The organism is Pseudomonas sp. SORT22, assembly GCF_018417635.1.
Lineage (GTDB): Bacteria > Pseudomonadota > Gammaproteobacteria > Pseudomonadales > Pseudomonadaceae > Aquipseudomonas.
Genome location: NZ_CP071007.1, coordinates 4,348,875 through 4,461,941, shown reverse-complemented (window position 1 = coordinate 4,461,941; position 113,067 = coordinate 4,348,875). Strand labels below are relative to the sequence as shown.

General features: G+C 62.8%; 99 protein-coding genes, 3 pseudogenes and 1 riboswitch (2 of these 103 running past the window's edge). Of the genes and pseudogenes, 57 read left to right on the top strand and 45 right to left on the bottom strand.

The window, feature by feature from the left end:
* From JYG36_RS20360 to JYG36_RS20330, 7 genes are all read left to right on the top strand, one after another.
* Positions 1–144: the 3' portion of a type II toxin-antitoxin system HicA family toxin gene (locus JYG36_RS20360; RefSeq protein ID WP_213602109.1), read on the top strand. Its footprint begins 111 nt before the window's first position; 144 of the gene's 255 nt are visible here — the last part of the coding sequence; its start codon lies beyond the left edge, outside the window; it ends in the stop codon at positions 142–144.
* Positions 141–473: a type II toxin-antitoxin system HicB family antitoxin gene (locus JYG36_RS20355; protein ID WP_195885914.1), complete on the top strand. Its 333-nt coding sequence runs from the start codon at positions 141–143 to the stop codon at positions 471–473. The genes JYG36_RS20360 and JYG36_RS20355 overlap by 4 nt, the downstream gene beginning before the upstream one ends.
* A gap of 81 nt (positions 474–554) precedes the next feature.
* Positions 555–1,214, top strand: a complete 660-nt coding sequence (locus tag JYG36_RS20350; protein ID WP_195885915.1) for a LysE family translocator — start codon at positions 555–557, stop codon at positions 1,212–1,214.
* A gap of 314 nt (positions 1,215–1,528) precedes the next feature.
* Positions 1,529–1,963, top strand: a complete 435-nt coding sequence (locus JYG36_RS20345) for a YybH family protein (RefSeq protein ID WP_045193423.1) — start codon at positions 1,529–1,531, stop codon at positions 1,961–1,963.
* A gap of 86 nt (positions 1,964–2,049) precedes the next feature.
* Positions 2,050–2,394: a YciI family protein gene (locus tag JYG36_RS20340; RefSeq protein ID WP_045193422.1), complete on the top strand. Its 345-nt coding sequence runs from the start codon at positions 2,050–2,052 to the stop codon at positions 2,392–2,394.
* Positions 2,395–2,413: 19 nt separating this feature from the next.
* Positions 2,414–2,905: an SRPBCC family protein gene (locus JYG36_RS20335; protein WP_045193421.1), complete on the top strand. Its 492-nt coding sequence runs from the start codon at positions 2,414–2,416 to the stop codon at positions 2,903–2,905.
* Positions 2,905–4,140 (top strand): RNA polymerase sigma factor, encoded by a 1,236-nt coding sequence (locus JYG36_RS20330; protein WP_093386051.1) that lies wholly within the window; start codon positions 2,905–2,907, stop codon positions 4,138–4,140. The genes JYG36_RS20335 and JYG36_RS20330 overlap by 1 nt, the downstream gene beginning before the upstream one ends.
* A 3-nt stretch (positions 4,141–4,143) precedes the next feature.
* Here JYG36_RS20330 and JYG36_RS20325 read toward each other — a convergent pair whose 3' ends face one another.
* Both JYG36_RS20325 and JYG36_RS20320 read right to left on the bottom strand, forming a co-directional pair.
* Entirely contained in the window at positions 4,144–4,614 is a 471-nt protein-coding gene (locus JYG36_RS20325) for a MaoC family dehydratase (protein WP_045187560.1), read from the bottom strand.
* Between the two features lie 34 nt (positions 4,615–4,648).
* Positions 4,649–5,593, bottom strand: coding sequence for an alpha/beta hydrolase (locus tag JYG36_RS20320; protein WP_045193418.1), 945 nt, complete (start codon positions 5,591–5,593; stop codon positions 4,649–4,651).
* 209 nt (positions 5,594–5,802) lie between these two features.
* Between JYG36_RS20320 and fadD2 the strand changes: the two genes are divergently transcribed.
* Together fadD2 and fadD1 are read left to right on the top strand one after the other, a co-directional pair.
* Positions 5,803–7,491, top strand: a complete 1,689-nt coding sequence (gene fadD2, locus JYG36_RS20315; RefSeq protein WP_045193417.1) for a long-chain-fatty-acid--CoA ligase FadD2 — start codon at positions 5,803–5,805, stop codon at positions 7,489–7,491.
* A 268-nt stretch (positions 7,492–7,759) separates the two neighbouring features.
* On the top strand, positions 7,760–9,457 hold the full coding sequence (fadD1, locus tag JYG36_RS20310; RefSeq protein ID WP_093386044.1) for a long-chain-fatty-acid--CoA ligase FadD1: 1,698 nt from the start codon (positions 7,760–7,762) through the stop codon (positions 9,455–9,457).
* Positions 9,458–9,541: 84 nt separating this feature from the next.
* Here the strand turns inward: fadD1 and JYG36_RS20305 are convergent, their stop codons facing one another.
* The 3 genes from JYG36_RS20305 to JYG36_RS20295 all read right to left on the bottom strand — a co-directional run bounded on the left by JYG36_RS20305 (position 9,542) and on the right by JYG36_RS20295 (position 12,504).
* Positions 9,542–10,849, bottom strand: coding sequence for an NAD(P)/FAD-dependent oxidoreductase (locus JYG36_RS20305; RefSeq protein WP_213602107.1), 1,308 nt, complete (start codon positions 10,847–10,849; stop codon positions 9,542–9,544).
* A 29-nt stretch (positions 10,850–10,878) separates the two neighbouring features.
* Complete coding sequence (locus tag JYG36_RS20300) at positions 10,879–12,243, bottom strand: glutamine synthetase family protein (RefSeq protein WP_213602105.1); 1,365 nt, start codon at positions 12,241–12,243, stop codon at positions 10,879–10,881.
* A 96-nt stretch (positions 12,244–12,339) separates the two neighbouring features.
* Positions 12,340–12,504, bottom strand: a complete 165-nt coding sequence (locus JYG36_RS20295; RefSeq protein ID WP_213602103.1) for a hypothetical protein — start codon at positions 12,502–12,504, stop codon at positions 12,340–12,342.
* Positions 12,505–12,690: 186 nt separating this feature from the next.
* On the opposite strand from JYG36_RS20295, the gene hrpA reads away from it, so the two are divergent.
* The 6 genes from hrpA to JYG36_RS20265 all read left to right on the top strand — a co-directional run bounded on the left by hrpA (position 12,691) and on the right by JYG36_RS20265 (position 21,591).
* Positions 12,691–16,596, top strand: a complete 3,906-nt coding sequence (hrpA, locus tag JYG36_RS20290) for an ATP-dependent RNA helicase HrpA (protein ID WP_213602101.1) — start codon at positions 12,691–12,693, stop codon at positions 16,594–16,596.
* Between the two features lie 205 nt (positions 16,597–16,801).
* Complete coding sequence (locus JYG36_RS20285; protein WP_213602098.1) at positions 16,802–17,923, top strand: beta-ketoacyl-ACP synthase III; 1,122 nt, start codon at positions 16,802–16,804, stop codon at positions 17,921–17,923.
* Between the two features lie 111 nt (positions 17,924–18,034).
* Complete coding sequence (locus JYG36_RS20280; protein ID WP_045193411.1) at positions 18,035–18,646, top strand: RNA polymerase sigma factor; 612 nt, start codon at positions 18,035–18,037, stop codon at positions 18,644–18,646.
* Entirely contained in the window at positions 18,640–18,870 is a 231-nt protein-coding gene (locus JYG36_RS20275) for an anti-sigma factor family protein (protein ID WP_093386024.1), read from the top strand. The genes JYG36_RS20280 and JYG36_RS20275 overlap by 7 nt, the downstream gene beginning before the upstream one ends.
* 198 nt (positions 18,871–19,068) lie before the next feature.
* The gene (locus JYG36_RS20270; RefSeq protein WP_045193409.1) at positions 19,069–20,382 is read left to right on the top strand and encodes an OprO/OprP family phosphate-selective porin; all 1,314 of its coding nucleotides are present in this window, start codon (positions 19,069–19,071) and stop codon (positions 20,380–20,382) included.
* Between the two features lie 84 nt (positions 20,383–20,466).
* Positions 20,467–21,591, top strand: coding sequence for a GNAT family N-acetyltransferase (locus JYG36_RS20265; RefSeq protein ID WP_213602096.1), 1,125 nt, complete (start codon positions 20,467–20,469; stop codon positions 21,589–21,591).
* Between the two features lie 50 nt (positions 21,592–21,641).
* On the opposite strand, the gene JYG36_RS20260 is transcribed toward JYG36_RS20265, so the two are convergent.
* The 4 genes from JYG36_RS20260 to JYG36_RS20245 all read right to left on the bottom strand — a co-directional run bounded on the left by JYG36_RS20260 (position 21,642) and on the right by JYG36_RS20245 (position 25,840).
* Entirely contained in the window at positions 21,642–23,474 is a 1,833-nt protein-coding gene (locus tag JYG36_RS20260) for an ABC transporter ATP-binding protein (RefSeq protein ID WP_213602094.1), read from the bottom strand.
* A 64-nt stretch (positions 23,475–23,538) separates the two neighbouring features.
* The gene (locus tag JYG36_RS20255) at positions 23,539–24,096 is read right to left on the bottom strand and encodes a peptidylprolyl isomerase (RefSeq protein ID WP_213602092.1); all 558 of its coding nucleotides are present in this window, start codon (positions 24,094–24,096) and stop codon (positions 23,539–23,541) included.
* A complete protein-coding gene (locus JYG36_RS20250; RefSeq protein ID WP_093386004.1) occupies positions 24,090–24,902 on the bottom strand; it encodes an alpha/beta fold hydrolase in 813 nt (270 codons plus the stop codon). Before JYG36_RS20250 ends, JYG36_RS20255 begins: the two co-directional genes overlap by 7 nt.
* A 14-nt stretch (positions 24,903–24,916) precedes the next feature.
* Positions 24,917–25,840 (bottom strand): PA3225 family LysR-type transcriptional regulator, encoded by a 924-nt coding sequence (locus JYG36_RS20245; protein ID WP_045193404.1) that lies wholly within the window; start codon positions 25,838–25,840, stop codon positions 24,917–24,919.
* A gap of 49 nt (positions 25,841–25,889) precedes the next feature.
* Here JYG36_RS20245 and JYG36_RS20240 point away from each other — a divergent pair, with 49 nt between their 5' ends.
* The 3 genes from JYG36_RS20240 to JYG36_RS20230 all read left to right on the top strand — a co-directional run bounded on the left by JYG36_RS20240 (position 25,890) and on the right by JYG36_RS20230 (position 27,970).
* The gene (locus JYG36_RS20240; protein WP_045193403.1) at positions 25,890–26,204 is read left to right on the top strand and encodes a hypothetical protein; all 315 of its coding nucleotides are present in this window, start codon (positions 25,890–25,892) and stop codon (positions 26,202–26,204) included.
* A gap of 109 nt (positions 26,205–26,313) precedes the next feature.
* On the top strand, positions 26,314–26,913 hold the full coding sequence (locus tag JYG36_RS20235; protein ID WP_045193402.1) for an FMN-dependent NADH-azoreductase: 600 nt from the start codon (positions 26,314–26,316) through the stop codon (positions 26,911–26,913).
* 178 nt (positions 26,914–27,091) lie between these two features.
* Complete coding sequence (locus tag JYG36_RS20230; protein ID WP_045193401.1) at positions 27,092–27,970, top strand: carboxylate/amino acid/amine transporter; 879 nt, start codon at positions 27,092–27,094, stop codon at positions 27,968–27,970.
* Here the strand turns inward: JYG36_RS20230 and JYG36_RS20225 are convergent.
* Positions 27,911–29,212, bottom strand: a complete 1,302-nt coding sequence (locus tag JYG36_RS20225) for a mechanosensitive ion channel family protein (protein ID WP_045193400.1) — start codon at positions 29,210–29,212, stop codon at positions 27,911–27,913. The two genes, JYG36_RS20230 and JYG36_RS20225, sit on opposite strands and share 60 nt — an antisense overlap.
* A gap of 144 nt (positions 29,213–29,356) precedes the next feature.
* Here JYG36_RS20225 and JYG36_RS20220 point away from each other — a divergent pair, with 144 nt between their 5' ends.
* Positions 29,357–30,682: a DEAD/DEAH box helicase gene (locus tag JYG36_RS20220; RefSeq protein ID WP_045193399.1), complete on the top strand. Its 1,326-nt coding sequence runs from the start codon at positions 29,357–29,359 to the stop codon at positions 30,680–30,682.
* Between the two features lie 96 nt (positions 30,683–30,778).
* Here JYG36_RS20220 and JYG36_RS20215 read toward each other — a convergent pair whose 3' ends face one another.
* Positions 30,779–31,048 (bottom strand): hypothetical protein, encoded by a 270-nt coding sequence (locus tag JYG36_RS20215; RefSeq protein ID WP_093385885.1) that lies wholly within the window; start codon positions 31,046–31,048, stop codon positions 30,779–30,781.
* A 126-nt stretch (positions 31,049–31,174) separates the two neighbouring features.
* Here JYG36_RS20215 and JYG36_RS20210 point away from each other — a divergent pair, with 126 nt between their 5' ends.
* Positions 31,175–31,567 (top strand): transcriptional regulator, encoded by a 393-nt coding sequence (locus JYG36_RS20210; RefSeq protein WP_093385881.1) that lies wholly within the window; start codon positions 31,175–31,177, stop codon positions 31,565–31,567.
* Positions 31,568–31,676: 109 nt separating this feature from the next.
* Positions 31,677–32,603 (top strand): DMT family transporter, encoded by a 927-nt coding sequence (locus JYG36_RS20205; protein WP_213602091.1) that lies wholly within the window; start codon positions 31,677–31,679, stop codon positions 32,601–32,603.
* Here the strand turns inward: JYG36_RS20205 and JYG36_RS20200 are convergent.
* Positions 32,554–33,735, bottom strand: a complete 1,182-nt coding sequence (locus JYG36_RS20200) for an MFS transporter (RefSeq protein ID WP_213602090.1) — start codon at positions 33,733–33,735, stop codon at positions 32,554–32,556. The genes JYG36_RS20205 and JYG36_RS20200 overlap by 50 nt on opposite strands.
* 106 nt (positions 33,736–33,841) lie before the next feature.
* On the opposite strand from JYG36_RS20200, the gene ptrR reads away from it, so the two are divergent.
* On the top strand, positions 33,842–34,735 hold the full coding sequence (ptrR, locus tag JYG36_RS20195; protein WP_045193394.1) for a putrescine utilization regulator PtrR: 894 nt from the start codon (positions 33,842–33,844) through the stop codon (positions 34,733–34,735).
* Positions 34,736–34,859: 124 nt separating this feature from the next.
* The gene (locus JYG36_RS26690; RefSeq protein ID WP_010223057.1) at positions 34,860–34,985 is read left to right on the top strand and encodes a PA1414 family protein; all 126 of its coding nucleotides are present in this window, start codon (positions 34,860–34,862) and stop codon (positions 34,983–34,985) included.
* A 54-nt stretch (positions 34,986–35,039) separates the two neighbouring features.
* Here the strand turns inward: JYG36_RS26690 and JYG36_RS20190 are convergent, their stop codons facing one another.
* Positions 35,040–36,419 carry a sodium:solute symporter family protein gene (locus JYG36_RS20190; RefSeq protein WP_045193393.1) on the bottom strand — a complete coding sequence of 460 codons (1,380 nt, stop codon included), beginning with the start codon at positions 36,417–36,419 and terminating at the stop codon, positions 35,040–35,042.
* Between the two features lie 145 nt (positions 36,420–36,564).
* Positions 36,565–37,515 carry an agmatinase gene (speB, locus tag JYG36_RS20185; protein ID WP_045193392.1) on the bottom strand — a complete coding sequence of 317 codons (951 nt, stop codon included), beginning with the start codon at positions 37,513–37,515 and terminating at the stop codon, positions 36,565–36,567.
* Between the two features lie 222 nt (positions 37,516–37,737).
* Between speB and JYG36_RS20180 the strand changes: the two genes are divergently transcribed.
* The 4 genes and pseudogenes from JYG36_RS20180 to JYG36_RS20170 all read left to right on the top strand — a co-directional run bounded on the left by JYG36_RS20180 (position 37,738) and on the right by JYG36_RS20170 (position 41,010).
* Positions 37,738–38,631, top strand: a complete 894-nt coding sequence (locus JYG36_RS20180) for a LysR family transcriptional regulator (protein WP_045193391.1) — start codon at positions 37,738–37,740, stop codon at positions 38,629–38,631.
* Between the two features lie 135 nt (positions 38,632–38,766).
* Positions 38,767–39,078 (top strand): annotated as a pseudogene (locus JYG36_RS26855) (PAS domain-containing protein); the annotation flags it as partial.
* Positions 39,079–39,357: 279 nt separating this feature from the next.
* Positions 39,358–40,332, top strand: a pseudogene (locus JYG36_RS26850) (methyl-accepting chemotaxis protein); the annotation flags it as partial.
* 78 nt (positions 40,333–40,410) lie between these two features.
* Positions 40,411–41,010, top strand: a complete 600-nt coding sequence (locus JYG36_RS20170; RefSeq protein ID WP_045193389.1) for a tRNA-uridine aminocarboxypropyltransferase — start codon at positions 40,411–40,413, stop codon at positions 41,008–41,010.
* 15 nt (positions 41,011–41,025) lie between these two features.
* Here JYG36_RS20170 and JYG36_RS20165 read toward each other — a convergent pair whose 3' ends face one another.
* Genes JYG36_RS20165 through JYG36_RS20155 form a run of 3 tightly spaced genes read right to left on the bottom strand, consistent with a single transcriptional unit; the run spans position 41,026 to position 45,953 of the window.
* A complete protein-coding gene (locus JYG36_RS20165; protein ID WP_045193388.1) occupies positions 41,026–42,381 on the bottom strand; it encodes an HlyD family type I secretion periplasmic adaptor subunit in 1,356 nt (451 codons plus the stop codon).
* A 10-nt stretch (positions 42,382–42,391) separates the two neighbouring features.
* Positions 42,392–44,539, bottom strand: a complete 2,148-nt coding sequence (locus tag JYG36_RS20160) for a type I secretion system permease/ATPase (RefSeq protein ID WP_371128686.1) — start codon at positions 44,537–44,539, stop codon at positions 42,392–42,394.
* Positions 44,540–44,579: 40 nt separating this feature from the next.
* Positions 44,580–45,953: a TolC family outer membrane protein gene (locus JYG36_RS20155; protein WP_213602088.1), complete on the bottom strand. Its 1,374-nt coding sequence runs from the start codon at positions 45,951–45,953 to the stop codon at positions 44,580–44,582.
* Positions 45,954–46,473: 520 nt separating this feature from the next.
* Between JYG36_RS20155 and JYG36_RS20150 the strand changes: the two genes are divergently transcribed.
* Positions 46,474–55,815: a retention module-containing protein gene (locus JYG36_RS20150; protein WP_213602087.1), complete on the top strand. Its 9,342-nt coding sequence runs from the start codon at positions 46,474–46,476 to the stop codon at positions 55,813–55,815.
* A gap of 16 nt (positions 55,816–55,831) precedes the next feature.
* On the opposite strand, the gene JYG36_RS20145 is transcribed toward JYG36_RS20150, so the two are convergent.
* Together JYG36_RS20145 and JYG36_RS20140 are read right to left on the bottom strand one after the other, a co-directional pair.
* Entirely contained in the window at positions 55,832–56,197 is a 366-nt protein-coding gene (locus JYG36_RS20145) for a YbaN family protein (protein WP_045200076.1), read from the bottom strand.
* 10 nt (positions 56,198–56,207) lie between these two features.
* A complete protein-coding gene (locus JYG36_RS20140; protein ID WP_045200079.1) occupies positions 56,208–56,795 on the bottom strand; it encodes a UPF0149 family protein in 588 nt (195 codons plus the stop codon).
* Between the two features lie 245 nt (positions 56,796–57,040).
* Here JYG36_RS20140 and recQ point away from each other — a divergent pair, with 245 nt between their 5' ends.
* Positions 57,041–59,179 (top strand): DNA helicase RecQ, encoded by a 2,139-nt coding sequence (gene recQ, locus JYG36_RS20135; RefSeq protein ID WP_045200081.1) that lies wholly within the window; start codon positions 57,041–57,043, stop codon positions 59,177–59,179.
* A 118-nt stretch (positions 59,180–59,297) separates the two neighbouring features.
* Positions 59,298–59,732 (top strand): MarR family transcriptional regulator, encoded by a 435-nt coding sequence (locus JYG36_RS20130; protein WP_045200083.1) that lies wholly within the window; start codon positions 59,298–59,300, stop codon positions 59,730–59,732.
* A 6-nt stretch (positions 59,733–59,738) separates the two neighbouring features.
* Here JYG36_RS20130 and JYG36_RS20125 read toward each other — a convergent pair whose 3' ends face one another.
* Positions 59,739–61,928, bottom strand: coding sequence for a patatin-like phospholipase family protein (locus tag JYG36_RS20125; RefSeq protein ID WP_213602086.1), 2,190 nt, complete (start codon positions 61,926–61,928; stop codon positions 59,739–59,741).
* 70 nt (positions 61,929–61,998) lie between these two features.
* On the opposite strand from JYG36_RS20125, the gene JYG36_RS20120 reads away from it, so the two are divergent.
* Positions 61,999–62,283: an Rdx family protein gene (locus JYG36_RS20120; RefSeq protein ID WP_045200087.1), complete on the top strand. Its 285-nt coding sequence runs from the start codon at positions 61,999–62,001 to the stop codon at positions 62,281–62,283.
* Positions 62,284–62,286: 3 nt separating this feature from the next.
* Here JYG36_RS20120 and JYG36_RS20115 read toward each other — a convergent pair whose 3' ends face one another.
* Both JYG36_RS20115 and JYG36_RS20110 read right to left on the bottom strand, forming a co-directional pair.
* A complete protein-coding gene (locus JYG36_RS20115) occupies positions 62,287–63,171 on the bottom strand; it encodes a DMT family transporter (protein ID WP_093385851.1) in 885 nt (294 codons plus the stop codon).
* 78 nt (positions 63,172–63,249) lie between these two features.
* Positions 63,250–64,014: an AraC family transcriptional regulator gene (locus JYG36_RS20110; RefSeq protein WP_093385847.1), complete on the bottom strand. Its 765-nt coding sequence runs from the start codon at positions 64,012–64,014 to the stop codon at positions 63,250–63,252.
* Between the two features lie 135 nt (positions 64,015–64,149).
* Between JYG36_RS20110 and JYG36_RS20105 the strand changes: the two genes are divergently transcribed.
* On the top strand, positions 64,150–64,989 hold the full coding sequence (locus tag JYG36_RS20105; protein ID WP_045200092.1) for a UDP-2,3-diacylglucosamine diphosphatase: 840 nt from the start codon (positions 64,150–64,152) through the stop codon (positions 64,987–64,989).
* Here JYG36_RS20105 and JYG36_RS20100 read toward each other — a convergent pair.
* A complete protein-coding gene (locus JYG36_RS20100) occupies positions 64,963–65,556 on the bottom strand; it encodes an HD domain-containing protein (protein ID WP_093385838.1) in 594 nt (197 codons plus the stop codon). The genes JYG36_RS20105 and JYG36_RS20100 overlap by 27 nt on opposite strands.
* 96 nt (positions 65,557–65,652) lie before the next feature.
* A complete protein-coding gene (locus JYG36_RS20095; RefSeq protein ID WP_093385834.1) occupies positions 65,653–65,964 on the bottom strand; it encodes an Mpo1-like protein in 312 nt (103 codons plus the stop codon).
* A gap of 161 nt (positions 65,965–66,125) precedes the next feature.
* Here JYG36_RS20095 and JYG36_RS20090 point away from each other — a divergent pair, with 161 nt between their 5' ends.
* Positions 66,126–67,205 carry an AraC family transcriptional regulator gene (locus JYG36_RS20090; protein ID WP_045200099.1) on the top strand — a complete coding sequence of 360 codons (1,080 nt, stop codon included), beginning with the start codon at positions 66,126–66,128 and terminating at the stop codon, positions 67,203–67,205.
* Here the strand turns inward: JYG36_RS20090 and JYG36_RS20085 are convergent.
* Positions 67,162–68,616: a TrkH family potassium uptake protein gene (locus tag JYG36_RS20085; protein ID WP_093385829.1), complete on the bottom strand. Its 1,455-nt coding sequence runs from the start codon at positions 68,614–68,616 to the stop codon at positions 67,162–67,164. The genes JYG36_RS20090 and JYG36_RS20085 overlap by 44 nt on opposite strands.
* A gap of 100 nt (positions 68,617–68,716) precedes the next feature.
* Between JYG36_RS20085 and JYG36_RS20080 the strand changes: the two genes are divergently transcribed.
* Positions 68,717–69,271: a nitroreductase family protein gene (locus JYG36_RS20080; RefSeq protein ID WP_213602085.1), complete on the top strand. Its 555-nt coding sequence runs from the start codon at positions 68,717–68,719 to the stop codon at positions 69,269–69,271.
* A gap of 86 nt (positions 69,272–69,357) precedes the next feature.
* Here JYG36_RS20080 and JYG36_RS20075 read toward each other — a convergent pair whose 3' ends face one another.
* The 6 genes from JYG36_RS20075 to JYG36_RS20050 form a co-directional block, all read right to left on the bottom strand.
* Positions 69,358–70,692, bottom strand: a complete 1,335-nt coding sequence (locus JYG36_RS20075; RefSeq protein ID WP_045200105.1) for a sensor histidine kinase — start codon at positions 70,690–70,692, stop codon at positions 69,358–69,360.
* A 63-nt stretch (positions 70,693–70,755) separates the two neighbouring features.
* The gene (locus tag JYG36_RS20070) at positions 70,756–71,172 is read right to left on the bottom strand and encodes a Spy/CpxP family protein refolding chaperone (protein WP_045200107.1); all 417 of its coding nucleotides are present in this window, start codon (positions 71,170–71,172) and stop codon (positions 70,756–70,758) included.
* Positions 71,173–71,291: 119 nt separating this feature from the next.
* Positions 71,292–71,969 (bottom strand): response regulator transcription factor, encoded by a 678-nt coding sequence (locus tag JYG36_RS20065; protein ID WP_045200109.1) that lies wholly within the window; start codon positions 71,967–71,969, stop codon positions 71,292–71,294.
* 7 nt (positions 71,970–71,976) lie between these two features.
* The gene (locus tag JYG36_RS20060; RefSeq protein ID WP_045200111.1) at positions 71,977–72,381 is read right to left on the bottom strand and encodes an SH3 domain-containing protein; all 405 of its coding nucleotides are present in this window, start codon (positions 72,379–72,381) and stop codon (positions 71,977–71,979) included.
* A gap of 121 nt (positions 72,382–72,502) precedes the next feature.
* Positions 72,503–72,802, bottom strand: coding sequence for a YciI family protein (locus JYG36_RS20055; protein ID WP_093385819.1), 300 nt, complete (start codon positions 72,800–72,802; stop codon positions 72,503–72,505).
* 1 nt (position 72,803) lies between these two features.
* A complete protein-coding gene (locus JYG36_RS20050; RefSeq protein ID WP_195883338.1) occupies positions 72,804–73,412 on the bottom strand; it encodes a septation protein A in 609 nt (202 codons plus the stop codon).
* Positions 73,413–73,478: 66 nt separating this feature from the next.
* Between JYG36_RS20050 and JYG36_RS20045 the strand changes: the two genes are divergently transcribed.
* The 6 genes and pseudogenes from JYG36_RS20045 to JYG36_RS20020 all read left to right on the top strand — a co-directional run bounded on the left by JYG36_RS20045 (position 73,479) and on the right by JYG36_RS20020 (position 79,938).
* On the top strand, positions 73,479–74,342 hold the full coding sequence (locus JYG36_RS20045; protein WP_045200118.1) for a PHP domain-containing protein: 864 nt from the start codon (positions 73,479–73,481) through the stop codon (positions 74,340–74,342).
* A 13-nt stretch (positions 74,343–74,355) separates the two neighbouring features.
* Positions 74,356–74,985, top strand: coding sequence for an L-threonylcarbamoyladenylate synthase (locus tag JYG36_RS20040; RefSeq protein WP_045200120.1), 630 nt, complete (start codon positions 74,356–74,358; stop codon positions 74,983–74,985).
* On the top strand, positions 74,982–75,812 hold the full coding sequence (locus tag JYG36_RS20035) for a segregation and condensation protein A (RefSeq protein ID WP_502937477.1): 831 nt from the start codon (positions 74,982–74,984) through the stop codon (positions 75,810–75,812). The genes JYG36_RS20040 and JYG36_RS20035 overlap by 4 nt, the downstream gene beginning before the upstream one ends.
* A gap of 15 nt (positions 75,813–75,827) precedes the next feature.
* Positions 75,828–76,586 (top strand): annotated as a pseudogene (gene scpB / locus JYG36_RS20030) (SMC-Scp complex subunit ScpB); the annotation flags it as partial.
* Positions 76,587–76,757: 171 nt separating this feature from the next.
* Positions 76,758–77,888 carry a 23S rRNA pseudouridine(2605) synthase RluB gene (rluB, locus tag JYG36_RS20025; RefSeq protein WP_045200126.1) on the top strand — a complete coding sequence of 377 codons (1,131 nt, stop codon included), beginning with the start codon at positions 76,758–76,760 and terminating at the stop codon, positions 77,886–77,888.
* 628 nt (positions 77,889–78,516) lie between these two features.
* Positions 78,517–79,938: an amino acid permease gene (locus JYG36_RS20020; protein ID WP_045200547.1), complete on the top strand. Its 1,422-nt coding sequence runs from the start codon at positions 78,517–78,519 to the stop codon at positions 79,936–79,938.
* Positions 79,939–79,983: 45 nt separating this feature from the next.
* On the opposite strand, the gene JYG36_RS20015 is transcribed toward JYG36_RS20020, so the two are convergent.
* The 6 genes from JYG36_RS20015 to JYG36_RS19990 form a co-directional block, all read right to left on the bottom strand.
* Complete coding sequence (locus JYG36_RS20015; RefSeq protein ID WP_176794288.1) at positions 79,984–81,111, bottom strand: DUF1120 domain-containing protein; 1,128 nt, start codon at positions 81,109–81,111, stop codon at positions 79,984–79,986.
* Positions 81,112–81,198: 87 nt separating this feature from the next.
* Positions 81,199–83,661 carry a fimbria/pilus outer membrane usher protein gene (locus tag JYG36_RS20010; protein WP_213602084.1) on the bottom strand — a complete coding sequence of 821 codons (2,463 nt, stop codon included), beginning with the start codon at positions 83,659–83,661 and terminating at the stop codon, positions 81,199–81,201.
* Positions 83,658–84,374 (bottom strand): fimbria/pilus chaperone family protein, encoded by a 717-nt coding sequence (locus JYG36_RS20005; protein WP_213602082.1) that lies wholly within the window; start codon positions 84,372–84,374, stop codon positions 83,658–83,660. Before JYG36_RS20005 ends, JYG36_RS20010 begins: the two co-directional genes overlap by 4 nt.
* A gap of 138 nt (positions 84,375–84,512) precedes the next feature.
* Positions 84,513–85,154, bottom strand: coding sequence for a DUF1120 domain-containing protein (locus JYG36_RS20000; protein WP_249744370.1), 642 nt, complete (start codon positions 85,152–85,154; stop codon positions 84,513–84,515).
* Between the two features lie 44 nt (positions 85,155–85,198).
* Positions 85,199–85,837 (bottom strand): DUF1120 domain-containing protein, encoded by a 639-nt coding sequence (locus tag JYG36_RS19995; protein WP_213602080.1) that lies wholly within the window; start codon positions 85,835–85,837, stop codon positions 85,199–85,201.
* A 163-nt stretch (positions 85,838–86,000) separates the two neighbouring features.
* Complete coding sequence (locus JYG36_RS19990) at positions 86,001–86,654, bottom strand: DUF1120 domain-containing protein (protein WP_213602079.1); 654 nt, start codon at positions 86,652–86,654, stop codon at positions 86,001–86,003.
* Positions 86,655–86,967: 313 nt separating this feature from the next.
* Between JYG36_RS19990 and JYG36_RS19985 the strand changes: the two genes are divergently transcribed.
* Together JYG36_RS19985 and arfB are read left to right on the top strand one after the other, a co-directional pair.
* Positions 86,968–87,333, top strand: a complete 366-nt coding sequence (locus JYG36_RS19985; RefSeq protein ID WP_249744369.1) for a helix-turn-helix domain-containing protein — start codon at positions 86,968–86,970, stop codon at positions 87,331–87,333.
* A 333-nt stretch (positions 87,334–87,666) separates the two neighbouring features.
* The gene (gene arfB / locus JYG36_RS19980) at positions 87,667–88,080 is read left to right on the top strand and encodes an alternative ribosome rescue aminoacyl-tRNA hydrolase ArfB (protein ID WP_093385761.1); all 414 of its coding nucleotides are present in this window, start codon (positions 87,667–87,669) and stop codon (positions 88,078–88,080) included.
* 2 nt (positions 88,081–88,082) lie between these two features.
* On the opposite strand, the gene JYG36_RS19975 is transcribed toward arfB, so the two are convergent.
* The 5 genes from JYG36_RS19975 to phhA form a co-directional block, all read right to left on the bottom strand.
* Positions 88,083–89,273 carry an MFS transporter gene (locus JYG36_RS19975; RefSeq protein WP_093385756.1) on the bottom strand — a complete coding sequence of 397 codons (1,191 nt, stop codon included), beginning with the start codon at positions 89,271–89,273 and terminating at the stop codon, positions 88,083–88,085.
* 100 nt (positions 89,274–89,373) lie between these two features.
* Positions 89,374–89,502: a hypothetical protein gene (locus tag JYG36_RS26685; RefSeq protein ID WP_256326754.1), complete on the bottom strand. Its 129-nt coding sequence runs from the start codon at positions 89,500–89,502 to the stop codon at positions 89,374–89,376.
* 205 nt (positions 89,503–89,707) lie between these two features.
* A complete protein-coding gene (locus JYG36_RS19970) occupies positions 89,708–90,901 on the bottom strand; it encodes an amino acid aminotransferase (RefSeq protein WP_093385751.1) in 1,194 nt (397 codons plus the stop codon).
* Positions 90,901–91,257, bottom strand: a complete 357-nt coding sequence (locus JYG36_RS19965; protein WP_036994257.1) for a 4a-hydroxytetrahydrobiopterin dehydratase — start codon at positions 91,255–91,257, stop codon at positions 90,901–90,903. Before JYG36_RS19965 ends, JYG36_RS19970 begins: the two co-directional genes overlap by 1 nt.
* A 42-nt stretch (positions 91,258–91,299) precedes the next feature.
* Positions 91,300–92,088 (bottom strand): phenylalanine 4-monooxygenase, encoded by a 789-nt coding sequence (gene phhA / locus JYG36_RS19960; RefSeq protein WP_213602078.1) that lies wholly within the window; start codon positions 92,086–92,088, stop codon positions 91,300–91,302.
* Between the two features lie 280 nt (positions 92,089–92,368).
* On the opposite strand from phhA, the gene JYG36_RS19955 reads away from it, so the two are divergent.
* Positions 92,369–93,925, top strand: coding sequence for a sigma-54-dependent phenylalanine hydroxylase transcriptional regulator PhhR (locus JYG36_RS19955; protein WP_045200146.1), 1,557 nt, complete (start codon positions 92,369–92,371; stop codon positions 93,923–93,925).
* A 125-nt stretch (positions 93,926–94,050) separates the two neighbouring features.
* Here JYG36_RS19955 and JYG36_RS19950 read toward each other — a convergent pair whose 3' ends face one another.
* Positions 94,051–94,311 carry a DUF2790 domain-containing protein gene (locus JYG36_RS19950; protein WP_045200148.1) on the bottom strand — a complete coding sequence of 87 codons (261 nt, stop codon included), beginning with the start codon at positions 94,309–94,311 and terminating at the stop codon, positions 94,051–94,053.
* 404 nt (positions 94,312–94,715) lie between these two features.
* Between JYG36_RS19950 and acs the strand changes: the two genes are divergently transcribed.
* The 13 genes from acs (at position 94,716) to astE (ending at position 109,244) form a co-directional block, all read left to right on the top strand.
* Positions 94,716–96,677, top strand: coding sequence for an acetate--CoA ligase (gene acs, locus JYG36_RS19945; RefSeq protein WP_045200150.1), 1,962 nt, complete (start codon positions 94,716–94,718; stop codon positions 96,675–96,677).
* Between the two features lie 515 nt (positions 96,678–97,192).
* Positions 97,193–97,978: an L-arginine-binding protein AotJ gene (gene aotJ / locus JYG36_RS19940; RefSeq protein WP_045200152.1), complete on the top strand. Its 786-nt coding sequence runs from the start codon at positions 97,193–97,195 to the stop codon at positions 97,976–97,978.
* Positions 97,979–98,068: 90 nt separating this feature from the next.
* A complete protein-coding gene (locus JYG36_RS19935; protein ID WP_045200553.1) occupies positions 98,069–98,758 on the top strand; it encodes an ABC transporter permease in 690 nt (229 codons plus the stop codon).
* Entirely contained in the window at positions 98,755–99,453 is a 699-nt protein-coding gene (locus JYG36_RS19930; RefSeq protein WP_045200154.1) for an ABC transporter permease, read from the top strand. Before JYG36_RS19935 ends, JYG36_RS19930 begins: the two co-directional genes overlap by 4 nt.
* Before the next feature lie 67 nt (positions 99,454–99,520).
* Positions 99,521–100,285 (top strand): ABC transporter ATP-binding protein, encoded by a 765-nt coding sequence (locus JYG36_RS19925; protein ID WP_045200156.1) that lies wholly within the window; start codon positions 99,521–99,523, stop codon positions 100,283–100,285.
* Positions 100,286–100,383: 98 nt separating this feature from the next.
* Positions 100,384–101,364 (top strand): transcriptional regulator ArgR, encoded by a 981-nt coding sequence (gene argR / locus JYG36_RS19920; protein WP_010226652.1) that lies wholly within the window; start codon positions 100,384–100,386, stop codon positions 101,362–101,364.
* Positions 101,365–101,611: 247 nt separating this feature from the next.
* A complete protein-coding gene (locus JYG36_RS19915; RefSeq protein ID WP_213602077.1) occupies positions 101,612–102,832 on the top strand; it encodes an aspartate aminotransferase family protein in 1,221 nt (406 codons plus the stop codon).
* Between the two features lie 132 nt (positions 102,833–102,964).
* Positions 102,965–103,984 carry an arginine/ornithine succinyltransferase subunit alpha gene (gene aruF, locus JYG36_RS19910; RefSeq protein WP_045200162.1) on the top strand — a complete coding sequence of 340 codons (1,020 nt, stop codon included), beginning with the start codon at positions 102,965–102,967 and terminating at the stop codon, positions 103,982–103,984.
* 74 nt (positions 103,985–104,058) lie between these two features.
* Positions 104,059–105,084 (top strand): arginine N-succinyltransferase, encoded by a 1,026-nt coding sequence (gene astA, locus JYG36_RS19905; protein ID WP_045200164.1) that lies wholly within the window; start codon positions 104,059–104,061, stop codon positions 105,082–105,084.
* Entirely contained in the window at positions 105,081–106,547 is a 1,467-nt protein-coding gene (gene astD / locus JYG36_RS19900) for a succinylglutamate-semialdehyde dehydrogenase (protein ID WP_176794339.1), read from the top strand. The genes astA and astD overlap by 4 nt, the downstream gene beginning before the upstream one ends.
* 24 nt (positions 106,548–106,571) lie before the next feature.
* Positions 106,572–107,921: an N-succinylarginine dihydrolase gene (gene astB / locus JYG36_RS19895; RefSeq protein WP_213602076.1), complete on the top strand. Its 1,350-nt coding sequence runs from the start codon at positions 106,572–106,574 to the stop codon at positions 107,919–107,921.
* Between the two features lie 14 nt (positions 107,922–107,935).
* Entirely contained in the window at positions 107,936–108,226 is a 291-nt protein-coding gene (locus tag JYG36_RS19890) for a topoisomerase II (RefSeq protein ID WP_045200170.1), read from the top strand.
* A 10-nt stretch (positions 108,227–108,236) separates the two neighbouring features.
* Complete coding sequence (gene astE, locus JYG36_RS19885; protein WP_045200172.1) at positions 108,237–109,244, top strand: succinylglutamate desuccinylase; 1,008 nt, start codon at positions 108,237–108,239, stop codon at positions 109,242–109,244.
* A 17-nt stretch (positions 109,245–109,261) separates the two neighbouring features.
* Here astE and JYG36_RS19880 read toward each other — a convergent pair whose 3' ends face one another.
* Positions 109,262–110,452 (bottom strand): M91 family zinc metallopeptidase, encoded by a 1,191-nt coding sequence (locus JYG36_RS19880; RefSeq protein ID WP_213602075.1) that lies wholly within the window; start codon positions 110,450–110,452, stop codon positions 109,262–109,264.
* Positions 110,453–110,626: 174 nt separating this feature from the next.
* A complete protein-coding gene (locus tag JYG36_RS19875; RefSeq protein ID WP_045200175.1) occupies positions 110,627–111,133 on the bottom strand; it encodes a 6,7-dimethyl-8-ribityllumazine synthase in 507 nt (168 codons plus the stop codon).
* Between the two features lie 92 nt (positions 111,134–111,225).
* Positions 111,226–111,377, bottom strand: a riboswitch (FMN riboswitch).
* Between the two features lie 351 nt (positions 111,378–111,728).
* Between JYG36_RS19875 and alaS the strand changes: the two genes are divergently transcribed.
* A protein-coding gene (alaS, locus tag JYG36_RS19870; RefSeq protein ID WP_045200177.1) for an alanine--tRNA ligase crosses the window boundary here: on the top strand, positions 111,729–113,067 show its 5' portion. It continues 1,280 nt past the right edge of the window; the window shows 1,339 of its 2,619 coding nt (coding positions 1–1,339); it begins with the start codon at positions 111,729–111,731; its stop codon lies beyond the right edge, outside the window.

Here is a 113,067-nt window from a genome sequence, read left to right as displayed (position 1 = left end):
CAGGAACGTGAGGGTTCCAGGGTCAAGTTGATCCTGGGTGGTCAGCTCTGGCGCTGTCACCGGCCGCACCCGGGCAAAGAGGCCAAGCGATATCAGGTGGAAGAAGCCCGCGAGTTTCTTCTACGGGCAGGAGTTCAACCATGAACACTATGAACTACAAGGGCTACACCGCCCGAGTCGAATACGACCCACGGGACGATATTTTCGTCGGACGTGTCCTGGGGGTGCGTGACATCATCAGCTTTCACGCCAGCGCCGTCAGGCAGTTGCACGAGGCGTTTCACCTGGCCCTGGATGACTACCTGGCCGATTGCGCCGAGCGTGGGGTCAAGCCGGAAAAACCCGCTTCCGGCAAGGTCATGCTGCGTATCAGGCCAGAAGTCCATGCTGCGGCGACCATCGCCGCTCAATCGGCAGGCAAGAGCCTCAACCAATGGGCCGATGAAGTTTTCGAGCGCGCAGCACAGGCCTGAATAAAGGCAATTTCTTCCAATACAGCTCAGCAGAAAACCGTTTTAATAGCGCCTGCCATCAACCGCGGTTACGGAACGTCGATGCCTTTTTCAAACGGATTTCTGCTGAGTTTGTCGCTGTGCCTGGATATCGGCATTGCCAATATCGCCATGATCACCCTGGCCATGCAGCGGGGTTTTTTGCAGGGTTTCTGGCTGGGGCTGGGTACCTGTGTCGGTGACCTGTTGTATGCCATTGCGGCGCTGGCCGGGATGACCGTGCTGCTGCAATTTGAAACGGTGCGCTGGGTGCTGTGGCTGGGCGGCTCGGTGTTGCTGGTATGGTTTGCCATCAAGATGCTGCTGGCGGCGCTGCGCGGCAACACCCATCTGCAGACCCCCGGCGCAGTGGTGATCGAATCGGGCTGGCGCGAGTTCCTGCGCGGGATCTTCCTGGCCATGTCCTCGCCCAGCGCCATCCTCTGGTTTGCCGCGGTCGGCGGGGTGCTGATTTCCCGTTCAGGGGGCGGCAGCCTGCTTGAGGCCGGGCTGTTTCTTAGCGGTTTTTTTGCCGCCGGGCTGATCTGGTGCCTGTCGTTGTGCGGTATTGCCAGTCATGGCGGGCGCCTGCTGGGTGACCGCCTGCTGACCTGGTCGTACCTGCTGTCGGCGGGCATCTTCTGTTACTTTGCTGGCTACGTGATCCTTTCCGGTTACCGCGAGTTCATCCTTGCCGTGCCTGCGGCTACCCCGGGTCTATAATGATTCGGGACACCGGTGCGCAGGTGCCGTCAGGCAGGAGGATCTTCGATGAAAGGTCTGGATGCAAAAAAGATGACGAAAAAAAAGCCACTGAAAACCGCCAAGGAAAAACACGCCGCTAAACGCGCCAAGCGCTCTGGCGACGGTTTTCTTGCGCAGTAACGCCAAGAGCTCCGCAAGGGGCTCTTTTTTTAGTCCCGAAATTGAGGTTGCTGGGTTATCCATTTCCCTAGCCTGTCGATTTCAACCACTGCCATTCGACCATCTGTGAACGCGCCGAGCATCCGGCGCCCTATCGCACAGAGGACACGACCATGAACAGTGCCGCCGAGAACGAAATCCGCCAACTCATCGAGCAGTGGCTTCCCGCCGTACGCGCGCGCGATGTCGAGGCCATTACCGCGCCTTACGCCGAGAACATTCGCGCCTTCGATGCCATCCAGCAATTGCAGTTCCAGGGCAAAGCCGCCTATCGCGCCCACTGGCAGGCCTGCATGGATCACTGCCCCGGCGAGATGATCTTCGAAATCGAGCAACTGCAGATCCACGCCACGCCGGAACTGGCCCTGGCCCATTGGCTCAACCGCTGTGGTCCGGCCAGCAGCGAAGGCGGTGAGGATCAAGGCTGCTATATGCGCGCGACCGTTGGCTACCAGCGCATCGACGGGCAGTGGAAGGTGATTCATGAGCATTGGTCGGCACCGTTCGACATGGAATCCGGTGCCGCGCTGTTCTCGCTCAAGCCTTGAGCTGAAAACCCCGAAAGTTATGCCGAATCGCGCTTTTCAAGGCGGTGCGAACTGCCGCCATAGTATCCCCAGCGGTGGAGACGACGATGAAATACCTGTGCCTGGTCTACTGTGATGAAAGTCTGCTGCACAGCCTGCCTGAAAGCCCGGCCGACGCCGAGTGCATGGCCTATGCCGAGTCGGTCCAGGGCAGCGGCCGGATGCTCGCCGCCGAGGCGCTCAAGCCGGTGCAGACCGCGACCACCGTGCGTGTACGCGGCGGGCAGATGAGCCTGACCGACGGCCCGTTCGCCGAAACCAAGGAGCAACTGGCCGGCTTCTATCTGGTCGATGCCCGCGACCTCAATGAGGCGTTGAACATTGCCAAGGGCATTCCCGCAGCGCGAGTCGGCAGTGTCGAGGTGCGGCCGGTGCGCGACTTGCAACCCTGAACCCGAGGAGCACAACACGATGAGCCTTTTACACCCCGAGCCGCCCAAGGCGCAGCATGAGTTGTCGTTGACGCGCCTGATCGATGCGCCGCGGCGCAAGGTGTTTCGCGCCTGGACCGAGCCACAACTGCTGGCCCAGTGGTGGGGGCCCAACGGCATGACCACGCCGGAATGCGAAATGCAGCTGTGGGTGGGCGGCTTGTTTCGTACGGTGATGCGTGCCCCGGACGGCAGCGAATACCCGAACCAGGGCGTGTTTCTGGAGATCGTGCCGCCGGCGCGGATCGTCTTCACCGATGCCTTCGGCCCAGGCTGGGTGCCGTCGAACAAGGCGTTCATGACCGCCGTGGTGACCTTTGACGATGTCCACGGCAAGACCCAGTACACCGCCCGCGCCTGGCACTGGAGTGCCGCCGATTGCCAGGCCCATGAAGAGATGGGCTTTCACCGGGGCTGGGGTGAGAGCCTGGATCGCCTGGTGGCGCTGGTGACCACGCAGATGCCCGACTGATGGCAGCGCTGGCACAGGTACGGGCGCAACTGGAGGCCGTCTACCGTCAGGAGTCGCGGCGCATCCTGGCGACGCTGATTCGCTTGTTGGGCGACTTCGATCTGGCCGAAGAGGCCATGCACGAGGCGTTTTTCATTGCCGTGGAGCGCTGGCAACGCGACGGCATTCCGGCAAGCCCGCGGGCCTGGCTGGTGTCTACCGGGCGCTTCAAGGCTATCGACAGCCTGCGCCGGCGTGCGCGCTTCGACCGTTCCCAGGTGCAGTTGATGCAGGCGCTGGAGGCGCAAGAGGAGGTTCAGGTGAATGACGAAGAACTGGAGGACGACCGCCTGCGCCTGATCTTCACCTGTTGTCACCCGGCGCTGGCCGCCGATGCCCAGGTGCCGCTGACCTTGCGCGAAGTCTGTGACCTGACCACCGAAGAAATCGCCCGCGCCTTTTTGCAGAGCCCGGCGACCATCGCCCAGCGCATCGTGCGGGCCAAGGCCAAGATCCGCGATGCGCGCATACCGTACCAGGTGCCGTCGCTGGCCGAGCTGCCGGAGCGCCTTGATAGCGTATTGCGGGTGATCTACCTGGTGTTCAACGAGGGCTACTCGGCGTCGTCGGGTGAGAGCCTGATGCGCCACGACCTGAGCGATGAAGCGATCCGCCTGGGGCGTTTGCTCCAGCAGCTGCTGCCTGACCCGGAGGTGCTCGGGCTGTTGGCCTTGATGCTTTTGCAGGCCTCGCGGCAACAGGCGCGCAGCGACGCCGAGGGGGAGTTGGTACTGCTTGATGAGCAAGACCGCAGCCTGTGGAACCGTGCATTTATAGCTGAAGGTTGCCAGTTGGTGCAGCAAGCTCTGCGCAGTCAGCAGTTTGGTGTGTATAGCCTGCAGGCAGCGATAGCGGCCGTGCACGCTGAAGCTGCCAGTGCCGAGGCAACGGACTGGGATGAAATCGTCGGTTTGTACAATGTGCTGCTGCAGCGCTGGCCGTCACCGGTGATCGAGCTCAACCGCGCAGCGGCTCTGGCCCGGCGCGATGGCGCCGAGGCGGGGCTGGCGGCAGTGGAGGCAATTCTGGCCCGTGGCCAGTTGCAGGATTATCACCTGGCCCATTCGGCCCGCGCCGAACTGTGCCGCCAGTTGGGCCGCCTGGATCACGCCCGCGAGGCCTATCGCAGTGCCCTCGAGCTGACCCGTCAGGGCCCCGAGCGGCGCTTTATCGAGCGCCGCCTGGCCGAGTTGTAGGCATCAGCCGATGGTGATAGGCGGCGGGCTGACCAGCTCGACGGTCTGCTGTTTGCGCGGGGCGAGGATCTCGGCCTCGCCATCGACCACCAGTTCGTCGTTCTGGTTGAACACACGGGTGGCGATGCGCACCTTGAACTTCGGCAGTTTCTCGAGGATTTCCAGGCGCACGGTCAGGGTGTCGCCGAACTTGACCGGCTTCTGGAAGCTCATGGTCTGGCCCAGGTAGATGGTGCCCGGGCCAGGCAGCTCGCAGGCCACTGCGGCGCTGATCAGCGCACCGCTGAACATGCCGTGGGCGATGCGCTCCTTGAACATGCTCTTGGCGGCGAACTCGGCATCCAGGTGCACCGGGTTGTGGTCACCGGACATCGCCGCGAACAGCTGGATGTCACGTTCTTCGACGGTTTTGCTGAAGCTGGCGGTCTGGCCGACTTCAAGGGCTTCGTACGGGGTGTTGGTGACCTGGGTCATGCTTGGCTTTCCTTCTGACGTGCGGGTCGGCCGATCATTCGCTGCGGGCGGGGCGGCCAATGGCCAGGGCCTGCTCCAGCCAGTCGATGATGGCGGCCGTGACCTCGTCACGGTTGGTTTCGTTGAGCAGCTCATGCCGCGCCTGGGGGTAGAGCTGCAACTGCACATGCTGATTGCCGGCCAGGCGCAAGGCACCGGCCAGATCCTTGAGACGCTTGCCGGCACTGACCGGATCACATTCGCCGCCCATCACCAGGATCGGCAGGTTCGGATCGATCTGCGTCAGGTTGCGTGGCTGGCTGATTTGCTCAAGGCCCATCAGCAAGTCGATCCACAAACGGTTGCTGCAGCGAAAGCCGCACAACGGATCGGCAGCATACTTGTCGACTTCGTCGTTGTCGCGGCTGAGCCAGTCGAACGCCGTGCGGTTGGGCTTGAAGGCCTTGTTGAACGAGCCGAACGACAGCCACTCGATGAGCGCGCTATGGCCCAGCGGGCCCTGGCGCCAGGCTTCGAAGCGGGCGATCAGGCAGGCGGTGCGGTACAGCGCGGGCGGTTGGAAGTTCGAGCCGCTGAGAATCGCGCCCTGCAGGCTGGCGCCGTGGTGCATCAGGTAGGCCTGGGCAATGTAGCTGCCCATGCTGTGGCCAAACAGGAACACCGGGGTGCCCGGAAACTGCTGGCCGATGTGCTGGCTGAGCAGGGCCAGGTCGTTGACCACGCTGTTCCAGCCATTGTGTCGGGCGAACAGGCCTAAAGTGCCAAGTTCGGCGGTGCGTCCATGGCCGCGCTGGTCGTGGGCGAGCAGGGCATAGCCGGCATTGCTCAGGGCCTCGCCCAGGCGTTGGTAGCGCCCGGCGTGCTCGGCCATGCCGTGGGCCAGGAGCACCACCGCCTTGATCGGCGAGGCCGGCAGCCATTGATAAACGTAGAGGCTGCAGTGATCGCTGGCCGGGAGCCAGAACGCGTCGTGGTGCATGGCGGGTCCTTGTGCGCGCAACTCGGTAAGTCAGCACAGTGTATAACCCAGGGACAGGATCGCAGGGTCATCAGCAATAAGATTCACAATGTTAATGACAGCGCTTGGCGTATTTGCCACCTGCGACATACCTGCTAACGTCGGCAGAGCACCTTCTTCGCCAAGCAGGCAAGGGGGCCGGATCGGCTCAGGTATGAGGACAATAATAGATGCAAGCTGATTTCTGGAATGACAAGCGCCCGGCAGGGGTTCCTTCGCAAATTGACATAAATGCTTACAAGTCAGTGGTCGAAGTATTCGAACGCTCCTGCAAGAAGTTTGCTGACCGCCCGGCGTTCAGCAACCTCGGGGTCACCCTGAGCTACGCCGAACTCGAACGCTATTCTGCGGCCTTTGCCGCTTACCTGCAGCAGCACACCGACCTGGTGCCGGGCGACCGCATCGCGGTACAGATGCCCAACGTGCTGCAGTACCCCATCGCGGTGTTCGGCGCCTTGCGCGCCGGCCTGATTGTGGTCAACACCAACCCGCTGTACACCGCCCGCGAAATGCGCCACCAGTTCAAGGACTCCGGCGCCCGGGCGCTGGTGTACCTGAACATGTTCGGCAAGCTGGTGCAGGAGGTGCTGCCCGACACCGGCATCGAGTTCCTCATCGAGGCGAAGATGGGCGACATGCTGCCGACGGCCAAGGGCTGGCTGGTCAACACCATCGTCAGCAAGGTCAAGAAGATGGTCCCGGACTACCGCCTGCCGCAGGCGGTGCCATTCAAGAGCGCCCTGGCCCAGGGCCGCGGCCAGGCGCTCAAGCCGGTTGCGCTGGGCCTCGATGACATCGCCGTGCTGCAATACACCGGCGGCACCACGGGCCTGGCCAAGGGCGCGATGCTGACCCACGGCAACCTGGTGGCGAACATGCTCCAGGTGCTGGCGTGTTTCTCCCAGCACGGTGCCGATGGCCAGCGCCTGATCAAGGACGGGCAGGAGGTGATGATCGCGCCGCTGCCGCTCTACCATATCTATGCCTTTACCGCGAACTGCATGTGCATGATGGTTACCGGCAACCACAACGTGCTGATCACCAACCCGCGCGACATCGCCGGCTTTGTCAAAGAGCTGAAGAAGTGGAAGTTCTCCGGGCTGCTCGGGCTCAACACCCTGTTCGTCGCGCTGATGAACCACCCAGAGTTCAAGAACCTCGACTTCTCGGCGCTGAAGGTCACCAACTCCGGCGGTACCGCATTGGTCAGCGCCACCGCCGAGCGCTGGGAGAGCATCACCGGTTGCCGCATTGTCGAAGGCTACGGCCTGACCGAGACCTCGCCGGTAGCCAGCACCAACCCTTACGGCCAGCTGGCACGCCTGGGCACCGTGGGCATTCCGGTGCCGGGCACGGCGTTCAAGGTGATTGACGATGCGGGTGTCGAGCAGCCCTTCGGCGAGCGCGGCGAGTTGTGCATCAAGGGCCCGCAAGTGATGAAGGGCTACTGGCAGCACCCCGAGGCGACGGCCGAGGCGCTGGACAGCGAAGGCTGGTTCAAGACCGGCGACATTGCCGTGATCGATCCGGACGGCTTTACCCGCATCGTCGACCGCAAGAAGGACATGATCATCGTCTCGGGCTTCAACGTGTACCCCAACGAGATCGAGGAAGTGGTGATGAGCCATCCGCAAGTGGCCAGTTGCGCGGTGATCGGCATCCCCGACGAGCGTTCGGGCGAGGCGGTGAAGCTGTTCGTGGTGCCGCGCGAGGGCGGGGTAAGCCTTGAAGAGCTGAAGGCTTACTGCAAGGCCAACTTCACCGGCTACAAGGTGCCCAAGCATATTGTCTTGCGCGAGTCGCTGCCGATGACGGCAGTGGGCAAGATTCTGCGCAGGGAGCTTCGGGATATAGCCTGAGGGAACTGGAAGCTGCAAGCCCGGCCAGCTTGTAGCTTGTAGCTTGTGGCTTGAAGCTTTAGAATCTTTACTCTAAAAATGACTACGTGATTATCAAGAGTCATTTCCGTGACTGTCTGGGCTACTTTAGCTCTAGGCGGCCCTTGGCAAAGCTGCTACTCTCGGCCCGCTTCTGATTATCAGGTTTGCAATAAACCGTAATCTTATATCAATAATAATCGCATCGACTGCGGTGAAGAATTCGCTGTTGCTGGAGGAGTGGGCTTCCATGATCGAAAACTTTTGGAAGGATAAGTACCCAGCCGGGATTGCCTCGCAAATCAATCCTGATGAGTATCCGAATATTCAGGCGGTATTGAAGCAGTCTTGCCAGCGCTTTGCCGATAAACCGGCCTTTAGCAACCTGGGCAAAACCATTACATACGGCGAGTTGTATGAGTTGTCGGGGGCGTTTGCCGCTTACCTGCAACAGCATACCGACCTGCAGCCGGGTGATCGTATTGCCGTGCAGCTGCCCAACGTTCTGCAATACCCCGTTGCCGTGTTCGGTGCCCTGCGTGCGGGCCTGATCGTGGTCAACACCAACCCGTTGTATACCGCGCGGGAATTGGAACACCAATTCAATGATTCCGGCGCCAAGGCGCTGGTCTGCCTGGCAAACATGGCGCACCTGGCCGAAAAGGTAGTGCCCAAGACCCAGGTCAAACACGTTATTGTCACCGAAGTGGCCGACCTCTTGCCACCGGTTAAACGCCTGTTGATCAACAGCGTGATCAAGTACGTGAAGAAAATGGTCCCGGCGTACAACCTGCCCAAGGCGGTCAAGTTCAACGACGCCTTGAGCAAGGGCCGTGGCCAGACCTTTCAGGAAGCCAATCCAGACCGCCATGACGTCGCCGTATTGCAGTACACCGGTGGCACTACCGGGGTGGCCAAGGGCGCGATGCTGACCCACCGCAACCTGGTGGCCAACATGCTGCAATGCCGGGCGCTGATGGGCTCGGACCTCAATGAAGGTTGCGAGATCCTGATCACGCCGTTGCCGCTGTATCACATCTATGCCTTCACCTTTCATTGCATGGCAATGATGCTGATCGGCAGCCACAACATCCTGATCAGCAACCCGCGCGACTTGCCGGCGATGGTCAAGGAACTGGGCAAGTGGAAGTTCAGCGGCTTTGTCGGCCTCAATACCTTGTTCGTGGCCCTGTGCAACAACGAGAATTTCCGCAAGCTGGACTTCTCTGGCCTGAAGATCACCCTGTCGGGCGGCATGGCCCTGCAGATGAGCGTCGCCGAGCGCTGGAAGGCAATCACCGGCTGCGCCATCTGCGAAGGTTACGGCATGACCGAGACCAGCCCGGTGGCGGCGGTCAACCCGGCCGAGCAGAACCAGATCGGCACCATCGGCATTCCGGTGCCCTCGACCCTGTGCAAGATCATCGACGACGCCGGTGTTGAACTGGCCCTGGGCGAAGTCGGCGAGCTGTGCGTGAAAGGGCCGCAGGTAATGAAGGGCTACTGGCAGCGCGAAGACGCCACCAACGAGATCCTCGACAGTGACGGCTGGCTGAAGACCGGTGACATCGCCCTGATCCAGACCGACGGCTACATGCGCATTGTCGATCGCAAGAAAGACATGATCCTGGTCTCCGGTTTCAACGTCTATCCGAATGAGCTTGAGGACGTGCTGGCGGCGTTGCCAGGCGTGCTGCAGTGCGCGGCCATCGGTGTGCCGGATGAAAAATCCGGTGAAGTGATCAAGATCTTCATCGTGGTCAAGCCGGGCATGACCGTGACCAAGGAGCAGGTGATGGAGCACATGCGTGCAAACGTCACCGGCTACAAGGTGCCGCGTTTCATCGAGTTCCGCGATGCGCTGCCGACCACCAACGTCGGCAAGATCCTGCGCCGTGAACTGCGTGATGAAGAACTGAAGAAGCTGGGCCTGAAGAAGATCGCCTGAGTCAAGGCGAGCGCTTCGCGCTCGATCGCTGGCAAGCCAGCTCCCACCATCGATCCTGTGGGAGCTGGCTTGCCAGCGATGCTTTCAGCGCAGTTTTTCAAGCATCTGGTAATACCACATCCCCGCCGCCAGTAACGGATTGCCCAGCACATCGCCCATCGGCACCTTGATGTGTTTGCAGCCGGCAAAGGTATCGAATTTCTCCAGCGTCCCGGTCAGTGCTTCGGCCATTATCTCGCCCATGATATGGCTGGTGGCGATGCCGTGCCCGGAATAGCCCTGGCAGTACCAGACGTTGTCCGAGAGCTTGCCCAGCTGCGGAATGCGGTTGACCACGATGCCCATCGCGCAACTCCACTGGAACTCGATCGGCACGCCCTTGAGCGCCGGAAAGGTGCGCTCGATGCACGGCCGCAGTTCGCCGGCGATATCCCGTGAATCGCGCCCGGAATAGTTGGCGCCACCACCGAACAGCAGGCGACCATCGGCGGTCAGCCGGTAGTAGTCGAGGACGAAGCGGCAGTCGTACACCGCAAGATCCTGCGGGTTGATCTGCGCGGCCAGCTCACCGAGCGGCGCGGTGGTGACGATGCCGCCCATGGCCGGGAAGATCTTGCCCTTGAGCTGGCGCTTTTCCAGTTTGTGATAGACGTCGCCGGCCAACAGAATCTGCTTGGCCTCGACCCGGCCGTGGGCCGTCACCACCGCCGGCTGCTCGCCATGGATGATGTCCAGCACTTCGGAGTTCTCGAAGATCAGTGCGCCCAGGCTGTGCGCGGCGCGGGCTTCGCCCAGGCACAGGTTGAGCGGGTGCAGGTGCAGGTTGCGCCGGTTCTTCAAGGCCCCCAGGTACAGCGGGCTTTGCAGGTGTTCGCGCATGGCGTTCTGGCCCAGCAGCTCGACCTGGTCGCCCATGCCGCGGCGCTCGGCCTCGGCAGCGAAGGCGCGCAGCTCGCCCATGTGCGAGTCTTTCATCGCCGCGTGCAGGTGGCCGTGCTTGAGGTCGCAGTCGATGCCGTAGCGCTCGACCCTTTGCTCGATGATCTGGTGGCCGCGCCAGCGCAGGTGCCAGATAAAATCATCGACGTCATCGCCGAGCTTGTCGCGCATCTGTTTGCGCATCGCTTCATCGCCCGAGAGGCTGCCGGTGACCTGGCCGCCGTTGCGCCCGCTGGCGCCCCAGCCGATGCGGTTGGTTTCAACGATGGCGACTTTCAGGCCGCGCTCGGCCAGTTCCACGGCGCTGGCGACACCGGTAAAGCCGCCGCCAATGATTGCCACGTCGACTTTCACCGTGCCCTTGAGGGTCGGGTACTGGGTGGTGTCGTTGAGGCTGTCGGTGTAGTACGAGGCGCTGCGTTGGGCAGGGCCGGCGTTTACGGCTGCATTCATAACAAAATCCTTGGTGCAAAAATAAAGGGTCAGGCCTGGCTCAGGTACCAGCGCCAGTCCTGTTCGCCGACTTCGGCCATGAACTGGCGGTACTCGGCGCGCTTGACCGCCAGGTACACGCCGAGGAACTCGGCGCCCAGGGCTTCGCGAGCCCAGTTCGAGCGCTCAAGCGCAGTCAGCGAGGTCAGCCAGTCGGTGGGCAGCAGTTCGCTGGCCTGGGCGTAGCCATTGCCCTCGACCGGCGCGCCCGGGTCGAGTTGCTGGCGGATGCCGTGATGCAGGCTGGCGAGAATCGCTGCTGCGGCCAGGTAAGGGTTGGCATCGGCGCCGCAGATGCGGTGCTCGATGTGCCGGCTGTTGGCCGGGCCGCCGGGCACGCGCAGGCTGACGGTACGGTTGTCGACGCCCCAGGTCGGCGCCAGCGGCGCATAACTGTTGGCCTGGAAGCGGCGGTAGGAGTTGGCGTTGGGGCAGAACAGCAGCAGCGAATCGAGCAGCAGCGTGAGCATGCCGGCCACCGATTGGCGCAGCAGCGGTGTACCGGCCTTGTCTTCGCTGGCGTACAGGTTATTGCCCTGGGCATCGGCCAGGCTCACGTGCATGTGCATGCCAGTGCCGGCCAGGTGATCGAACGGCTTGGCCATGAAGCAGGCCTGCATCCCGTGCTTGTGCGCCACGCCCTTGACCAGGCGCTTGTAGCGCACCGCCTGGTCCATGGCCAGCAGCGCATCGCCATGCTCGAGGGTGATTTCCACCTGGCCCGGGGCGTATTCGGAAATTGCTGTGCGCGCTGGAATGCCCTGGGCCTTGCAGGCCGCGTAGAGGTCGGCGAGAAACGGCTCGATCTGCTCCAGCTCACGCAGGCCGTAGACCTGAGTGCCACGCGGGCGCCCGCCGTCGCGGTCCAGGGCCGGTTGCGGGCGGCCGTGGCTGTCACGTTGCTGGTCGAGCAGATAGAACTCCAGCTCGCAGGCCATCACCGGGTAGTAACCGTCGGCCTTGAGCGCATCGATGACCTTGACCAGCAGGTGGCGCGGGTCGGCGACAGTCGCCGGCAGGCCTTCGCTGGGGTGCATGCTGACTTGTACTGCAGCGGTGGGGATCTGCCGCCACGGCAGACGCACCAGGCTGTTCTCCAGCGGGTAGGCGCGGCAATCGATATCGCCGACATCCCAGACCAGGCCTGAGTTTTCCACATCGTCGCCGTTGAGGGTCAAACCGAGGATGGTGCTGGGCAATGGCCGCCCGCTTTCGTACACCGCCAGCAGCTCTTCGCGGTGCAGCAGCTTGCCGCGTGGTACGCCGTTGGCGTCGAGGATGAACAGCTCGATCATCTCGATATCGGGGTTGGCGGCCAGGAACGTTCGGGCCTGCTCGATAGGGGCAAAGTGCATGGTGTGCTCGCTCGCGCCCTCAGGCGCACAGGACTGTCTAGCCGGTCAGGCGGCAGTCTTCGACAAGGAAGGTCGGCCAGAAGCTGGCCGCACGGTTCAGTGCAGAGCGAGGCGGGCGTCCGGTGGGCGGGCATGGCGGCAGTGCCACAAAGCCCAGAAGGCGAGAATGATGTGTACCAGCGGATTTTCCCCGCAGCGCGCCCGCACCTTCGGGAACGAAGGGCGCAGCAGCAGGCGGGGCAAACCGGTAGACGAAGTCATGCCTGGATACTCCCATGCCGGGGAAGGTTCATTAAATCAGGCTTTGGGTAACTTCAGATAAGCCGCGGCTAAACAATCGTCCGCCCGCCCGCAACCGTGCCGAGCGTCGGCAAATCTGCGACAATCGCAGCCCTTGAAAAGCCGATCATGCAAAAGCAGGCTCACCTGCACGACTAAAAAGCCCCCATGACTGACCACGCGATTGATCAACTGCTGAAAAACCTCGACCACGCCATGATTGCCGAGCGCCACCGTCTGCGCCGGCAGTTGCACGAGCTGCGCAAGCGCCCGGATGAGGCCAGGCTTGCGCAATGGGTCGACAAGGTCCAGGCCTCCTGCGCCCAGGTCACCGCGCGCAAGGCCAGTGTGCCGAGCATCCGTTACGACGACAGCCTGCCGATTGCAGCCAAGCGTGACGAGATCAAGAAGGTTCTGGCCGAGCATCAGGTGCTGATCATCGCCGGCGAAACCGGCTCGGGCAAAACCACCCAGCTGCCGAAGATCTGCCTGGAACTGGGCCGCGGCCAGCACGGCCTGATCGCCCATACCCAGCCCCGGCGGATTGCCGCGCGCAGCGTTGCCACCCGGGTCGCCGAAGAACTCGGTACGCCGCTGGGGGCGCTGGTCGGCTACCAGGTGCGCTTCGAAGACCAGAGCGACGCCAATACCCTGGTCAAGCTGATGACCGACGGTATCCTGCTGGCCGAAACCCAGCACGACCGCTTTCTCGAGCGCTACGACACCATCATTGTCGACGAAGCCCACGAGCGCAGCCTTAACATCGATTTTCTGCTCGGTTACCTCAAGACCCTGCTGCCGCGTCGCCCCGATCTCAAGGTCATCATCACCTCGGCGACCATCGACCTTGAGCGCTTCTCCAAGCACTTCAACGATGCGCCGATCATCGAGGTGTCGGGCCGCACCTACCCGGTGGAAACCTGGTACCGGCCGGTAACCCGCGAGCAGGACGAGGAGGGCAACCGCGTCGAGGACGACCTCACCGTCGACCAGGCGATCCTCGCCACCCTCGACGAGATTGCCGCCTTTGAGCGCAGCCAGGGCAAGGGCCCGGGCGATGTGCTGGTGTTTCTGCCCGGCGAGCGCGAGATTCGCGACGCTGCCGAGATGCTGCGCAAGGCGCAGTTGCGCCACACCGAAATCCTGCCGCTGTACGCACGCCTGTCGCCGGCCGAGCAGCAGAAGATTTTCCAGTCCCATCCGGGGCGGCGTGTGGTGCTGGCCACCAACGTTGCCGAAACCTCGCTGACGGTGCCGGGCATCCGCTATGTGATCGATAGCGGCACCGCGCGCATCAGCCGCTACAGCTACCGGGCCAAAGTTCAGCGCCTGCCGATCGAAGCGGTGTCCCAGGCCAGCGCCAACCAGCGCAAGGGCCGCTGCGGGCGGGTCGAGCCGGGCATCTGCGTGCGCCTGTACAGCGAAGAAGACTTCAATGCGCGGCCGGCCTTTACCGACCCTGAGATCCTGCGTACCAACCTGGCGGCAGTCATCCTGCAGATGCTGCACCTGCGCCTGGGCGATATTGACGCCTTCCCGTTCATCGAGCCGCCGGACGGCAAGGCCATCAGCGACGGCTTCAACCTGTTGCAGGAGCTCTCGGCGGTCAACCGCGAGAGCCAGCTCACGCCCCTGGGCCGCCAGTTGGCGCGCCTGCCGGTGGACCCGCGGCTGGGCCGCATGCTGCTCGAAGGCGCCAAGCAGGGCAGCCTCAATGAGCTGTTGATCGTCGCCAGTGCGCTGTCGGTGCAAGACCCGCGCGAGCGGCCGCCGGAGCGCCAGCAAGCGGCGGACCAGGCCCATGCACAATGGAAAGACGCCGACTCCGACTTCGCCGCGCTGGTCAACCTGTGGCGTGGCTTTGAAGAGCAACGCCAGGCCCTGACCGCCAGCCCGCTGCGCAACTGGTGCCGGAAGAATTTCCTCAACTACCTGCGCCTGCGCGAATGGCGCGATGCTCACCGTCAGCTCAGCCTGATCTGCCGCGACCTGCAGTTGAGCATCAATAAAGAGCCCGCCGACTACCCGCGCCTGCACAAGGCGATCCTCTGCGGTCTGCTCAGCCAGATCGGCCAGAAGAGCGAAGACGGTGACTACCTCGGCGCCCGCCAACGGCGCTTCTGGGTGCACCCCTCGTCCGGCCTGGGCAAGAAGCGTCCGCAATGGTTGATGACCGCCGAGCTGGTGGAAACCACCAAGCTCTATGCGCGCATGGTGGCCAAGATCGATTCGGACTGGATCGAGCCGCTGGCCGGGCACCTGATCAAGAAAAACCACTTCGAACCGCACTGGGAGAAGAAGCGCGGCCAGGTGGTGGCCTTCGAGCAGGTCACCCTCTATGGCCTGATCGTGGTTGGCCGGCGGCCGGTGCATTACGGCCCGGTCGACCCGGTAATGTCGCGCGAGCTGTTTATCCGCGAGGCCCTGGTCGGCGGCGAGATCCAGTCCAAGGCCAGGTGCCTGACCGCCAACCGGCGCTTGCTTGAGCAACTCGACGAGCTGGAAGCCAAGGCCCGCCGGCGCGACATCCTCGCCGATGAAGAAACCCTGTACGGCTTCTATGAGGCGCGGCTGCCGGCCGAGATCCACCAGACCGCAACCTTCGACAGCTGGTACCGGGTCAACAGCCAGAAAGACCCGCAGTTGCTGATCATGCGCGAGGAAGACGTGCTGGCCCGCGAGGCCAGTGAAGTCACCGCCGCGCAGTACCCGGACACCCTGCGCCTGGGCGACCTGAGCCTGGCCCTGAGTTACCACTTCGAGCCAAACCATCCGCGCGACGGCGTTACCGTGCGGGTGCCGGCGCCGCTGTTGCCGAGCCTGCCGGGCGAACGCCTGGAGTGGCTGGTGCCGGGCCTGCTGGAAGCCAAATGCATCGCCCTGGTGCGCAACCTGCCCAAGGCCTTGCGCAAGAATTTCGTGCCGGTGCCGGACTTCGTCAAGGCCGCCCTGCAGCGCATGAGCTTCGCTGAAGGTTCGTTGCCCCAGGCGCTTGGCCGCGAGTTGCTGCGCATGACCGGTGCGCGGGTCAGCGACGAAGCCTGGGCCGAAGCTGCGGCCCAGGTCGACAGCCACCTGAAGATGAACCTGGAAGTGGTCGATGGCCAGGGCAAGTTCCTCGGTGAAGGCCGTGACCTGGCCGAGCTGACCGCGCGCTTTGCCGCGGCCAGCCAGGCCGCGCTGGCGGTCCCGCAAACCGCGCAAAGCCAGCAGCCGGTGCAGGCCAAGGCCTTCACCCAGGTGGCCGAGACTGCGCAACAAAAGTTTGCCGGGCTGTCGATGACGGTCTATCCGGCGCTGGTGGAAGAAAACGGCACGGTCAAGGAAGGGCGCTTCTCGACCCAGGCTGAAGCCGAGTTCCAGCACCGCCGAGCCTTGCAGCGCCTGCTGCTGCAACAACTGGCGGAGCCGGCCAAGTTTTTGCGCGGCAAGCTGCCGGGGCTGACCGAGCTGGGCTTGCTGTACCGCGAGCTGGGTCGGGTCGAGGCGCTGGTCGAGGACATTCTGCTGGCCAGCCTCGACAGTTGCATCCTTGAAGGCGAGGCCACCCTGCCACGCGATGGCGCCGGCCTGGCCTCGCTGGCCGAGCGCAAGCGCGGCAGCTGGGCCGAGCACGCCGAGCGTCTGGCTCGCCTGACCCTGGAAGTCCTCAAGCTCTGGCATGGCCTGCAAAAGCGCTTCAAGGGCAAGATCGACCTGGCCCAGGCCGTGGCCCTCAACGACATCAAGCAGCAACTGGGCAACCTGGTCTACCCCGGCTTTGTCCGCGAAACCCCGGGGCTGTGGCTCAAGGAGCTGCCGCGCTACCTCAAGGCGATCGAGTTGCGTCTTGAGAAGCTTGGCGCCCAGGTGCAGAAGGACCGGGTCTGGAGCGGCGAGCTGGGCAACCTCTGGAGCCAGTACCAGACCCGCCTGGACAAGCACCTGCAGGAAGGCAAGCGCGACGAGCAGCTGCAGCTGTACCGCTGGTGGCTGGAGGAATACCGGGTGTCGTTGTTCGCCCAGCAGTTGGGCACCAAGGTCCCGGTTTCCGACAAACGACTGAGCAAGCAGTGGAGTCAGGTGGAAGCCTAAACCCCTGCAGTTGTGGCACACTTGACCGATATACGCCGCGCATCCCGGAATAACCTGCCGGGCCTGCGCGGCTCACGCATGCAGCACTGCGCAGTGGCCCGCAAGCTGGGGGCATTGCCAGTCAAAGTTGGTACTTTGGTGCCAACTCAAACCGACCGAACAGGCCGTTGCCGGGCTGGCAATGGCCCCGAACAGAGGAACGACCGTGCATAACGTCGTCATCAGCGGCACCGGCCTGTACACCCCGGCCAACAGCATTTCCAACGAAGAGCTGGTGGAGTCCTTCAATACCTACGTGCAGCAGTTCAACCGTGACAACGCCGCCGCCATCGAGCGCGGTGAAGTCCAGGCCCTGGCCGAGTCCAGCGCCGCCTTCATCGAAAAAGCCTCGGGCATCAAGAGCCGCTTCGTCATGGACAAGGACGGCATTCTCGATCCGCAGCGCATGAAGCCGCGCCTGCCCGAGCGCTCCAACGACGAGCCGTCGATCCTCTGCCAGATGGCCGTGGCCGCCGCCGAGCAGGCCCTGCAACGCGCCGGGCGTACTGCCGCCGACGTCGATGCGGTGATCGTTGCCTGTTCCAACCTGCAGCGCCCGTACCCGGCGATTGCCATCGAAGTGCAGCAGGCGCTGGGCATCAACGGCTTTGGTTTCGACATGAACGTAGCCTGCTCGTCGGCCACCTTCGGCATTCAGACTGCCTGCAACAGCGTACAGTTGGGCCAGGCCCGCGCAGTGCTGGTGATCAGCCCGGAAATCTGCACCGGCCACCTGAACTTCCGTGACCGCGACAGCCATTTCATCTTTGGTGATGCCGCCACTGCCGTGTTGGTGGAGCGCGCCGACCTGGCCACCTCCAGGCACCAGTTCGACATCGTCAGCACCAAACTGCGGACCCAGTTCTCGAACAACATCCGCAACAACTTCGGCTTCCTCAACCGTGCGGCCGAAGAGGGCATTGGCGCCCCCGACAAGCTGTTCGTCCAGGAAGGCCGCAAGGTGTTCCGCGAGGTCTGCCCGATGGTCGCCGAGCTGATCGGCCAGCACCTGACCGAGAACAACCTCAATGTCAGCGACGTCAAGCGCTTCTGGCTGCACCAGGCCAACCTGAGCATGAACCACCTGATCGTGAAGAAACTGCTTGGTCGTGACGCCCTCGAAGAAGAGGCACCGGTAATCCTCGACAGCTACGCCAACACCAGCTCGGCAGGCTCGGTAATCGCCCTGCACAAGCATCAGGACGACCTGCCACAGGGCGCCCTGGGCGTGCTCAGCTCGTTCGGGGCCGGCTATTCGATCGGTAGCGTGATCCTGCGCAAGCGTTGAGTTGCAACTACCGGTGAAGTGTCCCACGTTGTTGCGACACTTCACTGATAGCGTTGGCTGTAACAAATCCGCCTAATCGGACTCTACCCGCAGAACGATGGATGGATGGCGATGACTGCTGAACAACAAACCCGCTTGCTGGAGCGGCTGCTCAAGGGTGAGCAACAGGCGTTCAAGGAACTGGTCGACAGCTATCAGGGCGCCATGCGCGCAGTGGCCTATGCGATTGTCGGCAGCCGGCATGCCGACGAAGCGGTACAGGACGCCTGGCTGGCGGTGGTGCGCAACCTCAAGGGGTTCGAGCAGCGCTCGAGCCTGAAAACCTGGCTGCTGACCATTACCGCCAACGCGGCCAAGACCCGCTACAAGCAAAATCGCCGCGAAGTGCTTCTCGATGACCTGCCAGGCCCGCATGGCACCATTGGCGATGAGCGCTTTGCTACCGACGGCCACTGGCTGCAAGGGCCTTCGGCCTGGCATGAGGACACCCCTGAAGCCCTGCTCAGCCGCGAGCAGATGCGTGAATGCCTCGAGCACACCTTGCTCAGCCTGTCGGAACTGCAATGCAGTGTGCTGGTGCTACGCGAGCGCCAGGGCCTGGAGCTCGAGCAGATCTGTAATCTTCTCGAGATTTCCCTCTCCAATGTCCGCGTATTGCTGCACCGCGCGCGCCTGAAGGTCTTCGCCACCCTGGAACATTTCGAGGAAACCGGTCAATGCTGAGCTGCAAGGAACTCGTCGCCCGCTCCAGCGACTACCTGGATGGACAACTGACCCTGGGCGAGCGCCTGATGGTCCGTCAGCACCTGTTGTTCTGTCGCCATTGTCGGCGCTTTCTCAAGCAGATGCGCGTGGCCCAGGCCACGGTACGGGCTTTGCCGGAACAACCGGCGGGCGACAGCGAGGCACTGGCCGAGCGTCTGGCGCGGGAGCTGAAAAACTCCTGAATCCGGCTCGGGAGGCTCTGCAACGGAGCTTTCCGGCTTATTTCATTTCGAAGTAAAAAAGTTCCCCTGTCACAAAACATTTATCTAAAAGCCACTGATCTGACATACACCCCCGCCAAGATTCCTCCCCAGCACAAGTGGCCTGAGCCGCGTGTTTTTCCAACATTATCAAGACCATAAAGTAGGGGAGCTTCTTCGATGATCCGTAAGCACTTCGCAGGTTTCGTAGCCAGCGCCTTGGCCATGGCCGTTACCGCCCAGGCTTTCGCGGGTACCGTGACCACCGACGGCGCCGATATCGTAGTCAAGACCAAGGGTGGCCTCGAGGTCGCTACCACCGACAAGGAATTCAGCTTCAAGCTGGGCGGTCGGATCCAGGCTGACTACAGCCGTTTCGACGGTTTCTACACCAACAACGGCAATACCGCCGACGCCGGTTACTTCCGCCGCGCCTACCTGGAACTGGGCGGCGTGATGTACAAGGACTGGGCCTACCAGATCGCCTACGACTTCTCGCACAACTCCGGCGGTGACAACCGTTCCGAAGACGGCTACTTCGATGAAGCGTCCCTGGCCTACAACGGCTTCAGCCCGGTATCGATCAAGGTTGGTCGTTTCGACCCCGAGTTCGGCCTGGAAAAAGCCACCAGCTCCAAGTGGGTGACCGCGCAGGAACGTACTGCCGCCTATGACCTGGTCGACTGGACCAACGCCCACAACGGCGGCCTGGGTATCCAGGCTTCGGGTACCGTCGGTGACTCGCTGTACGGCTCGGTCGGTGCCTTCGCCAAGGACGCCACCAACCAGGACAAGGACGGCGACAGCACCAAGCAGTTCAACCTGCGCGGCGTCTTCGCGCCGATGCACGAAGCCGGCAATGTCCTGCACTTCGGTATCAACTACGCCCAGCGTGACCTCTCCGACACCGCCTTCGATGGTCGTATCCGCAGCCGTCTGGGCATGCGCGGCGTCAGCACCGACGGTGGCCAGGATGCCGGCAGCAACGGCAACCGCCTGACCCTGGGCGGCGCCAACAACACCCCGGCCGGTGCCTACGACACCGACAAGGCCTGGGGCCTGGAAGCGGCATGGGCCATGGGCCCGTTTTCGGTACAGGGCGAATACGTCAAGCGTGACGTCCAGGCCGACAGCGCCTCGTTCTCCGACATCAAGGCAGACGGCTACTACGGCCAGCTGGCCTACACCATCACCGGTGAAGCCCGTGGCTACAAGCTCGGCAAGTTCGACAGCATCAAGCCTTCGAACAAGCAGATCGGTGCCTGGGAAGTGTTCTACCGCTATGACCACCTGAGCGTCGATGACGACAACGGCGCCTTTGCCAACATCGATGATGTCGAAGGCAAGGTCCACAACGTCGGCTTGAACTGGTATGCCAACGAGTCGATCAAACTCAGCGGCGTGTACGTCAAGGCCAAGGTCGACAACGCCCAGAACGCTGCCGGCGACGACAGCGGCGACGGTTTCGTAATGCGCGCGCAGTACGTGTTCTAAGCAACACCGCTCCTCATCCGTTAGATCTTCAGCCCCGCTTGCGCGGGGCTTTTTTTCGTCTGCGCGACGAGGCAGACTGCGCCAATGCCCAAGCTCATCCTGCAACACCTAGCCGAACTCACGCCTGCCACCTGGGACGCTCTGGTGCCGGGGGACCAGCCGTTCCTGCGCCATGCATTCCTGTCCAGCCTGGAAGACAGCGGCAGTGTCAGCCGCCACACCGGCTGGAGCCCCGCGCACCAGTTGCTGACCGACAGCGCCGGGCAACTGCGAGCGGCCTTGCCGGCCTACGTGAAAACCCATTCATTCGGCGAGTACGTGTTCGACCACGGCTGGGCCGATGCCTGTGAGCGGGCGGGTATTGCCTACTACCCCAAGCTGCTGTGTGCCGTGCCGTTCTCGCCGGTGACCGGCCCACGGCTGCTGGGCGACCCGCAGGTGGCGGCCGAGTTGGTGGATCAACTGACCGATGAACTGTTCGAGCAGGGGATGTCCGGCGCCCATATCAACTTCACCGATGCGCAGGCGGATGCGCTGATGCGCGAGCGTGACGGCTGGATGGAGCGCCTGGGATGCCAGTTTCACTGGCGCAACCAGGGCTACCGCGACTTCCAGGATTTTCTCGATACCTTGAGTTCACGCAAGCGCAAGCAAATGCGCAAGGAGCGCGAGCAGGTGGCGGGGCAGGGTATCGAGTTTCGCTGGTTTCGCGGCGAAGCGCTGAGTGAGGCGCAGTGGGATTTCGTCTTCGCCTGTTATGCCAATACCTATGCCGTACGCCGCCGTGCGCCGTATCTGACCCGGGAATTCTTCAGCCTGCTGGCCGAGCGCATGCCTGAGTCAATACGCGTGGTGATGGCGCGCCAGGGTGGGCGTGATGTGGCCATGGCCTTCAGCCTGGTCGGTGACGACAGCCTGTATGGCCGTTATTGGGGCTGCCTGGACGAGTTCGACCGGCTGCACTTCGAGACTTGTTTTTACCAGGGCATGGATTGGGCGATTGCCGAGGGTTTGCAGCGCTTTGATGCCGGTGCGCAGGGCGAGCACAAGTTGATTCGCGGCTTTGAGCCGGTGATCACCCGCTCCTGGCACTATCTGCTGCACCCGGGCTTGCGCCGGGCGGTGGAGGAGTTCCTTGAGCAGGAGCGGGCAGGGGTGTTGGCTTATGCCCAGGAAGCGCGTTTGGCGTTGCCTTATCGGCAAGGTTGAGGGCCTCATCGCGGTGCGACGCCTCGACTTGACCCGCGATGAGGTTACTGTCAGTCGATCCCGACAAACCCCCCCGTCTGGTGATGCCACAACCGCGCATACAGGCCCTGATGCGCCAGCAACTCCGAGTGGCTGCCCATCTCGGCAATCCGGCCTTTTTCCAGCACCACCAGGCGGTCCATGCGGGCAATGGTCGACAGTCGGTGGGCAATGGCAATCACGGTCTTGCCTTGCATCAGGGTTTCCAGGCTTTCCTGGATTGCCGCTTCGACTTCCGAGTCCAGCGCTGAGGTGGCTTCGTCCATGATCAGGATCGGCGCATTCTTGAGCAGCACCCGGGCTATGGCGATGCGCTGGCGCTGGCCGCCGGAAAGCTTGACCCCGCGCTCACCGACATGGGCATCGAAGCCGGTCCGGCCCTGAGCGTCTGACAGTTGCGGGATGAACTCGTCAGCCCGTGCCCGGCGCACCGCTTCCCATAGCTCATCTTCAGTGGCATCGGGCCGGCCATAGAGCAGGTTTTCGCGGATCGAGCGGTGCAGCAGTGAGGTGTCCTGGGTGATCATGCCGATTTGTGCGCGCAGGCTGGCCTGGGTCACCTGGGCGATGTCCTGGCCATCGATGAGGATGCGCCCGCTTTCCAGGTCGTAAAGGCGCAGCAGCAGGTTGACCAGGGTCGACTTGCCGGCGCCGGACGGGCCGATCAGGCCGATCTTCTCGCCGGGGCGGATGTCCAGGTTGAGGCCATCGATGATGCGGCTGCCCTTGCCATAGTGAAAGCTGACGTTGTCGAACTTGACCCCGCCGCGTTCGACCTTGAGCCTGGGCGCGCTAGGCGAGTCGTTGACGCTGACCGGCTGGGCGATGGTCTGCAGGCCGTCCTGGACCATGCCGATGTTCTCGAAGATGCCGTTGACCACCCACATGATCCAGCCCGACATGTTGACGATGCGGATCACCAGGCCGGTGGCCAGGGCGATGGCGCCGACGGTGATCAGCGACTGGGTCCACAGCCACAGGGCCAGGCCCGTGGTGCTGACGATCAGCAGGCCGTTGAGGCTGGTGATGACCACGTCCATGCTGGTGACCACGCGGGCGGCCAGCTGGGTTTTTTCGGTTTGTTCGCTGATCGCTTCGCGGGCGTACTGCTGCTCGAAGTCGGTATGGGCGAAGAGTTTCAGGGTGGCGATGTTGGTGTAGCCATCGACGATGCGGCCCATGAGCTTGGAGCGGGCATCGGAGGAGATCACCGCACGGGCCTTGACCCGTGGCACGAAGTAGTAGAGCGCGCCGATGTAGCAGGCGATCCAGGTGATCAGCGGCAACATCAGCCGCCAGTCGGCCTCGGCAAACAGCACCAGCGAGCTGATCGCGTAGATCAGCACGTGCCATAGCGCATCCACCGCCTGCACCGCAGAGTCGCGCAACGAGTTGCCGGTCTGCATGATGCGCTGGGCGATGCGCCCGGCAAAATCGCTCTGGAAGAAGTTCAGGCTCTGCTTGAGCACGTAGGTGTGGTTTTGCCAGCGGATCATGCTGGTCATGCCCGGGCTGATGGTCTGGTGCACCAGCAGGTCGTGCAGGCCGACGAACACCGGGCGCAGCAACAGCGCCACCACCAGCATCCACATCAGCTCGCCGCCGTGCTCGCTGAAAAAGTTGACGTTCGGCGTGCCCTGGGCCAGGTCGATGATCCGGCTCAGGTAGCTGAACAGCGCCACTTCGATCAGCGCACCGATCAGGCCGACCACCAGCAGGGCGGCAAAACTCGGCCAGACCTGGCGCAGGTAGTACACGTAGAACGGCCATACCGTGGTCGGCGGCGCCGCGGTGGGCGCCTCACGGAAGATATCGATCAGCTTTTCGAAGCGGCGAAACAGCATGAAAACGGTAACTCCTGTTCAGTTCGACCCGCGGGCCCGGTTCACGTCCCTGTGAAGCCCAAGGTCAGTCGATGCGTTTGGCCGACTTGATGAATACCGGGTCGACCGGCACATCGCGCATGCCTTTTTTCACTGTGGTGGGCGAGTTGACGATCTGGTCGACCACTTCCATGCCTTTGACGACCTTGCCGAACACCGCGTAACCGCGGTCGCGGCCCGGGTCGAGGAAGGCATTGTCGGCGACGTTGATGAAGAACTGGCTGGTGGCCGAGTTCGGGTCGGAGGTGCGCGCCATCGACAGCGTGCCACGGACGTTCTGCAGGCCATTGCTGGCTTCGTTGCGGATCGGGTCCTTGGTGGGCTTTTGCACCATCTGCTCAGTGAAACCACCACCCTGGACCATGAAGCCCGGGATCACCCGGTGGAAGATGGTGTTGTTGTAGAAGCCGCTGTCCACGTACTGCAGGAAATTCCTGGTGCTGATCGGCGCCTTTTCCGCGTTCAGTTCCACTTCGACCTGGCCGAAGCTGGTGTCGAGTAATACGTGGGGCGTCTTGTCGGAAGCCATCAGGCTGGTGGCGAAAACGACCGAGCAGGTGGCGAGCAGGAGTTTTTTCAGCATGGGCTCAATGATCCTTGAGAGGTGGTGGACGCCGCCAGGAACTGCAGCAGCGTCTGATTGAAGACGTGAGGTTGATCCAGGGGTGTAGCGTGCCGGGAATCTTCGATAACCGCCAGCCGTGCCTGTGGAATCAGCGCAACGTAGCGCTCTTTAAGTTGTACCGGGGTGTAATCCTGGTCGGCGCTGATGACCAGGGTAGGACAGCGAATCTGCCCCAGGCGTTGCGCCACGCCCCAGCCGACTATGGCGTCGAAACTGGCCAGGTAGGCGCGTTTGTCGTTCTTTGCCCAGCGCTCGGCCATCTTGCGGCGTAAATCGGCCTGCTGCGGCTTGGGGAACAACCGCTCGGCCAGGCCCTTGCCGATGGTTTCAAGGCTCAGCACCCGGGCCAGGGCCCAGCGCTTGGCCCACCAGATCCAGTCGCTGCGGCTGCGGCGCTTGACCTCCGGGGCGCTGTTGACGATGCACAGGCTGCGCAGCCACTGGGGATGATCGACGGCAAACTGAAAGCCGACCATGCCGCCCATGGACAGCCCGACCAGGTGCACGGGGCCGGTCTGCAACCGCTCGAGCAGGGCCAGCAGGTCGGCGCTGAAGCTGGCGATGCTATAGCGCTCGCGTGGCTTGTCGGAGCGGCCATGGCCACGGATGTCCATGAGGATCACGCGGTAGTGGCGAGCCAGCTCCGGCACCTGCATTTCCCAGTCCTGGCAACTGGAGCCCAGGCCATGCAACAGCACCAGCGGCTCGCCCTGGCCGTATTCCTCGTAGTGTAGCGAGCAACCTTCATGTTCGAAGTAGGCCATCGGCGTGATTCCTGTCAGGCTTGGGCGGGCGCGGCGAAGGGCACATCCAGCGGTGCGGTGTCGAAATTGCGCAGCAACTCGACGAGGATCTGCGTTGCCGGGCCCAGGGGTTTGTCCTTGTTCGAGTAAAGGTAGAACAGTGGGTGGCGACTGCCACCCTGATCCAGTGGTAAAGGCTTGAGCAGGCCTTCACGCAGCTCGCGCTCGATCAGGTGCCGCGGCAGCCAGGCAAAGCCCAGGCCGCTGCTGACGAAGGTGGCGGCGGTGGCCAGGCTGCCGACCGTCCAGCGCTGTTCGGCGCCCAGCCAGCCGACATCGCGTGGCTGGGCGCGGCCTGAATCGCGAATCACCACCTGCAGCTGGCTTTCCAGGTCCTGGAAGCTCAGTTCCCGGTTCAAGCGGTGCAGGCTGTGTTCGGGGTGGGCGACGGCGACGAATTCGACCGAACTCAGTTCGGTGCCCAGGTAGCCGGAAATGTTGAAGCCGCTGATGGCAAGGTCCGCAATGCCTTCATGCAGCACCTCTTCGACCCCGGACAGCACCTCTTCGCGCAGGCGCACCCGGCAGCCACGGCTTTGCGGCATGAACGCGCTCAAGGCGCGGACCAGGCGGGCATTGGGGTAGGCGGCATCGACCACCAGGCGCACTTCGGCTTCCCAGCCCTGTTCCATGTGATGGGCCAGGTCTTCAAGCTGGCTGGCCTGCTTGACCAGTTGCCGCGAGCGGCGCAGCAGCACGTTGCCGGCCTCGGTCAGCACCGCCTTGCGCCCGTCGATACGCAGCAGCGGTACGCCGAGCTGGTCCTGCATGCGCGCCACGGTATAGCTCACCGAGGATTGCGAACGGTGCAGGGCCTCGGCGGCCTGGGCAAAACCGCCGTGATCGACCACCGCCTGCAGGGTCCGCCACTGATCCAGGGTTACGCGCGGCGCTTTCATCTTCGGCTCCTGTTGTCCTAAGCTGGCGCTCTTTCATGGAGAGCGTCGTATGAAGAAATGTTGTGCTGTATTGCTGGCCCTGCTTCCGCTCACGGCCCTGGCCTATCCCATCGACGTGAAAAAAGACATCGACGGCGTCAAGGTCGACTACACCACCTACGACACCGACCGTGACATCGGTTCGATCAGCGTCAACAACTATGGCGACGTCGATGCCCAGTGCAAGGTGACTTTCCGCAATGGCCCGGAAGCGCCACGGGTACGCCGGGTGAATGTGCCGGCGAAAAAAAGCGTCGATGCCACTGCCAAGTTCAACCGGGAAATCATCAAGCTGCGCATCACCTTGGACTGCAAGCCGAAATAAAACAATTTAACTGATAGGTTGGACCCAGTTTTTACGCTTTTTTATCGATAGGTCAATCATTAATCTTGCCTCCATCGACTTACCGAACTCGCCGATGGAGGCAAGCCCCATGTCCCGTGTACTCGTCATCGAAAGCAGCGCCCGCCAGCAGGACTCGATCTCCCGGCAACTGACCCGCGACTTCGTCAGCCAGTGGCAAGCCGCCCACCCGGCCGACCAGGTGACCCTGCGCGACCTGGCCGTCAACCCGGTGCCGCACCTGGATGGCAACCTGCTCGGCGGCTGGATGAAGCCCGAAACCCAGCGCAATGCCGAAGAGCTAGAGGCCCTGGCACGCTCCAACGAGCTGACCGATGAAGTGCTGGCCGCCGATGTGCTGGTGCTGGCCGCGCCGATGTACAACTTCACCATCCCCAGCACCCTCAAGGCCTGGCTGGACCACGTACTGCGCGCCGGCATCACCTTCAAGTACACCGAAACCGGGCCCCAGGGCCTGCTGACCGGCAAGCGCGCCTACATCCTTACCGCTCGCGGCGGCATTCATGCCGGCGCCAGCAGCGATCACCAGGAACCTTACCTGCGCCAGGTCATGGCCTTCATCGGTATCCATGACGTGACCTTCATCCACGCCGAAGGCCTGAACATGGGCGGCGATTTCCACGAGAAGGGCCTGAACCAGGCCAAGGCGCAGCTTGCCGCCGTGGCATAAGCCGGCAATGAATTTTCCCGCCTGACACCTGTTGCTCCTTTGGGTGTACCTGCCCGGTCTGCCTTGCGCGTGACCGGGCTTTTTTATGCTGCTTGGCGTGCTAGCCGGCCTTGCCAGCGACTATTGCCGGGCTAGCCGCTAACCGTTAAGGTCGCCGCCTCCACAGCAAGGGGCCAACATGGGCTATTTATTGATCGTCGCGCTGATCCAGGCGTTTTCCTTCAGCCTGATCGGCGAGTACCTGGCCGGGCATGTCGACAGCTATTTCGCCGTGCTGGCGCGGGTGTTGCTGGCCGGCCTGGTGTTCCTGCCGCTGACCCGCTGGCGCCAGGTCGAAGCGCGCTTCATGCGTTCGATGCTGCTGATCGGTGCGCTGCAGTACGGCATCACCTATGTCTGCCTGTACCTGAGCTTCCGCGTGCTGACGGTGCCGGAGGTGCTGCTGTTCACCATTCTCACGCCCTTGCACGTGACCCTGATCGAAGATGCCCTGAACCGGCGCTTCAACCCCTGGGCGTTGGTGGCGGCGCTGGTGGCGGTTGCCGGTGCGGCGGTGATTCGCTTCGACAGCATCAGCCCGGACTTTTTCATCGGCTTCTTGCTGCTGCAACTGGCCAACTTCACCTATGCCGCCGGGCAGGTGCTGTACCGTCACCTGATCGCACGCAACCCCAGCGACCTGCCGCATTACCGGCGTTTCGGTTACTTCTACCTGGGCGCCTTGCTGGTGGTGCTACCGGCCTTTTTGCTGTTCGGCAACAGCCAGCACCTGCCGAGCACCGAGGTGCAATGGCTGGTGCTGCTGTTTTTGGGGCTGTGCCCGACGGCACTGGGCTTGTACTGGTGGAACAAGGGTGCCTGCCTGGTTTCCGGCGGCACCCTGGCGGTGATGAACAACCTGCACGTGCCGGTCGGTTTGCTGCTCAATTTGCTGATCTGGAACCAGCACGAGCCGCTGGGCCGGTTGTTCATCGGCGGGGCGGTGATCCTCGCGTCGCTATGGCTCAGTCGTCTCGGCACTCAGCGCCCGCTGCTGGCTGGGCAGGGTCGAGGGTAACAGGCCGGCGCGCAGGTCATTGCCGCTGGGTTGCTGGTACAGGCTCAGGCCGAACTCCGGCATCACCGCCAGCAGGTAGTCGAAGATGTCGCCCTGGATCCGCTCGTAGTCGGCCCACGCCGTGGTGCGCGTGAAGCAGTAGATTTCCAGCGGCACGCCCTGGGCGGTGGTCTGCATCTGGCGGACCATGCAGGTCATGTTCGGCTGGATCTCCGGGTGGCTCTTCAGGTAGGCCAGGGCATAGGCACGGAAGGTGCCGATGTTGGTCATCCGGCGACGGTTGGCGGAGAGTTCGGCGACATTGCCCTGGGCCTCGTTCCAGGCTCTGAGCTCACTGCGCTTGCGGGCAATGTAGTCGGTCAGCAGGCGTACTTCGCTCAGGCGCTGCTCCTCATCGGAGCGCAGGAAGCGCACGCCGCCGGCATCGATGAACAGGCTGCGCTTGATCCGTCGCCCGCCCGACTGCTGCATGCCGCGCCAGTTCTTGAACGACTCGGACATCAAGCGCCAGGTGGGGATGGAGACGATAGTCTTGTCGAAGTTCTGCACCTTGACCGTGTGCAGGGTGATGTCGACCACGTCGCCGTCGGCGCCGACCTGGGGCATCTCGATCCAGTCGCCGACCCGCAGCATGTCGTTGCTGGTCAACTGCACGCTGGCGACGAACGACAGCAGGGTGTCCTTGTAGACCAGCAAGATGACCGCCGACATGGCGCCCAGACCCGAGAGCAGCAATAGCGGCGAGCGGTCGATCAGGGTGGCGACGATAACGATGGCGCCGAACACGAACAGGACCATCTTCGCCAATTGCACGTAACCCTTGATCGAGCGGGTGCGGGCGTGCTCGGTGCGCGCGTAGATGTCCAGCAGGGCGTCGAGCAGGGCGCTCAGGGCCAGGGTCAGGAACAGGATGGTGAAGGCCAGGGCGAGGTTGCCGAGAAAGTGCTGGCTGGTGGCGCTCAGCTCCGGCACCAGTTTGAGGCCAAATTGCACCACCAGTGACGGGGTGGTCTGGGCCAGGCGCTGGAACACCTTGTTCTCGCGCAGGTCATTGACCCAGTGCAGGGCTGGCTGGCGGCCTAGCAGACGGGCGGCGTGCAGCACCAGAAAGCGCGCCACGCGGCCGAGCAGCAGGGCGATCACCAGCAATACGCCCAGGCCGATACCGGCGTGCAGTAGCGGGTGTTGATCAAGGGTGCCCCAGAGGTCCAGGGTGTTTTGCCACAGCTGTTGAATGTCCATAACGGTGTCGTAAAGGGTCCGCAAGTCGAAAACAAGGCCATTAGAGCGCGGATCGGCAAGAAGTTGCCAAAAGAAATTCGGCTCCGACGCCGGAAAACGTTACCCTATGCAACTGAATTTTTTGCACATGCCCGAGGTACACCCGTGTTTTCCCAATTCGCCCTGCACGAACGCCTGCTCAAAGCCGTGGCCGAGCTGAAATTTGTCGAGCCGACGCCGGTGCAGGCAGCGGCCATCCCTTTGGCGTTGCAAGGGCGTGACCTGCGGGTGACGGCGCAAACCGGTAGCGGCAAGACCGCAGCCTTCGTCCTGCCGATGCTCAACCGCCTGGTTGACCTCAAGCAGAAGCGCGTCGAAATTCGCGCCCTGGTGCTGTTGCCGACCCGCGAGCTGGCGCAGCAGACCCTCAAGGAAGTCGAGCGCTTCTCCCAGTTCACTTTCATCAAGGCCGGGCTGATCACCGGTGGCGAAGACTTCAAGGAGCAGGCCGCGATGCTGCGCAAGGTGCCGGACGTGCTGATCGGCACCCCGGGCCGCTTGCTCGAGCAGCTCAATGCCGGCAACCTGCACCTGGAGCATGTCCAGGTGATCGTGCTCGATGAAGCCGACCGCATGCTCGACATGGGCTTTGCCGAAGACGTCGAGCGCCTGTGCAACGAGTGCCCGAATCGTGAACAGACCATGCTGTTCTCCGCCACCACTGGCGGTGCCGGCCTGCGCGACATGATCGGCAAGGTGCTGAAAACCCCTGAGCACCTGATGCTCAACAGCGTCAGCCAGCTGGCCGAAGGCACCCGCCAGCAGATCATCACCGCTGACCACAACCAGCACAAAGAACAGATCGTGCAGTGGCTGCTGGAGAACGAGACCTACGACAAGGCGATCATCTTCACCAATACCCGGGTGATGGCCGACCGCATCTACGGTCACCTGGTGGCCAAGGACTACAAGGCTTTCGTCCTGCACGGCGACAAAGACCAGAAAGATCGCAAGCTGGCCATCGAGCGCCTGAAGCAGGGCGGCGCCAAGATTCTCGTGGCTACTGACGTTGCCGCCCGCGGCCTGGACGTCGACGGCCTGGACCTGGTGATCAACTTCGACATGCCACGCAGCGGCGACGAATACGTACACCGCATCGGCCGTACCGGCCGTGCCGGTAACGAAGGCCTGGCGGTGTCGTTGATCTGTCACGGCGACTGGAACCTGATGTCGAGCATCGAGCGCTACCTGAAGCAGACCTTCGAGCGCCGGGTGATCAAGGAAGTCAAAGGCACCTACACCGGGCCGAAGAAGGTCAAGGCCTCGGGCAAGGCGGCCGGTGTGAAAAAGAAAAAGACCGATAAAAAAGGCGACAAGAAGGTCGTGGCCAAGCGCAAGCCAACAGCCAAGCCAAAGCCTAACGCGCCGCTGGCCAGCGCCGACGGCCTGGCACCGCTCAAGCGCCGCAAACCGGCGCCGGCTGCGGAGTAAGCGCCGGCTTCATAGCCCTCCCACAGGTTCTTTGCAGCCCTTGTGGGAGCGGCGGTGCGGCGACCCGACTTGACCCGCGATTGTTTCACCCCGATTTCAAGTCTTCTTCTCAGCGTTCTTCAATTCCTGCATCCGCTTGTCGATCAGCTGGCACTTGTCCGGCAAGTCCTTGCTGGCCGTGCCCAGCTCCATCTTCTGCAGCTCGTCGTTGATCTCCTTGGCCTTCTGCGGGTTCTGCTCGGTGAGCTTGCTCACTTCCTTGGCCAGTTCTTCGCGCTTGGCCGTCGCTTCTTCCAGCGTGCACGCCCAGCCGGGCAGGGCCAGCAGCAGGCTGGCGGCGGCTGCAATGTTCAACAGGGTTTTCATCGGCAGGCTCCCGGGCAATCAAGGTGAAGTCTTGCGGTTGAGCCTCGCCGGGCGGCGAAAGTTCAGTCGAACCGCAGCCGCGTACACCGGTCACAATCTTACCTACCCCTGATTGAGGCTATGCCGATGACCACCTACGACTGGGACCTGATCGAACGCCTGTTGCACGAAGCGCAGAATAGCGCCGGCCACAGTTTTACCCCCAGGCCTTACGCCGAGCAGCATGCAGCCCAGCTCGCGGCCGAGGGCGCGGCCCCTGGCGATCTCGATCATCTGAAAACCCTGGCATGTGAGTATGAAAAGCTGCTGTTCGAGCGCGGTTACTTTGCCTCACGCCCGGAAGACGAGGGCGGCAACGGCGAGAACTTCATCCTTACCGAGCGGGGCTCGCGGCTGCTGAGCCTGCTGGACAGCAGCATTCCGGGCAACGATCACCCACGCCAGGTGCTGGATGAACAGGAGGATGCACTGGACGAGGCTACTTTCGATCATTTGGCCTCCAAGGCGCAGATTGCCTGAAGCAGGTAACACAAGGCTGGCATTGAGCGGCCGCCGCCGCTGATAATCGGCGCTGGATCCACTTCTGCCGAGAGCCTGCCATGTTGCTGCCAGAAACCGGGGGCGCCCGATGAGCGCCAGCCGCCGCAATACCGATGCCTTTGCCCTGCAAGTGATGCTGGTGCTGTGCCTGATCTGGGGCATCCAGCAGGTGATGATCAAGTGGGCCGCACCGGATATTGCCCCGGTAATGCAGCAAGCCATGCGCTCGGGGATGGCGGCATTGCTGGTCGGCCTGCTGATGTGTTTTCGTGGCGGCTGGGACCAGGTCGCCAGCACCTGGCGCGGCGGGCTACTGGCCGGTTCCCTGTTTGGCCTGGAGTTTCTGTTCATCGCCGAAGGCCTGAAGCTGACCTCGGCGGCGCACATGTCGGTATTCCTCTACACCGCACCGGTGTTTACCGCCCTGGGCTTGCATTTCATGCTGCCCAGCGAGCGGCTGCGGCCCTTGCAGTGGCTGGGCATCCTGCTGGCCTTTGGCGGTATTGCCTTTGCCTTTGCCGGTGGCGTTTCCCTTGAGCATCTGGACGCACAAATGCTGCTGGGTGACGCCTTCGGGGTGCTGGCGGGCCTGGCCTGGGGCGCAACCACCGTGGTGGTGCGCGCTTCGCGGCTGTCGGAGGCGCCAGCGACCCTGACGCTGTTCTATCAACTGGCGGTCGGTTTTGTCGGCCTGCTGTTGATCGCTGTCGCCAGTGGCCAGGTTACCCAGGTGCAGTTCACCCCGCTGTCGATCGGCAGCCTGCTGTTTCAGGGCCTGATCGTGTCGTTTTTCAGTTACCTGACCTGGTTCTGGCTGCTGCGCCGCTATCTGGCCTCGAACCTGGCGGTGTTCTCGTTCATTACTCCGTTGTTCGGGGTGACTTTCGGCGTGCTGTTGCTGGGCGAGCCGTTGAGCCTGAATTTCGTCCTCGGCGCGATCATGGTGCTGCTCGGGGTGACCCTGGTCAGCGCTGAGCAGTGGGTGCGCCGGCGCCTGCGCAGCCTGCTCGGCTAGCCTGCGGGCGCAACAGCAGCAGGCCGGCGAGCACCAGGCCGCTGGCGGCGATCAGCAGCGCTGCCTGCAGGCTGCCGGCGAACTGATTGCTCAGCGCCGCCAGCAGCGGTCCACTGAGCTGGCCCAGGGCAAAACAGGCGGTCAAAAGCCCGGCATTGCGCTGGCTGGCGTGCGGTGCCAGCTCCCGCGAGCGTTGCATTACCAGTTGCATGCAGGCCAGGAACGGGCCGCCACAGAGGATTACCCCCAGCGCCAGGCCCGGGCCGTTGCCCAGCAGGCAGGCGAACACGCCGGCGGCCTGCAGCCACAGGGTCGCGATCAGCCAGCTTGAGGTGCTGCCCATGCCCGGGCGGCGCAGGCTGACCAGCACCACGCCCAGCACCGCCGCCAGACCAAAACCGGGCCAGAACAGGTCGGCCAGCCACTGCCCGTGAAAGCGCGCACTGGCCATCTGCGACATGAAGGTCGCGGGGATGATATAGCCAATACCGTACAGGGCATACACCAGGCCGAGGCGGGCAATTCCTTGCTCGGCTGGCTGGACGCGCGCCCCGCTGACAGTAGGCGCTAGCGTCTGCGGGCGTGGCAGCGCTGGCAGCGCGATCAGCAGCATCAACAGGGCAACGGCGGCATAGATTAACCACAGCGGCGCCGAGCCCAGTCCGTTGAGGTTGGCGATCAGCGCCAGCATTCCGGTTAAAAAAATTCCCACCCCGGGCCCGGCAAACACCAGGGCGCCGAGCCGTGGCCGATTGCTGGCCGCTGCCACCTGCTGGCTGAGGCTGGTGAGCATCACCAGCACCCAGGCGCTGGCCACGCCGGTGCCAAAGCGCAGCAGCAGATGGGCCCAGAAACCGCTGGCCGAGAACGACGCCAGGGTCAGCACGACGCACAGCCACAGACCGCCGTGCAGGCGCGCGCTGACCTGGCCCGGGCGGCGGACGAACATGGCGTCCAGGGCGCCGAGCAGATAGCCCAGGTAGTTGGCGGCGGCGATCAGGCCGGCGGCGGTCAGGCTGACCTGCCCTTCGCTGATCAGGTGCGGGAGCTGTGGAGTGAGGGCGAAGCGGCCGATGCCCATGGCCATCATCAGGGCAACGGCACAGGCGAGAAGGCGAACAACTGGCGACATGGCGGCAATTCCTGCACAAGCGTGAATGACCGTCAGGCTAAAGCCGGTTGATTTTCAATAAAATTGAATAATGATGAGCAACTTGTTCTGTTTTGGAGAATAGCTCGTGGAGCTCAGCCAATTGCGGATTTTCCAGGCGGTGGCCGAGGAGGGCTCGGTGACCCGCGCCGCCGAGCGCCTGCACCGGGTGCCGTCGAACCTGTCGACGCGCCTGCGCCAGCTCGAAGAGCAACTGGGCGTTGAGCTGTTTCGCCGCGAGCGCCAGCGTTTGCAGCTGTCGCCGGCGGGCAAGGTGCTGCTCGATTACGCCGGGCGCATGCTCGCCCTGCACGATGAGGCCTTTGCCGCCGTGCAGGGCGGGCAGCCGGCCGGGGAGTTCGTGCTGGGCTCGATGTACAGCACTGCGGCCATTCATTTGCCCGACTTGCTGGCCCGTTACCACAGCGCTTACCCGGCGGTGAACCTGCAGGTGCAGGCGGCGCCCAGCGGCGAGTTGCTCGAAGGCTTGCTCAGCGGCCGCCTGGATGCCGCCCTGGTCGACGGGCCGCTGGCCCTGGCCGGGCTCGACGGCGTGCCGCTGTGCGACGAAACCCTGGTGCTGATCACCGAACCCGGCCATGGGCCGGTGCGCAGTGCCCGCGATGTCGCCGGGCGGGCGGTGTTCACCTTTCGTCAAGGCTGTTCGTACCGGATGCGCCTGGAGGCCTGGTATGCCCACGATCACGCGGCCATGGGCCGGGTCATGGAGATCGAGTCGTACCCGAGCATGCTCGCCTGTGTGATAGCCGGGGCTGGGGTTGCGTTGATGGCGCAGTCGATGCTCGACAGCCTGCCGGGCCGCGAACGGGTGGCGGTGCATCGCCTGCAGGCGCCGTTCGATCAGGCCACCACCTGGCTGATGTGGCGCAAGGGCATGCGCGGGGCGAATTTGAGCGCCTGGATCGATTTGCAACAAGGGGAAACAGTTACCCAGGCAGCGCAGATGGCGCAGGAGGCTTGATTGAGATCAAACTTGCCCTCAAGTCATGTTGCACAGACATGCGCATTGCAATACTTGGGACTATGATCTGTATGAAGCATCGCAGGATTTATTCGCCGTGCAGGCTGACCCGTAAGGGGGAGTTATGAGAAACCATCTGTTCAACTGGCTCCACGACCTGGCCGCTGCCCTGGGCCTGATCCCGCCACCGCTGCAGCCGGTGCCGATCCCTACCGACGAAGAACAGCGCAAGCGCCAGCCACGTCGCTAAAACACATCGGCCGCCGCATCATTGCTGATGCGACGGCCGTGGTGCACCTGTCTATCAGGCCAGGTTGACGGCGCCTACCGGGCGGCGCGACATCAGGCTGACTACCACAAAGCTCACCAGGCCGATCGCCAGGCTGTAGTAGATCGGCGTGTTGGCGTCCATCCCATCCATGATCATGAACGCCAGGGCGGTGACGAAGCCCAGGGTCATGCTGGTGATCGCCGCCGCAGTGGTGGCGCGTTTCCAGTAGATGGCGCCGATCAGCGGAATCAGCATGCCGCCCACCAGCAGGTTGTAGGCCAGGGTCAAGGCGCTGATCACATCGGTTACCACCAAGGCGATACCCAGTACGGCAATACCGGTCAGCAGGGTGAACAGGCGGTTGATGCCCAGGCTCGACTGCTTGCCGCCGCGCAGTTTCGGCAGCAGGTCTTCGGTCAGGACCGTGGAGGCGGCCAGCAGGCCAGCACTGGCGGTGGACATCATCGCTGCCAGCGCAGCGGCAATCACCAGGCCACGGATACCGTCAGGCAGGGTGGATTTGACGATCGCGGCAAAGGCGTTGTTGGCGTTGTCCAGGTCCGGCAGGAGGACATGCGCGGCCATGCCGATCAGTGCGCACACCAGGCCGTAGATCACGCAGTACACGCCAGCAGTGGTGCCCGCGTACTTGGCGACTTTCTCGTCACGGGCGGTGAACACCCGTTGCCAGATGTCCTGGCCGATCAGGATGCCGAAGAAGTAGATCAGGAAGTAGGTGATGATGGTGTCCCAGCCGATGGTGGTCAGGCTGAAGTTGCTGGCCGGCAGCTTGGCCACCAGTTGATCCCAGCCACCGACCTTGTACAGGCAGATGGGCAGCAGGACAAACATCAGGCCGACGGTCTTGATCACGAACTGGACGATGTCGGTCAGGGTCAGCGACCACATGCCGCCGATGGTCGAGTACACCACCACGACGCCACCACCGAGCAGGATCGCGCCCCAGAACGGCAGGTCGAACAGCACTTGCAAAACGGTGCCGATGGCCAGGGTCGAGGTCACCGCGATCATCAGCGCGTAGGCAAGCATGATCACCGCACTGGCCTGGCGGGCCATGGGGTTGTAGCGTTTTTCCAGCACCTGGGTAACGGTGAAGATCTTCAGGCGCAGCAGCGGCTTGGCCAGGAACAGGTTCAGGGCGATGATGCCCAGGCCCAGCGCGGCGCACAGCCAGAAGCCGGAAATCCCGTGGACATAGCCCAGGCGTACGGTGCCGACGGTCGACGCGCCGCCCAGTACCGTGGCGGCCATGGTGCCCATGTACAGGCTAGGGCCCAGGTTGCGCCCGGCCACCAGGTAATCTTCATGGGTTTTTGCCCGGCGCATGCCGAACCAGCCGAGCGCGAGCATGCCGGCGGCATAAATCAGAACAACGAATATGTCCAAGGCCATGGGTGTCTCCAATTATCTTTATTATGGTGAGATCGACCCCGGCGCCAGGCAAGCCTGGCGCCGGGTCATTCGTCTACTCAGTGGGCCGTCGTTGCGGCCCGACTGTCATGGCTCCTGCCCTGTTGCAACTCCTGGTGTACTACCGTTAGCGGCGAACCACGCCCGGCAGTGCACAGAGCATTTCGTACAGCAGGTTGGCACCGAGCAGCGAGGTGTTGCCGGTGGTGTCGTAAGGTGGCGAGACTTCCACCAGGTCGCAGCCGATCAGGTCCAGGCCCTGGCAGCCGCGGATGATTTCCATCGCCTGGATGGTGGTCAGGCCGCCGATTTCCGGGGTGCCGGTGCCCGGTGCCCAGGCCGGGTCGATACCGTCGATGTCGAAGCTCAGGTACACCGGGCCGCCACCGACTTTCTCGCGCACTTCGGCCATCAACGGCTCCAGCGACTTGTGCCAGCACTCTTCGGCCTGGACCACACGGAAGCCCTGCTTGCGGCTCCAGTTGAAGTCTTCGGCGGTATAGCCCTGGGCGCGCAGGCCGATCTGCACCACGCGGTCGCAGTCCAGCAGGCCTTCTTCGACGGCGCGGCGGAAGGTGGTGCCGTGGGCGATCTTCTCGCCGAACATGTGATCGTTGACGTCGGCGTGGGCATCGATGTGCACCAGCCCGACCTTGCCGTGCTTCTTGTGGATAGCGCGCAGGATCGGCAGGGTGATGGTGTGGTCGCCGCCCATGGTCATGGGGATGACGTTGTGTTCGAGGATCTCGTCGTAGGCTTCTTCAATGATCCGTACGGCGTCGAGCAGGTTGAAGGTGTTGATCGCCACGTCGCCGATATCGGCAACCGACAACGAATCGAAGGGCGCAGCGCCAGTGGCCATGTTGTACGGGCGGATCATCACCGATTCGGCGCGGATCTGCCGTGGGCCGAAGCGGGTGCCGGAGCGCAGCGAGGTGCCGATGTCCAGGGGGATGCCGATGAACGCGGCATCCAGGCCTTCGGCGCTTTGCAGGTGAGGGAGACGGAGCATGGTGGCGATGCCGCCGAAGCGCGGCATTTCGTTGCCGCCCAGTGGTTGGTGCAGAATCTTGTCCACGGTCGGGCCTCATCGATTCGATTGTTCTAGTTGTTGGAACCTGTCTGGCTGGCCTGGGGCAACCCCTGAAATGCCGGCAAGCAGGTGCATTGCGGCAGAGTCTGCAAAAGGTAGTGGATGAAAAGAATCGCTACAGGCAAATACTTAGTTCAGGTTTTTCTGAACTAATGCCGGTATTGCGGTTAGAATCCGGCCATCTGTAGCCCTGCGGACCGCGATCACATGGCCTCTGCCTTGCCCGACCTGAAACTCCTGCGCATCTTCGTCAGCATCGTGCGCCACCAGGGGTTTGCCAACGCCCAGCGCGAGCTGAACCTGTCGACCTCGGCCATCAGTACCTACATGAGCCAGCTCGAGGCGGCCCTTGGCATCGTCCTTTGCCATCGCGGCCGTGGCGGTTTCAGCCTGACCAGCAAGGGTGAACTGTTCCACCAGGAGACCTTGCGCCTGCTGGCAGAAATGGACGGTTTCGAGCAATACGCGGCGGCGCTCAAGGGGGAATTGCGCGGTACCCTCAACCTTGGGGTGATCGACTCCACCGTCGGTGATCGGGCCTTGCCTTTGGCTGAAGCTATCGGTGCCTACAGCCAGGAGCACCCGGCGGTGCACTTGCACCTGTCGGTGTCGAGCCCCTACGAGCTGCAACTGGGGGTGCAGGACAACCGCCTGGACCTGGCCATCGGCGCCTTTTCCACGCGCATGAGCGGGCTGGTGTATCAGCCGTTGTACCGCGAGCAACATTGGCTGTATTGCAGCAACCGCCATCCGCTGTTCAACGAGCGGCGCATTCCCGAGCAGGTGATTACCCAGCAGCGCATGGTCGGTCGCGGTTACTGGAGCCAGGCTGAACTTGCCCGCCACGGCTTCAAGCACAGCGCGGCAACGGTGGAGAGCATGGAGGCGCAACTGATCCTGGTGTTGTCCGGCGCCTATATCGGCTACCTGCCGGAACACTATGCCCAGGCCTGGGCTGACAAGGGCGATTTGCGGGTGCTATCGCCGGCGACCTTCGGCTATCAGGCACCGTTCTCCATGATCATTCGCCGTGGCCGCAGCCGCGAACCCTTGATCCAGACCTTTCGCGATCTGCTCAAGGCGCAACTCACTCCAGCCTGAACGAAACGGCCCCTAGTAAATTTAGTCTTGGCTGCAAAAATTCCTGAAAATATCGGCCGCAACCCCGTAATTGCTCTGCTAAACCTGTATTGGCTTGATGAAATTTCCCATCTCTCCTTTGCAGGGATCGCCCAGATGCGCATGAATTTGCCCGTCACTGAGCATGAAAGAACCTTTCCGAGCGAACAGCGGCTGATTTCCACTACCGACCTCAATAGCCGCATCACCTATTGCAACGACGCCTTTGTCGCCATCAGCGGTTTTACCTACGAGGAATTGCTCGATCAGCCGCACAACCTGGTGCGTCATCCGGACATGCCCCCCGCGGTGTTCGGGCATATGTGGGAAACCATCAAACAGGGCAAACCCTGGATGGGCGTGGTGAAGAACCGCGCCAAAAACGGCGACTTCTACTGGGTCAGCGCTTACGTTACGGCGATTTACGAAAACGGCCGGATCAGCGGCTACGAGTCGGTGCGCTCGGTACCGACCCGCGAGCAGATCCGCCGGGCCACGGCGTTGTATGCACGGTTGCGCCAGGGGCGCAGCCCGGTGCCGCTGGCGGCTCGACTGGGCGCGACAGTGGAACACGGCTGGCCCTTGGTCGGCGCTGGTATTTTGTCTGTGATCAGCTATTTGTGGCTGCCCCAGTACGCCGCCCTGGGTGTGCTGATGGCCAGCCTGCTCAGCGCCTGGTACCTGATCGAGGCGCGGCAGAACCGGGTGATCCGCCGCACCCTGGGCGAACACCCGAAAGCCTTCACCAGCCCTCTGGTGGCCCTGACCTACAGCGACAACAGCGGCCTGCAGGGCCAGCTGGACCTGGCGATCATCAGTGAAGAAGCCCGCTTGCAATCGGCCCTGACGCGCCTGGTGGATGCCGGTGTCGGGGTCAAGACGCGCGCCGCGCAATCCTCCGACCTGTCCGGGGCCCAGGCGCAGATGCTCGACAAGCAACGCAGCGAAACCGATCAGTCGGCCACGGCGATTGCGCAAATGGCAGCGACCATCCAGGAAGTGACGCACAACGTGCAGAACACCGCTACGGCCGCCTCCGATGCCGATCACCTGGCCCAGCAGGGCAGTGACCTGGCGCAGCAAAGCCTGCGCGCCATGGGCAGTATGGCCGAGGCGGTCAGCGACATCGGCCAGGCGGTCAATGCCCTGGCCGACCAGACCCAGTCGATCGGCAGCGTGGTCGATGTCATCACCTCGATTGCCGAGCAGACCAACCTGCTGGCGCTCAACGCGGCGATCGAGGCGGCGCGGGCCGGCGAGCAGGGCCGGGGCTTTGCCGTGGTCGCCGACGAGGTGCGCTCGCTGGCCCAGCGTACCCGTACCTCGACCGAGGAGATCCACCAGATTATCGCCTCGTTGCGCGCCGGCGCCGAGCGGGCGGTGTCCAGTGCCAGCAAGGGCGAGCAGATCTCCCGCGACAGCGTGCACAGCGTCGAGGCGGTGCAGTCGGCGCTGGTGGGCATCACCCAGGCGGTCAGCCGCATCACCGGCATGAGCCAGCAGATGGCCACAGCCTCGGAACAGCAGAGTCATGTCGCCGAGGACATCAACCAGCAGATCACCCGCATTGCCCAGCTCTGCGATCACAGCGCCGGGCAGGCCAAGCAGGGCGCCGAGATCAGCCAGGACCTGGAACGCATGGCCGATTACCTGTACAGCCTGGCCGAACGTTTCAACCGCTGAAGCTTTTCGTCTCTCCCACAGGGAAGTGGGCTTTTTTCGGGGCTGCTGTGGCACACTTTGCCCGCTCAGGAGAACCCGATGTCCAGAATCCACTGCGAGCGCTGCCTGCGCCCACAAGCCCATTGCCTTTGTCCGCTAATCCCTTCCCTCGACAGCCGTACCCGCGTGCTGTTGCTGCAGCATCCCAGTGAAGTGCGCCACGCCCTCAATACCGCCAAGCTGGCGGCGCTTGGCTTGCGCAATGCGCAATTGCACGTGGGCGAAGTGTTCGAGGATCTGCCTGAGCTGCTGCAAGCACCGGGGTACCGCAGTGCCTTGCTGTTTCCGGGCGATGCGGCGCAGCCGCTGGTGGCCTATGCCGACGAAGAGGATAAGCGACCGTGGCAACTGGTGGTGCCCGATGGTACCTGGCGCAAGGCGAGCAAGTTGTTGCATGTGAACCCGTTGCTTGGCACGTTGCCGCGGGTAACCCTGGCCCAGGTCCTGCCTTCGCGCTATCGCCTGCGCAAAGCGCCGCAGGCGGGGGCAGTATCGACTCTGGAGGCACTGGTGCAGGCGCTCAACGTGCTGGAGGCGCCGGTTAATTTTGACGCGCTGTTAAAACCGTTCGAGGCGCTGATCGAGGGGCAGATTGCGGCGATGGGGCGCGAGACCTACGAGCGCAATCATCTGCGTTGAGCCACTGCGAGCGCCTCAGCGTTCGCGCATGGCTTCGGTACGTGCCTTGAGCACCGGCTTGAGCAGGTAATCGAGCACGCTCTTGTGGCCGGTGATGATATCCACCGTGGCAGTCATGCCGGGGATGATCAAAAGCGGTTTGTTATCACCACCCAGGTGGTTCTTGTCGGTGCGCACCTGGATCAGGTAAAAGGCGTTGCCCTTGTCGTCGGTGACGGTGTCGGCGCTGATCAGTTCGAGCTTGGCCTTCAGGCCGCCGTAGATGGTGTAGTCGTAGGCGCTGAACTTGACCATCGCCGACTGCCCGGGGTGCAGGAAGGCGACATCTTGCGGGCGCACCTTGGCCTCGATCAGCAGGTTGTCTTCCAGCGGCACGATCTCCAGCAGGTCACTGCCGGGCTGGACCACGCCGCCGATGGTGTTGACCTTGAGCAGCTTGATGATCCCGTGCACCGGCGAAACCACGGTGGTGCGGGTTACCCGGTCATCGATGGCAATGCTTGAGGCGGTGATCTTCGACAGGTCGGTGCGTTTTTCGTTGAGTTCCTTGGCCGCCTCTGAGCGAAACCCGGCTTCGGACTCTTCGATCTTGCTCTTGATCTCGGCCACCGCCGCTTCGGCGCGCGGGATTGCCAGGCTGGTGGCGTTGAGCGAGCCGCGGGCTTCAACGGCGCTGCGCTTGAGGCGCAGGATTTCCACTGGTGAGATCGCCCCGGTGCCAACCAGCGGCGTCGACATGTTCAGTTCCTGCTGCAACAGCGCCAGGGCCGAGCGGTACTGCTCGACCTTGGAGCGAAACTCGGCCAGTTCCTGGGTTTTTTGCCGCAGTTGCTCGTTGAGGGTCTGCTTTTCGCTGCTCAGCCGACGCTGGCGCGACTGGTACAGCGAGAGTTCGTCTTCAGCCACCTGCGGCGCCTTGCTGCGTACTTCTTCGGAGAGCTGGAACGGCCGGCCTTCGGCTTCGGCGGCAAGGCGCTCGACCTGGGCGGTGAGGGCAAAGCGGTCGGCTTCGCTCTCGCCCTTGTTGGAGAGAAAACGCGTGTCGTCCAGGCGCAGCAGGGTATCGCCCTTGTTCACCATCTGCCCTTCACGGACGAAGATCTCGGTGACGATGCCGCCTTCAAGGTTCTGGATCACCTGGACCTTGCTCGACGGAATGGCCTTGCCTTCGCCCATGGTCACTTCATCGAGCACGGCGAACTTGGCCCACAGCAGCGCCACCAGCAACAGCCCCGCGGCCAGCCACACGGTGATCCGCGAGAGACGCGGCGAGTCCTGCAGGGTGGCGCCGGCCACATCGGGCATGAACTCGCGTTCGGCGGTTTTGCCGAAACTCTGGAAGTAGCTGCGCAGGCCTTGGCTTACGGACATGAATGACCCCCTAGAGTGCCGCGCCAACGCGGCCTTTGCGCAGTGCATCGATGACCGCTTCCTTCGGCCCGTCGGCAACGATCTTGCCGTTGTCCAGTACGAGCAGCCGGTCGACCAGGCTGAGCATCGAGGTGCGGTGGGTGACCAGCAGCAGGGTTTTGCCCTGCACCCAGCCATGCAGGCGCTGGCGCAGCTGGTCTTCGCTGCTGTTGTCCATGTGGCTGGTGGGTTCGTCGAGGATCATGATCGGCGGTTCGAGCAACATCGCCCTGGCCAGCAGCACGGCCTGGCGCTGGCCACCGGAAAGCAGCTGGCCGCGCTCGCCGACCGGGCGGTCGAAGCCTTGCGGGTGCTGGCGGGCCAGCTCGCTGACGCCGGTCAGCTCGGCCACTTCAAGCATGCGCGCGTCACTCACATAGCGCGCGCCAAGGGTCAGGTTGTCGCGCAGGCTGCCGGCCAGCAGCGGCAGGTCATGGGCGACGTAGCCCAGTTGGTGGCGCAGGTCGGCGATGTCCAGTTGGCGCAGGTCGAGGTTGTCGAGCAGGATCTGCCCTTCGTCCGGGGCATAGAAACCCATCAACAGGCGCGCGAGGGTGCTCTTGCCCGAGCCGCTGCGGCCGATGATGCCGATGCGTTCGCCCGGCTTGACGCTGAAGCTGATGTCATTGAGGGCGGCAGCGTTCTGGCCGTGGTAGCGAAAGCTCACATGGCTGACGTCGAGGCCGCCGTGCAACTGGGTGCGCTCCAGCGGTTGCTGGCCGGCCTGGCGCTCCTGCGGCAGGGCCATCAGCGCGTCGGTGCTGCGCATGGTCAGCTGTGCCTGCTGGTAGCGGGTGATCAGCCCGGCGATTTGCCCGAGCGGTGCCAGCACCCGGCTGCCGAGCATGTAGCTGGCAACCAGGGCGCCGACGCTGAGGTTGCCGGCAATGATGCTGTAGACCCCGGCAACGATGGTGGCCATGCCGCAGAACTGCTGGATGAACAGCGTGCCGTTGGTGGCCAGCGCCGACAGGTTGCGGGCGTGGGCGTCGAGGCGGGTGAGGGCGCCGTGGGTGCTTTCCCACTGGTACTGGCGCTCGCTTTCGGCGCTGCAGGCCTTGAGGGTTTCCAGGCCGCCGAGGGTTTCGATCAGCAGCGCCTGGCGCACCGCGCCCAGGGCCAGGCTTTTTTGCACGGTATCGCGCAGCCGCACCTGGATGAACAGGGCAAAGAAAATGGTCACCGGGAAGGCAATCAGCGGGATCACCACCAGCCAGCCACCGAGCAGGCCGATCACCGCCAGCATCAGCACCACGAAGGGCAGGTCGATAATGCTGGTCAGGGTCACGGCGGTAAGGAATTCACGCAGGCCCTGGAAGTCATGAATGCTCTGGGCAAAGCCGCCAACCGTGGCCGGCCGGGCTTTCATCGACATGCCGGTGATGCGTTCGAACAGGGTGGCGGAAAGAATCAGGTCGGTCTTTTTCCCGGCCTGGTCGAGCAGGTGGGCGCGGACCACGCGCAGGGTCAATTCGAACAGGGTGCCGATCAGCAGGCCGGCGCTCAGTACCCACAGCGTCGAGGTGGCCTGGTTGGGCACCACGCGGTCGTAGGTCTGCATGACGAACAAGGGCACCATCAGCCCCAGCAGGTTGATCAGCAGGCTGGCGAGAATGGCGTCGCTGTAGAGCCAGCGTGAGAGTTTGAGGGTGTCGCGAAACCAGGCGTTGACCCGTGGCATCAACGGCGCACGCAGGTCTTCGAGTTCATGGCGGGGGCGGGCGAACAGCGCCTCGCCGGCGTAGGCTTGCAGCAGTTCTTCGCGGCTGACCCACTGCTCGCCGCCTTCGGCTTCGCAGGGCAGGATCAGCGCCCGACCGTCATCGCCCCAACGCCGCAGCACTGCGCAGCGACCGTCCTTGAGCAGCAACAGCACCGGCAGGTTGAGCGCCGAGATCGCCCCCAGCTCACGCCGCAGGATCCGCGCCTGCAAACCGGCCCGCGCTGCCGCCCGGGGCAGCAGCTCAAGGCTCAGGCGCTGCTCGGGTAGCGGCAGGCCGGCACTCAGGCCGGCGCGACTGACAGTGCAACCATGCAGCTTGCAAAGGATCAGCAAGCCATCGAGTAACGGGTCATCGAAACTCTGGCGCGGATCTATTGCCGAGCTCGCAGGTTGCATGCTGGTCACAATCGCCTACTCCTGCCGCAGGTGGAGGGGTTTAGCGCATATCGGGCAGGCGCGCCTCGCTCTTCACTTCGCTCTTGGCGATCGCCTCGGGTGGCAGCGAGATGCGCTGCTTGTTCAGCAGCTCTCCCATGTTGGCCAGCACCCGGTACATGGAGAACTCTTCGGTGTAGCGCACTTCGGTGTAGCGGCGGTTGGCGTTGTACAGCTCGTTTTCACTGTCGAGCAAATCGAGCAGGGTACGCTGGCCGAGGCCGAACTGGTCCTGGTAAGCGGCGCGCACACGGGTGGTGGTCTCGGCGTATTCGCGGGCCGCCCGCAGTTGCTTTTGGGCGTTGGTCATGGCGTTCCACGACAGCGACAGGTCTTCGGTAATCTGGCGCAGGGCATTGTTGCGGATGTCCATGGCCTGGTTGATCTTGTGCGCATCGGACTGCAGGCGGGCCTTGTCGCTGCCGCCGCGGAACAGGTTGTAGCTGAGCTCGACACCGGCCTGCCAGTCGTTGTTGTCGTGGCCGACCTGACCTGCGGTGTTGTTGTTGGCACCGGTTGCCAATACTGCGTCAATACGCGGGTAGAACGGCGACTTGGCCACTTCGTATTGCTGCTCGGCCGCATTGACGTCGGCCTGGGCGGATTTCAGGTAAGGGTTGTTTTCGAGCATGTCCTGGCGCGCAGCAGGCAGGTCAGCAGGTACTTCACCCTTGATGGTCGCCGGGGTTTCCAGCTCATCGGCCGGGCGGCCAACGACGCTAAAGAATCTGGCCTCGGCATCGGCCAGGTCGACCTCGGCAGTGTCCAGGTTGTTCTCGGCCAGCGCGCGACGGGCGGTGGACTGGTCGCGGTCGGCGTTGCTGCCGACCCCGCGCTCGCTGCGCAGGCCGATCTGGTCGTTGACCCGCAGGTGCGCCTGCAGGTTGTTCTTGGCCAGGGTTACCAGCTCGCGGCGTTTGAGCACCTCCAGGTACGCCTCGACGGTACTCAGGGCGACGGACTGGGCGGTGGCCTGGGTGTAGTAGGCCCGCGAGTTCACCACTGCCTCGGTACGGCCGACTTCGTTGGCGGTGTTGAAGCCGTCGAAGAGCATCTGCCGCAGGCGCAGGTCGGACTGGGTGTAGGTCAGTGTCTCTTTATTATGATTACGCGTGCCGTCGGCATTGAAGCCACGGGTATTGGTGTTGTCGGAGCGTTGTCGACCGTAACCGGCCACCAGGTCGACGGTGGGGAAGTAACCGCCTCGGGCGAACTTCACGTCTTCATCGGCCGACAGCCGGCTGTTTTTGCTGGAGCCGATTTCCGGGTGGTAATCCACGGCGCTTTGCACAGCCTCATTAAGTGACATCGCCTGGGCATTGGCACATGCCATGGCCAACAGAATTGCGCTGGTGATGGGGGTCAAAACGCGCATGGGTTACTTCTCCCTGATTTCTAATAATGGTCCTGCGATTCGTCAAAAAAGTGACGAAAACCTGAGGTCAAACCGTATCAGGCTTGTAACAACAGAGCTAAGAACATTTACGCGCGAAGCTAAGAAGATTTTTTCATAAGAGTTATGCGAAAAAAAACTTATGCGGTCTAAGAAATCCGAGACATTGTTCATATCAGGCAGCCCGTGGAATCAGCGCTAGGGTGCATTTTTTCGGGCGTCAGAGAAAGTTCCCGTGTTTTTGCAGCAGAGGGCATGGATGTAGCGGAGGGGATGGAGGCGGGGCGAAGTTTGGCGACAAATTTTTGGCAGGTGTCACTAGGCCACTTCGCTCAATCACTTTCACCGCAGCTCTGGCAGGCGAAGTCATTGATTTCATTGAAATCATCTCGCACTCCAGGGCTGTTTTAGCGTTGGCCCGGGTTAATTCCGCCGGGCTGGCCACGCGATAGTTCAGCGCACGTTGCTGCAATCAACCGATTTGCAGTGGAGGAGTGCGCTCATGGCTAAGTTAATCGGTGTCGTCAGCAAGGTGGTGGGCGAAGTCTTCGCTGTAGGCAGCGATGGCAGCCGCCGGCCGCTGATCGAGGGCGACAAGGTATATGCCGGCGAGCAGCTGGACACAGGCCTTGCTGGCGCAGTCGCCGTCCACCTGCAAAACGGTGCCGAACTGACCCTCGGCCGTGACAGCAACCTGACCCTGACCCCCGAGCTGTTGGCGGATCGCGCGCCGCATGTTGATACACCGGAGTCGCAGACCCCCAGCCAGGCGCAACTGTCTGATGTCGAGAAACTCCAGCAAGCCATCGCTGCGGGTGCCGACCCGAGCCAGGACGCCGACCCCACTGCAGCCGGGCCAAGCACTGGCGGTGCAACGGGGGCACTGGGCGGCGGGCATACCTTCGTGATCCTCAACGAGGTGGCCGGGCGCGTTGATCCGCAGATCGGCTTTCCCACTGCAGGCTTCAACGGCTTTCCCGAGTTGCCGCAGCTGGACGTCGGCCTGATCAACAACAATGACGAAGCCCCGCCAGTGCCGGTGATCGACAACCCGGTCAGCCTCGAAGGGCTTGCCGTCGAGGGTGGCGAGCTGTCGTTGAACGAGGCCAATCTACCCCAGGGCTCGGCCAGCAATCCGGCGGCCCTGACCCAGGCGGGCAGTTTTACCGTGCAGGCACCCGATGGGGTGTTCAACCTTAACGTCGGCGGCATCAATGTGGTCACCGCCGGTGCGGTGACCGGCATCGGCCAGTCGATCACCACTGGCCTGGGCAATTTGCTGACCATCACCGGCTATGACCCTGCCACTGGCGTGGTCAGCTACAGCTACACCCTCAACGGTGCCGAAACCCACCCCAGTGGCGCGGGTGCCAACGGGCTTGGTGAAAGCATCGCGGTACTGGTCAGTGATACCGACGGCGACGTAGCCACTGGCTCGCTGGATGTCACGGTGATTGACGACGTACCGCGGGCAGTGGCCGATAGCAATGCCGTCACCGCCACCGAGAACCAGCTGACCCTGACCGGCAACGTGCTGACCAATGACGTGCAAGGCGCAGACCGGGTAGCAACCGGGCCGATTACCGCCGGCACCTTCGTCGGTACCTACGGCACTTTGGTGCTGGCCGCCGACGGTTCCTACACCTATACGCTGAATACTGCCGATCCGGATTTCATCAATCTGCATGGCGGTGGTAATGGCGTCGAGACCTTCACCTACACCCTCACCGATGCCGACGGTGATGTTTCCAGCGCCAATCTGGTGCTCAACGTCAGCAACCTCAATGACCCGGTGGAACTCAACGGGCTGAGCATCAATGGCGGCGAGCTGGTGCTGTTCGAGAAGAACCTGGCAGCTGGCAGCAGCCCTGATGCGGCGGCACTGACCCAGAGTGGAACCTTCACCGTGACCGCCGCCGACGGCCTGCAATCGCTGACGGTGGGCGGTATCAATGTGATCAGTGCCGGGGTGGTCAATGGCTTCCCGCAATCACTCACCACGGCCCTGGGCAACACCCTGACCATCAACGGTTTTAACCCGGCCACCGGGGAGGTCACCTACAGCTACACCCTCAATGGCAGCGAAGCGCATGCCGCCGGCAATGGCAGCAACTCACTGGGCGAGAGTTTCAACGTGGTTGCCACCGATACCGATGGCAGCAGCGCGAGCATGAGTATCGATGTTTCCATCGTCGACGACGTGCCGAACGCGGCGGCAGATACCAACGCCGTCACCGCCACCGAGAACCAGCTGACCCTGACCGGCAACGTGCTGACCAACGATGTGCAGGGCGCGGACCGTGTGCCAACCGGGCCGATCACCGCCGGCACCTTCGTCGGCACCTACGGCACCTTGGTACTGGCCGCTGACGGTTCCTACACCTACACGCTGAACACTGCCGATCCGGACTTCTTCAACCTGCATGGCGGCGGTAACGGGGTCGAGACCTTTACTTACACCCTGACCGATGCTGATGGCGATGTGTCCACCGCCAACCTGGTGCTCAACGTCACCAACCTCAACGACCCGGTGACCCTCAATGGCTTGAACGTTGAAGGCGGCGAGCTGACTGTTTTCGAGAAGAACCTTGGCGACGGCAGCAACCCGGATACGCCAGCGCTGACGCAAACTGGCAGCTTCACGGTGACCGCGCTGGACGGTGTGCAAACCCTGACCGTCGGTGGCATCACCGTAGTCAGCGGCGGGGTGGCCAGCGGCTTCCCGCAATCGGCGACCACCGCCCTGGGCAATACCCTGACCATCACCGGTTATGACGCCTCGACCGGCGTGGTGACCTACAGCTACACCTTGCTCGACAACGAGGCCCACCCGAACGCCAACGGCACCAACAGCCTGGGCGAGAGCTTTACGGTCAGTGTGACGGACACCGACGGCAGCACTGCCAGCGGGTCCATCGATGTGAACATCGTCGACGACGTGCCGACCGCGGCAGGCGATACCAACGCCGTTACCGCTACTGAGAACCAGCTGACCCTGACCGGTAATGTGCTGACCAACGACGTGCAGGGTGCGGACCGTGTACCCACGGGGCCAATTACTGCAGGCACCTTCGTCGGCACCTACGGCACCTTGGTGCTGGCCGCTGACGGTTCCTACACCTACACGCTGAACACTGCCGATCCGGACTTCTTCAACCTGCATGGCGGCGGTAACGGGGTCGAGACCTTTACTTACACCCTGACCGATGCTGATGGTGACGTATCCACCGCCAACCTGGTGCTCAATGTCACCAACCTCAACGATCCGGTGACCCTCAATGGCTTGAACGTTGAAGGCGGCGAGCTGACTGTTTTCGAGAAGAACCTTGGCGACGGCAGCAACCCGGATACGCCAGCCCTAACCCAGACCGGCAGTTTCACGGTGACCGCGCTGGACGGTGTGCAAACCCTGACCGTCGGTGGCATTACCGTGGTCAGTGGCGGCGTGGCCAGCGGCTTCCCGCAATCGGCCACCACGGCGCTGGGCAATACCTTGACCATCACCGGTTATGACGCCTCGACCGGCGTGGTGACCTACAGCTACACCCTGCTCGACAACGAGGCCCACCCGAACGCCAACGGCACCAACAGCCTGGGCGAGAGCTTCACGGTCAGTGTGACGGACACCGACGGCAGCACTGCCAGCGGGTCCATCGATGTGAATATCGTCGACGACGTGCCGACCGCGGCAGGCGATACCAACGCCGTTACCGCTACCGAGAACCAGCTGACCCTTACCGGTAATGTGCTGACCAACGACGTGCAGGGTGCGGACCGTGTACCCACGGGGCCAATTACTGCCGGCACCTTCGTCGGCACCTACGGCACCTTGGTGCTGGCCGCCGACGGGTCCTACACCTACACGCTGAACCCTGCCGATCCGGACTTCTTCAACCTGCATGGCGGCGGTAACGGGGTCGAGACCTTTACTTACACCCTGACCGATGCTGATGGCGATGTGTCCACCGCCAACTTGGTGCTCAACGTCACCAACCTCAACGACCCGGTGACCCTCAACGGCCTGAATGTCAACGGCGGCGAGCTGACCGTTTTCGAGAAGAACCTTGGCGACGGCAGCAACCCGGATACGCCAGCCCTGACCCAGACCGGCAGTTTCACGGTGACCGCGCTGGACGGTGTGCAAACCCTGACCGTCGGTGGCATTACCGTGGTCAGTGGCGGCGTGGCCAGCGGCTTCCCGCAATCGGCAACCACCGCACTGGGCAATACCTTGACCATCACCGGTTATGACGCCTCGACCGGCGTGGTGACCTATAGCTACACCTTGCTCGATAACGAGAACCATCCGACAGCCAATGGCGCCAATAGTCTCAACGAAAGCTTTACGGTAACCGCCACCGATACCGACGGCAGCACCGCCAGCGGTTCCATCGATGTGAATATCGTCGACGACGTACCGACCGCGGCAGGCGATACCAACGCCGTTACCGCTACCGAGAACCAGCTGACCCTGACCGGCAACGTGCTGACCAACGATGTGCAGGGCGCGGACCGTGTACCCACCGGGCCAATTACTGCCGGCACCTTCGTCGGCACCTACGGCACATTGGTGCTGGCCGCTGACGGTTCCTACACCTACACCCTCGATCCTACCGACGCAGACTTCAAAAACCTGCACGGTGGCGGCAATGGCACCGAGACATTCACTTACACCCTGAAGGACGCCGACGGCGACATCAGCACCGCCAACCTGGTGCTGAATATCACCAACCTCAACGACCCGGTGACCCTCAACGGCCTGAACGTCAACGGCGGCGAGCTGACCGTTTTCGAGAAGAACCTTGGCGACGGCAGCAACCCGAATATTCCGGCCCTGACCCAGAGCGCGAGCTTTACCGTCACCGCCCCGGACGGCCTGCAGACTCTGACCGTCGGTGGCATCACCGTGGTCAGCGGCGGCGTGGCCAGCGGCTTCCCGCAATCGGCAACCACCGCACTGGGCAACACTCTGACCATCACCGGCTACAACCCGGCCACCGGCGTGGTGACCTACAGCTACACCTTGCTCGATAACGAGAACCATCCGACGGCCAATGGTGCCAACAGCCTCAACGAAAGCTTTACCGTAACGGCTACGGACACCGATGGCAGCACTGCCAGCGGCTCCATCGATGTGAACATCGTCGACGACGTACCGACCGCAGCAGGCGATACCAACGCCGTCACCGCCACCGAGAACCAGCTGACCCTTACCGGTAATGTGCTGACCAACGACGTGCAGGGTGCGGACCGTGTACCCACGGGGCCAATTACTGCCGGCACCTTCGTCGGCACCTACGGCACATTGGTACTGGCCGCTGACGGTTCCTACACCTACACCCTCGATCCTACCGACGCAGACTTCAAAAACCTGCACGGTGGCGGCAATGGCACCGAGACATTCACTTACACCCTGAAGGACGCCGACGGCGACATCAGCACCGCCAACCTGGTGCTGAATATCACCAACCTCAACGACCCGGTGACCCTCAACGGCCTGAACGTCAACGGCGGCGAGCTGACCGTTTTCGAGAAGAACCTTGGCGACGGCAGCAACCCGAATATTCCGGCCCTGACCCAGAGCGCGAGCTTTACCGTCACCGCCCCGGACGGCCTGCAGACTCTGACCGTCGGTGGCATCACCGTGGTCAGCGGCGGCGTGGCCAGCGGCTTCCCGCAATCGGCAACCACCGCACTGGGCAACACTCTGACCATCACCGGCTACAACCCGGCCACCGGCGTGGTGACCTACAGCTACACCTTGCTCGATAACGAGAACCATCCGACGGCCAATGGTGCCAACAGCCTCAACGAAAGCTTTACCGTAACGGCTACGGACACCGATGGCAGCACTGCCAGCGGCTCCATCGATGTGAACATCGTCGACGACGTACCGACCGCAGCAGGCGATACCAACGCCGTCACCGCCACCGAGAACCAGCTGACCCTTACCGGCAACGTGCTGACCAACGACGTGCAGGGTGCGGACCGTGTACCCACCGGGCCAATTACTGCCGGCACCTTCGTCGGCACCTACGGCACATTGGTGCTGGCCGCTGACGGTTCCTACACCTACACCCTCGATCCTACCGACGCAGACTTCAAAAACCTGCACGGTGGCGGCAATGGCACCGAGACATTCACTTACACCCTGAAGGACGCCGACGGCGACATCAGCACCGCCAACCTGGTGCTGAATATCACCAACCTCAACGACCCGGTGACCCTCAACGGCCTGAACGTCAACGGCGGCGAGCTGACCGTTTTCGAGAAGAACCTTGGCGACGGCAGCAACCCGAATATTCCGGCCCTGACCCAGAGCGCGAGCTTTACCGTCACCGCCCCGGACGGCCTGCAGACTCTGACCGTCGGTGGCATCACCGTGGTCAGCGGCGGCGTGGCCAGCGGCTTCCCGCAATCGGCAACCACCGCCCTGGGCAACACCCTGACCATCACCGGCTACAACCCGGCCACCGGCGTGGTGACCTACAGCTACACCTTGCTCGATAACGAGAACCATCCGACGGCCAATGGCGCCAATAGTCTCAACGAAAGCTTTACGGTAACCGCCACCGATACCGACGGCAGCACCGCCAGCGGTTCGATCGACGTCAATATCGTCGATGACCTGCCGAGCGCTGTTAACGACACCAACGCAGTTACGGCCACTGAGGTACAGCTGACCCTCACCGGCAATGTGCTGACCAACGACGTACAGGGCGCCGACCGCGTAACCGGGCCGATCACCGCTGGCACCTTTGTCGGTACCTACGGCACCCTGGTGCTGGCCGCCGACGGTTCCTACACCTACACCCTGAACCCCAACGATACGGACTTCATCAACCTGCACGGCGGTGGCACAGGTGTCGATACTTTCACCTACACCTTGCGCGATGCCGATGGCGACACCAGCACAGCGACGCTCAAGCTCAATGTCAGCAACCTGGACAACCCGGTCACCATTGACGGCCTGAACGTCAACGGTGGCGAGCTGACCGTCTACGAGAAGAACCTCAGCGACGGCACCAGCCCGGACTCTCCGGCCCTGACCCAGAGCGGCACCTTCACCGTGACGGCCCCTGACGGGCTGCAAAGCCTGACCGTCGGTGGCATCAGCGTGGTCAGTGGCGGGGTGGTCAACGGCTTCCCACAGAGCGGGACTACGCCGCTGGGTAACTCGATCACCATCACCGGTTACAACCCGGCCACTGGCGTAGTCAGTTACACCTACACCTTGCTCGACAACGAAAACCACCCGAACGCCAATGGCATCAACAACCTCAACGAGAGCATCAATGTCGTCGCCACCGACACCGATGGCAGCTCCGCCAACGCGACGATCGATGTGAAGATTGTCGACGACGTACCGAATGCAGTCGGGGCAGAACGCTCGGTGACTCCGGGGCAGGTGGACTCCAACCTGCTGCTGGTGATCGATGTGTCCGGCAGTATGAATGAGGCGTCCGGCGTGCCGGGGCTGACGCGTATGCAACTGGCCAAGCAGGCGATCAATGCCTTGCTCGACAAGTACGATGAAATGGGCGATGTAAAGGTCCAACTGGTGACCTTCTCTACCGGGGCCAACCAGCCTTCAACTGTGTGGGTGACCGTCGACCAGGCCAAGGCTATCGTCAACGGCCTCAGCGCGGGTGGTTCGACCTATTACGATTCGGCGATTACCTCGGCGCAGTCGGCCTACACCACCGGGGGCAAAATCACCGGTGCGCAAAATATCGTGTACTTCTTCTCCGACGGCGCACCTACGTCGGGGCACGCGATTACCGCGCCGCGCGAAGTTGAATGGGAGGGTTTCCTCGACAGTAATGGGATCAAGTCCTACGCGATCGGTCTGGGCAGTGGCGTCAATGCCGGGAACCTCAATCCGTTGTCCTACGACGGTAGTACCCACACCGACACCAATGCCACGGTGGTCACCGACCTCAACCAGCTCAACTCGGTACTGTCCGGCACCGTCCAGGGCGCGCCGATCACCGGCAGCCTGATGAGCGGCGGCCAGTTCGGCGCTGATGGCGGCTTTATCAAGTCGCTGGTTATCGATGGCACTACCTACACCTACGATCCGAAGGGCAACGGCGGTGCGGGCTCTTATGCCACCAGCGGTGCGGCGGACCGGGGTACTTTCGATACCGGCACCAACAGCATTACCGTGAAGACGGCCATCGGCGGCAGCATCGTGGTCAACATGGATACCGGCGACTTTACCTACACGCCGCCCAAGGACACCGGCAGCGGCCAGGTCGAGCAGATCGGCTTCGTCGCCAGTGACAACGATGGCGATACCGCCAGTGCCAATCTGGTGATCAACGTCTACGCCAATACCGCGCCAGTGGCCGGGGCCGACCATATCATCAGCAACATTCTGTCGAGCAGCATCACCGTGCCCGCCGAAGCCTTGCTGGCCAATGACAGCGATGCCAACCATGATCGCCTGAGCGTGCCTTCGACGACCACCTTCGATACCGGCTGGGCGGCAAAAGGGGCAGGCTTTACCGTGGGCAGCGGGACACCGCCGACGGTTGTCTTCAACGGCACCAACAACACCGGCGCCAACCAGCTGCGGGATCTGCCGCGCAGTGCCTTCAGAGGCCCGGCCAATGCCATGACGGCGGCACTGGTTGTCAGTGGCTACCTGGGGGCTGTAACCACGGCCAATGCCAACGATGAGGACGTATTGACCGTTACCCTGAAAAAAGGCGAGACGCTGACCCTCGATCACAACCTGGCAGCCGGCAACATCCTGATGGAGTGGAAGGACGAGAGCGGCAGCTATCAGACCATCGCCGACGGCGGCTCCTTCACCGCCAGTCATGCCGGCCTTTACAGTATCCACCTGGTCAACCTCACCAACTCGTCAGGCAGCAACACCAACGCGGCTGAAAACTACGCGCTGACCATGACTGTCGACTATTCCAACGCCCAGAACGAAACCGCCTACGGCACCTATACCGTCAGCGACGGGCATGGTGGCAGCAGCACCGGCAATGTCGACATCGTTTATCAGGAGGGCAATACCCTCACCGGTACCAGCGGTGACGATACCCTGCTGGCCGGCGCCGGCAACGATACCCTCAATGCAGGTGCGGGCAACGATGTGTTGATCGGCGGGGATGGCAACGACTTCCTCTACGGCGGTGATGGCAATGACCTGTTGATCGGTGGTGCCGGCAACGACCTGCTCGACGGTGGCGCGGGTATTGACACCGCCAGCTACGCCAGCGCCGGCAGCGCGGTGACGGTCAACCTGAGCACGGTCGGAGCGCAGAACACCGGGGGTGCCGGCACCGACACCCTGGTGGCGATCGAAAACCTGATCGGCTCGGACTACAACGACAACCTGACCGGTAACGACAACGCCAACGTGCTTAACGGCGGCCTGGGCAACGACACCCTGATCGGCGGTGGCGGTGATGATGTGCTGATCGGCGGCCCGGGCAACAACACCCTGACTGGCGGCACGGGTAGCGATACCTTCCTGTACCAGCAGGGCAACACCGGGCACGACGTGGTCACCGACTTCACCCCGGGCACCGATCGTCTGGACCTGTCGCAACTGTTGCAGGGTGAGAATGCAACGACAGCGTCGCTGGATGACTACCTGCACTTCAAGGTCACCGGCAGTGGCGCCAGCGTGGTGTCGACCATCGAGGTCAGCTCGGTGGCAGGTGCGGCGCCGACCCAGACCATCGACCTGGCAGGGGTGAACCTGGCCCAGCACTATGGTGTGACGGCAGGTGCGGGCGGGGTGATTGCGGCAGGGCAGGACACGGCGACGATCATCAACGGCATGCTCAACGATCATTCGTTGAAGGTGGATACCGTATAGGCCTGTTGCTGCAGTCTCAGGACGGGCGCCGCAGGGTTTTTTGCCGCAGGATGTAAATGCTCACCAGCACCGCGCTGGTGAGCATGAACCCCCGCGCCCAGATCAGCGGCACCAGGTAGCAGGACAAACCGATGCTCAGCCACATCAGGCCGATGGCGTAGACCTTGCCTTTGAGGGGAATGCCTTCGCCACTGAGGTAGTCACGAATCCACGGCCCGAGCTTGGGGTGGTTGACCAGCCAGTGGTGAAAGCGCGGCGAGCTGCGCGCAAAGCACGCAGCAGCCAGGAGCAGGAACGGGGTGGTCGGCAGTACCGGCAGGAAGATCCCGATCACCCCCAGCGCGACGCTGAGCCAGCCGATGGCCAGCAGCAGGTAGCGCATGGACGCCGACTCAGTGGTGGCGAGGCTTGAGCAGGGCTGGCTTCTCGTCCGGCGCGTGCAGCAGCAGGTACAGCGCGGTCAGGGCTTCAGGGATCTGCACGATCATGTCGTCCTGCAGGTTGGCGTCCTTGGCGATGTCTTCGAATTCTGGCTGTTCATCGAACAGGCCGGAACCGACCATGATCGGCAGGAGCATCTCGCTGACTTCGTCTTCAGCGGTCTCGAACCAGGCCTCTTCGCGCATGAACACGCCTTCCATGAAGCCGATGCACCAGCCGCGCAGGTCGGAGTCGTCCGGGTCTTCACCCAGGTCGAGGTCGCACGGCAGTTCGAATTCCTCGTCGCTGGCCAGCTGGCGGGCAACGTGGGCTTTGAGCTGGATCAGCGTGGCTTCGATCTCTTCACGCTGGGCGTCGTCCTTGTAATGCGGCTCTTCGGCGAACAGGGCGTCGATCCATTCGCGCTCGGGAACCTCTTCGGCACCGATCGACAGCGCGGTCAGGAAACCGTGGGCGGCCACGTAGTCGAGCGCCTCTTCATGCAGCTCGTCGGCGTCGAGGAAGGCTTGCAGGCGGGTCAGTTGCTCGGCGAAGGACATTACGGGGCTACCTTGGGAATAAACGATACTGAATTCTAGCACCTTGCAGCGCAAACGAGGCAAAGGAAGACGTCTATCGCAGAGCATCCTGCTAGGCCGCAGGCTCCGCTATAATGCCCGGCTTTTATCCCAGGGCCCTTGTAACTCGGGGGTCGGGTAAAAGCCGCTTACGCATTTTCGGGTGTCGCCAGCGGGTTTTTCGTCCAGCCTGTGCCCAGGATGGTTCTGCGATTTTTGGAGTTTTTATGCTCGAACAGGCTCAGCGCGTCCTCAAGGACATCTTCGGTTACGACAGTTTTCGGGGTCGCCAGGGCGCGATCATCGAATGCGTGGCCAAGGGTGGCGATGCGCTGGTCCTGATGCCCACCGGCGGCGGCAAGTCGCTGTGCTTCCAGGTCCCGGCCCTGTTGCGCCCTGGCCTGGCGGTGGTGGTATCGCCGTTGATCGCGCTGATGGACGACCAGGTGGCGACCCTCGACGAATTGGGCGTGGCCGCCGCTTCGCTGAACTCGACCCTCAGCGCCGAGCAGCAACGCGAACTGGCCGGGCGTATCCGCCGCGGCGAAGTGAAGATGCTCTACCTGGCTCCCGAGCGCCTGGTGCAGCCGCGCATGCTCGATTTCCTGCGTACCCTCGACATCGCCCTGTTTGCCATCGACGAGGCCCACTGTGTGTCGCAGTGGGGCCATGACTTCCGTCCCGAGTACCTGCAACTGGGGCAACTGGCCGAGCTGTTCCCCAACGTGCCGCGCATTGCCCTGACCGCCACCGCGGACATGCGCACCCGTGAAGAGATCGTCACCCGCCTGCACCTGCAGAACGCCGAGCGCTTCCTGTCGAGCTTCGACCGGCCGAACATCTTCTACCGCATCGTGCCCAAGGAGCAGCCGCGCAAGCAGTTGCTGGCGTTCCTCGGCGAGCGGCGCGGCAACGCCGGTATCGTCTACTGCCTGTCGCGCAAGAAGGTCGACGACGTCGCCGCCTACCTGTGCGAGCAGGGCTTCCCGGCCTTGCCTTACCATGCCGGCCTGCCTGCCGAGACCCGCGCCTCCAACCAGCGGCGCTTTCTCAACGAGGAAGGCCTGATCATGGTCGCCACCATTGCCTTCGGCATGGGCATCGACAAGCCCAACGTACGCTTCGTTGCTCACCTCGACCTGCCCAAGTCGCTCGAGGCCTACTACCAGGAAACCGGCCGCGCCGGTCGTGACGGCCTGCCTGCCGATGCCTGGATGGCCTACGGCCTGCAAGACATGGTAATGCTCAAGCAGATGCTGCAAAACTCTGAAGGCGACGAGCGCCACAAGCGCATCGAGCAACACAAGCTCGATGCCATGCTCGCCTTGTGTGAAGAAACCCGCTGCCGCCGCCAGACCCTGCTCAACTACTTCGACGAAGAGTTGCCGCAGCCGTGCGGCCACTGCGACAACTGCATCGATGGCGTGCAGACCTGGGATGCCACCGAGCCTGCGCGCCAGGCGCTGTCGGCGGTGTACCGCACCGGTCAGCGTTATGGCGTCGGCCACCTGGTGGATGTGCTGCTGGGCCGCGACAACGAAAAGATCCGCAATTTCGGCCACGAGAAACTGGCCGTGTACGGCGTTGGCAAGGACCGCTCCGAGCACGACTGGCGTTCGCTGTTCCGCCAGTTGGTCGCCCGCGGCCTGGCCGACATCGACCTCGAAGGTTACGGCGGCCTGCGCCTGTCCGACACGTGCCGGCCGTTGCTGCGCGGTGAAGTCAGCCTCGAGCTGCGTAAAGATCTCAAGCCACAAACCAGCAGCAAGGGTGGCAGCAGCAGTGGCGGCAGCCCGGCCAGCCAGCTGGTGCGTGGCGAAGAGCGCGAACAATGGGAAGCCCTGCGTGCGTTGCGCCGCAAGCTGGCCGAAGAACATGGCGTGCCGCCGTATGTGATCTTCCCCGATTCGACCCTGCTGGAGATGCTGCGCAGCCAGCCCACCAGCCTCAGCGAGATGGGCCGGGTCAGCGGCGTCGGTGCGCGCAAGCTCGAGCGTTACGGCGAAGCCTTCCTCGAAGTGCTGGGTGGCGGCGTCGAAGCGCCAAAGATCGTCACCGACCTGCGCCACGAACTGGTCAGCCTGGCCCGCGCCGGCATGACTCCGATGCAGATCGCCGGGCAGCTGAACTGCAGCGAAAAGAACGTCTACAGCCTGCTTGCCGAGGCCATTGGCCGCCAGGAGCTGTCGCTGGACCAGGCCCTGGACCTGCCGGAAGACCTGCTGGGCGAAGTTCAGGATGCCTTCCTCGATGGTGAAGGCGAGTTGCCGCCGGTGTCGGCGATTGCCGAGCAGTTTGGCGGGCGAGTGCCCGAAGGTGTTTTGTATTGCGTACGGGCCGCGCTGGCTGCCGAATTCGAGATGTAAAACCGGCCTTGTCATCATTTATAACGATTATCGAAGCACCGCCAGCCGTATGAGCCTTGCCTGCGGCTCACGGTCATGGTTAGCTGACTAATAATTAGTTCTGATGATGAGTTTCTCTATGCCGTTGACCGACCAACACAAATTCGGGATGCAGCTGGCACACATGTCCCGCGGCTGGCGCGCCGAACTGGATCGCCGCCTGGCCGGGCTGAACCTGTCCCAGGCCCGCTGGCTGGTGCTGCTGCACCTGGCCCGTTTCGATGAGGCGCCGACCCAGCGCGAGCTGGCCCAGAGTGTCGGCGTCGAGGGGCCGACCCTGGCCCGCTTGCTCGATAGCCTGGAAACCCAGGGGCTGGTGCGCCGTCAGGCGGTGCTCGAAGACCGACGGGCGAAAAAAATCCTCCTCTGCCCACCGGCCAAGCCTTTGATCGACCAGATCGAAACCATTGCCAACGCCTTGCGCGCCGAGCTGTTCGTCGGTGTTGACGAAGAGGACATGCGCATTTGCATGCGCGTCCATGCGCGGATCCTGGCCAACCTGGAAAAGTCCTGATCCTGCTCAGAAGGTGTGACCCAGGTTCAGGTACATCGCCTTCTGATTCTCGCTGTTGGCCCCGTAGCTGAAGTTCAGCGGCCCCAGGGGCGTCTCGAAACCGACGAAGATGCTGGCTGCATTGATGTAGCCACTGTCGAACTCGTTGTCGTTGTTCCAGGCCCGGCCGCGCTCCAGCGAACCGCCCAGGTACAACGGGAAGTCCAGCGGCAGGTAGGCGCGTGGGGTCAGGCGGCGGTAGTAGACCACGCGCATCAGGCTGACGTTTTGCCCGGATACCGAATCCTGGCGAAAGCCCGACAGCTGCCGGGCGCCGCCGAGCACGAAGCTTGAGGTGACCACTTCGGCATCATCCAGGGTCCTGCCGTAGCGCCCGCCTACCACCCAGGTGTTGGGGCCGCTGCTCATGGCCTTGTCGATGTTCAAGTCCCACTGCCGGTAGCGCTGGTCCGAGCCCAGGTTCGGGTCGTACTGGCGCAAAGTCAGGTTGATGTCTTCGCCGCTGTGGGGGAAGTAGACGTTGTCGAGGCTGTCGAACGAGTACTTGAGTTCGTAGAAGCCTTCGTTGAAGTTGACCTTGGGCAGGTCCTGGTCGCCGATGCGCACCTCGGCCTGGCCCCAGGCCTGGCCGACGCCAAAGCGCACTTCGCCGTTGTTGCCGATCTGCCGACCGAAGTTGAGACCGAAGCCATAGCGCTCCAGACGGTATTCGGCAATCGGGTCGTCGTCCAGGGTCGCCTCGATGTTTTGCGAGCCGAGGTCAATGTATGGCGCGATGAAATAGCGCGAGCCGGCATCCAGCGGCTGGTAGAACTCGCTGTACAGCTCTTGCTGGTCGCCGATCTGCGCGCGGGTCAGCCATTCGGCGCCGAGGGAGTTGATGCCGTTGACCCGGTAGCTGGCACCGATGTTGAAGGCGCTGTCGCCGCGCATGTCGTCCGACAGGTTCAGGCCCAGGCGCAGGTAGTCGGTGCCGCCGCGACGGCCACGGGCGTTGATCACCAGGGTGTTGTCGTCACCCTTGTGCACTACCCGGTACTGGACCCGGTCGAAGTAGTCGAGGCCGTACAGGGTGCCCATGTCGGTCTGCAGGCGGCCCAGTTCCAGTGGCTCGCCGATGGGTTGGCGAATGTAGTAGCGGATCACGTCGTCGCTGACTTTTGAATCGTTCTCGATGCGGATCGCGGTGATCACCGGTGTGCGCTGGCTCGGCGAGCGTGCGGCCAGCAGCTCGCCGTCGCTGGCCTGCGGGCGCTTGAGCACCGCCAGGCGTGCGTCCAAAGCGCGGGCGGCGCGGTAGCCGGCGTCGATCATGTCCTGGGCTCGGCCGAAATCGGTGACGCCAAAACTCGACAGCGGTGGCTGGATGAGAATGTCGTCGCGGTGCAGCGCTGCCAGTTGCTCTTCGGAGTTGCGTCGGGTCATCAGGGTGATCGACTGGTTGAGCACATCGACCACGGTTGCCAGCTGCTTGCGGCTGCGCAGCGGGGTGCCGATGTCGACGACGATGGCCACGTCCGCACCCATCTCGCGCGCGACGTCCAGGGGAATGTTGTCGACCATGCCGCCATCGACCAGTAGCCGGCCATCGATCTCGACCGGGGCGAACACCGCCGGGATCGACATGCTGGCGCGAATCACCTGGGGCAGGTGGCCACGACGGAATACCACCTTTTCGCCGCTGGCGATGTCGGTGGCCACGGCGCGGAAGGGAATCGGCAGCTTGTCGAAGTCGCGGGTGTCGCTGGTGTGGGCGAGCATGCTTTCCAGCAGCAGCGCCAGGTTCTGGCCCTGGATCACCCCCAGCGGCAGGCCCAGGCTGCCGTCGTCGCGAAAGCTGAGCTTTTGTTTGACGAGAAAGTCGCGGTCATCCTGCTTGCGCCGAAACGGCACGTCCTTGCGCGGCGGCGCGTCGGACAGCGCCTGCTGCCAGTCGATGTTGAGGGCGAGCTTTTCCAGTTCGTCGATCTTGTAGCCGGAGGCGTACAGGCCGCCGACCACCGCGCCCATGCTGGTGCCGGCAATCGCATCGACCTTGATGCCCTGTTCTTCCAGGGCCTTGAGCACGCCGATATGGGCCAGGCCACGGGCAGCACCGCCGGAGAGCACCAGGCCGACTTTCGGTCGGGGCGCTTCGGCGGCCAGCAGCGGGAAGCAAACGAACATCAGCAGCAGGGATAACAGCAGGCGGTGCATCATGACTCTCGGAGCGAAGGCTAAAGACCGCTAGTATAAGCGCGCCCACCTGTCAGGAGACCTTCAGTGTATGTCCGCGCATAAACCGGAAATTGTCATTACCTACTGCACCCAGTGCCAATGGCTGCTGCGTGCCGCCTGGCTGGCCCAGGAACTGCTGAGCACCTTCAGTGACGATCTGGCGCGGGTGGCCCTTGAACCCGCCACCGGTGGCTCCTTCCGTATTACCTGCGACGGCGTGCAGATCTGGGAGCGCAAGGCCGATGGCGGCTTCCCTGAAGCCAAGGTGCTCAAGCAGCGCGTGCGCGACCAGATCGACCCGCAGCGTGATCTGGGTCACAACGACCGGCCCTGACAATCAGCCCTCGGCGACCGCCGCCTTGCCTACTTGATTGCCGGCCGCCAGGCGGCTGGAAATGACGATGGCGAGAATGATCAGCACACCGCCCATAAGCATGCGCAAAGTCGGGGTTTCGGCGAAGATCAACCACGCCATGGCGATGCCGTAGACCGGCTCCAGAGCAAACACCACGGCAGCGGTGCGCGCCTTGATCACCGCCAGGCTGGCGACGAACAGGCTGTGGGCGACGCCGGTACAGAACACCCCGAGCAGGCCGATCCACAGCCAGTCCATGGCGCTGACGCTGCCCAGCGCCGGCGCGGCCACCGGCAACAGGCACAGGGCGACCACGGCGTTCTGGCACAGTGCCGCCTGCACCGCCGGGATGCGCCCGGAGCCTGCACGGTTGGTCAATGACAGCAGTGAAAACAGCAGGCCTGACAGCAGCGACCAAAGCAGGCCGCCGGTGGCCTGGCTGGCCAGGTCGAAGTCCGGGGTTACCAGCACCAGGCCGATGCTCACCAGCAACACCAGGACGATCTCGTTGGTGCGGATGCGCTCGCGAAACAGCAGGCCTTCAAGGATCACGGTAAAGGCCGGGAAGCTGGCAAAGCCGAGGGTGGCGATGGCGACACCGGCGACTTTCACCGAAATGAAAAAGCTCACCCAGTGCCCGGCCAGCAGTACGCCGCCGAGCAGCAGGCGGCGCCAGTCCTGGGCCTGCAGGGGCTGCCAGGCCTTGCGCGCAAAGCCTGCGAACACGGCCAATGCCAGCACGGCAAAAGCGGCTCGGCCGAAGACGATGATCGCCGGCGCGGCGCTGGCCAGTTTGCCGAATACGCCGGTCAGGCCGAAAAACAGTGCGCCGATGTGCAGGGCGCCGAGGGCAGTGCGGTGATTCATGGTGGTCCTTGTCAGAGAGCAGGGCAGCGGCGCCAGTTTACGGGGGCGGCGCTGGCGCTGTCTGTCGCGGTCCTCGCGTCAATTGTCGGCACAATCGCGGCGCAAGGCACCAGGCGTGCGGCCAAACGCCTTGAGCATGGCGGCGGCAAAGGCGCTTTGCGAGCTGTAGCCGACCTGGCAGGCGATATCGCCGATCGGCAAGCGGGTATCGCGTAGTAGCTGCCGCGCGCGTAGCAGGCGACGCTGGCGTACATAGTCCATGGGCGTGACCCCGCATTCAGCCATGAACCGCGCATGCAGGCGCGCGCTGGATAGCCCGGCCAGGCGCGCCAGGTCGGCCACCTGCAGCGGGTAGGCGGCGTTCTGCTCGATATGCGCATCGAAGCGGGCATAGGGCAGTGAGGTTGTCGGCGCAACGGGCGCCGCGCCGCCGTTCAGGCTGGCCAGCAGCAACACTGCACCTTGCTGGGCGATTAGCGGATCGTTGATCGGGCTGGCCGCCAGCCAGTCGACCAGTTGCTGCTGACGATGGTCCAGGTTCAATGGCCCGGCCCGTTCGAGCAGGCGCTGGCTGGCGTCCAGGTGCGCACCCAGGCTCTGGCCCAGCCAGTTGTCGAGCGGGACGTCCAGCACCAGGCAATCGCTACCGACGGTACTGCCGCAGGTGTGATGGCGGCCAGCCGGGACCACCATCAGGTCCTGGCGGTCCAGCTGCGCGCCGCGGCCTTCGACCTCGAATTCCAGGCGCCCGCGCAGGCCGAACACCAGTTGCGGGTGGTCGTGGCTATGGGCGATCAGGTCGTGGCGATAATGGCGCAGGGAAAGTATCGGGGCGCGGCTCATCGAAGGCTCCTCCGGCAATCGCAGCAGTGTACAGGCAAGCAGGCGGGCCGGGCATGTCATCAGACCGACACCGGGCGGTCATGTTCGATTCACCGCTGCTTGGCAAGCTGGCGCAAACCTTCCCGGAGCCTGCCGATGACCCGTGCCGAGCTTGTCAGACCCTCGCGCAAACAGCGCGTGCGTACCTTGTGGATCTCGGACGTGCATCTGGGCACCCGGGATTGCCAGGCCGAACACCTGTCGCAGTTTCTCAAGGGTTACCAGGCCGATCGCATCTACCTGGTCGGCGACATCATCGACGGCTGGAAGCTGCGCGGCGGCATGTACTGGCCCCAGGCGCACACCAACGTGATCCGCCGCCTGCTGACCATGAGCAAGCGCGGTACCGAGGTGATCTACGTGACCGGCAACCATGACGAGTTCCTGCGTCGCTACTCCAAGCTGGTGCTGGGCAATATCCAGTTGGTCGACCAGGCCGAGCACCTGACCGCCGATGGCCGGCGCCTGCTGGTGATTCATGGCGACCAGTTCGACGTGATCACCCGATATCACCGCTGGCTGGCGTTCCTCGGCGATTCGGCCTACGAATTCACCCTGACCCTCAACCGCTGGCTCAACCACTGGCGTGCGCGCTATGGCTACGGTTATTGGTCGCTGTCGGCGTACCTCAAGCACAAGGTCAAGAGCGCAGTCAGCTTCATCAGCGACTTTGAGGAGGCCATCGCCCATGAGTGCGTCAAACGCGGCTTTCATGGTGTGGTCTGCGGGCACATTCACCATGCCGAGATCCGCAAGGTCGGCGAGGTGGATTACCTCAACTGCGGTGATTGGGTCGAGTCGTGCACGGCACTGATCGAGCACTGGGACGGCAGCATCGAGCTTTATCGCCTGGCCGACGCCCAGGCCGAAGCCGCCCGGCGCCAGGCCGGGCTGGAGGAACTGGTGGATTCAGGCAGTGGCGGCGGGTTGCTCTAGCGCGGCCTTGTAGATCGACTGCCGGGGCTTGGCGAACAGGCGCTGCAGCATCGGCTCGAAGAAGCTCAGGGGCAGGCTGTCGTAGCCCGGATCGAAGGCGGCGGCATCGTAGCGGGCACAGAACTCGATGGTTTGCTGGAATTGCGGATGGCCCTGGAATTGCTCGCGCAGGTGCCGGTCCATGCCCAGGTGATGGAAAAAGTAGTAGCCCTGGAACACCCCGTGTTTTTCCACCATCCACAGGTTTTCCGGGCTGATGAACGGCTTGAGGATGGCGGCGGCGATGTCCGGGTGGTTATAGCTGCCGAGGGTGTCGCCGATGTCGTGCAGCAGCGCGCAGACCACGTACTCTTCATCGCGCCCGTCACGCCAGGCGCGGCTGGCGGTTTGCAGGGAGTGGCTCAGGCGGTCGATGGGAAAGCCGCCGAAGTCACCATCGAGCAGCCGCAGGTGCGCCAGGATGCGATCGGCCAGCTGGCTGGCGTAGGCCCTGAAATCCTCGGCGATGATTGCCCAGTCCTGCTCGGTACCGTCCTGCATGTGGTTAAAGCGGGCTTGCTGGTTCATCGGCGCTCCGAAACGCGGGGTTTCAGGGCACTCTACCTGTACCGTTGGTCGGGGCAGTGGCCGCATGGGACGGGTTTCTGACCTTGCGGGCCGAAATCAGAAGCTGACCTTGCCGCGCAGCATGTCGCGGTACATGGCGAAGTCGCCAATCAGGCTGTACAGCGGGTGCTTGAAGGTGGCGGGGCGGTTTTTCTCGAAGAAGAAGTGCCCGACCCAGGCAAAGCCGTAACCGGCAAAGGGCAGGGCCAGCAGCAGCAACCAGTTGCCGCTGCCCAGGGCAAAGGCGAGTACGGCGATGACCAGGCTGGTACCGACGAAATGCAGGCGCCGGCAGGTGGGATTACTGTGCTCACCCAGGTAATAAGGGTAGAACTCGGCAAAACTGCGAAATTGCTGAGGGCTGTTCACGACACTGCTCCAGAGTCTGGTCAATCTGACGAAGATACACGGCGTGGAGCCTGATCTGAGTCTAGAGTGAGTAACACTACAGAGCAGTGACAATAGGCGCCAATTGAGTATCCTTTGAGATCGCCGCAGGAGCGGCTTGTCGGTAACAAAAGAAGCCAGCCATGAGCGAAAGAACCACGTCAGCAAGCTGGGCATCAGGGATCGTCAAGGCACTTGAACTGGAAGGGCTCGATTGCCGTGCCATGTTCAAGCAACTTGGCCTGGATTTCACCGCGCTGGACGATCCCGACGCACGCTTCACCCAGGACTCCATGACCCGCCTGTGGCAGTTGGCGGTCGACCTTTCCGGCAACCAGGCGATCGGCCTGAACATGGCGCGGGTGGTACGCCCGGCGTCCTTTCATGTGGTCGGCTACGCGCTGATGTCGAGCCGCACCCTGGCCGAAGGTTTCGAGCGGCTGGTGCGCTATCAGCGGATCATCGCCGAAAGCTCCGACCTGAGTTTTCGCCTTGAGCCCGACGGCTATGCGTTGATTCTGACCGTGCATGGCGATCACCTGCCACCCACCCGGCACAGTGCCGAAGCCTCGCTGGCCTGCGCCCTGGCGCTGTGCAGCTGGCTCAGCGGGCGAGTGATCCAGCCGCGTCGGGTGCTGGTCCAGGGGCCGCAGCCCAAGGACTTGGGCCCTTACAAGACCGCATTCCATGCCCCGCTGGTGTTCAGCGCGCCCTACGATGCGCTGGTGTTCGAGCGCGCCGACATGGAGGCGCCGCTGCCGACCGCCAACGAGGCCATGGCCACCTTGCACGACCGCTTTGCTGGCGAATACCTGGCGCGCTTCTCGGAAAGCCGGGTTACCCATCGTGCGCGCCAGGTGTTGTGCCGGGTTTTGCCCCAGGGCGAGCCCAAGCGCGAAACCATCGCCCAGGCCCTGCACCTGTCGCAGCGCACCTTGCAGCGGCGCTTGCAGGAAGAGGGCACGAGCTTTCAGACACTGCTGGACGATACCCGCCGCGAGCTTGCCGAGCAGTACCTGGCGCAAGCCAACATGACCCTGCTGGAGGCTGCCTATCTTCTGGGTTTCGCCGACCCGAGCAATTTTTTCAGGGCGTTTCGCCGCTGGTTCGATGTCACCCCTGGCGAGTACCGGGCGCGCTTGAACGGGGCTGTGGTGGCCCCGGTAGAGGATCCGCCGGTCAGTGACGCCAGAACGCCGGCATACATAGCACCAGCACCGTAATGATCTCCAGGCGCCCGAGCAGCATGCCGAAGGCCAGAATCCACTTGGCCGCATCCGGCAGGGTGGCGAAGTTGCCGGCCGGGCCGATGGTTTCGCCCAGGCCCGGGCCGACGCCCGATACGGTGCTGGCGGCGCCGGTCAGTGCGGTCATCCAGTCGACACCCAGCAGCGACAGGGCCAGGGCGATGACGCAGATGGTGATGGCGAAGAAGAACGAGAAGGTCAGGATCGAACGCACGATCTCTTCATCGAGGCGGTGGCCGTTGTACTTCTGCTTGATCACCGCCCGGGGGTGAATCAGCTGGTTCAAGTTGGCCTTGAGCAGGATGTAGGCCACCTGGAAGCGGAAAATCTTGATGCCGCCAGCGGTCGAACCCGAGCAGCCGCCAACGAAGCCCAGGTAGAAGAACAGCATCAACGAGAAATTGCCCCACAGGCTGTAGTCGCCCAGGGCGAAGCCGGTGGTGGTGACCACCGAAGTGACGTTCAGGGCCACGTGGCGCAGGGCGTCGAGCCAGTGCAGGTTGGTGGTGGCCCAGTACCAGGTACCGAGCACCAGCCAGGTCGCCACCAGCATCGCCAACAGGCCCTGGACCTGCTGGTCCTTGATCAGCGCCTTGCGGTTGCCGCGGATGGTCGCCACGTACAGGGCGAACGGCAAGCTGCCGAGGATCATCACCACCACCGCTACCCAATGCACCGCCGGTATGTCCCACTTGGCCAGGGACTGGTCGGAGGTAGAGAAACCGCCGGTGGAAATCGCCGACATGGCGTGGTTGATCGCGTCGAAGGCGTTCATGCCCGCCAGCCAGAAGGCCAGGGCGCCGAGGGTGGTGATGCCGATGTACACCAGCACGATCGACTTGGCGACCATGTGCGAGCGCGGCATGACCTTTTCCGAACGGTCCGAGGACTCGGTCTGGAACAGGCGCATGCCGCCGATGCGCAGCAGCGGCAGGATCGCCACGGCCATGGCGATAAAGCCGATACCGCCGAGCCAGTGCAGCAGCGAGCGCCACATCAGGATACCCGGCGACATGCTGTCGAGGCCGCTGAGTACGGTGGCGCCGGTGGCGGTAATGCCGGACATGCTTTCGAAAAAGGCGTCGGTGTAGCTGATGTGCTGGGTCAGCAGGAACGGCAGGGCGGCGAAGATGCACACCACCAGCCAGCTGCTGACCGTCAGCAGGTACATATCGCGCGGGCGCAGGTGCACGTGCTCGGGGCGGCCCTGGATGACCAGAGCCAGGCCTGCGATAAAGGTGATCATGCTGGCCCACAGGAACGACGGCAGGTCGCCCGTGCGGTCGAAGATCACCAGGGTGGCCATGGGCACGACCATGCTGATCGCCAGGGTGATCAGGAAGATGCCGATGATGAAACCAATGATCCTTAAGGTCGGCAACGCCATGTGATCTGCTCTGACTCAAAACGGAAGGGCGCCATTCTACCTATGGACCTTTTTAAGTAAACGCTAGAATAGCCCGACATTTATCCACAAGGGGTAGCCAATGGAGGCTCTCGACGCATTGCTCAACCGGGTTTCGGTTCCACGTCTGCTGGATCCGGCACCCAATACCGCACAACGCGAGGCGCTGTTTCAGGCCGCCCTGCGGGCACCGGACCACGGCCAGTTGCGGCCCTGGCGCTTCTTGACGGTCGAGGGCGAGGCGCGGGCCAAGCTTGGCGAACTGCTCGCCGAAGCGGTCAAACTCAATGGCGAGACCGGCCAGGCGGCGCTGGACAAGGCCCGGGCCATGCCGTTGCGGGCGCCGTTGCTGGTGGTTGTGGTTGCGCGGCTGCAGGATCACTTCAAGGTGCCGCAGTCCGAGCAGCGCCTGGCGGCCGGTTGCGCGGCCCACGGTATTTTGCTCGCGGCTCATGCCCAGGGTATTGGTGCGGTATGGCGTACCGGTGAGCTTTCGTACAGCAAGCATGTGGCCAAGGGATTGGGGCTGGCGGACAACGAAGAGATCATCGCCTTCCTGTACCTGGGTACTCCACAAAATGAACCGCGCACCGCGCCGGTGCTGGCAACGGCTGATTTTGTCAGTGCCTGGGAGTAGCAGCGGGGGTTAGGGCCTCATCGCGGGGCAAGTCGAGGCGTCGCACCGCCGCTCCCACAATGTAGGAGCGGGCTTGCCCCGCGAAGCTATATTGAGTCAGGCCTTGCCAGTGGCAACTCTAGCGTGGCAACAAACCCGCCCTGGGGATGATTGCCCAGGCTCAAGCTGCCGCCATGGCGCTCCGCCGCCTTGCGCGCAATGGCCAACCCCAGGCCATGGCCTGCGGCACTCTGCCCGGGCGCCCGGTAGAACGGCTCGCCCAGCTGCGCCAGGTGCTCTGCGGCCACTCCCGGGCCATGGTCACGCACACTCAGCACAATCTTGTCGCTTTCGCGCACCCCGGTGATTTCAATCGGCTGCCCGGCCGGGTTGAAGCGCACGGCATTGCGCAGCAGGTTATCCAGCGCCCGTTCCAGCAGCGTCGGCCAGCCTTGCAGGTTGAGCCCGGGTTCATGCTGCAGGAGGATCTCCTGCTCCGGCGCGCCCAGTTGCGCGTCCTTGTGCACGGCGGCCAGCAGGGCATCAAGGTCCACCGGTTCGGCCCGTGCCTGTTCGGCATCGACCCGGGCCAGCACCAGGATCTCACTGATCAGCGCTTCGAGGCGGTCGCATTCGCGGGTCAGGCGCGGCCACAGGGCCTGGCGCTGCTCGGGTTCGGCGCGTTCGGCCAGGGCCAGGGCGATACGCAGGCGTGCCAGCGGCGAGCGCAGTTCATGGGAAACGTCACGCAATAGCTGGCGCTGGCTGCCGATCAGGCTCTGCAGCCGCGCACCCATGCGGTTGAAGTCGTTGGCCAGTACGCCGAACTCGTCACGGCGGTTGGCCAGGCGCGCCAGGCTGTTCTGCTGGTAGGTAGTTTGCCCCAGGTCATGCACGGCGCCGCGCAAGCGGCTCAGCGGGCGGGTGATCGACAGGGTCACCAGCAGGCTGAACAGGGTCAGCACCACCAGGGCGATGCCTAGGGCGCTCAACGGCCAGAGCAGGCTGTCGCGGTGCCAGGCATCCAGTTCCGGGTGCGGGATGCGATAGATCAGCAGGTAGGTCTCGCCGCTGTCGGGGCTGGTGTATTCCTCGGTCAGGCGGCGCCACGGCAGGCGCCGGTCGTCGTTGTGGCGGCGCGCCTCGAAGGCGGCGGCGCGGCGCGGGAAGGTGCCGGGCACGACGGCGTCGCCACTGTCGTTGAGCACTTGCACATCGATGTTGTAGCGGCGCTTGCGGTGTTCGAGGTAATGCTGGGCGTATTCCGGCCCTTGCTGTTCATAGCGCTGGGTCCAGTTCTTGGCCAGGGTATTGAGGCCCGGGTGGCGGCTGAGAATCCAGGCGTCCTGGTTCAGCATGTGCCCGAGCAGGATCGACAGCCCGGCAACCAGGGCGATGGCTAGCCAGAAACTGGCCAGGATGCGCCAGAACAATGAACGCAAAAGAGGCACCTCTAACGGAAAAAGCCCGGCCTGCTGGGGCAGGCCGGGCGGGTGGCTGACAGCTTACTGGGCCTTGTTGGCTTTTTCAGCTTTCCAGGCTTTGAACTCGGCCCATTCGGCGCGGCGTTCATCCTGCTTTTTCTTCATTTCGTCGAACTGTTTTTGCTGTTCGGGTTTGAGCAGGGCGCGAATCTCGGCCTGGGTCTTGTCCTTCTTGGCCTTGAGCTCGTCTTTCAGGGCCTTCTGGTCAGCGGCCGGGAGTTTTTCCAGGTAGCGCTGGGTGATTTCCTGACGGCTTTTCATCTGCTCGCCCATCAGCTTGCCGATCTGCTGGCGCTGTTCGCGGCTCAGGTCCAGCTGGGCGAAAGGCGCTCCACCGCGGTGGTGCTCGCCGTGGCGCGGGCCGCCGGCATCTGGCATGGCCATGGCAACGGTGGGCAGAGCAGCGGCGAACATCAGGGCGATAAGGGTCTTGCGCATGGTGACTCTCCTTTCTGAGGCCGGTCGTTACCGGATGTGCCCAGTCTAGGGAGATCAAGGTCAGCGGCGGTCAGGCAAGGGTAAAGCTTGGGTAAAGATGCCTGCGCGCCGTGCTGACATTACAGGCTGTAGTAGTAGCCGCGGCTGCGCAGGGCGACGATGCGCGGGCGGCCATCGGCGTGCGGGCCGATCTTCTTGCGCAGGTTGCTGACGTGCATGTCCAGGCTGCGGTCGTACAGGGTCAGCTTGCGGCCCAGGGCGATCTGCGCCAGTTCCTGCTTGTCCAGCGGCTCGCCGGGCTGGCGCAGCAGGGCTTCGAGGATGCGGCTCTCGGAGAGGGTCAGGGCCAGCTCTTGCTCGTCGATGCTGACCACGCCGCGGGCCGGGCTGAAGCACAGGTCGCCGATTTCCACCTGGCTCGGCGTCGCGTTGGGGTGGCTGCGGCGCAGCACGGCGCGCAGGCGGGCGGTGAGTTCACGCGGGTCGCAAGGTTTGGCCAGGTAGTCGTCGGCGCCCAGCTCCAGGCCGAGAATCCGGTCCAGCGGCTCACCACGGGCCGAGAGCATCAGCACCGGCAGTTCGGCGTGTTCGCTGCGCAGCTGTTTGAGCAGCTCAAGACCGCTGCCGTCGGGCAGCATCACGTCCAGCACGACGGCGGCCGGCGCCTGTTCGGCCAGCGCTTTGCGGGCGCTGTGGCCATCGTGGCAGGCACGTACCACGAAACCTTCCTGGGTCAGCCAGCTGCCGAGCAGCTCGCAGAGTTCCTGGTCATCATCAATCAGTAACAGCTCGCTCATGACTCACTCAATTCAACCATTGCCGACGCTTTCTGTGTCCGCCACTGGCAAAGATACCGCAGAGTGCTGCAAACAGGGCAACTGCGCCACCAATCAGGAACCATTGTTGCTGCTCGGTGATGAGTTTCGGCGCGGCGCTGGCCTGCAATTCCTTGAGTGCCAGCTTCAGTTTCTGGTTTTCCTGGCGCAGACGGGTGAGCTGGGCGCTTTCACGTTCGCTGTCGGCGTTGTGTAGTTGCTGGACCAGGGTTTCGCGCAGGCGCTCGCTTTCTTTGAGGCGCTGTTGCAGCTCGGTGATCTGGCTGCCGGCACTGAGCGACAGCGGGGTGCTGGAGCCGCTGGGCTCTTCAGCCTGGGCCAATGGGGTCAGCAGCAACAGGCACAGCAGCAGGGACAACGGACCTTGACGCATCGGAACTCCTGATTCCATTGGATGGTTCAGGAGGTTGTCGGCCATCGGGCGAGAATAATGAGCATTTGCCAAGAGAAAGCTGCAAGGGGCGGTGCGCCGGCTTGGCCACCGCCCTGCGGCATTACGGCAGGACTTGCTTGAACGGCTTGACGATGACGTTGGCGTAGACGCCGGCGGCAATGTACGGATCGGCGTCGGCCCAGGCCTGGGCGGCGCTGAGCGAGTCGAATTCGGCGACGATCAGGCTGCCGGTGAACCCGGCGGCGCCCGGGTCGTTGCTGTCAACGGCCGGGTGCGGGCCGGCCAGTACCACGCGGCCTTGCTCCTTGAGCTGCTGCAGGCGTTCGATATGCGCCGGGCGCGCGGCCAGGCGTTGTTCCAGCGAATCGGCTACGTCTGTGGCAATGATGGCGTAAAGCATGTCATTCCTCGTGCTTGGGAGTGGAAGGCGGAGTGCTCGGGTCGCTGTCGTGCAGGTGGCGGGACAGGTAGACACCCTGGGCCACCAGGAACAGCACGGTCATGCCCAGGCTGCCGAACACCTTGAAGTCGACCCAGAAGCTCTGGAAGGTGAAGGCAACGAACAGATTGGCCGCGCCACAGAACAGGAAAAAGCCGATCCAGGCGATGTTCAGGCGCGTCCATACCGGCTCCGGCAGGGTCAGGGCGTGGCCCATAATGCGCTTGATCAGCACCCGGTCGCCGATGAAGTGGCTGCCGGTGAAGGCCAGGGCGAACAGCCAGTTGACCACCGGCGCCTTCCATTTGAGGAAGGTTTCGCTGTGGAAGGCCAGGGTCAGGCCGCCGAACACCAGGCAGGCGACCAGCGTCAGCCACTGGCCTTTCTCCAGCTTGCGCTGGCGAAGGAACAGGGCGCCGTAGACCACCAGCGAGCTGATGATCAGCATCGCCGTGGCGCTGTAGATGCCGCCCAGTTCGAAGGTGTGCCCGGCAAATTCGACGGCGCGCGGTTCAAGCTTGTAGACGATGAAGAACAGGAGCAGCGGGATGAAATCGATGAATTGTTTCACAGTGGCAGCCAGAAGCAGGATGTGACGGCATAATAACAAACATCAATGACAGCGAAAGCGCCACCTATGAATGTTGATCTGCACTGCCACAGTACGGCCTCCGACGGCGCCTTGTCGCCAACGGTTCTGGTCGCCCGGGCCCATGAGCACGGCGTGCGGATGCTCTCGCTGACCGACCATGACACCCTCGAAGGCCAGCTCGAAGCCCGCGCCGCCACCCAGGCCCTGGACATGCACTGGGTCAGCGGCATCGAGCTGTCGTGCACCTGGGGTGGGGCGACCATTCACGTGCTGGGCTACAACTTCCCCCTCGACGCCGCGCCGTTGCAGGCCGCTGTCGAGTCGTTGCACCGTGGTCGCTGGTTGCGTTCGGAAGAAATCGACCGACGGTTGGCACTCAAGGGCATGAAGGGCGCGCTCGACGGCGCGCGGGCCATCCAGCAGGAACTGGGCGACAGCGGCAATGCCCCGGCGCGCCCGCATTTTGCCGAGTACCTGGTGCGCGCAGGCTATGTAAAAGACCGCGCCGAGGCGTTTCGCAAGTGGCTGGGGGCCGGCAAGCTGGGCGACGTGAAGCTGCACTGGCCAACCCTGGAGGAGACCGTCGAGACGTTGCGCCAGTCCGATGCCTGGGTCAGCCTGGCCCACCCGATGCACTACGATTTAACCCGCAGCAAGCGCCGCCGGCTGATTGCCGACTATATTCAAGCAGGCGGGCAGGCGCTGGAAGTGGTCAACGGCATGATGCCGGCCGAACAGGTAGGCACTCTGTCGATCCTGGCCCGTGAATTCGGTCTGCTGGCCAGTGCCGGCAGTGATTTCCATGGCCCTGGCACCTGGGGCGAGATCGGTGTCTACCGGCCATTGCCAGAGGACCTGCCACCACTGTGGCGCCGATTCAAACATGAGCAGCCTATCGCGGCAGTCTGAACAGGAAGAGAACGTGAGTCAGTTTTTCCAGATTCATGCGGAAAACCCGCAACCGCGCCTGATCAAACAGGCCGTCGAAATCATCCGCAAGGGCGGCGTGGTGGTTTATCCCACCGACTCCTCCTACGCCATGGGTTGCCAGATCGGCGACAAGAACGCGGTTGAACGGGTTCGCCGCCTGCGTCAGCTGGACAAGAACCACAACTTCACCCTGATCTGCTGCGACCTGTCGCAAATGGGCCTGTTCGCCAAGATCGACACCGCCACCTTTCGCTTGCTCAAGGCCCATGTACCGGGGCCGTACACCTTCATCCTCAACGCCACCCGCGAAGTGCCGCGCCTGCTGCTGCACGAAAAGCGCCGCACCATCGGCCTGCGCGTGCCGTCCAACCCGATTGCCCTGGCCCTGCTCGAAGAGCTCGGCGAGCCGCTGATGAGCGTCAGCCTGATCATGCCCGGCGAAGACCAGCCGATGACTGACCCCTACGAGATTCGCCAGGCCTTGGAGCATCATGTCGACCTGATCGTCGATGGCGGCTTTGGTGACCTGAAAGCCTCGACCGTGATCAACCTGGCGGGCGATGAGCCGGAAGTGATCCGCGTCGGTTGCGGCGACCCTGCGCCGTTCATGGTCGAAGCGTGAGCCAGGCGACTACCCCCGAAGCCAGTATCGACCCGCAAGCAGGCGCCCAGCAGGAACTGCCGCTGGTGCTGGTGTATGGCGAAGCCATGACCGAGATGCCGGTGGACCTGTACATTCCGCCGGATGCCCTGGAAGTGTTTCTGGAGGCCTTCGAAGGGCCTCTGGATTTACTGCTGTACCTGATTCGCAAGCAGAACGTCGACATCCTCGACATCCCGGTGGCGGAAATCACCCGCCAGTACATGGGCTACGTCGAGCTGATGAAGACCGTGCGCCTTGAGCTGGCCGCCGAGTACCTGGTGATGGCGGCGATGCTCGCCGAGATCAAGTCACGGATGCTGCTGCCGCGTTCGGCCGAGGTCGAGGAAGAAGAGGCCGACCCGCGTGCCGAACTGATCCGCCGCCTGCAGGAGTACGAGCGCTTCAAGGCCGCCGCCGAAGGCATCGACGGCCTTAGCCGGGTCGGCCGCGAGGTCATCGTGCCGCGCCTGGACGCGCCGCAGGCCAAGGTGCGCAAGCTGTTGCCCGAGGTCAGCCTGGAAGAGCTGCTGGTGTCGATGGCCGAGGTGCTGCGCCGGGGTGATCTGTTCGAAAGCCACCAGGTCAGCCGTGAGGCGTTGTCGACCCGCGAGCGCATGAGCGAAGTGCTTGAGCGCCTCAGGGGCGGCGGCTTCGTGCCCTTCGTCGAGCTGTTCAGCGCCGAGGAGGGCAAGCTCGGGGTGGTGGTGACCTTCATGGCGATTCTCGAACTGGTCAAGGAATCCTTGATCGAACTGGTGCAAAATGAGCCCTTTGCGCCGATCCATGTCCGCGCCCGCGCCGAGTAACAACTGAGCAAGCCCATGAACCTGAACGAACCGCGCGACCTGGCGCCCCTGCTCGAGGCCTTTTTGCTGGCCTCGGGCAAACCGCAATCCCTTGAGCGCCTGTACGAATTGTTCGAGGAAGCCGAGCGCCCGGAACCTGCGGTGTTCAAGAAAGCCCTGGAGGTGCTGCGCAAGTCCTGCAATGGCCGCGCCTTCGAGCTCAAGGAGGTGGCCTCGGGTTACCGCCTGCAGATCCGCGAAGACTACGCACCCTGGGTCGGCCGGCTGTGGGAAGAGCGCCCGCAGCGCTACTCCCGGGCCCTGCTGGAGACCATGGCGCTGATCGCCTACCGCCAGCCCATCACCCGCGGCGAGATCGAGGACGTGCGCGGTGTGGCGGTCAACACCAACATCATCAAGACCCTGCTCGAGCGCGAGTGGATCCGCATCGTCGGCTACCGTGAAGTGCCGGGTAAACCGGCGATGTTCGCCACCACCAAGGCCTTTCTCGACCACTTCAACCTGAAGAACCTCGATGACCTGCCGCCGCTGGCCGAGTTGCGCGAGATGGAGCCTGAGCCCGAACCGGTACTGGAACTGGACGATGCCCCGGTACCGGCGCACCTGCAGGCCCTGGCCGATGCCAGTGCCGAGCCGCAAGAGCCCCAGGAAGAAACCAGCTTCCGCAGCCTGTTGACCGAACTGGACGCCATGGAAGAAGGGCTCAAGACCGATTTCGATGACCTGGTCGACGACACCCAGGTGGATCTGGACGACGAGCCGTTGGCAACCGAACCGCAGACGCCGCATCAGTAACCCTGGCCTTCGGGCGGATAGACCCGGCAACTTTTGCAATTTCGGCTAGTCTCAGGTGCGTTCACGTCGCGATCAGCGTATGATTCGCGACCCTTTTTGGCGCTTGTTCGCCATACCAGATTTTCGTAAATACACCGGGAGGTGCCCAGCATGAGTGAAAAAGACCTGCAAGAAACCCAGCCATTGCCGCCATCAGGCGAGAAACTGCAAAAAGTTCTCGCCCGTATCGGCGTGGGCTCGCGCCGCGACGTCGAGGCCTGGATCAGCCAGGGCCGGATCAAGGTCAATGGCGTCAATGCCACCCTTGGCCAGCGCGTCGACCTGCACGATGCGATCTCGGTCGACGGCCGCGTGATCAAGCGCGAAGAAGCTGCCGAAACCGTGCGCCGGGTGATCATGTACAACAAACCCGACGGTGAGATCTGCACCCGTGACGACCCGGAAGGCCGTCCGACCGTGTTCGACCGCCTGCCACGGCCGAAAGAAGGCCGCTGGATCAACATCGGTCGCCTCGACATCAACACCACCGGCCTGCTGATGTTCACCACCGACGGTGAGCTGGCCAACCGCCTGATGCACCCGTCCTACGAAATGGACCGTGAGTATGCCGTGCGTGTGCGTGGTGAAGTCGACGAAGACATGATTGCCCGCCTCAAGGCCGGTGTCGTGCTCGAAGACGGCCCGGCGCGTTTCACCGACATCCAGGAAGCCCCTGGCGGTGAAGGCTTCAACCACTGGTACCACTGCGTGGTGATGGAAGGTCGCAACCGTGAAGTACGCCGCCTGTGGGAATCCCAGGGCCTGGTGGTCAGCCGTCTGAAGCGCGTGCGTTTCGGCCCGGTGTTCCTCAACTCCGACCTGCCGATGGGCCGCTGGCGCGAAATGAGCCAGCAGGAAGTCGACATTCTTGCCGCCGAAGTGGGCCTGACCCCAGTGGCCATGCCGGCCCTGAACCACAAGAGCAAGGACAAGCTCGAGCGCCTGCAGCGCAAGTCCACCCGTCCGCTGGGCCGTGGCGAGCGCGTGCGCACCCTGCGTCCGGCCCAGGATGGCGCTGCAACCGGCGAGCGCCCTGCGCGCCAGCCTCGTGGTGAAGCCGAGCGTCCGGTTCGCCAGCCCCGTGGCGACGAGCGTCCAGCCCGTCAGCCGCGTGGTGAAGCGCCGCGCAAGGACAGCGGCCGTGGCAGCAGCACCGTGGCCGAGCGCCCAAGCGACATGAACAAGCGCGGCAAGCCGGCGCCCAAGCGTCCGGGCAGCACCCGCAACAAACCGCGCCCGTAAGTCGGGCCGGTTAAACAAGCCAACCTTCGGGTTGGCTTTTTTTTTGCGCAAATTTCCTTGTCTTACAGACACTTCCGTAAGCCGTGGAAAGTTTTTACACCATCGTGTAAATAAATCGTTACAAATGTCAGCCGGTACACGGGCCCTGGCTGGAGATTTCTATGGGTGTAAACAGAACTTGCCGAAAGCCCCGGGCCAGGGCGCTTTACCTGCCCGTCAACAGCTTGTTCGCAGGCCCCGGGAGCGGTGAGATAGGCGCCATTGCCGTGTGCAAAGCCGGGCCGGAGAGCCGGGCATTCAATAAGAACAAATGGAGGCGCCATGTACGCCGATTACCTCCCCAGGCTAGAACCCTTCCTCAGGACCGGTGCGTTTTGTCGTCAGACAGTCACGCAACGTGTTGACCCCTGCGCGTCTGTAGGGGTATACAATGCGCCGCGTTTTAACTGTGACCCCAATGCGTACCGCGCACTCTTGCTGACACCCGGCTGATTCGCCCACGGCTTATGCCCTGGACGGGCAGCAGTTGGCCAAGATCCTCAAGGTAATCACCTTGTTAATTCCGCTGCGCCACGAGCGCGGTGGGTCCGATTCCGTCACAGATAAAAACAAGCAGGTGACTTCGTTCATGAGTGGACAAAACACGCATTCAGGCGAGCTGAAACGCGGCCTGAAAAATCGCCATATCCAGTTGATCGCCCTGGGCGGTGCAATCGGTACCGGGCTGTTCCTGGGTTCGGCCGGGGTGATGAAGTCGGCGGGCCCGTCGATGATCCTCGGCTATGCGATCTGTGGCTTCATTGCCTTCATGATCATGCGCCAGCTCGGCGAGATGATCGTCGAAGAGCCGGTAGCCGGCTCCTTCAGTCACTTCGCGCACAAATACTGGGGCGGTTTTGCCGGCTTCCTGTCGGGCTGGAACTGCTGGGTGCTGTACATCCTGGTGGGCATGTCGGAGCTCACCGCCGTCGGCAAGTACGTGCACTACTGGTGGCCGGAGATCCCGACCTGGGCCTCGGCGGCTGCTTTCTTCATCCTCATCAACGCGATCAACCTGGCCAACGTCAAGGTGTTCGGCGAGGCCGAGTTCTGGTTCGCGATCATCAAGGTCCTGGCCATTGTCGGCATGATCGCCCTGGGCAGCTGGATGCTGGCCAGCGGTAGCGGCGGCCCGCAAGCTTCGGTGAGCAACCTGTGGGAACACGGCGGCTTCTTCCCCAATGGCGTCAGCGGCCTGGTTATGGCCCTGGCGATCATCATGTTCTCCTTCGGCGGCCTGGAAATGCTCGGTTTCACCGCCGCTGAAGCCGACAAGCCGAAGACTGTGATCCCCAAAGCGATCAACCAGGTGATCTACCGCATCCTGATTTTCTACATCGGTGCCCTGGTCGTGCTGCTGTCGCTGACCCCATGGGACAGCCTGGTCACCAGCCTCGATGCCGCCGGTGGAACCTACGGCGCCAGCCCGTTCGTGCAAGTGTTCTCGCTGCTGGGCAGTGATGTTGCTGCGCACATCCTCAACTTCGTGGTGCTGACCGCGGCGCTGTCGGTGTACAACAGCGGTACCTACTGCAACGCCCGTATGCTCTACGGCATGGCCGAACAGGGCGATGCCCCGGCGGGCCTGGCGAAAATCGACAAGCGCGGTGTGCCGGTGCGTTCGATCCTGGCTTCGGCAGCGGTGACTCTGGTTGCAGTGCTGCTCAACTACTTCATCCCGCAGCACGCGCTGGAGCTGCTGATGTCGCTGGTAGTGGCCGCCCTGGTGATCAACTGGGCGATGATCAGCTACTCGCACCTGAAGTTCCGCCAGCACCTGAACAAGACCGGCCAGACTCCGCTGTTCAAGGCGCTGTGGTACCCCTATGGCAACTACATCTGCCTGGCCTTCGTGGTGCTGATCCTGGGCATCATGCTGCAGATCCCGGGCATCCAGATCTCGGTCTACGCGATCCCGGTCTGGCTGCTGGTGATGGTGGTCTGCTACAGCCTGAAAACCAACCGCAGCAAAGCGGCGGCAGCGGCTACCCCGGCCTCGCTCAAGCGCTGATTCGCACGGTTGAAAAAACGCCCCGGTTATCCGGGGCGTTTTCGTTTACAGGTAGATGATCTCGATCGTCGCCGAGCCGTCGAGGTGGATGTCCTGGCGGTTGTCCAGCTCGCTGGTGGCGGCGATCACCGGCATGATGTTGATTGGCGTGCTCAAGTGGCGGATGGCGATCGGGCCGTTGCTGTTGTTCTCGACATCATTGAAGCCGAGCAGGGTGGTGGTGGTCAGCGCTTTGCTGGTGCTGCCTGCGGTGCTCCAGCCGGTGCCGCGGGTCGACTGGGTGAGGTACACCGCCGGCAACTGGTCGGCGCTGATGTGCAACGGGTCGATCTGCACCTCGTACAGGCCGATTTTGTTCTCGCTGGCATCGCGGCCCAAACCGTAGAAATTCAGCGAATCGACCACCGCCGTGCCGTCGCGGTTGTCCTGCATCAGCAGGGCATAGCGCGCCGGGCTGTCGCACTGGATCGACAGGTTCAGCTGGCGCGTGGGCAGGCGCGTGCGCTTGTCGCTGTTAAGGCTCTGCAGGCTGATCTTGCCGTAGTCCACCACCCCGCCCTGGGACAGCAATGGCGTGCAGGCCGCTGGCTGGATCTGCCATTGCAGAGCCAGTTCGGCAGTGCTGCCGGAGGCCGGGGCAGCGAACTGCCCGCTGCTGCGCAATGAGGTCGACTCGCGCACTTCGAAAGCCTTGGCAGACAGCTCGGCTTCGAACACCAGGGTCAGATTCAGGCTGCGGCCTTGCACGGCTTTGCCGGCCCGGACCGGGACCATGCCGCTACGCGGCTGCCAGCCCAGCGAGGCGCTGGCCGGGCCCGGCACGGCGCCGGTTTGTTCGATCCGGGCCAGGTCAACGCGTTCGCCGTCGACCACGGCATCGGCGGCACGTATTCGGTAGTGCCCGCCAGCGGCGAGTTCGAAGCGCTCGCCGTCCAGGGCATTGGCTGTATAGAACACACTCAGGTCGGTGCTTTCGCTGCAGCTCAGGGCCAACTGCGCGGATTTCTCCGGCAGTGCCAGGCCTGGGCTGCCGGGCTGCAGGCGGCTGCGGTCGAGGGTGCCATAGTCCAGCGGCGTCGGGGTGATCTGTAATCGGCATTCATTGGCGAAGGCTGTCAGCGGCAGGCCGAAGAGCAGGAGCATTGCAAGCTGGGGTTTGTACCGGGTGTTCATGATTTGACGCATCCTCACCAAAGCGGTGTATGGAAGGGCGACACAAGGTGTAGCTGCCGTCTGGCGTCATGTCGTCGCGAAGGGGGGTCAACTGCAGGTGCGTTGAGCCTGGGTGTAGTAGCTGTCGCTGCTGGCGCCGGTATCCGGGTCGAGGGTGACGCGGCATTCGCGGGCCTGGTGGTCGCTGATGATCAGGTGGCCGATGTCGGCGCTGTTGTCGATGAACACCAGCCCGCCCGGTTGCACCAGGTTGATGAAGCGCCCACGGTCGTCGAACACCGACGCGCCGCTGGGCAATGGCTGGCCGCTGCTGTCGAGCAGGGTCAGCAGCAGCCGACGGACACTCCAGGCGCGGAAACTCAGGCGCGGCACCGCGCCGCGAGTGGCGCGCAGCACGCCGGCGCCCTGGTCGACGTTGATGTGGGTCGGCAGGCTCTGGGTGTCGACCTCGACCGGGCTTTTGCCATAGGCGGTGAGCGAGGCCACCACCGCGTTGCCGGCATGATCGGTCCACACCGGGCCGCTCGGGGTGCTGGCCTTGACTCCGGGGGTGTCGGTGACCGAGAGGATCGCGAAGGTATCGCGGATCGGGTAGGGCGAGGGGGTGATCCCGGCACCATGCACGGCTATGCCACCGCGCAGGCCGAGGTTGTAGTTGCTGTTGTCGCCGTCGCCGCTGTAGTTCAGGTCCAGCTGGGTGTAGCGAGGTAATGCCGAAAGGCCGGCGCTGGCCAGGGTGCTGGAATCGCCGGAACGATGTTCGGCACCCAGGCGATAGCCAAGGCTGTCACTGACCTGCTCGTTGTAAGCCACCGTGCTGGTGGTACTGCTGTCGTTGTGGCGCACGCTGCTGCGCAGACGCCGGCGACCATCCAGGGGGATGCTGGCGCTGAAATACACGGCGTCGTCGTTGTAGCCGTCGCTGCTGCCCAGGGCTTTTTCCACCGTCGCCGAGAATGTGACGCCGCCGTAGCTGTTGCCCCAGGACAAAAACAGCCGTTGCGTGCTGTCGTGCTCGTAGTAGGTGCTTTGCGTGTACCCCAGGTTGAGGCTGCCCAGGGCGCGGCTGGCCCAGCGCAGGCTGGTGCTGAACTGGTCGCGGTAGCTGGAGGCGAACTGATCATTGTTGCGGTAGGTGCTGTCGAGCAGTTCGCGGTAGCCGCGGCTGCGGTGGTTGGCGGCCACCAGGCTGCTCCATTGCTCGTGCATTTGCCAGTTGAGCTGGCCGCCCAGTTGTGCGCCCTGCTGGTCGAGGCTGCTGGCTTGCGCGCCGATGGCAAACACCTCGGTGCTGAGCTGCGGCGTGAGCGCGGTGCCGAGGCTGGCGCCAAGGCTGCGATAGCCCTGGGCGAGGATCAGGCCGCTGCTGATGACCGAGGTATTGCCCAGCGCGCCGCTCTGGCCCAGGCTCACCACCGCCGGGTCGTCGCTGCCATGGCCATGGCTGCGCACCACGCCGGCGCCGACGCTGTAGCCACTTTGCGGGCGGGCGCTGGCGGCGAGGCTGGCCGGTACGCGAAAGCGCCGTTGCTCGCCATTGGTTTCGATCACCGTCACTTCCAGGTCCGAACGCGAGGTGATGCGCGGGATGTTGGTGAGGGTGAAGGGCCCGGGCTGTACCACAGTGCTGTACAGCAAGGCGCCGTTCTGGTGCACCTCGACCCGCGCCTGGCTGTTGGCGATGCCCTGCACGCTGGCGTTATCCAGCTGCGAGAGCAGGCCATACTCCGGCGTGAGCTGCGCGCCAATGATCTGCGCGCCGTTGAGCACCGGGTTGACCAGGCTGATCTCGCCGGCCTGGAACAGGCTGCGGTGCTGGGCGAAGCTGCGTTGCACATAGGTGTCGAGCATTTCGCTGCGCATCTTGCCATCGAAGCGGCTGTGCACCTGGCGGCTGCGCAGGATCCAGTTGTCCAGGTTCAGGCCCAGTTCGGTATTGGCCGCGGCATAGCGGCTGGACTGGCCATCGTAGCGGTTGAACGAGCTGAAAATGTCGTAGTTCAACAACCCGGCAATGCCGCCCTGGCTGTAGTCGTCGGACAATTGCCGCTCGTCCAGCAGCGCCTGGTCCGGTACGAACAGTCGCACCTGGTGCTGACCGGGCTGCAGTTCGACCTGAGCCTGGGGGAAGGCCGTGGCCAGGGCCAGGCAGTCCGGATCGGCAGGCTGCTCCTGGGCATCCAGGGTGGTGGACCACTCGGCGGGTTGGCGCAGCCCGGCGAAGGCCAGCAAGGGATTATCGACGCACAGGCTGCCATCCTCGCTGAAGCGCGCCTGGGTAGTGCCCCTGTCGCGGCCGTTGACGCTCAGGTTGATCTGCTGACGCCCTGGCGGGAAGCGGGTTTGCCGGCCAAACAGGGCAGCAAGCCTGGGGTCGATACCGCGCTGGCGCAGGACCTCCTGGTCGAACACGCTATGCCCGGGCGCGCTGGCTTCATTGGCGGCTCGCGCCGGTTTGAAGGTCTCAAGTCCCAGCAGGGTCAGGCACAGGCCCAGTATCAGTTGCTCGCGTGGTCGCGGTTTGCCAATGGCATTGTTGATGACCTTCACAGGATGCGTGCCTCGTATGGATCGACCGCAAAGCCATAGACCGTGGCCGGCTGAAAGCGCACGGTGTTGGCCGCAGCGGCGGCATCAGGCAAGTCGAGGGTGATGGTTTGATTGGCCAGCAGGTAGGTGCGGCCAAGGTCCAGGGCGTGCTGGCCGGGCAACAGTTTCAGCTCCTGGGCCAGGCGCACCACGTAGGGGGTGTTGTTCTCCACCCGCAGTTGCTTGCCGTCGATGCGCCAGGTCAGGCCTTTCCACGGTTCGCTGTTGCGTGCCAGGCCCTTGGGGTGGAGGATCACCGGCAGGTTCTGGCGCACGCCGAAGTTGACCCGCATGGCCCCGGGATCGCCCGGGGCGGTTTCGCGGATGCCTTCGAAGATCACCCGGCGCAGGCGTTGGGTCTGCAGCGGTTCCTTGCCTACATAGTGGAAGATCACCTGTTGTTCTTTGCCGGCTTCGACCCGCGCCACGGTGGGCTGGACCACCAGCAGGTTGTCGGTGTCTTCGCTCGGGTTTTCAATGAACACCGCCAGCAGGGCGGCATGCGGATCGGTGTTGGTGACCACGAAGTCGCTGCCATTGGCGCGGGCTTCCTCAACGATCACCACCGAGGTTCTGGGCACCATACCGTCGGCGTGTGCCTGCATCAGGGGTAGGGTGCAGATGAAAATCGCAGGCAGCAGGCTGCCAGCAAAGGATTTGCACGCAATAGTCATGGTTGTAAGGTTCTTGTGCGGCGTCGGGCGCAGCTCCCCGTGAGCTGCATCCGGCAAACTCGTAGCGGGGGAGTGCGCAGGCCGTGGGTCATGGCCGGGGTGCGAGGGGTCCTTGTTCGCGCCCCTTGGGGGCAGCCGTCAGAGGTAGACGACTTCGATGGTCGCGCTGCCGTCGATGGGGATGCTGCCGTTTACTACCAGGCTCTTCCTGATGAAACCCTGGACGTCCATCATCACGTTGACGTTCCTGATAGGTTCAAGGCGATGACTTAAGCTTGAGTTGAATCCGGTTCGAGTTAACGGCGCTCGACTGGCATTGCTCAGGCTTCCTCGGTCGTCTCCCATGCCGGCCCAGGACTGGCCGCCATCGGTTGAATAGAAATTGAACCCTTGTTCACCATCGACCAGAGTGTTTTCAAACTCCCAGGTCATCATGTATGAGCCGATGCTTTGGTCCTGGTGCATGCCCAGTCCGAAGGTGTACTCCCGTGGGTCTAGGGTGTCGAGGCGATTGTCGCGGGTCATCAGGGCAAAAGTGGTTGCGGCGTCGCAGTTGATTGCAAGGCTCAGGGTCTTGACCGGCAGCCTGTAATTGGTCGAATCGCCCTCCAGATCGGTCAGGGACACCGCGCCGTAGTCGATCACGCCGCCATTGCCCAGGGTTGGCGAACAGGCGGCTGGAGTGATGGTGCCGGTGACAGTCAAGTCGGTGGTGGCGGCGAAGGTGTTGGCGCTCACCACGCCTATGAATACAGCAAGGGTCAGTACGGAAGTTTTCACGGCAAATTCCTGTTGGATGTTGGCGCAGGCTAGCGGCCCGCTTGTCAGAGGTAGACGATTTCGATGGTCGCGCTACCGTCCAGCTCCATGGCGCCGTTCAGGGTCAGGCCTTTGTTGATGCCGCCATCGACATCCATTGTCAGGTTGACACTGGTTGCCGGGGCGGGCCCCAGTTCGCTGCTTGTGATGGAGAAGCCCACCAGATTGGACGGCGCTTGCCCAGCGTCGTACAGGACGCCGTCGAAGACAGCGTTCCAGGAGTTGCCGTTGTCGATAGATTCAATGGTGTAGCCCTGGGTGCCATCAATTACGAGGGTTTCATAGTTCCATCTCATCATGAAGTGACCGATCGCCTGGTCTTGATGGGTGCCAAGCCCGAACAGCCAGGCGTTGGCGGGGCTGCTGTCGCGACGGTTGTCGTTGGCGATCAACGCAAAGGCGGCCGGCGCGCTGCATTCGATGGAGAAGCTCAAGGACTTGACGGGAAGTCGGTAGCCAGTAGAGGTTTCTTCAAGCTCGGTCAAGGCCAGAGAACCATATTCGACCAGGCCGCCATTGCCCAGGGTTGGCGTACAGGCGGCGGGGGTGATGGTGCCGGTTACGGTCAGGTCGGTGGTGGCGGCCATGGCATTGGCGGTGGCCAGGGTCATCAGCACAGCAAGGGACAGTACGGACTTTTTCACAGCGGTTTTCCTTTTAAGTGTTGGTGGTGGTATTGCGAATGACCCGTTTTGCAAGCGCAGCAGTCCGTTCCCTTTCGGTGTCGGCAGGGAAAGATCTGGGCGTTCGCCGGGTTCTTTTTAGCGGTCGGTGAAGGACCGTTACGCGTGGGCGTTCTGTTACCCGCTAGAGGTACTGCAACTCGATGGTCATGTGCCCATCGAGCAGCGCCTCATCGACATGGGTCATGTCATTGCGCAGCCAGCCGGCCACGTCCAGGCGCAGGTTGAGGATCTCGGCTGCGCTAGGGCTGGTCTGCCCGCGCAGGGCAAAGCCCAGGCGCGACTCGGGCTTGTCGCCCAGGTGCTCGAAACCGCTGCCCGGGACTTTCACCCAGGTGCTGCCGCTGTCTTCGGAATACAGGGTGTCGGCCGGCAGGTTGTCGAGGGTCGCGCCGTTGTCGGGCCAGGTCGCGCTGTAGAAGCCGATGGCCTCACCGCCGCTGGTAGTGCCCAGGCCAAACGCCTTGGGCAGGGGGATCGAGCTGCTGTCGCGACGGTTGCCGGTGGCTACCAGGGCAAAGCGGGTGGCACGGTCACAGGTGACGCTGAAGGTCAGGCTGCGCGGCGCCAGGACCGAGTGGTCGGGGATGCCGGGCTGTGGAGTGAGATCGGGCATGCTGATGTTACCGAAATCGACCTGGCCATTGCTGGAGAGCGACGGCGTACAAGCTGCAGGAGTGATGGTGCCGCTGATATTGACGTCGGTACTGCTGGCATGGGCGCCAGCACTGACAAAGGTCAGCAGTGCGGTCAGGGTGCACAAAGGCTTGGTGTTCATTATTCGGTCCTTTGAAAATGAATGAACCTCCGCGCCGTGATTGGTCTTATGGTGGGGCCGGCAGCGGATGGCTCGTCAGGCGCGCTAGGCATGCCTGCTGTACCAGTTACCAGGGCGAGCCCTGATCCTGTGTCATCCGTGACGATTTTTCACACGTTTTGGCTAGACGATAGAACGTGCGAATGTTTGGTTTTATGTGCTTTGCTTGGCCTTGCCCAGGAGTAAACAGCGGGGGCATAGTGCTCGGCAAGGCTGTCTGTGTTGTTCGGATGCCGATTATGCCCAAAAAAATGTTCGTGTAAAGGGGTTTTGATTGAAAAATTGTGCAACAACTGCACCGAAATCGGCAGAAAGCGGTGAACGATTGCGTCAGGAGCGTACCCGCCTGGGCCTTCGCCAGGATGATTTCGCCCAGCTTGGCGGGGTCAACCGCAATACCCAGGGCAGCTATGAAAAAGGCGAGCGCAACCCGGACGCGGCGTATCTTGCGGCGGTCGCCGGGGTTGGTGTCGATGTGCGCTACGTGATCACCGGCGTGCGCACGATTGATGATGGCGCTTCGTTGAATGAACCGGAACAGCGATTGCTGGCTCAGTACCGATCATTGGCTATCGCTGACCAAGAAGTTGTGCATAGAATTGTCGGGGCCATGCACGACGCGAAGGGTAGTGGCGCATAGCTATTATCTCAATTTTCCTACGAAACGCTCGGAACGGTCCTGGTGGGTCCGCAGGGAATTGCTCGTAACGTCGATGCATTCAGTCTCGCTAGGGAAGGGTGATCATGTCGGAGCATAAAACCTGCGCATTCAACACGGAAAGTAACGCTTCACCTGTGCAACGCTTGAGTGAAGTCGAAAACGAGCTGCTGATTTTGTTTCGCCAGTTGTCCCCGGTGGACCAGGGCTGCGTACAGCGTGTAGCCCAGGTGCTGTGCCTGGGAGCGCAAGAAGCTGAGCGGGGACGCTGCCGAATACCTGAGTCGGCCTGAATGTTTGATCAAAGGATGTGTGATGTTGCAGTTATCCAACGCGGTGCAGATCCCGGACGACGAGATCGAGTTGACTGCCATCCGCGCCCAGGGCGCCGGCGGGCAGAACGTCAACAAGGTCTCCAGCGCCGTGCACCTGCGTTTCGACACCCAGGCTTCGTCATTGCCAGCGTTTTACAAGGAGCGTCTGCTGGCGCTGAGCGACAGCCGCATTACCCGTGACGGGGTGATCATCATCAAGGCCCAGCAGTATCGAACCCAGGAGCAGAACCGCGCCGATGCCCTGGAGCGCCTGCGCGAACTGATTCTTTCGGCGACCAAGGTGGAAAAGGCGCGGCGCCCGACCCGGCCGACCCTGGGCTCGAAAACCCGGCGCCTGGACACCAAGAGCAAGCGCGGCGCCATCAAGGCCGGGCGCGGCAAGATCGATTACTGAGGCTAATGCCGCGGCGGTTGCAGGCGGGCCTGGCGGTACAGGTACAGGCTCAATAGCAGGCCGCAGAACGACGCGCCGGCGGCAAAGACAAAGATCGAAGCGAAGCCGAACCCGGCGGCAATTGCCCCGGCCAACGGGCCGGTGATGCCCAGCGACAGGTCGATGAACAGCGAATAGGCGCCCACGGCCGCGCCGCGATTGGAGGCGGACACCAGGTTCACCGCTTCGACGCCGAGGGCCGGAAACACCAGCGAGAAACCAAAGCCGCTCAACGCCGCACCGGCCAGGGCCAGCTCGGCGCTCGGTGCCTGCCAGAGCAACAGCAGGCCGAGGGTTTCTACCGACAGGCAGGCGATCGCCACCCGGTACCCGCCCATGCGATTGATCAAATTGCCAAACAGCAGTCGCGCGCCAATGAAGCAGGCGCCGAACAGGCTCAGGCACAGGGCCGCGTTGTCCCAGTTGTGGCTGGCATAGTACAGGGTGACGAAGGTGGCGATGGTGCCAAAGCCGATCGAGCCCAGGGCCAGCCCTGAACCATGGCCGAATATCCGCCCGAGCACGTGCAGGAACGGCAGGCGTTCACCCGCCACTATCGGGGCGGCGGTTTTCGGCCAGGCCAGCGCCAAACCCAGTACGCACAGCAGTAAAATGCTGGCGCCCATGCTCCACAGGCCGAAGCGTTGCACCAGTTCCACGCCCAGCGGCGCGCCAATGGCCAGCGCGCCATAGCTGGCGATGCCGTTCCAGGAGATTACCTTGGCGGTGTGTTGCGCACCGACCCGGCCAATGCCCCAGCCAATGGAGCCCGAACCCACCAGGCTTTCGGCACTACCCAGCACCAGGCGCCCGACCAGCAGGCTGGCCAGGCTCAGCCAGGGCGCATGTTGCAGCCACGCCGAAAGCAGCATGAACACGCCGCTCAAGCCGCAACCGGCCAGGCCATAGAGCACCGCGCGCTTGCTGCCCAGGTTATCGATGAGGCGGCTGGCGTAGGGGCGGCTGAGCAGGGTGGCCAGGTACTGCACGCTGATCACCAGGCCCGCGACCACGGCACCGAAGCCCAGGTCGTTGTGCACATAGCCAGGCAAGACGGCCAGGGGAATGCCGATGTTCAGGTAGCCGATAAAGGTAAACAGGACGATGGAGACGACTTGCAGGGTGACCGCAAGGGGGCGCGGTGAGTCGGGCATGTGCGGGCTTTCGTAGAGGGGAATTCTTGACGGTGTGAAAACGTGTTGACGGGGTGGTCCCTGCATCAGCCGTTTTCACACAGTCTGATCGTTGCGCGAGTTATTCCTGGTCGGCGCTGGAAGTTTCGTCGCCGTCGTATTCAGCCTGGGCTGGTTCGGCGCTGTGAGTGGCAGGAGTCTGCTCTTCTGGGTTCAGGCTTGGGAAGGGAAGATTCGGGATTTCATGCATCTCGTCGTTCCTCGCAAGTGTGTGGAAAGGCTGCGCAAGGCGCGCATGGGCTTGTGAAAGCCTGTGCAGGATACAGGAGTCTGAATGACAGTATGAATTTTCCTGCTTAATGGCCATCGCGGGGCAAGTCGGATCGCCGCACCGCCGCTCCCACAACTGTCTGTGGGAGCGGCGGTGCGGCGATCCGACTTGCCCCGCGATGCTTTTAACGACAGACGTCGGCGATGGCCGCAGCCAGTGCTTCAAGGCGTGCCGCATCGGCGCCGGCGATGTTCGCCCGGCCAGTGCCAACCATGTACACGCTGTGGCGCTCACGCAGTTGCTTGACCTGCTCCGGTGACAAGCCGGTGTAGGAGAACATCCCGCGTTGCTCGGCGATGTGCGCGAAACGTTCGCTCAGGCCGTGGGGCGCCAGGGCCTCGACCAGACCGACCCGCAGCTCGGCAATGCGCTGGCGCATGGCCTCGACTTCTTCGACCCACAGGCGCTTGAGGTCGGTGTCGCCAAGAATCTGCGCCACTACCGCCGCGCCATGATCCGGTGGTGTCGACCACAGGTTGCGCGCCAGCAATGCCAGTTGACTACGCACATCCAGCAGCTTGTCGGCATCGTGGCTGCACACCAGCAGAGCGCCGGTGCGGTCGCGATAGAGGCCGAAGTTCTTCGAGCAGGAACTGGTAATCAGCAGCTCAGGCAGTTCGGCGGCGAACAGCCGTACCGCCCAGGCGTCTTCTTCCAGACCATCGCCAAAGCCCTGGTAGGCGAAGTCGATCAACGGCAGTAACTCACGGCGGCGCACCACCTCGAGCACGGCGCGCCAGTCGTCCTGGCTCAGGTCGAATCCGGTCGGGTTGTGGCAGCAGGCGTGCAGCAACACTACGTCGCCCTTGGGCGCAACTTCCAGGGCGGCCAGCATCCCGGCGACGTTCAGACGGTTGTCGGTGCCGACATAGGGATAGTGGCTGACCTTGAGGCCGGCGCCGGCGAAGATGGTTTCGTGGATGGGCCAGGTCGGATCGCTCAGCCAGATGCCGCGGCCCGGCAGACAGTGTTCGATGAACTCCGCCGCCAGGCGCAGGGCACCGGTGCCGCCCGGGGTCTGGGTGGCGCCGGCACGCTGCTGGCTGAGCAGCGACGAGTCACTGCCCAGTACCAGTTCGCTGATCAGTCGGCCAAAGGCCGCATCGCCATGACCGCCGACGTAGCTCTTGCTGGCCTGTTGCTCAAGCAGGCGCTGTTCAGCCTGTTTGACCGCGGCCGGAATCGGCGTCAGGCCCTGGGCGTCCTTGAACACGCCGACACCGAGGTCGAACTTGTTCGGGTTGCTGTCCTTGGCATACGCCTCCATCAGTCCGAGGATCGGATCGCCGGGTACGCGCCCGATGGCGCCGAAGTGCATTACTTGCGGCCTTCGGCGGTGCTGGCGACCTCGTCGGTGCGCGCGGCCATGATGAAGTCGTTACGGTGCAGGCCCTTGATCGAGTGGCTCCACCAGGTCACGGTGACTTTGCCCCATTCGGTCAGCAGGCCTGGGTGATGGCCTTCGGCTTCGGAGATTTCGCCAACGGCGTTGGTGAAGGCCAGGGCGTGCTTGAAATTCTTGAACAGGAAAACTTTTTCCAGCTGCATGATGCCGTCACGGACTTCGATGTTCCAATCCGGGATCTGCTTGATCAGTACCGGCAGTTCTTCGTCGCTGACCTGTGGAGCATCGGCACGGCAGGCTTCGCAGTGGGCTTGGTTCAAGGCGTTCATAAGGTTTTCCGCAAGTGGTTTGTTATTGGTTTGCAAGGTCGCTCAGGCGGCGACCCTGGGTGGAAATTTCGGTGCGTGCAGGCCCATCTTCATTGCCGTGTGGACCATGCCCATGATGTCTTCGTGGGCCAGGTCGAACAGGCGCTTGAGGTTGGGCAGGGCGAAGTACAGCGGCTGCAGGATATCAATGCGGTACGGCGTGCGCATGGCTTCCAGCGGATCGAAGGCCTGGTGCTCGGGCTCGCCGGACAGGCTGTAGACGGTCTCTTTCGGTGAAGAAAGAATGCCGCCGCCGTAGATCTTGCGACCTTGCGGGGTGTCGACCAGGCCAAACTCGATGGTCATCCAGTAGAGGCGGGCGAGATACACGCGCTCTTCCTTGGTGGCCTGCAGGCCGAGCTTGCCATAGGTGTGGGTGAATTCGGCGAACCAGGGGTTGGTCAGCAGCGGGCAGTGGCCGAAGATCTCGTGGAAAATGTCCGGCTCTTGCAGGTAGTCGAGTTCTTCTTCGGTACGAATGAAGGTGGCTACCGGAAAGCGCTTGCTGGCCAGCAGTTCGAAAAAAGTCTGGAAGGGGATCAGGGCAGGTACCCGGGCAACTTGCCAGCCGGTGGTGGCGCCCAGCACCTTGTTGATCTCACCCAACTGCGGGATACGGTCGTGAGGCAGGCCCAGCTGTTCGATGCCGTCCAGGTATTCCTGGCACGCGCGGCCTTCGATCACCTTCAATTGACGGGTAATCAGGGTGTTCCACACCGCGTGTTCCTGCTGCGGGTAGTCGATAAAACCCTGCGCATCGGGCTCGCGAGCCACGTATTGCGTCTGTTTCATGCTGCTCTCCTGCTGAGGGCCATTCTTGTTATGTGTTCAAGCCATTGCCCTAGTGATAACCCGCATTGGTCCGGTTTGCAGCGTCCTGACGGCAGCTTCGCGCTCGAACTGCTCCGGATTTTGTAACGATAACTTTACGAAATACCCGGCATCCCGAAAAAACGGGTGCTTTAATCCTTGAAACTGCGGCTATCTGTCACATAATCTTTACGACTATTCTTGGCTCGCTGCAAAAACTTGCTTGCCGTGGCGCTTACCAGACCTTCTTGTAGGACATTTCATGCGTATTAAAGTGCATTGCCAGAACCGCATCGGCATCCTGCGCGACATTCTCAACCTGCTGGTGGAGTACGGCATCAACGTCGCCCGCGGTGAGGTCGGTGGCGAGCATGGCAATGCCATCTATCTGCACTGCCCGAACCTGATCAACCTGCAGTTCCAGGCCCTGCGGCCGAAATTCGAATCGATCGCCGGGGTGTTCGGGGTCAAGCGCGTCGGCCTGATGCCCAGCGAGCGTCGGCACATGGAGCTCAATGCCTTGCTCGGCGCACTGGATTTCCCGGTGCTGTCGATCGACATGGGCGGCTCCATTGTGGCTGCCAACCGCGCTGCGGCGCAGCTGCTCGGGGTGCGTGTCGACGAGGTGCCGGGCATTCCGCTGTCGCGTTATGCCGAGGATTTCGACCTGCCGGAGCTGGTGCGGGCGAACAAGTCGCGTATCAACGGCCTGCGGGTCAAGGTCAAGGGCGATGTGTTCCTCGCCGATATTGCGCCGCTACAGTCCGAGCACGACGACAGCGAAGCCCTGGCCGGTGCGGTATTGACCCTGCACCGCGCCGACCGCATAGGCGAGCGCATCTATAACGTGCGCAAGCAGGAGCTGCGTGGCTTCGACAGCATCTTCCAGAGTTCGCGGGTGATGGCTGCGGTGGTGCGCGAAGCGCGGCGCATGGCGCCGCTGGATGCACCACTGCTGATCGAAGGCGAGACCGGCACCGGCAAGGAGTTGCTGGCCCGTGCCTGTCACTTGGCCAGCCCCCGTGGCCAGGCGCCGTTGATGGCGCTCAACTGCGCCGGCTTGCCCGAGTCCATGGCCGAGACCGAACTGTTCGGTTACGGCCCGGGGGCGTTTGAAGGCGCGCGGGCCGAGGGCAAGCTGGGGCTGCTGGAACTGACGGCAGGCGGCACGCTGTTCCTCGATGGCGTCGGTGAGATGAGTCCTCGCCTGCAGGTAAAACTGCTGCGCTTTCTGCAGGACGGCTGCTTTCGTCGGGTAGGCAGTGATGAAGAGGTGTACCTGGATGTGCGGGTCATCTGTGCCACCCAGGTCGATCTGTCCGAGTTGTGCGCCCGTGGCGAATTCCGCCAGGACCTTTACCACCGCCTCAACGTGCTGTCGCTGCATATTCCGCCGCTGCGCGAATGCCTGGATGGCTTGCCGCCGCTGGTCGAGCACTTTCTTGACCAGGCCAGCCGGCAGATCGGTTGCCCGCTGCCCAAGCTTGCGCCAGCGGCCATGGAGCGTTTGAGCCAGTACCACTGGCCGGGCAACGTGCGGCAACTGGAGAACGTGCTGTTTCAGGCCGTGTCGCTATGTGACGGCGGGGTGGTCAAGACTGAACATATTCGCCTGCCGGACTACGGCGGCCGGCAACCCTTGGGCGAGTTTTCCCTTGAGGGCGACCTGGGGCAAATAGTCGGGCGTTTCGAGAAGGCAGTACTGGAGCGCTTGATGAGCGAATTTCCCAGCAGTCGGGCGCTGGGTAAACGCTTGGGAGTTTCCCACACCACTATTGCCAACAAGTTGCGTGAACATGCAGTCGGCAAATCGGATTAATTAATCTGGCGTTAATAAAGTATGGGTAATACAGGCAGGTTATTAGTTGCAGGTGTACTGTCCAAATAGTGCAGCGCGCCTCGTTGAATGCCAACCGAGGCGCTGCAGGCGGTCAACCCGTTGGATCAACCGTTCGAGCACCCGTTACCCATCACCCGGTACTCGAGAATGTGGCGCTTGCCCTGGGAATCTTCGTAGGTCATGCGCGCCGGGACCACTTCGCAGACATTCGGCACTTCGCTCATGGAAATGACCTTGGCGATGTCCAGATGTTGCGAGTAACTGTACTGTTCAACCGGAATCTGCTCGGCGCCGCCATTTGCAACTTCGTCGGCCATCGCCACGCTGCAAAGACTACCCAGTGCCAATACCAGTAAAGCTTTCATCTTCATTTTTACCTGTCTAAGGTCGTAAGGGGGCACGCAGCGCTTGTGGCGCCGCGTGTACAGCAGGATCAACTATCACGATTATTTGCCGATTAACTTCCCTTCGTGGGGGGCTACAAGAAAGTTAATCGTGGTGCCGTTGCTGGCGAGGTGAATTCTAGGAGTGCGGCCTGCGCTTAAACAGCCACGGTTTTGATAAACACTGTTGGCAGAAACTGTAACAATCGCCTGGCAGACTGCCGGGTAATTTTATTTTTTCGCCGTGCAGACCCGGCCTTGAGCCTTCGCGGTTTGTCGCAGGGAGAAAAGACCAGGGCGTTACTACCAACGTCGAATGGCCGGCGCAGTCTGGTACAGTTACAACGAGGTCATACAAAAACAACTATTACACCGAGGTAACAAAGATGAGTGCGGCTCCCCTGTATCCCGTTCGTCCCGAGGTTGCGGCCAAGACGTTGACCGACGAGGCGACCTACAAGGCCATGTACCAGCAGTCGGTGATCAACCCGGACGGCTTCTGGCGCGAGCAGGCTCAGCGCCTCGACTGGATCAAGCCTTTCACCAAGGTCAAGCAGACCTCCTTCGACGACCACCATGTCGATATCAAATGGTTTGCTGACGGCACTCTGAACGTTTCCTACAACTGCCTGGACCGCCATCTGGCCGAGCGCGGCGATCAAGTCGCGATCATCTGGGAAGGCGACGACCCTTCCGAACACCGCAACATCACCTACCGTGAACTGCACGAGCAAGTGTGCAAGTTCGCCAACGCCCTGCGTGGCCAGGATGTGCACCGCGGTGACGTGGTCACCATCTATATGCCGATGATCCCCGAGGCCGTGGTCGCCATGCTGGCGTGCGCCCGCATCGGTGCGATCCACTCGGTGGTGTTCGGCGGCTTCTCGCCCGAGGCACTGGCCGGGCGCATAATCGACTGCAAGTCGAAGATCGTCATCACCGCTGACGAAGGTCTGCGTGGCGGTCGTCGCACCGCACTCAAAGCCAACGTCGACCTGGCCCTGACCAACCCCGAAACCAGCAGCGTGCAGAAGATCATCGTCTGCAAGCGCACCGGTGGCGACATCGCCTGGCACCAGCACCGCGACATCTGGTACGAAGACCTGATGAAGGTTGCTTCCAGCCACTGTGCGCCGAAGGAAATGGGCGCCGAAGAAGCGCTGTTCATCCTCTACACCTCCGGTTCCACCGGCAAGCCCAAGGGCGTGCTGCACACCACCGGCGGCTACATGGTCTACGCCGCGCTGACCCATGAACGGGTGTTCGACTACCGTCCGGGCGAAGTCTACTGGTGCACCGCCGACGTCGGCTGGGTCACCGGCCACAGCTACATCGTCTACGGCCCGCTGGCCAACGGCGCGACCACCGTGCTGTTCGAAGGCGTGCCGAACTATCCGGACATCACCCGCGTGTCGAAGATCATCGACAAGCACAAGGTCAACATCCTCTACACCGCGCCGACCGCCATCCGCGCGATGATGGCTGAAGGTCAGGCTGCCGTCGCCGGTGCCGATGGTTCCAGCCTGCGCCTGCTGGGCTCGGTGGGCGAGCCGATCAACCCGGAAGCCTGGAACTGGTACTACCACACCGTCGGCAAGGAGCGTTGCCCGATCGTCGACACCTGGTGGCAGACCGAAACCGGGGGCGTGCTGATCAGCCCGCTGCCAGGCGCTACCGCGCTCAAGCCGGGTTCGGCGACCCGTCCGTTCTTTGGTGTGGTGCCGGCCCTTGTGGATAACCTTGGCAACCTGATCGAAGGCGCCGCCGAAGGCAACCTGGTGATCCTCGATTCCTGGCCGGGCCAGTCGCGCTCGCTGTACGGTGACCACGACCGCTTCGTCGACACCTACTTCAAGACTTTCCGCGGCATGTACTTCACGGGTGACGGTGCCCGTCGCGACGAAGACGGCTACTACTGGATCACTGGCCGCGTCGATGACGTGCTCAACGTCTCCGGCCACCGCATGGGTACCGCCGAGATCGAAAGTGCCATGGTCGCCCACCCGAAAGTCGCCGAGGCCGCAGTGGTTGGCGTGCCGCACGACATCAAGGGGCAGGGTATCTATGTCTACGTCACCCTCAATGGTGGCGTCGAGCCAACCGAGCAACTGCGCCTGGAGCTGAAGAACTGGGTGCGCAAGGAAATCGGCCCGATTGCCTCGCCGGATGTCATCCAGTGGGCGCCCGGCCTGCCGAAAACCCGCTCGGGCAAGATCATGCGCCGCATCCTGCGCAAGATCGCCACGGCCGAGTACGATGGCCTGGGTGATATCTCGACCCTGGCCGATCCGGGTGTGGTGCAGCACCTGATCGATACCCACAAGGACATGAGCAAGGCTTCGGCCTAAAGGTATCGCGGGGCAAGCCCGCTCCTGCACAGCGATCGGGTCCACGCAAAGCCCTGCCGGGTTACTCCGGCGGGGCTTTGTGCTTTCTGTTACTTCGACAATCATCGGTAACCCTTCTGTCACCGCTTTCGCACAAAAACGGGGCATTGCGAAACGCCACCGTACGTTTTCAGGGCATTTCAGCCACCCGTTTTCGCCTGCTGAAACGCTGCGCTTGCCGGATTAGAAGGCTTTGCCAATAATAGGCCCGCTTATTGCTTCATTGATTGGTTATTTGTCTTTTGCTTTTGCATATTCCGTGAAAGCTGTCAATATCTGCGCCCCCGCGTTCCTGCGCTTCTGTAACTAGTTGTCGCATTGAAGAAATATCGGCTTCGGAGCTGTCGTTAAAATGCCGATCACTCGCTCGTCGCGTCTGCTTCAATGCCGACCCTGCGCAGCTCGCGTTGTACCCATTCGCATATCGGGCAGTTCTCAACCCTGCCTCGTATTGCCCTTTACCGATGGAGTTCCAGATGAAGAAACTCGCACTGCTTGGCGCCCTGGCGCTGTCCGTGTTTTCCCTGGCAGCGCTGGCTGATGAGAAACCGTTGAAAATCGGGATCGAGGCCGCCTACCCACCGTTCGCTTTCAAGCAGCCTGATGGCAGCATCGCCGGCTTCGACTACGACATCGGTAATGCCCTGTGCGAAGAAATGAAGGCCAAGTGCACCTGGGTCGAGCAAGAGTTCGACGGCCTGATCCCGGCGCTGAAAGTGCGCAAGATCGACGCCATCCTGTCGTCCATGTCGATCACCGACGATCGCAAGAAGTCCGTGGACTTCACCGGCAAGTACTACCTGACCCCGGCACGCCTGGTGATGAAGGAAGGTACTGCGGTCAGCGAAGGCCTGACTGAGCTCAAGGGCAAGAAGATCGGCGTGCAGCGCGGCTCGATCCACGATCGCTTCGCCAAGGAAGTGTTCGGTGCGCAAGGCGCCACCATCGTTCCTTACGGCACCCAGAACGAAATCTACCTGGACGTCGCCGCTGGCCGTCTGGATGGCACCGTCGCCGATGCTACGCTGTTGGAAGACGGTTTCCTGAAGACTGATGCCGGTAAAGGCTTCGCCTTCGTTGGCCCATCGTTCACCGACGCCAAGTACTTCGGTGACGGCATCGGCATTGCCGTGCGCAAAGGCGACAAGGCCAACCTGGATCGCATCAACGCTGCCATCGCGGCCATCCGTGCCAACGGCAAGTACAAGCAGATTCAGGACAAGTACTTCAACTTCGACATCTACGGCCCAGACGCCAAGTAAATCGTCGACGTTTCACCTGTTCAATGGTGCAAGCAGCAGAGACTCTGAGGTTTGCACCATTTTTTCATCCCTAAGGTCGAGGACCTCATCATGTTGAAAGGCTACGGGGCAGTCATCCTCGACGGAGCGTGGCTGACGCTACAGCTCGCCTTGTCGTCCATGGCCCTGGCCATCGTGCTCGGTCTGATCGGTGTGGCGCTGCGTTTGTCGCCAGTGCGCTGGCTGGCCTGGCTCGGCGATCTGTATTCCACCGTGATCCGCGGGATTCCCGATCTGGTTCTGATCCTGCTGATTTTCTACGGCGGCCAGGATCTGCTCAATCGCGTCGCGCCGCTACTGGGCTTTGACGACTACATCGACCTCAATCCGCTGATGGCGGGTATCGGCACCTTGGGCTTCATCTTTGGTGCCTATCTGTCGGAAACCTTCCGCGGGGCGTTCATGGCCATTCCCAAGGGGCAGGCCGAAGCTGGCATGGCCTATGGCATGAGCAGCCTGCAAGTGTTCTTCCGGGTGCTGGTGCCGCAGATGATTCGCCTGGCGATCCCCGGCTTCACCAACAACTGGCTGGTCCTGACCAAGGCAACCGCACTGATTTCGGTAGTGGGCCTGCAGGACATGATGTTCAAGGCCAAGCAGGCGGCCGATGCCACCCGCGAACCTTTCACCTTCTTCCTGGCGGTAGCGGCGCTGTACCTGGTGATCACCAGTGTTTCGCTGCTGGCCCTGCGTTACCTCGAGAAGCGCTACTCGGTTGGCGTAAAGGCGGCTGATCTATGATTTTCGACTACAACGTCATCTGGGAAGCGCTGCCGCTGTACCTGAGCGGCCTGCTGACCACCCTCAAGCTGCTGGCGCTGTCGCTGCTGTTCGGTTTGCTGGCGGCGATCCCGCTGGGCCTGATGCGGGTCTCCAAGCAGCCTTTGGTGAACATGAGCGCCTGGCTCTATACCTACGTGATCCGCGGCACGCCGATGCTGGTGCAGCTGTTTCTGATCTACTACGGCCTGGCCCAGTTCGAAGCGGTGCGTGAAAGCTTCCTCTGGCCGTGGCTGTCCAGTGCAACCTTCTGTGCCTGCCTGGCCTTTGCCATCAACACCAGCGCCTATACCGCCGAGATCATCGCCGGCAGCCTCAAGGCCACGCCCCATGGCGAGATCGAGGCGGCCAAGGCCATGGGCATGTCGCGGGTCAAGATGTACCGCCGCATCCTCCTGCCATCGGCCCTGCGCCGGGCGCTGCCGCAGTACAGCAACGAAGTGATCATGATGCTGCAGACCACCAGCCTGGCGTCGATCGTCACCCTGATCGACATCACCGGTGCGGCGCGCACGGTCAACGCCCAGTACTACCTGCCGTTCGAGGCCTACATCACGGCCGGCGTGTTCTACCTGTGCCTGACCTTCATTCTGGTGCGCCTGTTCAAGCTGGCTGAGCGCCGCTGGCTGGGCTACCTGGCGCCGCGCAAGCACTGACGGCCTGCGCCCACTTTTTCGCCCTGAGCGTTAGCTCAAGACTGACTGCTTTGTGAGAATCGACAGCATGTACAAACTCGAAATCCAAGACCTGCATAAACGCTACGGCAGTCACGAAGTGCTCAAGGGCGTGTCCCTGGCGGCCAAGGCAGGCGACGTGATCAGCATCATCGGCTCCAGCGGTTCGGGCAAAAGTACCTTCCTGCGTTGCATCAACCTGCTCGAGCAGCCGCACGCGGGCAAGATCCTGCTCAACAACGAAGAGTTGAAGCTGGTAGCCAACAAGGATGGCGCGCTCAAGGCCGCCGATCCCAAGCAACTGCAGCGCATGCGTTCGCGCCTGTCGATGGTGTTCCAGCACTTCAACCTGTGGTCGCACATGACCGCGCTGGAAAACATCATCGAAGCGCCGGTGCACGTGCTCGGCATGTCGAAGAAAGACGCCCTGGAAAAAGCCGAGCACTACCTGGCCAAAGTCGGTGTCGCCCACCGCAAGGACGCCTATCCTGGGCATATGTCCGGTGGTGAGCAGCAGCGCGTGGCGATTGCCCGGGCGCTGGCCATGGAGCCGGAAGTGATGCTGTTCGACGAGCCGACCTCGGCGCTCGACCCGGAGCTGGTTGGCGACGTGCTCAAGGTCATGCAGTCGCTGGCACAGGAAGGCCGGACCATGGTCGTGGTCACCCACGAAATGGGCTTTGCCCGTGAGGTGTCGAACCAGCTGGTGTTCCTGCACAAGGGCCTGGTGGAAGAGAGCGGCAACCCGCGCGAAGTGCTGGTCAATCCGCAGTCGGAACGTCTGCAGCAGTTCCTCTCGGGCAGCTTGAAGTAAGATTGCCGCTTTGCACCAAAATGGGTCATGCTGCGTATCAAGCGCAGCCTGACCAGGCTCTAACTTCTTGACCTCTCTCAGGTTTCGGACCGCATCCCATGACCACCCAGCGAATCGGTTTTCTCATCTGGCCCAGCACCAAAGCCCTGACCCTGGCGCTGGCCGAGGAGGTGTTGCGGGTAGCACAGAAGGTTCATCCGGAAGTGGTCTACGAGTTGTCCTTCCTGCAGGCCGAAGCGCCTGGCGAGGGTGCCTGGCGCCTGCCGGGCGAGCCGTGGGCGGGCAAGCTCGAAGGCTGTCAGAAGCTGTTCCTGCTGGCGGACGAGCCGCCGCAGGCCGTGGCCTCGAGCCTGGCCAGCGCACTCAAGCAACTGGTGCGTGCCGGTTGCGTGGTCGGCGGCTTGTCGGCGGGGGTCTATCCGTTGGCGCAACTGGGCCTGCTCGATGGTTACCGGGCCGCAGTGCACTGGCGCTGGCAGGATGATTTCGCCGAGCGTTTCCCCAAGGTCATCGCCACCAGCCACCTGTTCGACTGGGACCGCGACCGCCTGACAGCGTGCGGCGGCATGTCGGTGATCGACCTGTTGCTGGCGGTGCTGGCCCGCGATCACGGTGCCGAGCTTGCCGGTGCGGTGTCGGAAGAACTGGTGGTCGAGCGGATTCGCGAGGGCGGCGAGCGCCAGCGCATTCCGCTGCAGAACCGCCTGGGCTCCAGCCACCCGAAGCTGACCCAGGCCGTGCTGCTGATGGAAGCCAATATCGAAGAGCCGCTGACCACCGACGAGATCGCCCAGCATGTATGCGTCTCGCGCCGCCAACTGGAGCGGATCTTCAAGCAGTACCTCAATCGCGTGCCGAGCCAGTATTACCTGGAGCTGCGGCTGAACAAGGCCCGGCAGATGCTGATGCAGACCAGCAAGTCGATCATCCAGATCGGCCTCTCTTGCGGGTTTTCTTCCGGGCCGCATTTCTCCAGTGCCTATCGCAACTTCTTCGGTGCCACGCCGCGCGAAGATCGTAACCAGCGACGAAGCAGCAGCCCGTTCGAACTGTCTTCGGTGCCGGCCGAGCGCGGTTGATTTTTGATCGCGGGACAAGTCGGGTCGCCGCGATCGAACCGCCCATACAGAATCTCCCGCACATTCCCCGCAGCGTTTAAACTGCGCCTTTGCGACCCTATTTGTCGCATTGCCGTAAGCCTTGGTAAAACAGGGTTTGGCGCTATAAGAAGTTGTCGCTTGGCGGCAAGGTCAGGCGCCGATCTGTCCTTACAATCCCCCCATCGCTCGCCAGTTCCAGGCAGGCGTTCCTCTTCAGGAGACTCCGATGTCCGCTCCGCAAGCTCCGGTGCAACGCGCCGATTTCGATCAAGTGATGGTCCCCAACTATGCACCGGCGGCTTTCATTCCCGTCCGTGGAGCGGGCTCCCGCGTGTGGGATCAGGCGGGCCGCGAGCTGATCGATTTCGCCGGCGGCATCGCCGTAAACGTGCTTGGCCATGCGCATCCGGCGCTGGTTGGCGCCCTGACCGAGCAGGCCAACAAACTGTGGCACGTGTCCAACGTGTTCACCAACGAGCCGGCCCTGCGCCTGGCGCACAAGCTGGTCGACGCGACCTTTGCCGACCGTGCGTTCTTCTGCAACTCCGGTGCCGAAGCCAACGAGGCCGCATTCAAGCTGGCCCGTCGTGTCGCCCACGACCGTTTCAGCCCCGAGAAGCACGAAATCATCGCCACCGTTAACAGCTTCCACGGTCGTACCCTGTTCACCGTCAGCGTCGGCGGCCAGCCGAAGTACTCCGACGGTTTCGGGCCGAAAATCACCGGCATCAGCCACGTGCCGTACAACGACCTGGAAGCGCTCAAAGCACAGATCTCCGACAAGACCTGCGCTGTGGTCATCGAGCCGATCCAGGGTGAAAGCGGCGTGGTCCCGGCTGACGTTGCCTACCTGCAAGGCGCCCGCGAGCTGTGCGACAAGCACAACGCGCTGCTGATCTTCGACGAAGTGCAGACCGGCGTTGGCCGTACTGGCTCGCTGTTCGCCTACCAGCACTACGGCGTGACCCCGGACATCCTCTCCAGCGCCAAGAGCCTGGGCGGCGGTTTCCCGATCGGCGCCATGCTGACCACCGAAGACCTGGCCAAGCACCTGGCCGTCGGCACCCACGGCACCACCTACGGCGGCAACCCGCTGGCTTGTGCGGTGGCCAACGCCGTGCTGGATGTGGTCAACACCCCCGAAGTGCTGGCCGGCGTCAAGGCCAAGCACCAGAAGTTCAAGGCGCGCCTGGAGCAGATCGGCGAGAAGTACGGCCTGTTCACCCAGGTACGTGGCGTTGGCCTGCTGATCGGTTGCGTGTTGTCTGAAGCCTGGAAGGGCAAGGCCAAGGACGTCTTCAACGCCGCCGAGAAAGAAGGCCTGATGGTCCTGCAAGCTGGCCCGGATGTCGTGCGTTTCGCCCCGAGCCTGGTGGTCGAAGATGCCGACATCGACGAAGGCCTGGATCGTTTCGAGCGTGCCGCGGCAAAACTGACTCAGGCCTGATTCACGCCTGCAGTCCTGTCATCGGCCCTGCGGGGCCGGTGATACCGAATTCCAGAGCAGGTGCCTGCGGGCGCCTGCTGTTTTTATCTGAGCCGGCGGATGTCGGCCTGTATACCCGAAAGGAGTGACACCATGCTGGTGATGCGCCCCGCGCAAATGGCTGATCTGGGCGAAGTACAGCGTCTTGCCGCAGACAGCCCCATTGGTGTCACGTCCTTGCCGGATGATGCCGGTCGCCTGAGCGACAAGATTGCCGCTTCGGAAACCTCCTTCGCCGCTGAAGTCAGCTTCAACGGTGAAGAGAGCTACTTCTTTGTTCTCGAAGACAGCAGCAGCGGCAAGCTGGTCGGCTGCTCGGCCATCGTTGCCTCGGCCGGCTATTCCGAGCCGTTCTACAGCTTTCGCAACGAGACCTTCGTGCATGCGTCGCGCGAGCTGAAGATCCACAACAAGATCCACGTCCTCTCGCAGTGCCACGACCTGACCGGCAACAGCCTGCTGACCAGCTTCTACGTACTGCCGGAACTGGTCGGCAGCGGCTGGGCCGAGCTCAACTCCCGTGGCCGCCTGCTGTTCATGGCCGCCCACCCGGAGCGCTTTGCCGAATCGGTGGTGACCGAGATTGTCGGCTACAGCGACGAGCATGGTGATTCGCCGTTCTGGGACGCCATCGGGCGCAACTTCTTCGACCTCAACTACGCCGAGGCCGAGCGCCTGTGCGGCCTCAAGAGCCGGACCTTCCTGGCCGAGCTGATGCCCCATTACCCGATCTATGTGCCTCTGCTGCCGGACGCCGCGCAGGAGGCCATGGGCCAGGTGCATCCGCGGGCGCAGATCACCTTCGACATCCTGATGCGCGAAGGCTTCGAGACCGATCACTACATCGACATTTTCGACGGCGGCCCGACCCTGCATGCGCGGGTTTCCGGGATCCGGTCGATTGCCCAGAGCCGGGTGATGCCGGTCAAGCTGGACGACTCTGCCAGCAAGGGCGGGCGCCCGTACCTGGTCAGCAATGGCCAGTTGCAGGACTACCGCGCAGTGCTGCTGGAGCTCGACTGGGCCCCCGGTAAGCCGGTCAGCCTCAGTCTTGAAGCCGCCGAAGCCCTGGGCGTCGGCGAAGGCGCCAGCGTGCGTCTGGTCGCGGTTTGATCCCTGCGGTTCGATAATCGAGCACCCAGGTCGAGTTTTGCGGCAGGCCAAAGGCCGCCGCCCGAGGAGATAGCATGATCGTTCGTCCCGTACGCAGCAGCGATTTACCCGCGCTGATCGAGCTGGCGCGCAGCACCGGCACCGGCCTGACCACCTTGCCGGCCAATGAAGAGCGCCTGTCGCACCGGGTCGGCTGGGCCGAGAAAACCTTCCGTGGCGAAGCCGAGCGCGGCGATGCCGACTACCTGTTCGTGCTGGAAAACGACGAAGGCGTGGTGGTGGGTATCTCTGCCATCGCCGGCGCGGTCGGCCTGCGTGAGCCCTGGTACAACTACCGGGTCGGCCTGACCGTCAGCGCTTCCCAGGAGCTGAACATCTACCGGGAAATTCCCACGCTGTTCCTGGCCAACGACCTGACCGGCAACTCCGAACTGTGCTCGCTGTTCCTGCGCGCCGATCACCGCAGTGGCCTCAATGGCCGCCTGCTGGCCAAGGCGCGGTTGCTGTTTATCGCCGAGTTCCCGGAGCTGTTCGGCAACAAGATCATTGCCGAAATGCGCGGTATGTCCGACGAGCAGGGTCGTTCGCCGTTCTGGGAAAGCCTGGGCCGGCACTTCTTCAAGATGGAATTCAGCCAGGCCGACTACCTGACCGGTGTCGGCAACAAGGCCTTCATTGCCGAGCTGATGCCCAAGTTTCCGTTGTACACCTGCTTCCTCTCGGAAGCGGCGCGCAACGTCATTGGCCGGGTGCACACCGACACAGAGCCTGCGCTGGCAATGCTCAAGAGCGAAGGTTTCAGCTACCAGGGCTATGTCGATATCTTTGACGCAGGCCCTGCGGTGGAGTGCGAGACCGCCAAGATTCGTGCGGTGCACGACAGCCAGGCACTGGTGCTGGCTGTTGGCACTCCAGGCGACGATGCCACCCCCTTCATCATCCACAACCGCAAGCGTGAAGACTGCCGCATTACTGCCGCACCGGCGCGCCTTGCTGCCGGCACCCTGGTGGTCGATCCTCAGACCGCCAAACGCCTGCGCCTGAGCGCCGGTGACCAGGTGCGTGCGGTACCACTGTCTGCTGCCCGGGAGGCCAAATAATGACGACTCACTTTATCGCCGGCAGCTGGCAGGCAGGGCAGGGCGAAGCACTGCAATCACTTAACCCGGTCAGCCAGCAGGTTGTCTGGCAAGGCCAGGGCGCCAACGCCGGGCAGGTCGACAGTGCGGTCAAGGCCGCGCGCCAGGCCTTTGCCGGCTGGGCGCTGCAGTCGCTGGAAGCGCGCATCAGCGTGCTTGAAGCCTTTGCCGCGGCGCTCAAGGCCAATGCCGACGAGCTGGCGCGCTGCATCGGTGAAGAAACCGGCAAGCCGCTGTGGGAAGCCGCCACCGAAGTGACCAGCATGGTCAACAAGGTAGCGATTTCGGTACAGAGCTATCGCGAACGCACCGGTGAAAAGAGCGGCCCGCTGGCCGATGCCACCGCCGTGCTGCGCCATAAGCCTCACGGTGTGGTTGCAGTGTTCGGCCCGTACAACTTCCCCGGCCACCTGCCCAACGGGCATATTGTCCCGGCGCTGCTGGCCGGTAATACCGTGGTGTTCAAGCCCAGCGAGCTGACTCCGAAAGTCGCCGAGCTGACGGTCAAGTGCTGGATCGACGCCGGCCTGCCGGCAGGCGTGCTCAACCTGGTCCAGGGCGCCCGCGAAACCGGCGTGGCCCTGGCTGCCAACCCGGGCATCGACGGCCTGTTCTTCACCGGCTCCAGCCGCACTGGCAACCTGCTGCACCAGCAGTTCGCCGGGCGCCCGGACAAGATCCTGGCCCTGGAAATGGGCGGCAACAACCCGCTGGTGGTCGACGAGGTCAAGGACCTTGACGCTGCGGTGTACACCATCATCCAGTCTGCGTTCATTTCCGCCGGCCAGCGCTGCACCTGCGCGCGCCGCCTGCTGGTGCCGCAAGGCGCCTGGGGCGATGCGCTGCTCAAACGCCTGGTCGAAGTGAGCAAGAACATTACGGTCGGTGCCTTCGACCAGCAGCCGGCGCCGTTCATGGGCTCGGTGATTTCCCTGGGCGCGGCCAAGGCACTGCTCGATGCTCAGGCGCACCTGCTCGGCAACGGCGGCGTGTCGCTGCTGCCAATGACCCAGCCGCAAGCCACCGCTGCCCTGCTGACCCCGGGCATCATCGATGTCAGCGCAGTCGCCGAGCGCCTGGACGAAGAGTTCTTCGGCCCGCTGCTGCAGGTGATTCGCTACAGTGATTTCGATGCGGCCATCGCCGAGGCCAACAACACCCAGTACGGCCTGGCCGCCGGCCTGTTGTCCGATTCCCACGCGCGCTATCAGTACTTCTGGCTGCAAAGCCGCGCCGGCATCGTCAACTGGAACAAGCAACTGACCGGCGCCGCCAGCAGCGCGCCATTCGGTGGCGTGGGCGCCAGCGGCAACCACCGCGCCAGTGCCTATTACGCGGCTGATTATTGCGCTTACCCGGTAGCCTCGCTGGAGACCGCCAGCCTGACCCTGCCTGCGACACTGACGCCCGGCGTCTCCCTATAACAAAAGGTCCACGGAGCCTTGCCGATGAAATCGTTTGAAGTGAATTTTGATGGTCTGGTCGGACCGACGCACAACTACGGCGGGCTGTCGTACGGTAACGTTGCTTCGCAAAGCAACAGCCAGCAGGCATCCAACCCGCGTGAAGCGGCGCGTCAGGGCCTGGCGAAGATGAAGGCGTTGATGGAGATGGGCTTCCAGCAGGGCGTACTGGCCCCGCAGGAGCGCCCGGACGTGGCAGCACTACGCCGCCTGGGTTTCACTGGAACCGACGCACAAGTGATCGAGCGTGCCGCCAAAGAGGCCATGCCGTTGCTGGTCGCCAGCTGCTCGGCCTCGAGCATGTGGGTGGCCAACGCCGCCACCGTCAGCCCCAGTGCCGACACTGCGGACGGCCGCGTGCACTTCACCGCCGCCAACCTCAACTGCAAGTACCACCGCAGCATCGAGCACCCGACCACCAGCCGCGTGCTCGGTGCCATGTTTGCTGATAGCAAGCATTTTGCCCACCACGCCGCTTTGCCGGCGGTAGCGCAGTTCGGTGACGAAGGCGCGGCCAACCACACACGTTTCTGCCGCAGCTACGGCGAGGCCGGTGTCGAGTTCTTCGTCTATGGCCGCAGCGCCTTCGACACCCGCTACCCGGCGCCACAGAAGTACCCGGCACGCCAGACGCTTGAGGCGTCGCAAGCCGTCGCACGCCTGCACGGCCTGAGCGAGGAGGGCGTGGTCTTCGCCCAGCAGAACCCGGCGGTGATCGACCAGGGCGTGTTCCACAACGACGTGATCGCGGTAGGTAACGGCGAAGTGCTGTTCTACCACGAGGACGCCTTCCTCGAGACCGAGGCGATGCTTGGCGAACTGCAGGCTAAACTGGCTAAACGAGGCGGCAACTTCAAGGCAATCTGCGTACCGCGCTCGGCTGTAACGGTAGAGGACGCGGTGCGTTCGTACCTGTTCAACAGCCAGTTGCTGTCTCGCGCCGATGGTTCGATGCTGCTGATCGTGCCGGAAGAGTGCCGTAACAACGAGCGGGTCTGGGCCTATCTGTCGTCCTTGACCAGCTCGAACGGGCCGGTCGGCGAGGTCAAGGTCTTCGACCTCAAGCAAAGCATGCAGAACGGTGGCGGGCCAGCGTGCCTGCGCTTGCGTGTGGCATTGAAAGAAACGGAACTGGCGGCGGTCAATCCAGGCGTTATCATGACCGCACCGCTGTACGACACCTTGACCCAATGGGTCGACAAGCACTACCGCGATCGCCTGAGCGAAACCGACCTGGCCGATCCGCAGCTGTTGCTGGAATGTCGTACGGCACTGGATGAACTGACCCAGATCCTCAAACTGGGTTCGGTCTATCCGTTCCAACTCCAACCTTGAGAGAGAATTCGACTATGTCCGACGCCCTGCAGCTGATCCTTGAAGATGAAGATGGTACCCAGCTGGAAACTTCCTGCACCCGCTTTGCGGTGGTCTGGCAAGGCAAGGAGGTATGGATTCAGCAGGATGGCCGTGGTCAGCTGCTGATCGGCGTCGACGTTGAAGAAGACGACACCGAGTACGCCAACCTGCTGCTGCGCCCGCTGGCCACCAACCTGGTGAGCCTGCAGCTGGAAATGGAACCGGCCGATGCCGGCGACGATGATGATCACGTCCATGGTCCCGATTGCGGCCACCATCACTAAGGAATAGCCCATGCTCGCCCTCGGCAAACTGCTTGAACTGACCCTGGCCGGTCGTGAACCGGCAGAGAAGACCCAGCTGACTGTCGAAGGCGTACGCATGCGCTGGCTCGGCGAGGGCGCCCTCGAAGTGCGCCCGCCCGATGCCCTTGACAATGGCCTGGACCTGCTGCTGTCGGCGGGTATCCATGGCAACGAAACCGCACCGATCGAGCTGCTTGACCGGTTGCTGCACGACATTGCCCGCGGCGATCTCAAGCCGCGCGCGCGTATTCTGTTCCTGTTCGGTAACCCTGACGCGATCCGCCGCGGCGAGCGTTATATCGAGCAAGACGTCAACCGCCTGTTCAATGGTCGCCACGATCAGACCAGCGGCCCCGAGGCCCTGCGCGCCTGCGAGCTGGAGCGCCTGGCGGCGACTTTCTTCAGTGTGCCTGATCGCACCCGTCTGCATTACGACCTGCACACCGCCATTCGCGGTTCGAAGATCGAGCAGTTCGCGCTCTATCCGTACAAGGAAGGCCGCCAGCATTCGCGCCGCGAACTGGCGCGCCTGAGCGCGGCCGGCATGGAGGCGGTGCTGCTGCAGAGCAAGGTGTCGATCACCTTCACTGCCTATACCTATGAGCAACTGGGGGCCGAAGCCTTTACCCTGGAACTGGGCAAGGCGCGGCCGTTCGGAGAGAACGGCGCGGTCAACGTCGATCGCCTGGAAACCCGCCTCAAACAGATTATCGATGGCACCGAACCCGAGCCGCCTGAGGCCCTGGATGGATTGAAACTGTTCAGCGTGGCGCGCGAGATCATCAAGCACAGCGAGCATTTTCGCCTGAACCTGCCGGCCGATGTCGAGAATTTCTCAGAGCTCGAGCCCGGTTACCTGCTGGCCGAGGATATCGCCGATACCCGCTGGATTGTCGAAGAGCAGGGCGCGCGCATCATTTTCCCCAACCCGAAAGTCAAGAACGGCCTTCGGGCGGGGATTTTGATCGTGCCCGCGTCAGATCAGGGCCTTGCTTGAGTTGTGCACGTTTGAACTTAAAAGTGAATTCGCGGAGCCAGGCCCAGCTCCAGGCGCAAGGCGTTTTCAGTAAAAGGCGCTGGGTTGGTACGCAGGGCAGGGGTATCGGTGGACAAGCCGAAATCAAAAGGCCTATGGCTGGTGATAATGCCGATGGCCTGCAGTTGCGAATTGGCTACCTCCTGTTGCTTGCCGGCCCGTGTGGTGACTATTGAGGTGCCTGGGAAAACCGAGCCGGTGAGGGAGTTCCAGGCATTGCACAGGCAACGGTAGAAATCCAGCAGGGGCAGGTCGTCGGAAGCTGGTCCTGCAGGGTTGAAGTGCAGTTTGCCGCCAGCGTCGGCAATGCCCGGAACTCCGTTCGGTGTAACGAAGTGATCGCCGATATCGTCATCGAAATCCATGTCGGGCTCATAGCCCGAGGGTAAATGGTTCAGGATTTCGTCCACCGTGATCGAGGGCCTGTTGTCCAGCGCCGACAGCAGCTGTCTTCCCGCGCTGGTTTTGCGAAGCAGGTCTAAGTGGTCGGCGATCAGGCGTTGAAAGCGTGAGTCCCCTTGTGGGCGGATACTGTTATTGCCCAGGGCCGCATGTTCAGGACTTACCGGTTGGCTGAAGCGGCTGTCGCCGGGCAAGTTGCGGGCGTAGAAGACTTCACTGCCTGCGCTGCCCAGCAGGATGTTGCCGTCGATACGGTTTTCCCCTGAGCCCGCTTCGATGTAGGTAAGCCCTGTGCCCAGGACAATACGATTGTTGCCGGCCCCGACGTAGATTTTGCTGTCGCCGCTGCCTGTTTCAATATGGTTGTTGCCATTACCCGCATTGATAATGACTTGGTGATGCACGTCTTCAGTGATCCAGATCCTGCTGCCAGCGTTTTGAGTGCGCAGGACCAGTATTTGATCGTCGTTCATCGCCAGGACAAATCTGGTCGTGCCGATGACAGCTTGCAGGTTGCAGTCCAGGGTTGAAATTTCAATATTTTCAGCAGGTGACCGGACCTGTATATCCACCTGGCTTGTGTGAGGAGCGCTGGTTATCGAATGCTTGAAGTGTTCCGAGGTGACGGTGATATTGCTGTCCTCATGCAGCAGGATCACTTGACGGACCGCGCCAGGATCCGGGTCATCGTCATACTGGAAGTGGGCATAGCCCGAGCCGCGCCCGGTAAGGTAGTAAGTCGGATTGGGGTTGGTTAAGTTGTACATGTCCACTCCATTGGGCGTTGGGAAAACGTCAGGCTATGGAGGTTTGAACATGTCCGGGCACTACATATTTATGCATCTGTGCGCAAGGCGGGGAGGCTGCCAGGCCCATCGCTGAGCGGTGCCACGGGCCCAAGAACCGGCCGCAGCGGTGCGGCCGGCGCTGGTGATGCAGGACTAGATTGCGCGTTTTTGCGCTACTTCGTTACGGCGTAACGCACGCAACTTCTGCAAGGTATCGGCGCAAGTTTTCGCCGCTTCCACGCCCTTGACCAGGAAGTGTTCGAAGTAGAAGTTCTGGTGCTCGTCGCCGGCATGGAAGTGGTGCGGGGTCAGCACTACCGAGAACACCGGCACTTCGGTTTCCAGTTGCACCTGCATCAGGCCGCTGATCACCGACTGGGCGACGAACTCGTGGCGGTACAGGCCGCCATCGACCACCAGGCCGGCAGCAACGATGCCAGCGTAGCGGCCGCCACGGGCCAGCAGCTTGGCGTGCAGGGGGATCTCGAAAGCGCCGCCGACTTCGAAGAAGTCGATGTCGCTGGGCTGATAGCCTTGTTTACCCATTTCCTCGACGAATGCCTTGCGCGCCTGGTCGACAATGTCTTTGTGCCAGCAAGCCTGGATGAAGGCGATGCGCTCGTGGGAAGGGTTCTTGCTATCGATTGCGGTAGGTTGCATTGAAACGGACTCCTGTTTGTATGAGAAACAGGGCGCTGGATCGAAGGGGATTTCGCCGTGCAGGTGCAAAGCGACAGGCGCGGCTGCGCCTATCCCGTTCTCTCTTTATCCGGACTATGACCGTCGGCCCCGGAATCACACCGGGTCTGCTGACCTTACAGGCTGGCCTGCAAGCGCTCGCGGGCTATGCGCATTGCGCGCAATTACCGCCGGTGGGGAATTGCACCCCGCCCTGAGAACGTTGCCACCGGTATCGGCGGCGGGGAATTATTAGCACAGATGTCAGGTAAACGTATAGGCTGCTAACGGTTTTTTCCGGATGAACGACATTTCATCAGGGAAACCTTGCCAATTGTTTTATACGGCCCCAGTAATACCGTGTCACCAGATCACAACAGGCCCTGAGAGGCCGGGCAGGGTGCCAGCGAGCGGTTTTTCGCTGACGTTGTCGTTGCAGGCCGTCCAATTGACGGTTTCTATAGCATAAACACACTGCACCCGAGCCTAAGGCCCGATATAATGCGGCCCTTTGCCGTCGTTTCGTCAATTTGACGCAAGCATTTGCCTTAAGGCCGCCGTTTCCGTGGAAGAACCTATGAAAAGCGCAGAAATCCGTGAAGCCTTCCTTCGCTTCTTCGAAGAGCAGGGACACACCCGAGTTGCCTCCAGCTCCTTGATTCCGGGCAACGACCCGACCCTGCTGTTCACCAACGCGGGGATGAACCAGTTCAAGGACTGCTTCCTTGGCCAGGAAAAGCGCGCCTACACCCGCGCGACCAGCAGCCAGAAATGCGTGCGCGCCGGTGGCAAGAACAGCGACCTGGAAAACGTCGGCTACACCGCCCGTCACCACACCTTCTTCGAAATGCTGGGCAACTTCAGCTTCGGTGATTACTTCAAGAAGGACGCGATCACCTACGCCTGGACCTTCCTGACCAAGGTGCTGAACCTGCCGGAAGAGAAACTCTGGGTCACCGTCTATGCCAGCGACGACGAGGCATACGACATCTGGACCAAAGAGATCGGCGTACCGGCCGAGCGCATGGTGCGCATTGGCGACAACAAGGGCGCGCCCTACGCCTCCGACAACTTCTGGACCATGGGCGATACCGGCCCGTGCGGCCCTTGCACCGAGATCTTCTATGATCACGGCGCCGACATCTGGGGCGGCCCGCCCGGCTCGCCGGAAGAAGATGGCGACCGTTACATCGAGATCTGGAACAACGTTTTCATGCAGTTCAACCGCACTGCCGATGGCGTGCTGCACCCGCTGCCTGCACCGTCGGTGGATACCGGCATGGGCCTGGAGCGCATCAGTGCGGTCATGCAGCATGTGCACTCGAACTACGAGATCGACCTGTTCCGCAACCTGCTCAGCGCTTCGGCCGCCGCCATCGGCTGCGCCAATGCCGAGCAGTCGTCGCTCAAGGTGGTCTCCGACCACATCCGTTCTTGCAGCTTCCTGATTGCCGACGGCGTACTGCCGTCCAACGAAGGCCGCGGCTACGTCCTGCGCCGCATCATCCGTCGCGCCTGCCGCCACGGTAACAAGCTGGGCGCCACCGGCAGCTTCTTCTACAAGATCGTCGCCGCCCTGGTCGCCGAGATGGGCGAAGCCTTCCCCGAGCTCAAGCAGCAGCAGGCCAACATCGAGCGCGTGCTCAAGGCTGAAGAAGAGCAGTTCGCCAAGACCCTGGAGCAGGGCCTGAAGATCCTCGAGCAGGACCTGGCCGAGCTCAAGGGCACCGTGGTGCCGGGTGACGTGGTGTTCAAACTGTACGACACCTATGGCTTCCCGATGGACCTGACCGCCGACATCGCCCGTGAGCGCGAGCTGACTATCGACGAAGCAGGCTTCGAGCGCGAGATGGAAGCCCAGCGTGAGCGTGCCCGCTCCGCCAGCGCCTTCGGCCTGGACTACAACACCCTGGTCA

What these genes read in the sequence shown, in the direction of transcription:
- JYG36_RS19965 (WP_036994257.1), bottom strand. Translation starts at nt 91,257, where the DNA reads ATGAACGCCTTGAACCAAGCCCACTGCGAAGCCTGCCGTGCCGATGCT.
- JYG36_RS20110 (WP_093385847.1), bottom strand. Translation starts at nt 64,014, where the DNA reads ATGAGCCGCGCCCCGATACTTTCCCTGCGCCATTATCGCCACGACCTG.
- hrpA (WP_213602101.1), top strand. Translation starts at nt 12,691, where the DNA reads ATGACTGACCACGCGATTGATCAACTGCTGAAAAACCTCGACCACGCC.
- JYG36_RS20345 (WP_045193423.1), top strand. Translation starts at nt 1,529, where the DNA reads ATGAACAGTGCCGCCGAGAACGAAATCCGCCAACTCATCGAGCAGTGG.
- JYG36_RS19915 (WP_213602077.1), top strand. Translation starts at nt 101,612, where the DNA reads ATGTCCGCTCCGCAAGCTCCGGTGCAACGCGCCGATTTCGATCAAGTG.
- JYG36_RS20055 (WP_093385819.1), bottom strand. Translation starts at nt 72,802, where the DNA reads ATGCTTTACGCCATCATTGCCACAGACGTAGCCGATTCGCTGGAACAA.
- JYG36_RS20210 (WP_093385881.1), top strand. Translation starts at nt 31,175, where the DNA reads ATGACCACCTACGACTGGGACCTGATCGAACGCCTGTTGCACGAAGCG.
- JYG36_RS20245 (WP_045193404.1), bottom strand. Translation starts at nt 25,840, where the DNA reads ATGAAAGCGCCGCGCGTAACCCTGGATCAGTGGCGGACCCTGCAGGCG.
- JYG36_RS20155 (WP_213602088.1), bottom strand. Translation starts at nt 45,953, where the DNA reads ATGCGCGTTTTGACCCCCATCACCAGCGCAATTCTGTTGGCCATGGCA.
- aotJ (WP_045200152.1), top strand. Translation starts at nt 97,193, where the DNA reads ATGAAGAAACTCGCACTGCTTGGCGCCCTGGCGCTGTCCGTGTTTTCC.
- JYG36_RS20090 (WP_045200099.1), top strand. Translation starts at nt 66,126, where the DNA reads ATGAGCGAAAGAACCACGTCAGCAAGCTGGGCATCAGGGATCGTCAAG.
- JYG36_RS19990 (WP_213602079.1), bottom strand. Translation starts at nt 86,654, where the DNA reads ATGAACACCAAGCCTTTGTGCACCCTGACCGCACTGCTGACCTTTGTC.
- JYG36_RS20255 (WP_213602092.1), bottom strand. Translation starts at nt 24,096, where the DNA reads ATGCTGAAAAAACTCCTGCTCGCCACCTGCTCGGTCGTTTTCGCCACC.
- argR (WP_010226652.1), top strand. Translation starts at nt 100,384, where the DNA reads ATGACCACCCAGCGAATCGGTTTTCTCATCTGGCCCAGCACCAAAGCC.
- astB (WP_213602076.1), top strand. Translation starts at nt 106,572, where the DNA reads ATGAAATCGTTTGAAGTGAATTTTGATGGTCTGGTCGGACCGACGCAC.
- JYG36_RS20140 (WP_045200079.1), bottom strand. Translation starts at nt 56,795, where the DNA reads ATGTCCTTCGCCGAGCAACTGACCCGCCTGCAAGCCTTCCTCGACGCC.
- JYG36_RS20170 (WP_045193389.1), top strand. Translation starts at nt 40,411, where the DNA reads ATGTCCAGAATCCACTGCGAGCGCTGCCTGCGCCCACAAGCCCATTGC.
- JYG36_RS20300 (WP_213602105.1), bottom strand. Translation starts at nt 12,243, where the DNA reads ATGCACTTTGCCCCTATCGAGCAGGCCCGAACGTTCCTGGCCGCCAAC.
- JYG36_RS20145 (WP_045200076.1), bottom strand. Translation starts at nt 56,197, where the DNA reads ATGCGCTACCTGCTGCTGGCCATCGGCTGGCTCAGCGTCGCGCTGGGG.
- JYG36_RS20190 (WP_045193393.1), bottom strand. Translation starts at nt 36,419, where the DNA reads ATGGCCTTGGACATATTCGTTGTTCTGATTTATGCCGCCGGCATGCTC.
- JYG36_RS20160 (WP_371128686.1), bottom strand. Translation starts at nt 44,539, where the DNA reads ATGCAACCTGCGAGCTCGGCAATAGATCCGCGCCAGAGTTTCGATGAC.
- arfB (WP_093385761.1), top strand. Translation starts at nt 87,667, where the DNA reads ATGTTGCAGTTATCCAACGCGGTGCAGATCCCGGACGACGAGATCGAG.
- JYG36_RS20015 (WP_176794288.1), bottom strand. Translation starts at nt 81,111, where the DNA reads ATGAACACCCGGTACAAACCCCAGCTTGCAATGCTCCTGCTCTTCGGC.
- JYG36_RS20320 (WP_045193418.1), bottom strand. Translation starts at nt 5,593, where the DNA reads ATGCACCACGACGCGTTCTGGCTCCCGGCCAGCGATCACTGCAGCCTC.
- JYG36_RS19930 (WP_045200154.1), top strand. Translation starts at nt 98,755, where the DNA reads ATGATTTTCGACTACAACGTCATCTGGGAAGCGCTGCCGCTGTACCTG.
- JYG36_RS20115 (WP_093385851.1), bottom strand. Translation starts at nt 63,171, where the DNA reads ATGAATCACCGCACTGCCCTCGGCGCCCTGCACATCGGCGCACTGTTT.
- JYG36_RS20295 (WP_213602103.1), bottom strand. Translation starts at nt 12,504, where the DNA reads ATGACTTCGTCTACCGGTTTGCCCCGCCTGCTGCTGCGCCCTTCGTTC.
- JYG36_RS19935 (WP_045200553.1), top strand. Translation starts at nt 98,069, where the DNA reads ATGTTGAAAGGCTACGGGGCAGTCATCCTCGACGGAGCGTGGCTGACG.
- JYG36_RS20350 (WP_195885915.1), top strand. Translation starts at nt 555, where the DNA reads ATGCCTTTTTCAAACGGATTTCTGCTGAGTTTGTCGCTGTGCCTGGAT.
- JYG36_RS20225 (WP_045193400.1), bottom strand. Translation starts at nt 29,212, where the DNA reads ATGGACATTCAACAGCTGTGGCAAAACACCCTGGACCTCTGGGGCACC.
- JYG36_RS20325 (WP_045187560.1), bottom strand. Translation starts at nt 4,614, where the DNA reads ATGACCCAGGTCACCAACACCCCGTACGAAGCCCTTGAAGTCGGCCAG.
- recQ (WP_045200081.1), top strand. Translation starts at nt 57,041, where the DNA reads ATGCTCGAACAGGCTCAGCGCGTCCTCAAGGACATCTTCGGTTACGAC.
- phhA (WP_213602078.1), bottom strand. Translation starts at nt 92,088, where the DNA reads ATGAAACAGACGCAATACGTGGCTCGCGAGCCCGATGCGCAGGGTTTT.
- JYG36_RS20105 (WP_045200092.1), top strand. Translation starts at nt 64,150, where the DNA reads ATGACCCGTGCCGAGCTTGTCAGACCCTCGCGCAAACAGCGCGTGCGT.
- JYG36_RS20180 (WP_045193391.1), top strand. Translation starts at nt 37,738, where the DNA reads ATGGCCTCTGCCTTGCCCGACCTGAAACTCCTGCGCATCTTCGTCAGC.
- JYG36_RS20060 (WP_045200111.1), bottom strand. Translation starts at nt 72,381, where the DNA reads ATGCGTCAAGGTCCGTTGTCCCTGCTGCTGTGCCTGTTGCTGCTGACC.
- JYG36_RS20330 (WP_093386051.1), top strand. Translation starts at nt 2,905, where the DNA reads ATGGCAGCGCTGGCACAGGTACGGGCGCAACTGGAGGCCGTCTACCGT.
- JYG36_RS26685 (WP_256326754.1), bottom strand. Translation starts at nt 89,502, where the DNA reads ATGCATGAAATCCCGAATCTTCCCTTCCCAAGCCTGAACCCAGAAGAG.
- JYG36_RS19880 (WP_213602075.1), bottom strand. Translation starts at nt 110,452, where the DNA reads ATGTACAACTTAACCAACCCCAATCCGACTTACTACCTTACCGGGCGC.
- JYG36_RS20235 (WP_045193402.1), top strand. Translation starts at nt 26,314, where the DNA reads ATGTCCCGTGTACTCGTCATCGAAAGCAGCGCCCGCCAGCAGGACTCG.
- JYG36_RS19955 (WP_045200146.1), top strand. Translation starts at nt 92,369, where the DNA reads ATGCGTATTAAAGTGCATTGCCAGAACCGCATCGGCATCCTGCGCGAC.
- fadD2 (WP_045193417.1), top strand. Translation starts at nt 5,803, where the DNA reads ATGCAAGCTGATTTCTGGAATGACAAGCGCCCGGCAGGGGTTCCTTCG.
- JYG36_RS20065 (WP_045200109.1), bottom strand. Translation starts at nt 71,969, where the DNA reads ATGAGCGAGCTGTTACTGATTGATGATGACCAGGAACTCTGCGAGCTG.
- JYG36_RS20125 (WP_213602086.1), bottom strand. Translation starts at nt 61,928, where the DNA reads ATGCACCGCCTGCTGTTATCCCTGCTGCTGATGTTCGTTTGCTTCCCG.
- JYG36_RS20205 (WP_213602091.1), top strand. Translation starts at nt 31,677, where the DNA reads ATGAGCGCCAGCCGCCGCAATACCGATGCCTTTGCCCTGCAAGTGATG.
- JYG36_RS19875 (WP_045200175.1), bottom strand. Translation starts at nt 111,133, where the DNA reads ATGCAACCTACCGCAATCGATAGCAAGAACCCTTCCCACGAGCGCATC.
- JYG36_RS20045 (WP_045200118.1), top strand. Translation starts at nt 73,479, where the DNA reads ATGAATGTTGATCTGCACTGCCACAGTACGGCCTCCGACGGCGCCTTG.
- JYG36_RS20280 (WP_045193411.1), top strand. Translation starts at nt 18,035, where the DNA reads ATGACTGCTGAACAACAAACCCGCTTGCTGGAGCGGCTGCTCAAGGGT.
- JYG36_RS19975 (WP_093385756.1), bottom strand. Translation starts at nt 89,273, where the DNA reads ATGCCCGACTCACCGCGCCCCCTTGCGGTCACCCTGCAAGTCGTCTCC.
- astE (WP_045200172.1), top strand. Translation starts at nt 108,237, where the DNA reads ATGCTCGCCCTCGGCAAACTGCTTGAACTGACCCTGGCCGGTCGTGAA.
- JYG36_RS26690 (WP_010223057.1), top strand. Translation starts at nt 34,860, where the DNA reads ATGAGAAACCATCTGTTCAACTGGCTCCACGACCTGGCCGCTGCCCTG.
- JYG36_RS19950 (WP_045200148.1), bottom strand. Translation starts at nt 94,311, where the DNA reads ATGAAAGCTTTACTGGTATTGGCACTGGGTAGTCTTTGCAGCGTGGCG.
- JYG36_RS20275 (WP_093386024.1), top strand. Translation starts at nt 18,640, where the DNA reads ATGCTGAGCTGCAAGGAACTCGTCGCCCGCTCCAGCGACTACCTGGAT.
- rluB (WP_045200126.1), top strand. Translation starts at nt 76,758, where the DNA reads ATGAGTGAAAAAGACCTGCAAGAAACCCAGCCATTGCCGCCATCAGGC.
- JYG36_RS20080 (WP_213602085.1), top strand. Translation starts at nt 68,717, where the DNA reads ATGGAGGCTCTCGACGCATTGCTCAACCGGGTTTCGGTTCCACGTCTG.
- JYG36_RS20230 (WP_045193401.1), top strand. Translation starts at nt 27,092, where the DNA reads ATGGGCTATTTATTGATCGTCGCGCTGATCCAGGCGTTTTCCTTCAGC.
- JYG36_RS19970 (WP_093385751.1), bottom strand. Translation starts at nt 90,901, where the DNA reads ATGCACTTCGGCGCCATCGGGCGCGTACCCGGCGATCCGATCCTCGGA.
- JYG36_RS20100 (WP_093385838.1), bottom strand. Translation starts at nt 65,556, where the DNA reads ATGAACCAGCAAGCCCGCTTTAACCACATGCAGGACGGTACCGAGCAG.
- JYG36_RS20265 (WP_213602096.1), top strand. Translation starts at nt 20,467, where the DNA reads ATGCCCAAGCTCATCCTGCAACACCTAGCCGAACTCACGCCTGCCACC.
- JYG36_RS20130 (WP_045200083.1), top strand. Translation starts at nt 59,298, where the DNA reads ATGCCGTTGACCGACCAACACAAATTCGGGATGCAGCTGGCACACATG.
- JYG36_RS19925 (WP_045200156.1), top strand. Translation starts at nt 99,521, where the DNA reads ATGTACAAACTCGAAATCCAAGACCTGCATAAACGCTACGGCAGTCAC.
- JYG36_RS20250 (WP_093386004.1), bottom strand. Translation starts at nt 24,902, where the DNA reads ATGGCCTACTTCGAACATGAAGGTTGCTCGCTACACTACGAGGAATAC.
- JYG36_RS20200 (WP_213602090.1), bottom strand. Translation starts at nt 33,735, where the DNA reads ATGTCGCCAGTTGTTCGCCTTCTCGCCTGTGCCGTTGCCCTGATGATG.
- fadD1 (WP_093386044.1), top strand. Translation starts at nt 7,760, where the DNA reads ATGATCGAAAACTTTTGGAAGGATAAGTACCCAGCCGGGATTGCCTCG.
- JYG36_RS20215 (WP_093385885.1), bottom strand. Translation starts at nt 31,048, where the DNA reads ATGAAAACCCTGTTGAACATTGCAGCCGCCGCCAGCCTGCTGCTGGCC.
- JYG36_RS20150 (WP_213602087.1), top strand. Translation starts at nt 46,474, where the DNA reads ATGGCTAAGTTAATCGGTGTCGTCAGCAAGGTGGTGGGCGAAGTCTTC.
- JYG36_RS20070 (WP_045200107.1), bottom strand. Translation starts at nt 71,172, where the DNA reads ATGCGCAAGACCCTTATCGCCCTGATGTTCGCCGCTGCTCTGCCCACC.
- JYG36_RS20005 (WP_213602082.1), bottom strand. Translation starts at nt 84,374, where the DNA reads ATGACTATTGCGTGCAAATCCTTTGCTGGCAGCCTGCTGCCTGCGATT.
- JYG36_RS20270 (WP_045193409.1), top strand. Translation starts at nt 19,069, where the DNA reads ATGATCCGTAAGCACTTCGCAGGTTTCGTAGCCAGCGCCTTGGCCATG.
- JYG36_RS20335 (WP_045193421.1), top strand. Translation starts at nt 2,414, where the DNA reads ATGAGCCTTTTACACCCCGAGCCGCCCAAGGCGCAGCATGAGTTGTCG.
- JYG36_RS20020 (WP_045200547.1), top strand. Translation starts at nt 78,517, where the DNA reads ATGAGTGGACAAAACACGCATTCAGGCGAGCTGAAACGCGGCCTGAAA.
- aruF (WP_045200162.1), top strand. Translation starts at nt 102,965, where the DNA reads ATGCTGGTGATGCGCCCCGCGCAAATGGCTGATCTGGGCGAAGTACAG.
- astA (WP_045200164.1), top strand. Translation starts at nt 104,059, where the DNA reads ATGATCGTTCGTCCCGTACGCAGCAGCGATTTACCCGCGCTGATCGAG.
- JYG36_RS20260 (WP_213602094.1), bottom strand. Translation starts at nt 23,474, where the DNA reads ATGCTGTTTCGCCGCTTCGAAAAGCTGATCGATATCTTCCGTGAGGCG.
- acs (WP_045200150.1), top strand. Translation starts at nt 94,716, where the DNA reads ATGAGTGCGGCTCCCCTGTATCCCGTTCGTCCCGAGGTTGCGGCCAAG.
- JYG36_RS20355 (WP_195885914.1), top strand. Translation starts at nt 141, where the DNA reads ATGAACACTATGAACTACAAGGGCTACACCGCCCGAGTCGAATACGAC.
- JYG36_RS20120 (WP_045200087.1), top strand. Translation starts at nt 61,999, where the DNA reads ATGTCCGCGCATAAACCGGAAATTGTCATTACCTACTGCACCCAGTGC.
- JYG36_RS20165 (WP_045193388.1), bottom strand. Translation starts at nt 42,381, where the DNA reads ATGTCCGTAAGCCAAGGCCTGCGCAGCTACTTCCAGAGTTTCGGCAAA.
- JYG36_RS20305 (WP_213602107.1), bottom strand. Translation starts at nt 10,849, where the DNA reads ATGAATGCAGCCGTAAACGCCGGCCCTGCCCAACGCAGCGCCTCGTAC.
- JYG36_RS20085 (WP_093385829.1), bottom strand. Translation starts at nt 68,616, where the DNA reads ATGGCGTTGCCGACCTTAAGGATCATTGGTTTCATCATCGGCATCTTC.
- JYG36_RS20240 (WP_045193403.1), top strand. Translation starts at nt 25,890, where the DNA reads ATGAAGAAATGTTGTGCTGTATTGCTGGCCCTGCTTCCGCTCACGGCC.
- JYG36_RS19890 (WP_045200170.1), top strand. Translation starts at nt 107,936, where the DNA reads ATGTCCGACGCCCTGCAGCTGATCCTTGAAGATGAAGATGGTACCCAG.
- JYG36_RS20340 (WP_045193422.1), top strand. Translation starts at nt 2,050, where the DNA reads ATGAAATACCTGTGCCTGGTCTACTGTGATGAAAGTCTGCTGCACAGC.